This window comes from Amphritea pacifica (genome assembly GCF_016924145.1).
GTDB classification, from domain to species: domain Bacteria; phylum Pseudomonadota; class Gammaproteobacteria; order Pseudomonadales; family Balneatricaceae; genus Amphritea; species Amphritea pacifica.
In genome coordinates this window covers 57,672-153,158 of sequence record NZ_JAFFZO010000006.1, presented here as the reverse complement: position 1 = coordinate 153,158, position 95,487 = coordinate 57,672, and the positions used below count along the sequence as shown (strand labels likewise).

General features: G+C 51.2%; 90 protein-coding genes (1 of these 90 cut by a window edge). 50 read left to right on the top strand and 40 right to left on the bottom strand.

What is annotated here, in order from left to right; translation table 11 throughout:
* Nucleotides 1-173 precede the first annotated feature (173 nt).
* From JW499_RS04780 to JW499_RS04750, 7 genes are all read right to left on the bottom strand, one after another.
* Nucleotides 174-2,549: a Lon protease family protein gene (locus JW499_RS04780; RefSeq protein ID WP_205209524.1), complete on the bottom strand. Its 2,376-nt coding sequence runs from the start codon at nt 2,547-2,549 to the stop codon at nt 174-176.
* An 84-nt stretch (nt 2,550-2,633) separates the two neighbouring features.
* Nucleotides 2,634-3,470: a shikimate dehydrogenase gene (aroE, locus tag JW499_RS04775; RefSeq protein WP_205209523.1), complete on the bottom strand. Its 837-nt coding sequence runs from the start codon at nt 3,468-3,470 to the stop codon at nt 2,634-2,636.
* Between the two features lies 1 nt (nt 3,471).
* Nucleotides 3,472-4,386: an oxygen-dependent coproporphyrinogen oxidase gene (gene hemF / locus JW499_RS04770; RefSeq protein ID WP_205209522.1), complete on the bottom strand. Its 915-nt coding sequence runs from the start codon at nt 4,384-4,386 to the stop codon at nt 3,472-3,474.
* Nucleotides 4,387-4,439: 53 nt separating this feature from the next.
* Nucleotides 4,440-4,997 (bottom strand): L-threonylcarbamoyladenylate synthase type 1 TsaC, encoded by a 558-nt coding sequence (gene tsaC, locus JW499_RS04765; protein ID WP_205209521.1) that lies wholly within the window; start codon nt 4,995-4,997, stop codon nt 4,440-4,442.
* A 5-nt stretch (nt 4,998-5,002) separates the two neighbouring features.
* Nucleotides 5,003-5,515 carry a 5-(carboxyamino)imidazole ribonucleotide mutase gene (purE, locus tag JW499_RS04760; protein ID WP_091354302.1) on the bottom strand — a complete coding sequence of 171 codons (513 nt, stop codon included), beginning with the start codon at nt 5,513-5,515 and terminating at the stop codon, nt 5,003-5,005.
* A 127-nt stretch (nt 5,516-5,642) separates the two neighbouring features.
* Nucleotides 5,643-6,758, bottom strand: a complete 1,116-nt coding sequence (dprA, locus tag JW499_RS04755; protein WP_205209520.1) for a DNA-processing protein DprA — start codon at nt 6,756-6,758, stop codon at nt 5,643-5,645.
* A gap of 38 nt (nt 6,759-6,796) precedes the next feature.
* Nucleotides 6,797-7,840, bottom strand: coding sequence for a LysM peptidoglycan-binding domain-containing protein (locus tag JW499_RS04750; RefSeq protein WP_205209519.1), 1,044 nt, complete (start codon nt 7,838-7,840; stop codon nt 6,797-6,799).
* Nucleotides 7,841-7,981: 141 nt separating this feature from the next.
* Between JW499_RS04750 and def the strand changes: the two genes are divergently transcribed.
* Genes def through JW499_RS04725 form a run of 5 tightly spaced genes read left to right on the top strand, consistent with a single transcriptional unit; the run spans nt 7,982 to nt 13,630 of the window.
* Complete coding sequence (def, locus tag JW499_RS04745) at nt 7,982-8,488, top strand: peptide deformylase (RefSeq protein WP_091354294.1); 507 nt, start codon at nt 7,982-7,984, stop codon at nt 8,486-8,488.
* A 3-nt stretch (nt 8,489-8,491) separates the two neighbouring features.
* The gene (gene fmt, locus JW499_RS04740) at nt 8,492-9,457 is read left to right on the top strand and encodes a methionyl-tRNA formyltransferase (protein ID WP_205209518.1); all 966 of its coding nucleotides are present in this window, start codon (nt 8,492-8,494) and stop codon (nt 9,455-9,457) included.
* Complete coding sequence (rsmB, locus tag JW499_RS04735) at nt 9,454-10,752, top strand: 16S rRNA (cytosine(967)-C(5))-methyltransferase RsmB (protein WP_205209517.1); 1,299 nt, start codon at nt 9,454-9,456, stop codon at nt 10,750-10,752. The genes fmt and rsmB overlap by 4 nt, the downstream gene beginning before the upstream one ends.
* Nucleotides 10,753-10,791: 39 nt before the next feature.
* Nucleotides 10,792-12,168, top strand: coding sequence for a Trk system potassium transporter TrkA (gene trkA / locus JW499_RS04730; protein WP_091354287.1), 1,377 nt, complete (start codon nt 10,792-10,794; stop codon nt 12,166-12,168).
* Nucleotides 12,169-12,181: 13 nt separating this feature from the next.
* Nucleotides 12,182-13,630, top strand: coding sequence for a TrkH family potassium uptake protein (locus tag JW499_RS04725; protein WP_205209516.1), 1,449 nt, complete (start codon nt 12,182-12,184; stop codon nt 13,628-13,630).
* A gap of 68 nt (nt 13,631-13,698) precedes the next feature.
* On the opposite strand, the gene JW499_RS04720 is transcribed toward JW499_RS04725, so the two are convergent.
* Complete coding sequence (locus JW499_RS04720) at nt 13,699-14,583, bottom strand: lysophospholipid acyltransferase family protein (protein ID WP_205209515.1); 885 nt, start codon at nt 14,581-14,583, stop codon at nt 13,699-13,701.
* A gap of 101 nt (nt 14,584-14,684) precedes the next feature.
* Here JW499_RS04720 and JW499_RS04715 point away from each other — a divergent pair, with 101 nt between their 5' ends.
* The 5 genes from JW499_RS04715 (at nt 14,685) to JW499_RS04695 (ending at nt 19,280) form a co-directional block, all read left to right on the top strand.
* Nucleotides 14,685-15,131, top strand: a complete 447-nt coding sequence (locus JW499_RS04715; RefSeq protein ID WP_205209514.1) for a YtoQ family protein — start codon at nt 14,685-14,687, stop codon at nt 15,129-15,131.
* A gap of 106 nt (nt 15,132-15,237) precedes the next feature.
* The gene (gene glyQ, locus JW499_RS04710; protein ID WP_205209513.1) at nt 15,238-16,212 is read left to right on the top strand and encodes a glycine--tRNA ligase subunit alpha; all 975 of its coding nucleotides are present in this window, start codon (nt 15,238-15,240) and stop codon (nt 16,210-16,212) included.
* On the top strand, nt 16,212-18,302 hold the full coding sequence (gene glyS, locus JW499_RS04705) for a glycine--tRNA ligase subunit beta (RefSeq protein WP_205209512.1): 2,091 nt from the start codon (nt 16,212-16,214) through the stop codon (nt 18,300-18,302). Before glyQ ends, glyS begins: the two co-directional genes overlap by 1 nt.
* A gap of 112 nt (nt 18,303-18,414) precedes the next feature.
* Nucleotides 18,415-18,972: a D-glycero-beta-D-manno-heptose 1,7-bisphosphate 7-phosphatase gene (gene gmhB, locus JW499_RS04700; protein WP_205209511.1), complete on the top strand. Its 558-nt coding sequence runs from the start codon at nt 18,415-18,417 to the stop codon at nt 18,970-18,972.
* Nucleotides 18,973-19,001: 29 nt separating this feature from the next.
* A complete protein-coding gene (locus tag JW499_RS04695; protein ID WP_205209510.1) occupies nt 19,002-19,280 on the top strand; it encodes a hypothetical protein in 279 nt (92 codons plus the stop codon).
* A 56-nt stretch (nt 19,281-19,336) separates the two neighbouring features.
* On the opposite strand, the gene JW499_RS04690 is transcribed toward JW499_RS04695, so the two are convergent.
* The gene (locus JW499_RS04690; protein WP_205209509.1) at nt 19,337-20,149 is read right to left on the bottom strand and encodes a helix-turn-helix domain-containing protein; all 813 of its coding nucleotides are present in this window, start codon (nt 20,147-20,149) and stop codon (nt 19,337-19,339) included.
* Between the two features lie 220 nt (nt 20,150-20,369).
* On the opposite strand from JW499_RS04690, the gene JW499_RS04685 reads away from it, so the two are divergent.
* The 4 genes from JW499_RS04685 (at nt 20,370) to JW499_RS04670 (ending at nt 25,482) form a co-directional block, all read left to right on the top strand.
* Nucleotides 20,370-21,842, top strand: coding sequence for an alanine/glycine:cation symporter family protein (locus tag JW499_RS04685; protein WP_205209508.1), 1,473 nt, complete (start codon nt 20,370-20,372; stop codon nt 21,840-21,842).
* A 98-nt stretch (nt 21,843-21,940) separates the two neighbouring features.
* Nucleotides 21,941-23,356 carry an aspartate ammonia-lyase gene (locus JW499_RS04680; RefSeq protein WP_205209507.1) on the top strand — a complete coding sequence of 472 codons (1,416 nt, stop codon included), beginning with the start codon at nt 21,941-21,943 and terminating at the stop codon, nt 23,354-23,356.
* The gene (ansA, locus tag JW499_RS04675) at nt 23,356-24,396 is read left to right on the top strand and encodes an asparaginase (RefSeq protein WP_205209506.1); all 1,041 of its coding nucleotides are present in this window, start codon (nt 23,356-23,358) and stop codon (nt 24,394-24,396) included. Before JW499_RS04680 ends, ansA begins: the two co-directional genes overlap by 1 nt.
* 114 nt (nt 24,397-24,510) lie before the next feature.
* Nucleotides 24,511-25,482 carry a zinc transporter ZntB gene (locus tag JW499_RS04670; RefSeq protein ID WP_205209505.1) on the top strand — a complete coding sequence of 324 codons (972 nt, stop codon included), beginning with the start codon at nt 24,511-24,513 and terminating at the stop codon, nt 25,480-25,482.
* 61 nt (nt 25,483-25,543) lie between these two features.
* On the opposite strand, the gene JW499_RS04665 is transcribed toward JW499_RS04670, so the two are convergent.
* Complete coding sequence (locus JW499_RS04665) at nt 25,544-26,644, bottom strand: response regulator (protein ID WP_205209504.1); 1,101 nt, start codon at nt 26,642-26,644, stop codon at nt 25,544-25,546.
* 319 nt (nt 26,645-26,963) lie between these two features.
* Here JW499_RS04665 and JW499_RS04660 point away from each other — a divergent pair, with 319 nt between their 5' ends.
* On the top strand, nt 26,964-27,371 hold the full coding sequence (locus JW499_RS04660; protein ID WP_205209503.1) for a DUF3135 domain-containing protein: 408 nt from the start codon (nt 26,964-26,966) through the stop codon (nt 27,369-27,371).
* Nucleotides 27,372-27,375: 4 nt separating this feature from the next.
* On the opposite strand, the gene JW499_RS04655 is transcribed toward JW499_RS04660, so the two are convergent.
* The 6 genes from JW499_RS04655 to JW499_RS04630 all read right to left on the bottom strand — a co-directional run bounded on the left by JW499_RS04655 (nt 27,376) and on the right by JW499_RS04630 (nt 33,690).
* The gene (locus JW499_RS04655; RefSeq protein WP_205209502.1) at nt 27,376-28,533 is read right to left on the bottom strand and encodes a DUF3095 family protein; all 1,158 of its coding nucleotides are present in this window, start codon (nt 28,531-28,533) and stop codon (nt 27,376-27,378) included.
* 118 nt (nt 28,534-28,651) lie between these two features.
* Nucleotides 28,652-29,950, bottom strand: coding sequence for a threonine ammonia-lyase IlvA (gene ilvA / locus JW499_RS04650; RefSeq protein ID WP_205209501.1), 1,299 nt, complete (start codon nt 29,948-29,950; stop codon nt 28,652-28,654).
* Nucleotides 29,951-30,356: 406 nt separating this feature from the next.
* Entirely contained in the window at nt 30,357-31,436 is a 1,080-nt protein-coding gene (gene modC / locus JW499_RS04645) for a molybdenum ABC transporter ATP-binding protein (RefSeq protein WP_205209500.1), read from the bottom strand.
* Nucleotides 31,436-32,110 (bottom strand): molybdate ABC transporter permease subunit, encoded by a 675-nt coding sequence (gene modB, locus JW499_RS04640; RefSeq protein WP_205209499.1) that lies wholly within the window; start codon nt 32,108-32,110, stop codon nt 31,436-31,438. The genes modC and modB overlap by 1 nt, the downstream gene beginning before the upstream one ends.
* 20 nt (nt 32,111-32,130) lie before the next feature.
* Nucleotides 32,131-32,889: a molybdate ABC transporter substrate-binding protein gene (modA, locus tag JW499_RS04635; protein ID WP_205209498.1), complete on the bottom strand. Its 759-nt coding sequence runs from the start codon at nt 32,887-32,889 to the stop codon at nt 32,131-32,133.
* Nucleotides 32,890-32,910: 21 nt separating this feature from the next.
* Nucleotides 32,911-33,690 (bottom strand): TOBE domain-containing protein, encoded by a 780-nt coding sequence (locus JW499_RS04630; RefSeq protein ID WP_205209497.1) that lies wholly within the window; start codon nt 33,688-33,690, stop codon nt 32,911-32,913.
* 545 nt (nt 33,691-34,235) lie between these two features.
* On the opposite strand from JW499_RS04630, the gene JW499_RS04625 reads away from it, so the two are divergent.
* From JW499_RS04625 to JW499_RS04610, 4 genes are all read left to right on the top strand, one after another.
* Nucleotides 34,236-34,802, top strand: coding sequence for an acetate uptake transporter (locus JW499_RS04625; RefSeq protein WP_205209496.1), 567 nt, complete (start codon nt 34,236-34,238; stop codon nt 34,800-34,802).
* 12 nt (nt 34,803-34,814) lie between these two features.
* A complete protein-coding gene (locus JW499_RS04620) occupies nt 34,815-35,372 on the top strand; it encodes a cache domain-containing protein (protein ID WP_205209495.1) in 558 nt (185 codons plus the stop codon).
* Between the two features lie 688 nt (nt 35,373-36,060).
* Nucleotides 36,061-36,459 carry an HPF/RaiA family ribosome-associated protein gene (locus JW499_RS04615; protein WP_205209494.1) on the top strand — a complete coding sequence of 133 codons (399 nt, stop codon included), beginning with the start codon at nt 36,061-36,063 and terminating at the stop codon, nt 36,457-36,459.
* A complete protein-coding gene (locus JW499_RS04610; RefSeq protein WP_205209493.1) occupies nt 36,459-37,133 on the top strand; it encodes a Bax inhibitor-1/YccA family protein in 675 nt (224 codons plus the stop codon). The genes JW499_RS04615 and JW499_RS04610 overlap by 1 nt, the downstream gene beginning before the upstream one ends.
* A 137-nt stretch (nt 37,134-37,270) precedes the next feature.
* On the opposite strand, the gene JW499_RS04605 is transcribed toward JW499_RS04610, so the two are convergent.
* Both JW499_RS04605 and JW499_RS04600 read right to left on the bottom strand, forming a co-directional pair.
* The gene (locus JW499_RS04605; protein ID WP_205209492.1) at nt 37,271-37,468 is read right to left on the bottom strand and encodes a hypothetical protein; all 198 of its coding nucleotides are present in this window, start codon (nt 37,466-37,468) and stop codon (nt 37,271-37,273) included.
* Between the two features lie 279 nt (nt 37,469-37,747).
* Entirely contained in the window at nt 37,748-38,479 is a 732-nt protein-coding gene (locus tag JW499_RS04600) for an NUDIX hydrolase (protein ID WP_232846235.1), read from the bottom strand.
* Between the two features lie 147 nt (nt 38,480-38,626).
* Here JW499_RS04600 and JW499_RS04595 point away from each other — a divergent pair, with 147 nt between their 5' ends.
* Both JW499_RS04595 and JW499_RS04590 read left to right on the top strand, forming a co-directional pair.
* Nucleotides 38,627-39,643, top strand: a complete 1,017-nt coding sequence (locus JW499_RS04595) for an SPFH domain-containing protein (protein WP_205209491.1) — start codon at nt 38,627-38,629, stop codon at nt 39,641-39,643.
* Nucleotides 39,643-40,578 carry a diacylglycerol kinase catalytic domain-containing protein gene (locus tag JW499_RS04590; RefSeq protein ID WP_205209490.1) on the top strand — a complete coding sequence of 312 codons (936 nt, stop codon included), beginning with the start codon at nt 39,643-39,645 and terminating at the stop codon, nt 40,576-40,578. The genes JW499_RS04595 and JW499_RS04590 overlap by 1 nt, the downstream gene beginning before the upstream one ends.
* Before the next feature lie 202 nt (nt 40,579-40,780).
* Here the strand turns inward: JW499_RS04590 and JW499_RS04585 are convergent, their stop codons facing one another.
* The 11 genes from JW499_RS04585 to dnaA form a co-directional block, all read right to left on the bottom strand.
* Nucleotides 40,781-41,752, bottom strand: a complete 972-nt coding sequence (locus tag JW499_RS04585) for a type II toxin-antitoxin system HipA family toxin (protein WP_205209489.1) — start codon at nt 41,750-41,752, stop codon at nt 40,781-40,783.
* Between the two features lie 29 nt (nt 41,753-41,781).
* Nucleotides 41,782-42,102, bottom strand: a complete 321-nt coding sequence (locus JW499_RS04580) for a HipA N-terminal domain-containing protein (RefSeq protein WP_205209488.1) — start codon at nt 42,100-42,102, stop codon at nt 41,782-41,784.
* Nucleotides 42,090-42,398, bottom strand: coding sequence for a helix-turn-helix domain-containing protein (locus tag JW499_RS04575; protein ID WP_091354217.1), 309 nt, complete (start codon nt 42,396-42,398; stop codon nt 42,090-42,092). Before JW499_RS04575 ends, JW499_RS04580 begins: the two co-directional genes overlap by 13 nt.
* A gap of 499 nt (nt 42,399-42,897) precedes the next feature.
* Complete coding sequence (locus JW499_RS04570; RefSeq protein ID WP_205209487.1) at nt 42,898-43,164, bottom strand: helix-turn-helix domain-containing protein; 267 nt, start codon at nt 43,162-43,164, stop codon at nt 42,898-42,900.
* Nucleotides 43,165-43,743: 579 nt separating this feature from the next.
* Nucleotides 43,744-45,087, bottom strand: coding sequence for a hypothetical protein (locus tag JW499_RS04565; protein ID WP_205209486.1), 1,344 nt, complete (start codon nt 45,085-45,087; stop codon nt 43,744-43,746).
* Nucleotides 45,088-45,110: 23 nt separating this feature from the next.
* The gene (locus tag JW499_RS04560; RefSeq protein WP_205209485.1) at nt 45,111-47,096 is read right to left on the bottom strand and encodes an ATP-binding protein; all 1,986 of its coding nucleotides are present in this window, start codon (nt 47,094-47,096) and stop codon (nt 45,111-45,113) included.
* Between the two features lie 10 nt (nt 47,097-47,106).
* On the bottom strand, nt 47,107-47,955 hold the full coding sequence (locus JW499_RS04555) for a DNA adenine methylase (RefSeq protein WP_332873950.1): 849 nt from the start codon (nt 47,953-47,955) through the stop codon (nt 47,107-47,109).
* A 168-nt stretch (nt 47,956-48,123) separates the two neighbouring features.
* Complete coding sequence (gene gyrB / locus JW499_RS04550; RefSeq protein WP_205209484.1) at nt 48,124-50,550, bottom strand: DNA topoisomerase (ATP-hydrolyzing) subunit B; 2,427 nt, start codon at nt 50,548-50,550, stop codon at nt 48,124-48,126.
* Nucleotides 50,551-50,578: 28 nt separating this feature from the next.
* Nucleotides 50,579-51,658 carry a DNA replication/repair protein RecF gene (gene recF / locus JW499_RS04545; protein WP_205209483.1) on the bottom strand — a complete coding sequence of 360 codons (1,080 nt, stop codon included), beginning with the start codon at nt 51,656-51,658 and terminating at the stop codon, nt 50,579-50,581.
* A gap of 56 nt (nt 51,659-51,714) precedes the next feature.
* A complete protein-coding gene (dnaN, locus tag JW499_RS04540) occupies nt 51,715-52,818 on the bottom strand; it encodes a DNA polymerase III subunit beta (protein ID WP_091354209.1) in 1,104 nt (367 codons plus the stop codon).
* 29 nt (nt 52,819-52,847) lie between these two features.
* Nucleotides 52,848-54,446 (bottom strand): chromosomal replication initiator protein DnaA, encoded by a 1,599-nt coding sequence (gene dnaA, locus JW499_RS04535; RefSeq protein ID WP_205209482.1) that lies wholly within the window; start codon nt 54,444-54,446, stop codon nt 52,848-52,850.
* 520 nt (nt 54,447-54,966) lie between these two features.
* On the opposite strand from dnaA, the gene rpmH reads away from it, so the two are divergent.
* The 4 genes from rpmH (at nt 54,967) to mnmE (ending at nt 58,837) form a co-directional block, all read left to right on the top strand.
* Complete coding sequence (gene rpmH / locus JW499_RS04530) at nt 54,967-55,101, top strand: 50S ribosomal protein L34 (protein WP_091354204.1); 135 nt, start codon at nt 54,967-54,969, stop codon at nt 55,099-55,101.
* A 24-nt stretch (nt 55,102-55,125) separates the two neighbouring features.
* On the top strand, nt 55,126-55,503 hold the full coding sequence (gene rnpA, locus JW499_RS04525) for a ribonuclease P protein component (protein ID WP_091354201.1): 378 nt from the start codon (nt 55,126-55,128) through the stop codon (nt 55,501-55,503).
* A gap of 27 nt (nt 55,504-55,530) precedes the next feature.
* Entirely contained in the window at nt 55,531-57,201 is a 1,671-nt protein-coding gene (gene yidC / locus JW499_RS04520) for a membrane protein insertase YidC (protein WP_205209481.1), read from the top strand.
* Between the two features lie 268 nt (nt 57,202-57,469).
* Nucleotides 57,470-58,837, top strand: coding sequence for a tRNA uridine-5-carboxymethylaminomethyl(34) synthesis GTPase MnmE (mnmE, locus tag JW499_RS04515; protein ID WP_205209480.1), 1,368 nt, complete (start codon nt 57,470-57,472; stop codon nt 58,835-58,837).
* Between the two features lie 5 nt (nt 58,838-58,842).
* On the opposite strand, the gene JW499_RS04510 is transcribed toward mnmE, so the two are convergent.
* The 3 genes from JW499_RS04510 to JW499_RS04500 all read right to left on the bottom strand — a co-directional run bounded on the left by JW499_RS04510 (nt 58,843) and on the right by JW499_RS04500 (nt 61,810).
* Entirely contained in the window at nt 58,843-59,685 is an 843-nt protein-coding gene (locus JW499_RS04510) for a helix-turn-helix transcriptional regulator (protein WP_205209479.1), read from the bottom strand.
* Between the two features lie 90 nt (nt 59,686-59,775).
* Nucleotides 59,776-60,639 carry an N-carbamoylputrescine amidase gene (aguB, locus tag JW499_RS04505; protein WP_205209478.1) on the bottom strand — a complete coding sequence of 288 codons (864 nt, stop codon included), beginning with the start codon at nt 60,637-60,639 and terminating at the stop codon, nt 59,776-59,778.
* 79 nt (nt 60,640-60,718) lie between these two features.
* On the bottom strand, nt 60,719-61,810 hold the full coding sequence (locus tag JW499_RS04500; RefSeq protein WP_205209477.1) for a polyamine ABC transporter substrate-binding protein: 1,092 nt from the start codon (nt 61,808-61,810) through the stop codon (nt 60,719-60,721).
* A 133-nt stretch (nt 61,811-61,943) separates the two neighbouring features.
* Here JW499_RS04500 and trxC point away from each other — a divergent pair, with 133 nt between their 5' ends.
* The 17 genes from trxC (at nt 61,944) to JW499_RS04415 (ending at nt 76,590) form a co-directional block, all read left to right on the top strand.
* Nucleotides 61,944-62,381 (top strand): thioredoxin TrxC, encoded by a 438-nt coding sequence (gene trxC, locus JW499_RS04495; RefSeq protein ID WP_205209476.1) that lies wholly within the window; start codon nt 61,944-61,946, stop codon nt 62,379-62,381.
* Between the two features lie 908 nt (nt 62,382-63,289).
* Entirely contained in the window at nt 63,290-65,179 is a 1,890-nt protein-coding gene (gene mnmG / locus JW499_RS04490; RefSeq protein ID WP_205209475.1) for a tRNA uridine-5-carboxymethylaminomethyl(34) synthesis enzyme MnmG, read from the top strand.
* Nucleotides 65,179-65,811 (top strand): 16S rRNA (guanine(527)-N(7))-methyltransferase RsmG, encoded by a 633-nt coding sequence (gene rsmG, locus JW499_RS04485; protein WP_205209474.1) that lies wholly within the window; start codon nt 65,179-65,181, stop codon nt 65,809-65,811. The genes mnmG and rsmG overlap by 1 nt, the downstream gene beginning before the upstream one ends.
* Nucleotides 65,808-66,611: a ParA family protein gene (locus tag JW499_RS04480; RefSeq protein WP_205209473.1), complete on the top strand. Its 804-nt coding sequence runs from the start codon at nt 65,808-65,810 to the stop codon at nt 66,609-66,611. The genes rsmG and JW499_RS04480 overlap by 4 nt, the downstream gene beginning before the upstream one ends.
* 3 nt (nt 66,612-66,614) lie before the next feature.
* Nucleotides 66,615-67,496: a ParB/RepB/Spo0J family partition protein gene (locus JW499_RS04475; protein ID WP_205209472.1), complete on the top strand. Its 882-nt coding sequence runs from the start codon at nt 66,615-66,617 to the stop codon at nt 67,494-67,496.
* 207 nt (nt 67,497-67,703) lie between these two features.
* Entirely contained in the window at nt 67,704-68,120 is a 417-nt protein-coding gene (locus tag JW499_RS04470) for an ATP synthase subunit I (RefSeq protein WP_205209471.1), read from the top strand.
* Between the two features lie 15 nt (nt 68,121-68,135).
* Nucleotides 68,136-68,978 carry a F0F1 ATP synthase subunit A gene (gene atpB / locus JW499_RS04465; protein WP_091354173.1) on the top strand — a complete coding sequence of 281 codons (843 nt, stop codon included), beginning with the start codon at nt 68,136-68,138 and terminating at the stop codon, nt 68,976-68,978.
* 83 nt (nt 68,979-69,061) lie between these two features.
* A complete protein-coding gene (gene atpE / locus JW499_RS04460; RefSeq protein ID WP_425424959.1) occupies nt 69,062-69,286 on the top strand; it encodes a F0F1 ATP synthase subunit C in 225 nt (74 codons plus the stop codon).
* A 63-nt stretch (nt 69,287-69,349) separates the two neighbouring features.
* Nucleotides 69,350-69,820, top strand: a complete 471-nt coding sequence (locus JW499_RS04455; RefSeq protein WP_091354167.1) for a F0F1 ATP synthase subunit B — start codon at nt 69,350-69,352, stop codon at nt 69,818-69,820.
* 12 nt (nt 69,821-69,832) lie between these two features.
* Nucleotides 69,833-70,372 carry a F0F1 ATP synthase subunit delta gene (locus JW499_RS04450; RefSeq protein ID WP_091354164.1) on the top strand — a complete coding sequence of 180 codons (540 nt, stop codon included), beginning with the start codon at nt 69,833-69,835 and terminating at the stop codon, nt 70,370-70,372.
* A 15-nt stretch (nt 70,373-70,387) separates the two neighbouring features.
* Entirely contained in the window at nt 70,388-71,932 is a 1,545-nt protein-coding gene (atpA, locus tag JW499_RS04445) for a F0F1 ATP synthase subunit alpha (RefSeq protein WP_205209470.1), read from the top strand.
* Nucleotides 71,933-72,006: 74 nt separating this feature from the next.
* Nucleotides 72,007-72,870, top strand: a complete 864-nt coding sequence (gene atpG / locus JW499_RS04440; RefSeq protein WP_205209469.1) for a F0F1 ATP synthase subunit gamma — start codon at nt 72,007-72,009, stop codon at nt 72,868-72,870.
* Nucleotides 72,871-72,907: 37 nt separating this feature from the next.
* The gene (gene atpD, locus JW499_RS04435) at nt 72,908-74,284 is read left to right on the top strand and encodes a F0F1 ATP synthase subunit beta (RefSeq protein WP_091354157.1); all 1,377 of its coding nucleotides are present in this window, start codon (nt 72,908-72,910) and stop codon (nt 74,282-74,284) included.
* Nucleotides 74,285-74,319: 35 nt separating this feature from the next.
* Nucleotides 74,320-74,745, top strand: a complete 426-nt coding sequence (locus JW499_RS04430) for a F0F1 ATP synthase subunit epsilon (protein ID WP_205209468.1) — start codon at nt 74,320-74,322, stop codon at nt 74,743-74,745.
* Between the two features lie 149 nt (nt 74,746-74,894).
* Entirely contained in the window at nt 74,895-75,581 is a 687-nt protein-coding gene (locus JW499_RS04425; RefSeq protein ID WP_205209467.1) for a CsgG/HfaB family protein, read from the top strand.
* 11 nt (nt 75,582-75,592) lie between these two features.
* The gene (locus JW499_RS04420) at nt 75,593-75,955 is read left to right on the top strand and encodes a DUF4810 domain-containing protein (RefSeq protein WP_245756492.1); all 363 of its coding nucleotides are present in this window, start codon (nt 75,593-75,595) and stop codon (nt 75,953-75,955) included.
* Nucleotides 75,955-76,590 carry a DUF799 domain-containing protein gene (locus JW499_RS04415; RefSeq protein WP_205209466.1) on the top strand — a complete coding sequence of 212 codons (636 nt, stop codon included), beginning with the start codon at nt 75,955-75,957 and terminating at the stop codon, nt 76,588-76,590. The genes JW499_RS04420 and JW499_RS04415 overlap by 1 nt, the downstream gene beginning before the upstream one ends.
* A gap of 156 nt (nt 76,591-76,746) precedes the next feature.
* On the opposite strand, the gene JW499_RS04410 is transcribed toward JW499_RS04415, so the two are convergent.
* The 7 genes from JW499_RS04410 to JW499_RS04380 form a co-directional block, all read right to left on the bottom strand.
* Entirely contained in the window at nt 76,747-77,085 is a 339-nt protein-coding gene (locus JW499_RS04410; RefSeq protein ID WP_205209465.1) for a hypothetical protein, read from the bottom strand.
* Nucleotides 77,085-77,627 (bottom strand): hypothetical protein, encoded by a 543-nt coding sequence (locus JW499_RS04405; RefSeq protein ID WP_205209464.1) that lies wholly within the window; start codon nt 77,625-77,627, stop codon nt 77,085-77,087. Before JW499_RS04405 ends, JW499_RS04410 begins: the two co-directional genes overlap by 1 nt.
* Nucleotides 77,628-77,822: 195 nt before the next feature.
* Entirely contained in the window at nt 77,823-79,568 is a 1,746-nt protein-coding gene (locus JW499_RS04400; RefSeq protein ID WP_205209463.1) for a flotillin family protein, read from the bottom strand.
* Nucleotides 79,569-79,585: 17 nt separating this feature from the next.
* A complete protein-coding gene (locus tag JW499_RS04395) occupies nt 79,586-80,248 on the bottom strand; it encodes a YqiJ family protein (RefSeq protein WP_205209462.1) in 663 nt (220 codons plus the stop codon).
* On the bottom strand, nt 80,241-80,930 hold the full coding sequence (locus JW499_RS04390) for a PspA/IM30 family protein (protein WP_205209461.1): 690 nt from the start codon (nt 80,928-80,930) through the stop codon (nt 80,241-80,243). The genes JW499_RS04395 and JW499_RS04390 overlap by 8 nt, the downstream gene beginning before the upstream one ends.
* Entirely contained in the window at nt 80,923-81,417 is a 495-nt protein-coding gene (locus JW499_RS04385) for a hypothetical protein (RefSeq protein WP_205209460.1), read from the bottom strand. The genes JW499_RS04390 and JW499_RS04385 overlap by 8 nt, the downstream gene beginning before the upstream one ends.
* 99 nt (nt 81,418-81,516) lie before the next feature.
* On the bottom strand, nt 81,517-82,257 hold the full coding sequence (locus JW499_RS04380) for a TrmB family transcriptional regulator (RefSeq protein WP_205209459.1): 741 nt from the start codon (nt 82,255-82,257) through the stop codon (nt 81,517-81,519).
* Between the two features lie 137 nt (nt 82,258-82,394).
* Here JW499_RS04380 and glmU point away from each other — a divergent pair, with 137 nt between their 5' ends.
* The 6 genes from glmU (at nt 82,395) to JW499_RS04350 (ending at nt 90,761) form a co-directional block, all read left to right on the top strand.
* The gene (gene glmU, locus JW499_RS04375; protein WP_205209458.1) at nt 82,395-83,762 is read left to right on the top strand and encodes a bifunctional UDP-N-acetylglucosamine diphosphorylase/glucosamine-1-phosphate N-acetyltransferase GlmU; all 1,368 of its coding nucleotides are present in this window, start codon (nt 82,395-82,397) and stop codon (nt 83,760-83,762) included.
* Between the two features lie 12 nt (nt 83,763-83,774).
* On the top strand, nt 83,775-85,604 hold the full coding sequence (gene glmS, locus JW499_RS04370; protein WP_205209457.1) for a glutamine--fructose-6-phosphate transaminase (isomerizing): 1,830 nt from the start codon (nt 83,775-83,777) through the stop codon (nt 85,602-85,604).
* A gap of 313 nt (nt 85,605-85,917) precedes the next feature.
* Nucleotides 85,918-87,876: a methyl-accepting chemotaxis protein gene (locus JW499_RS04365; protein WP_205209456.1), complete on the top strand. Its 1,959-nt coding sequence runs from the start codon at nt 85,918-85,920 to the stop codon at nt 87,874-87,876.
* A gap of 53 nt (nt 87,877-87,929) precedes the next feature.
* Complete coding sequence (locus JW499_RS04360) at nt 87,930-88,070, top strand: hypothetical protein (RefSeq protein ID WP_205209455.1); 141 nt, start codon at nt 87,930-87,932, stop codon at nt 88,068-88,070.
* Between the two features lie 124 nt (nt 88,071-88,194).
* Nucleotides 88,195-89,568, top strand: coding sequence for a DUF1800 domain-containing protein (locus JW499_RS04355; protein WP_205209454.1), 1,374 nt, complete (start codon nt 88,195-88,197; stop codon nt 89,566-89,568).
* A 2-nt stretch (nt 89,569-89,570) separates the two neighbouring features.
* Nucleotides 89,571-90,761 (top strand): DUF1501 domain-containing protein, encoded by a 1,191-nt coding sequence (locus JW499_RS04350; protein WP_205209453.1) that lies wholly within the window; start codon nt 89,571-89,573, stop codon nt 90,759-90,761.
* 39 nt (nt 90,762-90,800) lie between these two features.
* Here JW499_RS04350 and JW499_RS04345 read toward each other — a convergent pair whose 3' ends face one another.
* Nucleotides 90,801-92,846, bottom strand: coding sequence for a sigma-54-dependent Fis family transcriptional regulator (locus tag JW499_RS04345; protein ID WP_205209452.1), 2,046 nt, complete (start codon nt 92,844-92,846; stop codon nt 90,801-90,803).
* A 335-nt stretch (nt 92,847-93,181) separates the two neighbouring features.
* On the opposite strand from JW499_RS04345, the gene JW499_RS04340 reads away from it, so the two are divergent.
* Together JW499_RS04340 and JW499_RS04335 are read left to right on the top strand one after the other, a co-directional pair.
* Nucleotides 93,182-95,326 carry a hydantoinase/oxoprolinase family protein gene (locus JW499_RS04340; protein WP_205209451.1) on the top strand — a complete coding sequence of 715 codons (2,145 nt, stop codon included), beginning with the start codon at nt 93,182-93,184 and terminating at the stop codon, nt 95,324-95,326.
* A 34-nt stretch (nt 95,327-95,360) separates the two neighbouring features.
* Nucleotides 95,361-95,487 carry the 5' portion of a hydantoinase B/oxoprolinase family protein gene (locus JW499_RS04335; RefSeq protein WP_205209450.1) on the top strand. It continues 2,207 nt past the right edge of the window, so the window shows 127 of its 2,334 coding nt (coding positions 1-127); its start codon is at nt 95,361-95,363; the stop codon falls past the right edge of the window.

The following is a 95,487-nucleotide window of genomic DNA, read 5'->3' as shown; positions in this document are numbered from 1 at the left end:
ATGATCCGGTAGTTCGCGCAAATATCAGTGAGCCAGAGTTAGCGACTCAATCAGAGCTCGAACATAAGCGTGCATTTATTCTAAGTCAAAATCGTTTCATTGTTGACAGAGGGGAGTCCACATAAGCTAGCCGCGTAGCGGCGGTCTAAAGCTAAGGCTAACCGCTTCGCGGTTTAAGCCTTCGCTTTGGCGATTTCCCGCAGTCGCTTAACCACCGCCGCATTCACCGACCTTTGGGTAAAGGTGCCATCTTCCTTCAGTTGGCCGGCTTTACGGCCCATCAGCAGTTCCAGACACTGGTCGACGGTAGCAACGGCGTAGATGCTGAACTGTCCCTCAGCCACGGCATCCACCACTTCACGTTTCAGCATCAGGTTGCGGATGTTAGCTTTGGGGATAATTACCCCCTGGGTGCCGGTGAGGCCGCGGGTGTTGCAAAGGTTGAAGAAGCCTTCGATCTTCTCATTCACACCACCAATCGCCTGCACTTCGCCATACTGGTTGATAGACCCGGTGATAGCGTACTGCTGTTTAATCGGGATATCGGTCAGTGCCGAGATCAGGGTGCACACTTCCGCCATTGAGGCGCTGTCGCCGTCGACATAGCCGTAGGATTGCTCCAGCGCGATGCTGGCGGACAGGGTGAGTGGGAAGTCTTTGGCGTATTTATGCCCCAGATAACCGGACAGAATCAGCACCCCTTTGGAGTGGATCGGCTGCCCCAGGGTGACTTCGCGCTCAATATCGACAATGCCGCGGTTGCCCGGGTGTACGGTGACGGTAATGCGCGCCGGGAAACCGAAGGAGACATCGCCTACGCCGAGTACAGTCAGACCATTAGTGCGGCCGGAAGCTTCACCGTCGGTATCGATCAGAACGGTTTCGTTAAGAATGCTGTCGAGGATCTTTGATGAGATACGGCTGGTGCGACGCTCTTTGGCCTGTAGCGCCATCTCCACGTGCTGATCGTTGATGATCTCGTCACGGTTGCGAATTCGCTTGTAGTCCGCTTCGCAGAGCAGGTCTACCAGCTCGCCGACATGGGCCGACAGTAGCTCCTGATCCTCGGTCAGGCGTGAGCTGTGCTCCACCAGCCGGGCAACCGCCTGACGGTTCAGCGGCGCCAGGCCCTCTTCATCGGCCAGGGTTTTCATCAGTCGGGCATAGCTGCGGATGGTGGCAGGTTCCCGTTTCACATCCTCATCAAAATCCACCACCACCCGGAACATCTTCTCAAAATCGTGATCCAGTTCCTGTAGCAGGTAGTAGGTTTCACGGGTACCGATCAGCACCACTTTGACATTCAGCGGGATCGACTGCGGCGCCAGGGTGATGGTGCCCATGCCGGTCATCTCTGACATCGGGTTTTCGATGCGGATCTCATGGGATTTCAGCGCGCGTTTCAGAGCACCGTAGACAAAGGGCTGCTCCAGCAGTTTTTCTGACTCCAGCACCAGATAACCACCATTCGCCCGATGTAACGCACCGGAGCGGATCAGCTGAAAGTTGGTGCTCAGGGCCCCCATCTCCGAGTTGTATTCGATGCGGCCAAACAGGTTGTCATAGGTGGGGTGGGTTTCAAACACCACCGGAGCGCCCTTGGTTTTCTGGTTATCCACCAGCATATTCACGCCAAAGGTGTTCTCCATATATTGCCGCCGGGCCAGATCGGTGCGCGCTTCGTTGGGCTTGTCGTCTTCGATTATATCGAGGGCGTTTTTAACCAGGTTGGACTCCAGCTGACCGAGATAATCGGGCACGCCGGAAAAGTTATGGTATTTCTCCCGCAGTGGCTGAATCAGGGGGGCCACCGCATTGCGGGCGGTTTCCCGGTCCAGCACTTTCATCTTATCGCCTGCTTCCCGGCGCCACTTGGGCATGCTGGCCAGCTCTTCATTGAGGTACTCTTCCAGCTTGGCAATATTACGGGTGAACTCGTCGCGAATCTCTTCTGGCAGCTGGGAAAAAGCCGCCTCATCCATTCCCTGGCCTTCCGCCACCGGGGTAAAGCCTATGCTGCCCGCATCGCGGTAGACGGCGATGCTGTGCTCCCGCGCCAGACTATCCACTTTCTCAATCGCCTGATCGTAAAGGCGGTTAAAATCCCGCTCTACCTTGCTTTTCTTGCGCTGATAGGCCGGGCTTTCAAACGCGGCCGGCAGTTCCGTGAGAATCCCCTCTATCAGGTGCTTGATATCCCGCTTGAACACCCAGCCTTTGCCCGATGGCAGCTGAATCACAATAGGGTTGCGGGTCTCTTCCAGATTGTTCAGATAACACCAGTCGCTGGTCTTCTTCAGCTCTTTTTTGGCTTTTGAACGGATGCTCTCAATGGCGAACGAGAAACGTCCGGTGTGGGGGTTACCCATAACAAACATGTTGTAGCCAGGACGCTTCATACCGATACCGAACTCCATCGCTTCGACGGCGCGTTCCTGGCCAAAGAAACCGGCATAGGGCTCTAGTGTTTCGGTGGTTTTGAAAGGCAGCAACTCGGTGTTGCAGTGACGGTAAAGCTGATCGGGGGAGAGCTGGGTCTCTTTTTCCATAACGGATCATTCCTGCGACTGGAGTTGACCCCTCCTGTTATAACCCGAGTAGAAACTCCACGCAAGGAACGATTTTAGTGCTGCTTACTGAGCCAGTAACTGATGCCTAAGCTCTTGAATTAGTTCGGATGTATCGGGACGGATTCCGCGCCAGATGGCAAATGACTCAGCGGCCTGTTCAACCAGCATGCCCAGGCCATCAAGGGTTTTCTCTGCGCCATGGGCGGCAGCCCAGCGGTTGAACGGAGTCACTTCCGCCGCATACATCATATCGTAGCACCAGGCCCCCGGGCGCAGCAGATCGTCGGGGAGGGGAGGGACTTCACCCTGCAGACTGGCGGCGGTGCCATTGATCACCAGATCAAACTGTTGACCGTTTAACCGGTCATAACTACAGGCTTCAATAGTCCCATGAGCAGCAAACAACTGTGCCAGCTGTTCGGCTTTAGCAACGGTGCGGTTAGCGATGACCAGCCGGGCGGGGTGCAACGCCAGAATCGGTTCCAGCACACCGCGCACGGCTCCGCCTGCCCCCAGAATCAGCAGGTCTTTACCACCGATCTCACCACCATTATTGCGGGTAATATCGGCGACCAGCCCAAGGCCATCGGTATTATCGCCACACAACTGACCTGCCTGATTACGATAGAGGGTGTTAACCGCCCCCGCCATCTTAGCTCTGTCGGAGTGACACTCCGCTTTCTGCCATGCCTCAACCTTGAACGGCACGGTAATGTTCAGGCCTTTACCCTCTCCCTCAACGGCGAGAAAGTTATCCACAGCCTCACTAAAACCATCCTCTGGCACCAGTACTGAGGTGTACTCAAGGTCCTGCCGCGTCTGCTGGGCAAACGCAGTATGGATCAGCGGCGACTTGGAGTGCTTGATCGGGTTACCAAACACGGCGTAACGATCGGTCATCTCAGCCCTCCAGCCAGTTCTGCGGTTTCAGGAAGTGCTCATACAATTCGGCCTCTTCTGAACCGGCGTCCGGTTTCCAGTCATAGCCCCAGCGGACTTCCGGCGGCAGCGACATCAGAATCGACTCGGTGCGCCCTCCGGACTGCAGACCAAATAACGTACCCCGGTCAAAAACCAGGTTAAACTCAACATAACGCCCCCGGCGGTGCAGCTGGAAATCACGCTGACGCTCACCATAGGGGGTATTTTTACGTTTCTCGACGATGGGGCAATACGCAGGGGCATAGGCGTCGCCAATCGAGCGCATCAGTGCAAAGCAGGTATCGAAGTCCGGCTCATTGAGATCGTCGAAAAACAAACCACCAATGCCCCGGGGTTCATCCCGGTGCTTAAGGTAGAAATAGTCATCGCACCAGGCTTTGTAGCGGGGATAAACATCGGCACCAAACGGATCGCAGGCCTCTTTCGCCGCCTGATGCCAGGCGCGGCAGTCCTCTTTATCGCCGTAATAGGGGGTCAGATCGAAGCCACCGCCAAACCACCAGACCGGCTCTTCACCCTCTTTTTCTGCGATAAAGAAACGAACGTTGGCATGGGAGGTCGGCACATAGGGGTTGTGCGGGTGGATAACCAGCGACACCCCCATCGCCTGAAAGGTGCGACCCGCCAGTTCCGGACGATGTGCCGTGGCCGAGCCGGGCAGCTTATCGCCGAACACATGGGAAAAGTTGACCCCGCCTTTTTCGATCACTGCGCCTTCCGCCAGCACCCGGGTACGGCCTCCGCCACCGGCTTCCCGTTGCCAGCTATCCTCGACAAAAGTGGCCAGCCCATCGACCTGCTCCAGTTGAGCACAGACACTGTCCTGCAGGCCCAGCAGATATTCTTTTACCGCATTAATGTCCGGTGCTGACATTCTCTTACCTCTGTGATTGAAGCGCTGTTAGTTTCTACCAACCGCGGCTCTGTTTAACTTCGTACCGGCGTATCACTGTCCAGTCGATAAATTGTCGTTGGCCGACTCAGAGCACCAAGCTCACCGGGCACGATAGCATCCACTTTATCCTTGAAGTGAATATTCACTTTCAATTTATCCCTTGCAGCATCTTTATCTGAGTAATTTGCCGATGTCGACACAATCATCGATCCGAACTCATCACAAAGATTTTTTACCTGATAGTGATCACTCACTCTCACGGCAACTGAGGCGTGATTTCCTTTAATCCAGTAGGGTATAAGATTATCAGGATCAGGTAAAATCCAGGTGACCGGACCCGGCCATGAAGCCTCGACACGCTGCCGGTCTTTTAGCGCAAGATTGTCCAGTAGCGGTTTCACCTGCTGCACCGAGGATGCCACCAGAATCAACCCTTTATGAACCGGACGACGCTTGATGGCCAACAGACGGTACACCGCTGTTTCATTGAAGGGGTCGCAGCCGAGCCCCCAAACAGCTTCGGTAGGATAGGCGATAATACCACCATGGTGCATCGCCCTGGCTGCCTGACGAATATGCCACCAGCCCATAGCGATCAGATTTCGCCGTTGGCCAGTCGTTCCTGCAGCGCTTTATCTTTCGCAACAACCGCATCGGTATTCGCCTGACGCTCAGCCTTGATCCGCTCCGCCAGCTCAGCATCCTGCACAGCAACGATCTGGCACGCCAGGTAAGCAGCATTTTTAGCACCCGCTTTCCCAATGGCAACAGTCGCTACCGGAATACCACCTGGCATCTGTACGGTAGAGAGCAGGGCGTCCAGGCCGTCCAGAGAGGACTCAATCGGTACACCAATCACCGGCTTAGTGGTGTTGGCTGCAACCGCACCCGCCAGGTGAGCAGCCATACCCGCTGCACAGATGAATGCTACTGCGCCACGCTGATCAGCATCTTTAACATACTCATGTGTCTGTACCGGTGTACGGTGCGCAGAACTTACTTTCATCTCAAACGGAACTTCGAGAGAACGAAGAACGTCAACGGCAGCCTTCATAATCGGCAGGTCAGAGTCGGAACCCATCAGAATAGCAACAAATGGTTTAGTCATGATTTCCTTCAAAAGTCGTGAAGTTATTCGGGAAAACGTGGCAAATTACTCTAAAACTGTACAACATTCAACCACGCAAAATAGCGGGTTTTTTACGTCCGGAAACACTAAACAGATCAATCTTTTTTCAGATCAGTCGCTGATAACCATCCGGGGTGTTTTCAATATAGCCCGACAGCTCCATCGCCACCAGCTGCGGCAACAATTCTGCGGCATCCAGTCCTGTTATGCCGATCAGCTGCTCCAGCGTCACCAGCTCATAACCGATCTGCTCCAGCAGCCGGGCTTCGACGTCCGTCAGTTTAATGGACTCCGGCATGGCGCGCTTTTCATCATGGCAATAACTACCCAGCAGACTGGCTAAGGGCTCGACTATCTGCGCACTGGTTTCGATCAGCGTCGCGCCCTCACGAATCAGGTCGTGACATCCATGGCTCTGAGGGTTGTTCAGGGCTCCGGGCAGCGCAAACACCTCCCGGCCCTGCTCCAGCGCCAGACGCGCAGTAATTAACGAACCACTGCGCCGGGCCGCTTCAACTACCAGCACCCCGGCACTCAGGCCGCTGATAATCCGGTTACGGCGGGGAAAGTTATGGGGTAGCGGCGCCATTCTTAGCGGGTATTCTGACACCAGCGCGCCGCCCTGCCTGACAATATCATCCGCCAGACGCTGATGCTGACGGGGATAGATATTCAACAGCCCGGACCCCAGTACCGCCACAGTAGGCTTTGACAGCGCCACAGCAGCCATATGCGCCGCGCCATCGACACCCCTGGCTAGCCCACTGGTAATGGTAATTCCGGCCCGTGTCAGGTCACTGGCGAAGGACCGGCTCAGCGACACACCACTGCGACTGGCTGAACGGCTACCGACAATAGCCAACTGAGGCATATGCAACAGATCGGGATCGCCACTGATATACAGCAACAGGGGAGGGTCTGATATCTGCTTTAATAAAGACGGGTATAGATCCGAGGTGAATGATATCAGGTGATTCGAAGGCGATTGTAGCCAGTGCAGAACCGTTTCAAGATAGTCGTTGTCAGGCCACTGGCCTGCCTGAAAAGCATGGATATGACGAATTGTCTGAGCAGGCAGACTGAGCGCCTCGAGCTGTGGAGCACCCAGCCCCAGCAGTGCAACAGGCTCAAAGCCGTTCTGCGCTGCCAGCCTGAGCAGAACCCCCGGCCCCATTCCGGGCAGTTCTGACAGTGCTATCCATTCCCTGAAATAGTTTTCCATGGACACTCCTTGTCCATCTTCATGTTTAACAGCCGGTGTTACTCGGGCGTATGAACCTCATCACCGATAGAGACGACGTCGGTAGCCTTCAGGATCAGCGCATAACTGACCTTTTCATACGCCTTGAAGACCATCATCAGGCCCGACTTTTCAGACGGCAGAGTGATCAGCTCTTTAGTCACCGGATCTTTGAGCATTTCACCGGCACGGAAAATTGTCAGCACATGGCCCGGTTTTAACCCTTCACGCGCACCCTGATTGATGGAAACAACATCATACTGTCCAGCCTGACGCACGCCGCGCAGTACTGAGAGAATTCGACCGTTGATCACGCTCTCTGGGGCACTGGGATAGAAGACAGACTGAATGGCTTCTTTAGGGCTGGGGTATACACGGTCCAGGGCAGACACCTCTTCCCGGGTTTTACGCAAGTCCAGAGTGATAATATCCCCTTTCTTGCTATCCACTACCGCATCGCCAATTTTAAACAGCTCGTAGCCCAGATGTTCCTGGGTGACCGGATCGATATACTCTTTGGCCGGACGGTAAATATTCTGCCGCGAATAATCTCCCACCAGCGAGCCCCGTGCGTACACCCGGTCACCGGCACCGGCAACAATCCGGTTTGCGGTGCCGCCCACGATATAGGGGGAGGCGGTCAGTTCATCACTGTCCATAACAATGTTGTCCGCCAGGAAACTGATAATATCCTTCAGAGGAATCGCCGGGATCGCATCCTTCAGCGAGGTCACTTTCGCTTTCGGGCTCAGACGCAGAATACCGTCATTCAGCACCAGACGCGGCTGACCATCAACCCACTTCAGAGTCAGTACATCACCCGGGTAGATCAGATGGGGGTTATCAATCTGCTGGTTGTATCCCCACAACTGAGGCCACTTCCATGGCGATTGCAGGAACATCCCGGAGATATCCCACAGCGTATCACCTTTAACCACTACATACGTTTTCGGATGGTTTTCTTTCAACGCCAGGGTATCTTTGCGAACATCGGCCTGCGCCGGCATTACTAATGCAATACATACCGCCAGAGCGCCCAGAAAACCTGTTACCAGTTGTTTCATCTTCTAATCCTTGTCTCAGACCGCCATGTTTTTGAGAGTCTATAACAGTATCGGCAATACATTGTGTATCTATATCAGTATAATGGGAAGATTATTGATTCTAGCGCTCATTTTTTTCAACCTTTTCTTTCTCAAGCAGCCATGTCATTACTTCCAATACTTGAATTTCCAGATCCACGCCTGCGCACAATTGCTGAGCCGGTTACCGAATTTAACGATGAGCTGCGCCAGCTGGTCAAAGACATGTTTGAAACCATGTATGACGCTCCCGGCATCGGCCTGGCCGCAACGCAGATCAATGTGCACCAGCGTATCATCACTATCGATACCTCTGAAGAGAAAAATAGCCCTCTGGTGGTTATTAATCCCCAGATTGAGGTTCTTGCTGATGAAACAGAGCGGATGCAGGAGGGCTGTCTCTCCGTTCCAGGGTTCTATGAAGATGTTGAGCGGCCCAACAAAATCCGCCTCACCGCACAGAATGAGTTCGGCGAAGAGTACACTCTGGAAGCAGATGATCTGCTGGCCGTCTGTATTCAACACGAAATCGATCACCTGGAAGGCAAGCTGTTTGTCGATTACCTGTCACCACTGAAACGTAATCGCATCCGCAGCAAACTGGACAAACTGCACAAACAAAAGGCCTGAAGCATGCCAGACACCGCCAGACAACTGCGCATACTGTTTGCCGGAACGCCGGACTTTGCCGCCGCCAGCCTTGCGGCACTACTGGATGCCGGCCATCAGGTGATCGGTGTTTATACCCAGCCTGACAGGCCTGCAGGCCGCGGCCGTAAGCTGACACCAAGCCCGGTAAAAAAAGTCGCTCTGGAACACGACCTGCCGGTCTATCAGCCACTGAACTTTAAGCAGCAAGAGGATCGCCAGCAACTGGCCGCGCTGGATGCTGATCTGATGGTGGTGGTGGCCTATGGCTTACTGCTGCCGCAGGCGGTGCTTGATGCACCCCGACTGGGCTGCATCAACGTCCATGCTTCACTGCTGCCGCGCTGGCGTGGTGCTGCACCGATCCATCGCGCACTGCTGGCAGGTGACAGCGAAACCGGTGTCACCATTATGCAGATGGATGCCGGGCTGGACACCGGTGATATGCTGCTGAAGAAGCGCTGTCCGATCACTCCCACGGATACCAGCGGTGAGCTGCATGACCGCCTCGCGGCCATCGGTGCAGCGGCACTGTTGGAAAGCCTGCCCGCCATTTCCGACCAGTCAATCCCACGGGAAGCTCAGGATGATAACCTGGCCTGCTATGCCCACAAACTGGAAAAAGCGGAAGGGGAGATCGACTGGAGCAAACCCGCCACTGAGATCGCCCGACAGATCCGCGGACTTTCGCCCTGGCCGGTTGCATTTACCCTGCTCAACGGCGAAACCCTCAGAGTCTGGTACGCCGAACCCAGCGATCAGCAGCATGCTACAAAACCTGGCACTGTGATCGGCACCGATAAAAAAGCAATTATTATCGCCTGCGGCAGCGGGACGGTCAGACTGCTTAAAATACAACTTCCCGGCAGCAAAGCGATGGACAGCAGCGCAGTACTGAACTCCAAACGGGAACTGTTTAGTGACGGTACGGAGCTGGGCCACCACGAATGAATATCCGCGCCATTGCAGCACGCGCTCTGGGCCCGGTTATCGGGCGCAAAGAGTCCCTCAACACGGCACTTCCCCGGGCCCTGCAGCAGTGCCAGGAAAGCGACCGGGCGCTGTTACAGCAGATCTGTTATGGCACCATGCGCTTTCTGCCACGGCTATCCTGCCTGGCGAATCAGCTTCTGAAAAAACCATTCAAACCCCAGGATCAGGATCTTTACGCCCTGGTGTTACTGGGGTTTTACCAACTGCTGGAGATGCGCGTTCCCGCCCATGCCGCGATCAGCGAAACCGTTGAAGCCGCCAGCCAGCTGAATAAAGAGTGGGCCAAAGGGCTGCTCAACGCCCTGTTGCGCAACCTGCAAAGAGAGCAGGGGGCACTGTTTGAACAACTGAGTGAACAGCCCGAATTTCACTACAACCACCCACAGTGGATGATCGCCAAACTGCAACACAACTGGCCGGACCACTGGCAGGCGGTACTCGAACAGAATAGTCAGCAGCCACCGATGACGCTGCGGGTTAACCAGCAGAAAACCTCCCGGGACAACTATCTTCAGCAGCTCCGGGATGCCGGTATCGCCGCCTCAGCAACCCTCTATTCAACAACAGCTATCCAACTGGACTCACCGGTGGACGTCAATCTGCTTCCGGGATTCGCCTACGGTTTTGCCAGCGTTCAGGATGAAGCGGCACAGCTGAGTGCCGGACTACTGGATCTGCAACCCGGTCAGCGGGTACTGGACGCCTGCGCAGCGCCGGGCGGCAAGCTATGCCATATTCTGGAACACCAACCCGATCTCAGCCATGTCACCGCCATAGAGCTGGAGCCTAACCGGGCAGAGCGGATTGAGGAAAACCTCAGCCGCCTGAACCTCTCAGCGGAAGTGATCATTGCCGATGCCGCTAGCCGTACCTGGTGGGATGGCGCAGAGTATGACCGAATTCTGGTAGACGCCCCCTGTTCTGCAGCGGGCGTAATACGGCGCAACCCGGACATAAAACATCTGCGACAAAATGAAGATATTAAGCCACTTGCCGAGCTACAACTGGCTATATTAGATAACTGCTGGCAGATGCTGAAACCCGGCGGCCGGCTGGTCTATGCAACCTGCTCCGTGTTCCCTCAGGAGAATGAGCGGGTCATTGAACGGTTTCTCAAGACACAAACAGATGCACGCCACCTCCCAATCGAGGCGAACTGGGGCATTGAGCGACCCTATGGCCGCCAGCTATTTCCTCAGCCGCAGGGACACGATGGCTTTTATTATGCGGTATTGCTAAAGGATCAGAACTGAAGCAGACTGTTCTGCCAGCTGACCGGAGAGTTATTAGATATGAAAATCATTATTCTTGGCGCGGGGCAGGTGGGCGGCACGCTGGCAGAAAACCTGGCCAGTGAAGCCAACGATATCACCATTGTCGATACCAATATTGGCCGCCTGAGAGAGTTACAGGATCGCCTCGATATCCGCACAGTGGAAGGTAAGGCATCCCATCCATCGATTCTTGAACAGGCCGGCGCCCGTGATGCGGACATGCTGATCGCCGTCACCAACAGTGACGAAGTCAATATGATCGCCTGTCAGATCGCTCAGAGCCTGTATAACACGCCAACCAAGATCGCCCGGGTGCGCGAGCACGACTATCTGCTGAAGGACAAAGCGATCTTTACCGATAAATCGATCCCCATCGACGTACTGATCAGCCCGGAAGAGCTGGTAACCAAACATATCCGCCGCCTGATCGAACACCCCGGAGCGCTGCAGGTGCTTGATTTTGCCGACGGCATTGCCCAGTTGGTTGCCGTTAAAGCCTACTACGGCGGTCCCCTGGTAGGCCGGGAGATATCTTACCTGCGCTCACACATGCCCGCTGTTGATACCCGGGTAGCGGCCATTTTCCGTAAAGACCGGCCAATCATCCCCAAAGGGGATACCGTCATTGAAGCGGACGATGAGGTTTTCTTCATTGCCGCAAAGAAAGATATCCGCGCCGTCATGAGCGAGCTGCGCCGACTGGATCGTCCCTATAAGCGGGTTATCATCGCCGGCGGCGGCAATATCGGCGCCCGACTGGCACAGAATATCGAGAGCAAGTATCAGGTTAAAATCATTGAGCGGGATATCCGCCGCTGCAACAACCTGGCAAAGAATCTGGATAACACCATCGTCCTGCAGGGCAGCGCATCGGATAAAGAGCTATTGCTCGAAGAGAACATTGAAGACACCGATGTTTTCTGCGCCCTGACCAATGATGATGAAGCCAACATTATGGCTTCGATGCTGGCTAAACGGCTGGGAGCCCGCACCGTGATGACACTGATCAACAACCCCGCGTATGTTGATCTGGTACAGGGCGGGGTGATCGATATCGCCATTTCACCACAGCAAACCACCATCGGCAGCCTGCTGACCCACGTTCGCCGCGGCGACGTAGCTGCGGTTCACTCCCTGCGTCGCGGCGCAGCCGAGGCCATTGAAGCGGTCGCTCATGGTGATAAGCGCACCTCTAAAGTGGTCGGCAAAACAATCGAAGAGATCGATCTGCCTGCCGGCACCACCATTGGCGCCATTGTCCGCAAGGATGAGGTGCTGATTGCGCACGATGATATCGTTGTGGAAAATGACGACCATGTCATCCTGTTCCTGGTCGATAAACGGAAAATCAGTGAAGTGGAGCGTCTGTTCCAGGTAGGCCTGGGCTTCTTCTGATCGGAGAGCATTAATGCATTACAAGGTAATACTCCGGATTCTCGGCCTGCTGCTGATGATTTTCAGCATCACCATGCTGCCGCCACTGGCAATCTCATATGGTTACCATGACGGCACCCATATGGCCTTTATTTCGGGTTTCACCATTACACTGTTAACCGGATTTATTATCTGGTCGCCGGTTTACCGGGTCAGAGAAGATCTCAGAACCCGGGATGGCTTTCTGATCACCGTGCTATTCTGGGTCGTGCTGGGGCTGTTCGGGGCGATCCCCTTTATGCTGTCCAAAGACCCGGGACTATCCTTCGTTGATGCGGTTTTTGAATCACTGTCGGGACTGACGACCACCGGCGCCACCGTTATGACCGGCATCGACGTTCTGCCAGAGTCGATCCTGTTCTACCGCCAGCAGCTGCAATGGCTTGGCGGTATGGGAATCATCGTCCTGGCGGTGGCGATTCTGCCAATGCTCGGTATCGGCGGCATGCAGCTTTACCGCGCTGAAACCCCCGGACCGGTAAAAGACAGCAAACTCACCCCCCGTATAACCGAGACCGCCAAGGCGCTGTGGTATATCTATCTGTCCCTTACGGTTGCCTGCGCTCTCGGATACTGGATTGCGGGCATGACGCCGTTCGATGCCATCGGTCACAGTTTCTCCACGGTCGCTATCGGCGGTTTTTCCACCCACGACGCCAGCATCGGATATTTCGACAGCCCACTAATCGAAGCGGTCTGCACCTTCTTTATGGTGATCTCTGCCATCAATTTCGGCCTGCACTTCTTTGCCTGGCGTCAGCGGACATTCAGTCACTATTTCCAGGACCCTGAGTTCAAATTTTATCTGATAATTCTCTTCAGTATCATCAGCCTGTCAGCCGTAGTGCTGACGCTGACAGAAACCTATACGCCTGTCGAATCGATCCGCAAGGCTATTTTTGAAGTTGTTTCTATCGCCACCACCACCGGCTTCGCCACAGCAGACTTTGCCCAATGGCCGGTAATGCTGCCATTCCTGCTCTTTGTGGCGGCATTTGCCGGTGGCTGCGCAGGGTCGACGGGCGGCGGCATGAAGGTGATTCGCGTCCTGCTGATCCTGAAGCAGGGCCATCGTGAGATAAAACGACTCATCCATCCCAATGCAGTCATCCCGGTTAAGCTGGGCCGAGAACCGATCTCAGACCGGATTCTGGAAGCGGTCTGGGGCTTTTTCTCTGTCTATCTGATCGTCTTTATTCTGATGCTGATCATTCTGCTGGGCACCGGTCTTGATCAGGTAACAGCCTGGTCAGCTGTGGGCGCCACACTCAACAACCTGGGCCCGGGTCTTGGCGAGGTAGAAACCCATTATGGCGACCTGAACAGTACCGCCAAATGGGTACTGACGTTTGCCATGTTGCTGGGTCGGCTTGAGGTATTCACCTTGCTGGTGCTCTTTACGCCCTCATTCTGGAAACGCTAAAAAAGAAAAAAGGGCGCAAGCCCTTTTTCTTTCCACTGGCACCAGGTGCACCAGCGCGCCCCGCCTGCTCAATACATCCGCCCGCCATCCGGCCGATGCTGAAACCGCTTATACTCCCACTGATACTGCTCCGGTATCTGCCGCACACAATATTCAACTTCGGCATTCATCGCCGCGGCCGAGCACTGCAGATCCTTCTCATTGATCTGCTCAGACGCTTTATGAAAAAAGATCTCAAAGCCTTGCGCATCCGGCAGCCGTCGGGCATAGGCCGACACTACCACCGCGCCAGTTTGTGCTGCCAGCTGCGGCAGCAGCTTCATGGTATATGCCGGCTGACCGAAGAAGGGGACAAAGATACCGCTACCGCTATCAGCCTCCTGATCTGGCAGAATACCCAACACCTCACCAGCCCTCAGAGCCTTCATCGCCATGCGCACCCCCTTAACATTTGCCGGGGCAAGCTGAGCCCCAAGCCGGGCTCTTTTCTTACGAATAAGACGCCCCATTAACTCAATCTTAGGTGGGCGGTACATCGATGTCAGCTTATATCGGGTGCTCAGATAGAGTCCCAGCACCTCCCAGTTGCCAAGATGAGGACCGATCACAATCACACCCCGCCCCTGACTCAGCGCTTCAGCCATGATCTCCTCGCCATGAACGCTGCGCACCTTAGCCATCACCCGTTCCGACCGCCACAGCCAGCTCATACCCAGCTCACCAGCCATCTTACCGGTTTCTACCAGACTGGCTTTTGCCAGCTCATTCTTCTGATCGGCAGTCAGCTCAGGAAAGCAGAGATCGATATTCAACTGAGTGATATTGTAGCTCTTGCCTTTTTTCTTATATGCCCGCGCACCTAACCCTGCGCCTAACCTCTGCGCCAGTTTAAGGGGCAGCAGCGCAAGCAACCATAAAACCGACACGGACAACCAGCCTTTCAAATGTTTCACGTGGAACCTTTCATATAGCAAAATTAGAATAGCAGCCAAAAGCAGTGTAGCGATTATATAATGCAGCCTCCTGATATAACCAACATAACGAAGAGGCTGAGATGAAATACACCGTATACCTGTCGGGTGAGATCCATTCAGACTGGCGAGAAAAGATCAAAAACGCCACTAAAGAACACAACCTGCCCATCGAGATCCTGACACCCAACACCGACCACGACAGCAGCGACGAGTGCGGAGCGGGCATCCTGGGGGCAGAGGAAAAGCCGTTCTGGAAGGACCATAAAGCTGCCAGGCTGAACAGCATAAGACACATGACGGCACTCAACAGAGCAGATATCGTTATCGTCCGCTTTGGCGAAAAATACAAACAGTGGAACGCAGCCTTTGATGCAGGCATTGCCACAGCACTGGGTAAATCGCTGATAGTAGAGCACGCAAAAGAACTCACCCACCCGCTGAAAGAGGTGGACGCTGCCGCCATGGCGGTAGCAGAAAACACCGAACAGGTGATCGAGATCCTCAGGTACCTGTGCCAGGATTACTAAATAGCACTAAAAGGAGCTGAAAAACCAGCCATATCCTTCAACCAGACACTCTAACTGTCTGGAATTCGTGTATAATTTCGCTCTATTTTTGTACAAACAGATTCAAATGGTGATCTCAGTGACAGATAAAGCGAGACCGGATGCCAGCACTTTTCAAGGGCTGATCCTGGCACTGCAAGAATATTGGTCAGAGCAGGGCTGTGTAATAGTGCAACCACTGGATATGGAAGTGGGCGCAGGCACCTTCCATCCAGCAACATTTCTGCGTTCAATCGGTCCCGAAAACTGGAACTCCGCATACGTGCAACCCAGCCGCCGGCCAACCGATGGCCGCTATGGCGATAACCCCAACCGCCTGCAACACTACTACCAGTTCCAGGTTGTGATGAAACCCTCTCCCGATAACTTCCAGGAGCTCTACCTGGGCTCGCTTGAACGCATGGGGCTGGACCTCAATGTCCACGATGTACGTTTTGTAGAGGACAACTGGGAATCACCCACCCTGGGCGCATGGGGTCTTGGCTGGGAGGTATGGCTGAATGGCATGGAGGTCACCCAGTTTACTTACTTCCAACAGGCGGGTGGCATTGAGTGCTACCCAGTCACCGGAGAGATCACGTACGGCCTCGAACGCATCGCCATGTACCTGCAGGACGTTGAGAGCGTTTACGACCTGATCTGGACCTACAACCCGGACGGCAGCCCGGTAACCTACGGCGACGTGTTCCACCAGAATGAAGTGGAGCAGTCCACCTACAACTTTGAGCACGCCGACGTCCCTCAGCTGTTCCGCAACTTCGACCATCACGAAGCGGAATGCAATAAGCTTCTGGCACTGGAGACACCTCTGCCACTGCCCGCCTATGAGCAGGTACTGAAAGCATCCCATACTTTCAACCTACTGGATGCCCGCCACGCGATCTCGGTTACTGAGCGCCAGAGATTCATTCTGCGCGTCCGCACCCTGGCCCGGGAGGTCGCGCATGCTTATTTCAACACCCGTAAGGGGCTCGGTTTCCCACTGGCCGAAGAGAGCATCCGCAACGAAGTTTTAGCCGCCTGCGAAGAGGAGAGCAAGTGATGACTGATACCGTGAACCGTCAGGATTTTCTCTTTGAACTCGGTACAGAAGAGCTGCCACCTAAAGCCCTGAGCACACTGTCCAAGGCACTCGAAAGCGAAGTCATGGCCGGCATCAATGAGTTGTTTGGTAAACAGGCCGCAACGCTGCTTGCCGATACCACCGTTAACGCCTATGCCGCACCTCGCCGCCTTGCTCTGCTGATCAGCAACCTGGCCGATGAAGTCCCCAGCAGCACATTCATGATGCAGGGACCACCGGCGCGGATCGCATTTGACGAGCAGGGCAACCCCTCCAAAGCGCTGGAAGGGTTCGCTCGTAAGTGCGGCACCACCACAGACCAGCTCCAGGAAATTGACGGCAAGATGAGCTTCAGCCAGTCGGTGTCCGCCAAAGCGATTGCCGGTGAACTGCCCGCCATTATCGAAAACGCACTCAGCAAACTGCCGATTCCTAAGCGGATGCGCTGGGGAGCATCACGCACCGAGTTTGTTCGCCCGGTTAAATGGGTGGTTATGCTGATGGGAGACGAAGTGATTGAGTGCGAAATCCTCGGACTCAAAGCTGGCCGCGACACCCGCGGGCATCGCTTCCACTACAACCACGCCATCACCCTGAACCAGGCCAACGAGTACCTGGAAAATCTGGAAAGTGTCGGCTATGTGATTGCCGACTTTGACGAGCGGCGGGAAAAAATTCGCGCCCAGGTTGAAGCGGAAGGAGCGGCTATTAATGGTATCGCTCAGATCGATGATGACCTGCTGGACGAAGTGACCGCACTCAACGAATGGCCCGTCGCCCTGACCGGACGCTTCGACGACCGTTTCCTGGAAGTACCATCCCAGGCGCTGATCTCATCGATGAAAGAGCATCAGAAATATTTTCATGTGACCGACAGCAATGGCCAGTTGATGCCATTTTTCATCACCATCGCCAATATCGAGTCCACCGATCCGGCGCAGGTAATTGCCGGTAACGAAAAGGTTATCCGCCCACGTCTGGCGGATGCCGCGTTCTTCTTTGAGACCGATAAGAAACGCACCCTCGAGTCGCGCATCGAAGATCTGAAATCGATCGTCTTCCAGCAAGAACTGGGAACCCTGCATGATAAAGCCGTGCGCGTCGCCGCGTTGGCAAAGCATATCGCCGCCCAACTGGGACAGGATCAGAATAAGGCCGAGCGCGCTGCAATGCTCGCCAAGACCGACCTGATGACCGATATGGTCTATGAGTTTACCGACCTGCAGGGCCTGATGGGATATCATTACGCCATCCATGACGGCGAAGATGAAGGGGTCGCCCTGGCGCAGAACGAACAGTACATGCCCCGTTTCGCCGGCGACGAACTGCCGCAAAGCGAACCCGGTATCGCCGTTGCACTGGCAGACCGACTGGACACACTGACCGGCCTGTTTGGTATCAATCAGCCACCAACCGGTTCAAAAGATCCATTTGCGCTGCGTCGCGCTTCGCTGGGCGTCTTGCGAATCATTGTTGAGCGCCAGCTGAATCTGGATCTGGAAGAGCTGATACAGGTCTCTGCCAGCAACTACGCAGACCTGCCAGCCAAAGAGGGCCTGGCGACCCGCATAACCGACTTTATGCTGGAACGGTTCCGCGCCTGGTATGATGACGAAGGGGTCGCAATCGAAGTTTACCTTGCCGTTCATGCGCTACGCCCAACCCGTCCACTGGAGTTTAACCAGCGAGTACAGGCGGTCAGCCACTTCCGCACCCTGGAGGAAGCAGACGCTTTGGCGGCAGCCAATAAGCGGGTATCCAACATCCTCAGCAAGCAGGAGAGCAGCGTCGCCGACAGCGTCTCTGAGGACCTGCTACAAGAGGATGCGGAAAAAGCCCTGGCAACTGCCATCGCTGAAAAAGAGAGCCAGCTAAAACCGCTGATCGCTCAGGGTGACTTCAAAGCCGTGCTTGAACAGCTGGCCGAACTGCGCCCGGTAGTCGATAAGTTCTTTGACGAAGTGATGGTAATGGCCGATGATGAAGCTATCCGGAACAACCGGCTGGCTCTACTCAATCAGCTGCGCAACCTGTTCCTGGGCGTGGCAGATATCTCTGCGCTCAGCTAAGATTGCAGCCTGACTGGATTAAATAAATGGGTTTAAAAAATGCCGGTTATTCACCGGCATTTTTATTGCTGCAGCATCATTAATCGCATATATCTATAAACCGGTAGACACCATGATGAAACTAGTCATCCTCGATCGGGACGGCGTAATCAACTACGACTCCGACGATTACATCAAAACAGCCGATGAGTGGCAGCCACTCCCTGGCAGCCTTGAAGCGATCGCCCGCCTGACAAAAGCAGGTTTCGACGTCTGCGTTGCCACCAATCAGTCGGGGCTGGCCCGGGGCTATTTCGATATTTCTGAACTCCATGCAATGCACCACAAAATGGTTCAACTCGTTGAAGAGCAGGGCGGGCGAATCGAGAAGATCGAGTTCTGCCCCCACTTACCCGAAGACAATTGCTATTGCCGCAAACCCCAACCCGGCCTCTATCAGCATATTTTAAGCTGCTACCCCGACATCGATCCTGGCAAAGTATTTTCCGTCGGCGACTCTCTTCGTGATCTTGAAGCAGCCGTTGCCGCAGGCTGCCCACCTATACTTGTTAAAACAGGGAAGGGGGAGCGGACACTAGCCAAGGGAGGGTTACCCGGGAACACCGTTATTGTCGATGATCTTGATGCGGCTGCCGCGCATATTATCTATCACCAACACCGGGGCGACTAAGCAAAGGTTCCACGTGGAACACTCAAAGCATGATCACTAAACCAAACACTCAAACAGCGATGCGAAACCTGATTGCAGATATCAGAGATGCTATTCCATTCGACACACCGATAGAAAAGCTGTGCAACGGCCCCTGCACAGGGTGCTCGAAAAAGCTGCTGGATTATCTTGATATGCAATTGGAGGAGAAAGAAGCCGAGATAGATGCAGGGCATATTCCCAGCTTTGGCGAGCTTAATCGGCTGAAGAAAAGCGCACTAAAGATTCACGCCACGCTGATGAAGAATGGGCTGATAGAGCCTGAATAACAGCGCCTGGCTTATCCAGCGTCTGCGGCTTCACAAACAGACCGGCTGCCCAATGGTCAGATATACAATGCCCGGAAGTGCCAGTCATCACTGCCCATCGAGTTACACACCATCTCCCTGATCGCTGATTCTATCTCATCAGAATCCTGCGGGTATAAGCCACAGAGAGATAACGCCCGCTGCTTATCAACAGACCGTCCCAGATACTCATACACAACCCTCGCACAGCAGGGCATCCGCTCGCCACTACCTGACACGCCAAGCTTGAGCCCGCTCAATCGGGAGACCCGGTTCTTGAAGGAGGGGAAGAGAATGGTCTGGGTCATCTCATTGCCCGTGAGTGATTCATAATCCACCATAAAAATACGGTCGGTCAGAAAGCTGGCGATACCGAGATAAACCCCATGAAAGACTTTATCACCGGGATGCTCACGCAGGCGTTCGGTGCGCTGATAGCAAACCCGGTCGTCACGCCGTTCCATGCAGATCAGCGTTCTCAGAATCCGTCCGGGGCAAGCCATCGACTGATAGTATTCAAAGTAGTACCCCAGATATTTATCCAGACTGGCAGCCCCCCGCTGCAACCGATCCAGATGTTCTGACTCAGGCGGCTCAGAGTCAACGACAATCTGTGGCCGGGGACGCACTTTGATCAGACGCTCAAACTGCTCATGGGGCATGAGAATCTCGTGTTCTTCCACACCAAAGAAATCACAAAAGCGCAGCAGGGTATGAGCAGAGGGTTTGTATCGCCCACTCAGGTAACGATTAAACTGAGGGCGGTTGATATCGAGTCGCCGGCACACTTCTGCGATCGATTTGTAATAGCTGCAGAGCAGCCTGAGATTACTGGCAAAGTCCTGATGCATGCAGATCCTGCTCCACTTAACAACGCCCGGGAGCTTCATTCTAAAGGGGAAACTGTGCCGGATGCAAAGCAATTGATGGCGCACATTAGCGCACTTAGTGCGCTATCCGGCACCAATGTGCACTAAAGCATCAAATGTTCTCCCCCCCCTGAAGCTGATTAAATATTGGTCTCAACCACAACAATAATAGCGACCCGTTGTCGCAAATGGAGACTGTCTTATGTTGGAGTTTCTCAACGACCTGCTCTGGGGAAAAGTCCTGATCGGTGTACTTATCACTCTGGGCCTCTGGTTCACGGTTGCATCGCGGTTTGTACAGTTCCGCTTCTTTGGCCAGATGTTCAAAATTCTTAGCGGCAAACAGTTGTTCAAGCACGAACAGCAGGGCCACCTGAGTTCGTTTCAGGCACTGTTACTTTCCGTTGCCGGACGAGTAGGGGGCGGCAATATCGCCGGTGTTGCCGTTGCCATTACACTGGGTGGACCAGGCGCCGTCTTCTGGATGTGGGTCATCGGCCTGATGGGGATGGCGACCAGTTATTTCGAATGTACGCTGGCACAAACCTTCAAAAAAGCAGAACCGGATGGCACCTACCGTGGTGGACCCGCCTACTACATCCGTCGCGGTCTGGGAAAAAAATGGCAATGGCTGGCGGCGCTCTATTCAGTATTACTGCTGGTTACATTCGGCTTCGGCTTTACCGCGATGCAGTCTTACTCGGTGGCGACCTCCTTTGAGGATGCCTTTGGCATTCCAACCTACTACACCGGCATTGCGCTGGCACTGATTGTCGGTCTGATCATCTTTGGCGGTGTAAAGCGTATCGCCAAGGTGTCCGAAGTACTGGTTCCAGTCATGGCGCTGGGCTACCTCGGTATCACGCTGGTGGTACTGGGACTGAACATCGAGCATATTCCTGACGTTATCGTACTGATTGTCAAAAGCGCGTTTGGCCTGAACCCGGCGATTGGTGGCGGTATCGGCGCGGCCATTCTGATGGGTGTTAAACGGGGCCTGTTCTCCAACGAAGCGGGGCTCGGCAGCGCACCTAATGTTGCTGCGGTTGCCTATGTCCCACACCCGGTGAATCAGGGCATCGTGCAGGCATTCTCGGTATTTATCGACACCCTGATTCTGTGCTCCTGTACCGCATTCATCATCCTGCTGAGCGGCATCTATGACCCCGCCACTATTGCCAGCCAGGGCGGTGTTGCACTGACTCAATCCGCACTGGCCGATCACGTCGGCGAATGGGGCCGGATGTTCGTCAGTATTGCGCTGTTGCTGTTCGGTTTCAGCACCATTCTGTACAACTATTATCTGGGTGAAAACAGCCTCAACTTCTTCAGTGAAGAGAACCAGAACCTGTTTAATGCCTTTCGGGTCATGATCATCTGCCTGTGCTGCTGGGGCGCCATTATGGACCTGGGTACAGTATTCGCCTTTGCTGATATCACCATGGGCTTCCTGGCTCTGGCAAACCTGCTGGCACTGGCACTACTGTTTAAGACCGGCCTTCGAGTGATGCGTGACTACGAACAGCAACGCAAAGAGGGTATCGAAACGCCGGTATTCGACGCCACTAAATTCAGCGATCTGAATATTGATCCGGCCGCCTGGGATCAGCAACCTGCGCAACAGGACGCTACCGATCTGCCGGCGGCCAATAACACGCTCAAGGCGACCTCCTGATATACAGCAACAACCGTCGCTGACGGATGTTAGCGACGGACACACATAAGCAAATGGTAACGGGCAAAGCAGCCCAATCACTGATGGAAATCTGACACATGAACACACGTCTCGAGCATGACCTGCTGGGCGATATGGAAATTCCTGCGGATGCCTGGTATGGCATTCAGACACAACGCGCCATTGATAACTTCGCGATTACCGGCGTACCCATCAGCCATTTCCCACAGCTGGTCGAAGCGCTGGCAATGGTAAAAATGGCGGCGGCAAAAGCCAATACGGATCTCGGCAGTCTTGATCCGCTTAAGTCTGAGGCGATTATTGCTGCCTGTGAAGAGATTCGCGATGGTCATCTGCATGATCAGTTTGTGGTTGATCTGATTCAGGGTGGAGCAGGCACCTCAACCAACATGAATGCTAACGAAGTCATTGCCAATCTGGCGCTGGAAAAACTGGGGCACCCGAAAGGGCAGTATCAGTACCTGCACCCCAACGATGATGTGAACCGTTCTCAGTCGACGAATGACGCCTATCCCTCTGCGGCTTGTCTGGCGATTCAGCTGGCGGCGGATCCGCTGATAGAGACCATCAAGAGTCTGATCGATGCCCTCAGAGCAAAAGGGCAGGAGTTCTCCGATGTGGTCAAGATGGGACGTACCCAGATGCAGGATGCGGTACCGATGACACTGGGGCAGGAATTTGAAGCCTTCGCGGTCACCCTGAGCGAAGATATCGACCGTCTGGGGGACGCCTGTAAGCTGCTGTGTGAGATCAACCTTGGCGGCACCGCTATCGGTACCGGCATCAACACCCATCCCCGCTATGCGGCGCTGGCCGTCAGCTATCTGGCGGAGATCTCCGGTAAGCCGATGGTGCCCGCCACTAATCTGGTCGAAGCGACCTCAGACATGGGCGCCTTTGTGCTGTTCTCAGGGGTTCTGCGCCGCTTTGCCATTAAGCTGAGTAAGATAGCCAATGATCTGCGCTTGCTGTCCAGCGGACCCCGCACCGGCTTTGGCGAAATCAGACTCCCGCCGATGCAGCCGGGCTCATCCATTATGCCGGGCAAAGTGAATCCGGTGATTCCGGAGGCGGTCAACCAGACCGCCTATCAGGTAATCGCCAGCGACCTGGCTGTGACCATGGCCGCCGAAGCGGGACAGTTGCAGCTCAATGCGATGGAACCGCTGATTATCTACAACCTGCTTAACTCGATGAAGATGCTAGGCTCCGCCTGCTCGATGTTTGAGACACGTTGCATAAAAGGCATTGAAGCAGACCGTGAGCGATGCGCCGAACTGGTGGATCGCAGCATCGGGTGTATCACTGCGCTGGTGCCCCATATCGGTTATAGCAACGCCTCCCGGATCGCCCAGACCGCATTACACTCCGGGCGCACGGTTCGGGAACTGGTGCTGTCAGAAGAACTGTTAAGCGAAGCCGAGCTGGAACATCTGCTCAGCCCACAATCGATGCTGGCACCGCAGTCATATGAACGGGAGAAACGTAGCTGATGAAACGACAAATCCTGATTCTATACACCGGCGGCACTATCGGCATGAGGTCGTCAGCGCAGGGCTATGTTCCGGATGACGGATTTGAAGCACTGCTGAAGGCCCAACTGGACACACGACCGGCGGATCAGCTTCCTGACTATCAGTTACTAGGGTTTGAACAACTGATCGATAGCGCCAATCTGACAACCGATGACTGGAGTAAAATCGGCCAGACGCTACTCGATAACTGGAATGGATATGACGGTTTCATTGTTCTGCATGGCACCGACACGATGGCATACACTGCGTCGGCATTATCATTCATTCTACAGGGAATGGATAAGCCCGTTATTGTCACAGGTTCGCAGGTACCGCTATCTGAGTTGCGCAATGATGCCCTGGATAATCTGGTGACCAGTATGATGCTGGCAGGGAACTACAAAATCCCAGAGGTCTGTGTCTACTTTAATGGTCGTCTGCTGCGGGGTAACCGCAGTAAGAAAACCAAAAGTACTGGGTTCGATGCATTTGATTCACCCAACTTCCCCTGGCTGGGGGAGGTTGGCATTAACATCGGGCTAAGGCCGGAGCTCATACTTTCACCTGAAAAGCCTGGGTTTAAACTCCCGGTATACCAGCCCGATGCGGTTGTCATGGTGCAAACCTACCCAGGTATTCCAGCCAGAATCATTGACAGTCTGATAGACACTGAAGAGGTCAGAGCATTGATTCTGCAGTCCTATGGCGTAGGTAATCCACCGGACAAAAACCAGGCCCTGATCACGTCACTGGAAAAGGCAACAGGCAGAGGGATAGTGGTCGTGAATCTGTCCCAGTGCTATCAGGGCAGTGTATATCAGGGCGCCTACGCAACCGGCGCAACACTGAACCGGCTGAGCGTTATTCCGGGGGCGGATCTGACACTGGAGGCCACCTTCGCTAAACTTCACCACCTGATCGGCCTTGGATATGATGCAGAGCGTATCAGACAACAGATCACCACACCGCTAGCAGGGGAGTGTCGCTTCGCTGATCAAAACTCTTTTGCCTGCCCTTAAGCAGGCACAGGTTAATACTGATCGCGCGATTCTCTCGCATATGTCACTTTCTCAATGCTATTCTTGAGTCGGCCACGGTAGCCAAATCGATAGTGAACCTGAGAGTCTGATCATATGGGATGTTCTGGATTAATCTATGGCTATGAGCTGGATGGCCAGGGTGGTGGAAAAGCATTAAGCGGCAGTGATATTGAAACAGGATGTCCGGATGCGGAACTGGTCTGGCTTCATTTTGATTACACCGATAGTGAAGCTCGTGACTGGATTACCCATAAGAGTGGTCTGAGCGGCGTCGTTATTGATGCACTCCTGACAGGAGAGAGTCGTCCCCGTGCGACCCAGGTTAATGAAGGCCTTTTGATAGCCCTGCGGGGGGTGAATCTAAGTCCTGATTCTGATCCCGAAGATATGGTCGGTATCCGTATCTGGATCGATGGGAAACGCATTATCACTACCCGCAGACGTAAAATGTTGTCGGCTAAGGATCTGGTCGACGCGCTAGAAGCCGGAACGGGCCCCGACAGTGCAGGGGATTTTCTGGTCATGCTATCCTCAGCACTGATGATCAGAATGTACGATACCGTTAACGCGACAGAAGATATCGTTGATGGTATTGAAGAGGAGCTGATTATGACCAGCCGCTATGAGCTGCGAAATCAGATCTCTGAGGTTCGCCGGACAGTGATATCCCTGCGACGTTATCTTTCTCCTCAGCGGGATGCAATGCTGCAGCTTAACCAGATGCGGGTTTCATGGTTTACTGAAGGGCACCGGCAAGAACTGCGGGAGGTAACCGATACGCTGATCCGTTATATTGAAGATCTGGATACCACCCGAGACCGGGCAACCGTTGCTCAGGAGGAGCTGGCTAACAGACTCGCTGAGCAGATGAACAACCGGATGTACCTGCTATCGATTGTCGCCGCGGTCTTCCTTCCTCTGGGCTTTTTTACCGGACTTCTGGGTATCAATGTTGGCGGTGTGCCGGGAACGGATAACCCCTGGGCATTCTGGATCGTCAGCGCATTGATGACAGCAACGGTCGCCGCACAGTTGTGGCTGTTTAAACGAAAACGCTGGTTTTAAGCGCTGCGGGTTTCAAGCGCTACCAGTATCAAGAACGTAGACCATCAATATTCGCCGCGCATCAGGAAACAGGCGCTGTCATATCAGATAACAGCTTACTGATTTTTTCGCGGAAGGTGTCCCGGTCGGCAGGCTTAACAATAAAGTCCCGGGCACCCGCTTTGAGACAGCGAGTCAGAATCTCCTTATCCCGGTGTGCAGTCAGCAGAATCACCGGAATATCCGTCAGTTGATTGAACTTCTGCATATACGCCAGCACTTTCAGGACATCCAGCCCAGACGTCTCATAATCAAGCAACACCAGATCGGGTCTCTGACAGATCATGGCAGGCAGCGCCTCTTTAGCGCTTTCAAACAGCATCGGATTAAAACCCGTATCAGTGAGAATCTGTTTGACTAATGCCGAGTACTCAGCATCGCCGTTGATCAGGGCAATGTTTTTCTGGTTTCCGGATACAGTGGGAATCTGCAACCGGCTCAGCTCGTTATACTCCTCTTTAACTGTTTTGGCCCAGGCTGAAATCTGCTCAAGTTTACGGTCACTCAACTCCCGGGTCTGTTCCGCTATCTTTTGATGATCAAGAATCAGATTCCGGCCTGAGTGCCCGGCAATCAGGTTAGCCAGCTCATTCAGGGCGGCAGAAAAGGCGTCTACAGTATCGGTCTGGCACGCAACCCCTTTATCGACATTATCGATAATAAAACTGTCGAGCGCTTTTTTATGTTCCAGCAGCTCTTCACCAATATAGGTCAATGCCAACTGCTGCTCTGAATGTGCAACGGCGTCAAATGCCTGCTTTACCAGCAATGCTAAACGGTGCATATCGTAAAGCGGCTTAACAATAAAATAGTTATCAACGGTCTGGTTTATACACAGTTCACATGCTTTACCAACATCCTTGCTGATGCTCAGCACAATTGAATAATGCGGGTTGCGGTCGAGGCCAAAGTCAGCCACCAGTTGGCTATAACGCTCGATGCCCTCAAGCAGATTCTGATAGGCAATCAGAATAATTTTGCAGCCTTCCCGGGCTAATGAATCACCAAAATGGTCGGGCTCCACCACAACCTCATGGCCCTTTGCCTGCAAAAAGTGCGCAACATCATCATGCAAATGTGTTTCATCACTCAGTATGATTACCACGGCTTTTGTCTTCTTCACTGAAGAGCTCTCTATAATAGATAAATAAAAACAATCTCTGCTACGCCTGAAAATACCCCTGACGCATCCCTTCGTTTCACAAGACTGTGCCTTAAAGTTAGCAGCCGAAACCGGGCAATGCCAGATTGAACAGAGCAGGGCAGTACTCCAGCCAACATTAAGCAATAAGCTCCACAAATCTTCAAATCATTATCTGTAAAATATCAACCTGGAAACGATGAACTTGAAAAATATGAACTTGAAAAAGAGTACCGCACAGTCACCGTGCATTACTGCCATACTATAGTCAGACGCATTTACAACGAAGTATGGGTAAAGTATGCAGCATCCATATAAGCCACTGGATTTTGATCATCTGAGCGAGCTGGCGCAGATCAAGCCCCGGGTACTGGAGCGTTATTTACGCTGGCAGATAAACAAACTGATCAGCCGGGCAAAACCTGAAGAGAGAGTCCGCTTACGGCAACTGCAGTTCCGGATCGATGCCATCAGATACCGCTCTAAAACACCGCTTGCAGCCTGTATTAAAATCTCGCAAATGATGCACGATGAATTTTGGCGCCTGAGGCAGGCGTTAAACTACACCACAGAAGAGCCCAACAACCTTGTTGTAACAGAAGCATCACCGGATAGAACAGCGCGCTCTCGCGGCAAGGTGGTCGTGCTGCCCCCGCGAACAGATGCTGACTCACGCAGCGCCGAGAAAAACAATCATAAAGGATTTTAACCCCTCAGGCAGATTGCGTTTCAGAGTCACTGAGGGCTTGTTTCAGTTGCTTCGCCGCCAGTGCATACCCCCCATCGGTTCCATCGACAAAGTGCAGATGGCCACCATCACTCATGCTCTCCACATAGCAGGTCATCTGCGCGGCATCCGACACATGGATACCAAAACATATCCGTCCCAACCGCTGTTCTGATTGCAGATATTCCTCTATAGCCCGATAGCCGGAAGGGGAGCAGTCCAGCACCATGCGCAGAGTGTCATCATATTTTTTAAAGTCACAGTGCAGAGGCACCCGATCAACATAGCGCTGCATCCCGGGTATCCATCTGAAGCCTTTAAGATTGAACAGCGGCACGGTCATCATCAGTTCATAGAGGGTGCGAAAAAAGACCCGGTTACAGCGGATATCGGAAGCCTGCAGCTGACGCTTAAGGTTATGCAGAAACGAGTGATAGCGGGCGTTATCCATACGTATCGGATTCGCGCTGGCAAAAGAGCCGCCCAGCAGATGCTCTATCCTGGCAATCACCCGGGGGAGCACTCTTGCATCCTTCTCATCCCGGGGCTGAATCAATATCGAAAGCGTCACGCCGTTGCCAGAAGGCACGGGCTGCCAGCGACAGGTGAGTCCGCTGAAGATCTCTGTTTTGCTGAACACCGGACGGGGTTCACAACGAAACTCTGCACTGTTTTTTACCAGTATCTCAGCCAGAGTCATACCACCGCCTTTAAACATCGCCTGGTTAACAAATTTACCGGAAAGATATTTGGCAATCTGCAGCTCTTTGCCCATCGCCCGCAAAGTTGAAACCGGCACCAGTCCCGCATGAAGCTCCAGAGCAAAGCTCTCTCTGGCATGATAACTCAGCGACTGTAGCACATTCAGGGTGTTACTCCGCATCGCTTCAGTAACCAGAACCGTGGCACCGTCACCACCAAAAATAAACGGCAGCCCCGGGTTCACCAGATTCAGCTGGGCAGTAATTGCCGCCGCTCCGATAAAGTTAACATCCCGATAGTTACCCCGTTCAATCGCTTCGGTGGAGCCACGCACATCGACAACCGATACATACCAGTCATCCGGTACCGGCCGATAAAAACGCCCATCCGCAATCTGTGCTATATCTGTAAAACCTGTTAACTGCCGATAGAACGCTTCCATCTGCTCTGCCTGTCCAAATCACCGAAAACCGTCTGCTTTATCTTCAATCACTCAGCCACAGCTGACAAGCATCACATATACCACTTTGTTGATGGAGAAGGGGGTACAGCAGACCCTCTCAAACCATAAAACGAAACAGATCCTGCCGGTCATTAAGATATTCAAAGCGGATCTGCTTCTCCCTCATTCGGGCCAGCAGCGGCTGCAGATCCTCCTTACAGGACAGCTCAATACCGATCAGCGCGGGCCCGCGGTCGCAGTTATTCTTTTTCGAATACTCGAAGCGGGAGATATCATCACGGGGGCCCAGCACCTCGACAAGAAACTCCCGCAGGGCACCGGCGCGCTGAGGAAAGTTAACGATAAAATAGTGCTTCAGCCCCTCAAACAGCATCGCCCGCTCTTTGATCTCTTCAGTCCGTAAAATATCGTTGTTGCCACCACTGACAACGCAGACCACGGTTTTACCGCGGATCTCATCGCGAACGCTGTTCAGCGCCGCAATCGATAATGCTCCGGCGGGCTCAACCACAATCGCCTCCTGATTATATAACTGCAACATGGTGGAGCAGACCTGTCCCTCAGGCACAGTAATCACCCGTTCAAGATTCTGCCGACAGATCTCAAAAGTCCGTTCACCCACCCGTTTAACCGCCGCGCCATCAACAAAGTTATCGATCTGAGTCAGCGTTTCATTACTGCCCGCCGCTAATGAGCCACTCATCGATGCGGCCCCCTCGGGTTCAACACCGATCAGGCGGGTCTGGGGGGAGCTCTCGCGGAAGTAGGATGACACCCCTGAAGCCAGTCCGCCTCCACCGACCGGCATCAGCAACATATCAGCCTGAGCATCGGCTGCAGCCAGTTGATTGAGAATCTCCACCCCCACCGATGCCTGGCCCTCGATCACTTTAGGGTCATCAAAGGGATGCACAAACGTGGCCTGTTCCGCGTGACAAAACAGCATCGCCTGTTGAAAAGCATCATCAAAGGTGTCGCCGACTAAACGGACATCCACCAGCGATTTACCATATTTGCGCACCTGCTCAACTTTCTGTCCCGGGGTGGGAGCCGGCATGAAGATCGTCGCCTTTAACCCCAGCAGGGCGCAGGCGTAAGCCACCCCCTGAGCATGATTTCCGGCACTGGCACAAACGATTCCCTGCGCCTGTTGTGCCGGCGTCAGGCTGACAATTTTGTTATAGGCCCCGCGGATCTTATAGGAGCGAACCAGCTGTTGATCTTCCCGTTTTAGATAGATCTCGGCACCATAGCGTTCGCTCAGATTTTCGCTCCGCACCAGCGGAGTATGGGTGACCACCGACTTAAGGCGTTGCGCCGCAGCCAGAATCTCATCAAGGGCAGGGTAGTAATCACAGGTATCTGCGGTGTTGTCTGTAAAAACAGCGTTGTTCATCAGGGATCTCCAGATCTCAATCATGATTGAATAATCGGTTACCCAGACCCCGGCGGCGGATTTCAGAAATAAAAAACCCGCCGGTGAGGGCGGGTTTTTTATGTTTTGCTAAGACATGCGCTAACCCACCAGTTCCTCGGAAATGATGGTAATAATGCTGCGGCTGTCAGTTGCGAATAGGTTCATGGCTGCGATGATGCGCTATTTGATCTTTTGCGTCAACAGGTAGAGCGCTGATGAATCAACAGTATCGGCAGCTAACAGAATATCGAAGTAAGTACTTACACTCAACACAGCATCTTTAATTACTGCAATAAATCCACTCGGCTTTTCACTGACCTGTTTAATAGCGGATAGCGGGAGGGCCTGCTCCTCAACCGGTTATGGTTGAGCGCTGATAGGGGGGTTACTCAACAATGGCCGCCGATTTAATCTGCGCCCAGACGCTATCGCCGACACTCAGTCCCAGGCTATACAATGATCGCTGGGTTAAACGACTGAGAATATAGTTTTTACCGATTTTCAGACGCACGATAGCGATACCGGGATGGTCACCATCGCTGATCTGATCCACCACCGCTGGCAGCACGTTAGCGATACTACTGCTGTGATCCGCCGTCAGCGCCAGGCTGACATCCCGGGCCATCACCTGAAAGCGCACCGTCTGGCCGACATGAAAACTAAGATCCCGAATCCAGAGCTCGCCCCCCTCAAAACCGGCCAGCGCCAGATGCCACTGTGGCTGGAGTCCGGTAATCCGTGCTTCGATAATCGCGCTGCCCGCATCACTGGCCTGTTGTGGCAGCTCAGCATGGGAGAAGGTTTCATTAAGTGGGCCAGCAGACTGCACCACTCCCTGATTCAGCACCACCAGGTGGTCCGCCAGACGAGCCACCTCATTGGCGGCATGGGTCACATAGATCACCGGCATCTCCAGCGCTTCATGCAGTCGTTCCAGAAACGGCAGTATCTCCCGTTTACGGGCCAGATCCAGCGCGGCCAGTGGCTCGTCCATCAACAACAGGCGGGGATTTACCGCCAGCGCCCGGGCGATAGCAACGCGCTGCTTCTCCCCTCCGGAAAGCCGCTCAGGCTTTCGATCCAGCAGATGCGCGATCCCCAGCAGATCAACGATCTCATCCAGCGAAAAACCATCATGCCGGTGCGGCTGACGTTTGAAACCATAGTTGAGATTGGCTTTAACACTCAGGTGAGGAAACAGATTAGCTTCCTGAAACACATAACCGATAGGACGCTGATGGGTTGGCAGAAAATGCGTTTCATCCTGCCACACCTCGCCTTTCACTGTCAGCGAGCCGGCCGCTCTTTCAAGACCCGCAATACAACGCAGCAAGGTAGATTTACCCGACCCCGACGGGCCAAACAGCGCGGTCACTCCCTGAGATGGCAGGTTCAGATCCACATCCAGCGCAAAGCCGGCATAGTTAAGTTTAAATCGGGCATGAATATCGGCGCGCACAGACATCAGCGTGTTCTTCTGTTGGGGTTAAAGGTATAAAGCAACAGCAGGATGACAAAGGAGAACAGCAGCATCGTGAGCGCCAGCGAGTGGGCCTGACCATACTCAAGCGCTTCCACATAATCATAGATCTGTACCGACACCACCCGCGAGACACCGGGAATATTGCCCCCCACCATCAACACCACACCAAACTCACCCACCGTATGGGCAAACCCCAGTACGCTACCGGTGAGAAAGCCCGGCAGGGCCAGCGGCATAGCGACACTGAAGAAACGGTCTAACGGACTGGCGCGCAGGGTGGCGGCCGCTTCCAGGTAGTTCTCCCCGATATTTTCAAACGCCAGCTGAATCGGCTGCACCACAAAGGGCAGGGAGTAAAATACCGAGGCCACCACCAGCCCGGCAAAGGTAAAAGGCAGGGTGCCTATCCCCAGCGCCTGGGTGATCTGACCCACAACCCCCTGCGGCCCCATCAGCAGCAACAGATAAAAACCTAACACCGAAGGTGGCAGCACAATCGGCAGAGCCACCAGAGCTTCAAAGAATGATTTCAGGCGACAACGGGTGTGCGCCAGCCACCAGGCGATCGGCGTACTGATAATCAGCAGCAGCAAAGTCACGATGCTGGCCAGCTTAACCGTCAGTAAGATTGCCGCCCAATTTCCGTCACTGAACATCACCGGGACTCCCGAACAGATTAAAGTTTATAGCCATAGGAGCGGATAATCGCCGCAGCAGGCGCCGATTTAAGAAAGTCGAGCAGTGCGGTTGCAGCGATATTATCCTTGCCCCGGTTTAACAGCACCGCATCCTGACGGATCGGTGTATACAGGTCAGCAGGCACAACCCAACCCGATCCGGCACTCAGCTTGCCCTCTTTCATCACCTGCGACAGCGCCACAAACCCCAGTTGGGCATTGCCGGAAAACACATACTGATAAGCCTGAGCGATGTTTTCACCCTGCACCAGTTTGCCCGCCAGACGCTCATAAAGCCCCAATGTCTGCAGCGTTTCCACCGCCGCTGCCCCATAGGGAGCCAGTTTAGGATTCGCCAGCGACAGGTGCTTAACGCTATCTGACCTGAGGATATCCGGGCTGTCATCTGCCACAAAACCGGCCTGTGAAGACCACAATATCAGCGATCCCTGAGCGTAGGTAAAACGGCTGCCCGGCACACTCCAGCCCTGTTCCTCAAGTTTTTGGGGCTTGCTGGCATCGGCAGAGAGAAACACCTCAAAAGGAGCTCCGTTCTGAATCTGAGCAAAAAACTTACCCGATGCCGCAAAAGTTAGCACCACTCTGTGGCCGGTCCGCTGCTCAAACTCTGCGGCGATCTGCTTCATAGGAGCGGTAAAGTTGGCCGCCGTGGCCACCTGAACGGTTTCTGCCCGGGCAACCGTTAAGCCGAACAGCAACGCGCAACCACTTAACAAAATAAGCATCTGTTTTATCATAAAGCTCCCTGATCCAATCAGTTAACTGGCCACAGCCAGGATGACACTGGAAGATTTAATCAACGCAGTGACTTCACTGCCAATTTTCAGCCCCATCTCCGTCACACTGTCGTTGGTAATAATGGCAGTCAGGGTTTTGCCGCCGGGCAGCTCGACCATCACCTCGGCGTTAACCGCTCCCTCATGGCAACGCACCACATGACCGGTAAGCTTATTACGGGAACTGGTTTTAAGGTTTCTGTAGGTGGTCAGGATGACCCAGGATGACTTGATCATAGCGTAGGCTTCACTGCCCACTTCAAGCGCCAGATGTTCGACACTGTCACAGGTTATGTTAGCAACTATCTCATCGCCGCCCCCGATATCCAACACCACCTCCGCATTAACCTCGCCATGCTTGATCGCTTTGACTCTGCCGGAGAACTGATTCCGCGCGCTGGTTTTCAAATCGTACTTCCTGATAATGTTGTAGTAGGCCTCAAAGTCTTCCATCACCTGATTAAGCTGATTCAGAACCTGCTGCCGCTCTTTATCGAGACGTCGGTAAGCCGACACCAGCCGGCGACCATTGACGGTCAGCACTGCACCACCACCATTGCGGCCACCCACCCGCCGTTCAACCAGTGGAGCTTCCGCCAGGTTGTTAATCGCTTCAACCGCATCCCAGGCGGTTTTGTAGCTCATCCCCATCAGGTTGGCTGCAGCAGTAATCGAGCCACAGGCATCGATCTGCTCCAACAACTCCAGATGGTCGTATTTACGGCCACGATCCATCAATGGCCCCTTATCCGGCGTATTCATCCAGGTCTCCTCAACCTCCGTCAGAAAGCCTATGCGCTTAACATGACGCTGCCAAAAGCGCTATTAGGTATAACTATATAGCGGTTATCGCGATAAAAACAAACCAAGCCTTATTCCCCCTGTACCAATGATGGTTTGTCGCTGCCCCATCAGGCCCGAAAGTCACCTGCGCAACAGTGCCGGAAAATCCGGCGGCGGCAGATAACAACCGTTATCAGGTATCACTATATAGCGTACTGCATAAGGAGTGCCATTCTTTAACTGATTGTAAATAAAGGATTATCTTATTTTTATTTTGTTAGATTACTGACAATTCTGAGAAATGTGGCATGCAAAATGTCGTTCGCTGTCCTGTTTACAACACGCCCGGATAACCCGGTCAGGATGAAGATATACGGCTCTGATTCAGATTAGTCACCACTAAACATGACAGATATCAATGGAATGCTGAATGCTAGCCATAGGTATCATTGTTCCGCTGAGGATAGTCCATATGATGATCGCAAATAACCTTACAAACTTAATGGATAAAGGAGAGCGGACAGATGGATCAACAGAAGCAGGGAAACCCCGCTGTCGTCGGGCTGGGAGGCTTCGGATTAACGACGATGGTGCTGCAGTTTCACAACGTTGGCTGGATGGGCATCGGCCCGGTGATCTGGCTGGGGCTGATCTTTGGCGGCCTGGCGCAGATGATCGCGGGGTTTCAGGAAAAATCCACAGGCAACAACTTTGGCTATTGCGCCTTTACCGCCTATGGCGCGTTCTGGATATCACTGGCGTTGCTGCTGATCGGTAACCAGTTCAACATCTACGTCTCCAGTAAAACCGATATCGGCTGGTTCCTGGTGGCATGGACACTGTTCACCGCCATCCTCTGGGTTGGTGCATTGCGGATTCACGGGGCGATGGCCACCACCTTCACACTGCTGCTGATCGGCTTTATCCTGCTGGATCTGGCTCACTTCGGCTATCCACAACTCACCGTTGTCGCAGGGTATGAGCTGATGGTCACTGCGCTGGCCGCCTGGTATATGATGGCGCATGTTATTTTTGCTGATGTCTATGGACGCAGCATTCTGCCGGTCGGCAACCCCTGGATCAAAGCCTGAGAGGAGATCATCATGTATTCTATTCGCAAACTTGCCCGACTGGCGCTCACCGTTACAGTTACCACAATACTCAGCACTACCACCGCCATCGCCGACGAAGGAGCAGCCACTCCGGATGAAGTCGTCACCAAAGTATGGGGTGCGGCTAAGGTGCTGCAAACCAAAGGGGCTTCGGCGATTCCGTCACTGAACAATGCCGATGGCCCCTGGGTGTGGAAAGACAGCTATGTGTTTGCCTTTGACTGCCGGCTTGACCGGATGGTGGCCCACCCGATGCGCCCGGATCTGGTGGGTCGGCCTATCATGCAGGTCACCGACAACAACGGCAAGCGCATCTTTAAGGAGCTGTGCGACGCCGCGAAACATAAAAACGGCGGCTGGGTCGACTATCAGTGGACCAAGCCGGGGGCAGGGCAGACATCGCGTAAATTAAGTTACGCCGTGACCGCCGATCTGGCGTTCTCCACCGGTATTCAGGTGGCTGCCGGGGTTTATGATGAAACTCTGTCCGTGGAGCAACTCAATAAGATGACCGAACAGCTGGCCGACCCGGGCAGTTTTGATCATTAAGCCTGTTGCGGCCAACAAAAAGCCCGCAGTTGCGGGCTTCAGCAGCTCCTGCACAAACATTCCCCCTGTAGGAGCCCTTTTTCAAGGGCGATAAAACAATCGCCGCGAGGGCGCACCTCCTACAACAACATCCTACAATGGCTACATCTGCAGGAGCCCTTTTCAAGGGCGATAAAACACTCGCCGCGAGGGCGCACCTCCCACACCAAGATCCTACAATGGCTGCATCTGCAGGAGCCCTTTTCAAGGGCGATAAAACACTCGCCGCGAGGGCGCACCTCCTACAACAAAATCCTACAATGCCTGCATCTGCAGGAGCCCTTTTCAAGGGCGATAAAACACTCGCCGCGAGGGCGCGCCTCCCACACCAAAATCCTACAATGCCTGCATCTGCAGGAGCCCTTTTCAAGGGCGATAAAACACTCGCCGCGAGGGCGCGCCTCACACCAAAGTCCTACAATGGCTGCATCTGCAGGAGCCCTTTTCAAGGGCGATAAAACACTCGCCGCGAGGGCGCGCCTCCCACAACAGCAGGAAGCAGTGTAACCGCCTGAAGTTAAACCACCTCAACCATAAGATCGATTTTTTCGATCTGTTTTTATATTTAATTCGAATATTACTTGCTGTTATCTCGTCCTAAGATAAAACCTCAATGCACAATATCCCTACCAGAATGCAGGAGAGCAAGATGAAAATTAATCTGAAGGTTCGCCATGTTTCTATAAAAAAAGGGCTGGCAGAGTATATCCGCCGACGGATGGCGTTTGCACTGGCATCAAGAGATGACCAGACAGATCAAATTAATGTCACTCTTTCCGACATTAATGGCCCGCGAGGGGGCAAAGACAAGCGCTGCCAGGTACGCATCGTGATTGCAGGGCAGCGCGACATCGTCATAGACGATGTGCAGCAAAACTGGCAGGAGGCGATTGATAGCGCCGCCTCTCGGGCCAGCAGAACACTCACACGACGCCTGGCACGCATACGCAGCAAGAGCATCCGTCCCAAAAACAGGCTACCCAACGGATCACTCGTGGGAAGAGAAACAGAATACGACCAATATTTGTCTGCAGCAGGAGAACACTAATGGACAAGCCTATCAGCTCAAGCCCGGCATATGCTGCGGGCTCCGACTCAACCCGCACCCAGAACCGGGTGCTTAAAAACACCTATATGCTGTTGTCGATGACGCTGCTGTTCAGTGGCGCGACCGCAGGCCTCTCCATGGCCCTGAATCTGCCCCACCCAGGCATCATTATTACCCTGGTTGGCTACTTCGGTTTGCTGTTCGCCACCTCGAAGTTTCGTAACAGCGGTTTAGGCATCGTCTGCGTATTTGCGCTGACCGGATTTATGGGCCTGACGCTCGGACCGATACTGAGTGCCTATATGAGCCTGCCAAACGGCGGACAGATCATTATGAACGCCATGGCGGCAACCGGGGTTATCTTCCTCGGCCTGTCGGCCTATGTGGTCACCACCAATAAAGACTTCAGTTTTATGGGCGGGTTTTTAACGGTGGGCATTCTGGTGGCCTTCCTGGCCGGTATCGGCGCGTTTTTCTTTGAAATAGGGGCGCTGTCTCTGGTGGTTTCAGCGATGTTTGTGCTGTTAATGTCAGGTCTCATCCTGTACGAAACCAGCAACATCATCCACGGCGGTGAAACCAACTACATCATGGCAACAACCACACTGTTTGTGTCGATCTTTAATCTATTCACCAGTCTGCTTCATCTGATGGGCTTTATGAGTGATGAGTAAAGCCGCATAAAACAGAGGGTCACCCCACTAAATTCACCTCAGAGGACATCGGAGGCACAGAGATAAAACGCTAACGGGGGAGGAAAAAGCCAACAAAAAGCCCGCAACTGCGGGCTTTTATCATTGAGATTCACCTATCAGCCAGCAATGCATTCAGGGCAGGGCGCAGAAGGCGCACACTGATACAGACCCGCTTCATTCAGCGGCGCCGCGGCGTTGCTGCGTGATCCCAGGTAGAGCAACTTATCTTTTTCGGGCAGGGAGGTACAGGTTTCGTTATGCACTACAAACTCACCCGCTGCATTTGCACCCTTTTCAACATAGAACTTAGCCATTTCAATTTCTCCTGTAATTATCAGTCTGTGGCAGCTGCAACAAGGCTTCCGCCACATCTTTGACCACGACGGCCCGACTGAATAGTCAGATAAAAAACCGGGGAAATAGCCTGGAAAGGCTGTAAGTTATTCAACGAATCTACGCTGATTTTGTGCCTTACAGAACAAAACCGGACCATTTATCACCCACAAACGCGGTCAACAGAGGAAAGAGCAAAAACTATTCCGGGTTATGGCAAGCGTAGAGAAGCTCAGGTACACCAGGAATAATGAGCAGACTTAATCTTCCAGGTTTCGCACAAAACGGTATTGTTCAGCACCTGCGGCAAGACGGTATAAAATAGCCGGTCTCCCGGCGTCTTTTCGGAACTTACCGGTATCCTCCAAAAGGTTTGCCTGTTCAATGCGACGACGAAACGAACGCTTTTGCAACGGCTTGCCAATGAGCAGCTCATGCAGGTGCTGCAACTCAGGAAAAGTAAACTCCTCCGCCAGGGCATAAGCGGGCACGATTGAGTAGAGCGCTTTTTGCTTTAGCCTTTCACGCCCAGCCTCTATGATCGTCATGTGATCAAACGCCAGTGTCATCTCCGGCAGTTGCGCTACATCAACCCATTGCGCATCAGCCACCGTTGCTATCCTGGCCTCGCAGGCCTGATAAGCCATCAGCGCGGTATAACTGACCGTAACCGACCAGCCCCGTTTGTCGCGCCGATTGTTGCCATAGCTGGCCAACTGCTCAAGGTAGGGCGCGGTTATTCCGGTTTTATCCTCAATAACACCATTAATAGCCTGTGTCAGATCAGCCACCCGATGAACATCGATAAATCCCCCCGGTAATCCCCATTTTCCCAGCTCCGGATGACTCGCCCGTTCCACCAGCAGCACCTTCAACACGCCATCATGATAGGTAAATAACGCAGCGTCGACGGTCACTAAAGGACTGTCGAACTGCTTAGGGTCATATTGCTGCAGGTAAGTTGCTTCATCCATTGCTGATTGTTCTGACATATTCAGGCTGCTTTAGGGGTTAGAAGGGGATAACGCCATTCTAATCAATTTGTGTCTTTTTGTCACTTAGTGCTTGACATAATAAGTGACTATAAGCCACCATTCATATTAGTGACATAAGGTCACTATTAAAAAGGAGAGACAATCATGTTTGGAATTCAATTCTTTAAAGTCGACGCAGCCACTTACGCCATTAAAACAGCCAACGGTAAAGTCCGCCGTAAGGGCCAGGGCATCAGTTTCTGGTATAACCCGGCGACAGCCTCCATTGCCTGTGTGCCTACCAGCGTGCAGGAAGCCTCTTTCATCTTTAACCTACAGACAGACGACTTCCAGGAGGTGCGGGTTCAGGGGCAGCTGAGTTATCGCATTGTTAACCCCGACCAGTTGGCGGAGGTGATGAACTACACCGTGAGCCCCAGAGAAAACCGTTATACAACAGAAGACCCTTTGCGCTTAGATGATCGCATGATCCGTTTCGTACAGAACCGCTTTCAGGCAGATATACAGGCCGTCAAACTGAGAGAGGCACTGAAACTGACGAAACAATTAATGACAAATACTCAGCAGGGGCTGGCAAACGAACCGGCACTGCAGACCCTGGGCATCGAGGTGGTGGACCTGAGTATCACCGGCATTACCCCCGCGCCGGAAACTGTCCGGGCACTGGAAGCGGAAGCCCGGGAGTCGATTCTCAAAGAAGCGGATGACGCCATCTATCTGCGCCGTAAAGCCGCGGTGGAACAGGAAAGAACCATCCGGGAGGCCGAGTTACAAACCGATCTGGAAGTTCAGAAAAAAGAGCAGGAAATTAAACAGGAACAGGTTACCAATGAGCGCAACCTGATGAGAGCCCGAAAAGAGATCGAACAAGAGAGACTTCAGGCCGATATCGAAGCGGAAAGTCAGCGAATCGAGCTGGTGCAACTGAATGCTAAAAACGGAAAAATTGAAGCGCAAACACAGGCCTACGCGATTGAAGCTCAGCTGAAAGCCTATCAAACCATCCCCGTAGAAAACCTGAAAGCCATGGCGATGGGCAACATGCAGGCCGATCAACTGTTCGCCTTTGCTTTCGATTCTCTGGCGCAAAACGCCGCGAAAATTGGTGAGTTAAATATCTCTCCAGATCTGTTCTCTCAACTGATGAAAAGGGCCGGATAATGACTACAACAAATCAAACCCGCTATGTGCTGGTATGGCGAAAAACAAGACTTGAAGAGCTGGTAGGCCGCTTTAATACCTGGCCTCAGGCGCAATTCTACCTCGAACACAACCAGACTGATCCCAGTGACTATCTGGCTGAGCATGATCTTTACCGACAGCGCGTACAGGAGATCGAGCAGGTATTAAAAGCCCGTGGGCGGTTTCAGTCCCTCAGCCGTCAATACCTGCCCAGTTTCCAGTTCGGGCCTGATGATGTGGTTGTGGTGATTGGTCAGGACGGTCTGGTGGCAAACACTCTGAAGTATCTGGACGGACAGCCGGTCATCGCCATCAACCCTGATCCTCAGCGCTGGGACGGCATCCTGCTGCCTTTCGAAACGAAAGACCTGGACAGTGTCATCAGCACCGTCAACCGGGGACAGTCTACCGTTAATGAGATCACCTTTGCGCAGGCACGAACCAATGATGGCCAAACCCTGTTAGCCATCAATGACCTGTTTATCGGGCCAAAAAGTCACACCTCGGCCCGTTATTCCCTGACCTGGAACGGGCAGACGGAACAGCAATCCTCGTCGGGCATCATCGTCTCCACAGGATTTGGCTCTACCGGCTGGTTTGCCTCCGTGTTGGCCGGTGCCGTTGGTGTCATGAAAGAAACCGGCACTCAGAACCACCCTTTACAGGGAGGATTTGACTGGAGTGCACAGAAACTGCAATTTGCCGTGCGGGAACCTTTCCCCAGCCGAACCTCATCAACCTCATTAGTGTTTGGCGAGGTAAGCCTGAGCAAACCATTGCGTTTAGAATCCATGATGCCGGAGAATGGGGTTATCTTCTCCGATGGTGTAGAAAACGACTACTTACTGTTTAACTCTGGCTGCAGGGTAACCATTGGGCTGGCAGAAAAGCGGGGGAGGCTGGTAATGGGATAAACAGTCGGCAGGCTAGTATCGTTACACTAAACTCACCACAGAGGACACCGAGGGCACAGAGATAAAGCACTAACGGAGAAGGGCCACGCTCAGCACGGCTAAAGCATCAGGGATCAGGAGCCTGTTCATAGAGTTGTTAAGTCTGGATCAATGATTTTGACCCCTTCAACTCATTAGCCAGCTCAAAATCATAGGATTAAAGCTACTCATTTAATTGAGGTTTTTCAGCACAAATAGCTCTATATCTGAGCGCCACCAAATCTTTCATCTTCTCCTTGAGATGTTCCGGAACATAGGATCTGTCAATCAGTTGATTAGCCAGCCCTAGTTTCTTCCCGAATGATTTTATTGCCTTCTCAGCAGCAACAGATCTCAGGCCTATCTTTTCAGCTAACATCATGAAGTCCTGCCTGGTGTAGTAACCAAAATAGTCATGAGCCTCAGAAAAAACTCCTTCCTTTTCGCTTTCTAATAAAGGCATCGCCAACTGGCCAATGCCATCCGTCGGATAAAACTCTGTGCACAAGATATCGTAATTCGGAGTTAACCTATCATAGGTAAGGCCTTTGTTATCAGGCTGCCGAATAACGCTGAAGTTCTTTAAGTGCTGATCGTCATTACCAACCAGATAAGAAAGCAGAACCCTCTTAAAATATTCGTTCTGCACGGCCATTTTATTTCCAGTCACTGCCCTCAGCAGTACCCCGGCAGCTTCATACGAACTGCCATACTTATCATCTTTTAAAAGGTCTGAAAGTGAGCAGAGATCTTCCTGATGCAACTTCCCTGTTGAGGTTCGATCATATCGCTTTGTGATATATGCTTTTTCTCCATCTGAAAATTCAACCAAACCAGACTCAGCGGTTTCTATTCCCATCGCACGGCTAATACCCATGCAAAGGTGCTCCATTTCAGCACAGGCCTCTAAACCATCGGGGGACGGCTTTAATATATACTCTCCATCATTTGTTGTCGGTACTAACGCTGACGTATCAGAATCTACTTTCAATGAAAGTTTCTGCTGAACCCCGGAAATGGACAGGCCTTTAGTAAATTGGCGACCTTTTTGAAAAAACGCCTGTCGGGAAACATCTAAAGCTGCCGAAACTTTGTCAGAACCATAAAAGGCCTTAGCCGCAACATCTTTCATGAGCGGATTTTTATTGCTACTCATAAGCGTTTCTAACGAGATATAACAGTGTGTCATGACTGAGCTTCCTTCAACGTTACGGCTCCGGCTAAATCATCTCCGTTTTGCAACAACAGTCCAAATGTGTCTCTTTCATCAATTTTCTGGTTGACTGACTGAACCTCTTTCATCCAGCCCTCAGCTGCCAAATTTTCAAAAAAAGGAAACAATACATCAGACTTAAACGGCTCTTGCTGCAGAGGTAGCCTGTATGAGAGCGGAACCCCGTCGGCAAAATAGTCAGGCTTGTATTGAAACTCAAAACCGCCACCGTCTATTTCTCTCAGCTCACCAGCCACTTGAGCGTTAAAAAATACAATTGCTATCCTACCCATAGCTTTTTACCCAGCGCAGCCAGTACTGCGATCATAAGCTCAGCCTTCACGTTAGTCTGACCTTTTTCAATTTTTGAAATGGTCATATGAGATACGCCACTATAGGTAGCAAGATCCTCTATCGTCACGCCCTGGTCCTTCCTGGCTTGTTTAACGACTTCTGCTAAAGACTCAATTGGTTTGAAGTCTTGCTGCTGACGAAGCAATGAGAGCTCAGCAGCCTGCTTCTCATAAAGCACCCCCAAGTCGGTCAGGAAAGACTGGACTTCAGCGTTAGAGAGTTTTGTATCACTCATCAGAGCATAACTCCTTGCTTATTTTTTGACTAATTTATAGACGACTTATAAGCAATAATAGACAAGCCAAAGCAATATGTAAATTATTGCTTATTTTTAGACCATAAATAGCAAAAAAATAACAGTTAGCTTATTTTTAGTGTTGTAACAAACACAGTAACTCATGAACGAGTGAATTAAGCGGATCTGAGCCGATTGATCAGCTTATTGATCCTGACCCTTTCATTACCGCACTAAACTAACCACAGAGGACACTGAGGGCACAGAGATAAAGCACTAACGGAGAAAAAAGGGGCAACGCTCAGCACGGCTAAAGCATCAAGGATCAGTGTGGTTAAGTTTTGACCAATAACCATAACCCTTTGTTTTCAATAGCTAAATCAGCAAATAAGCTGCGTAAATACGGTAGATTGGGATGAAGAACGAGTCCCAACAAGATAAAAAACAAGTGCCTCAGGCTACGAAATCAATTAATCTGAGCCTATTAATCCGGGAGCCCCTAGAGAGCTATTGACCTAAAAAGGGCTTTGACCCCTTTCCCTTTTGAAATGGTCATATGAGATACGCCACTATAGGTAGCAAGATCCTCTATCGTCACGCCCTGCTCCTTCCTGGCTTGTTTAACGACTTCTGCTAAAGACTCAATTGGTTTGAAGTCTTGCTGCTGACGAAGCAATGAGAGCTCAGCAGCCTGCTTCTCATAAAGCACCCCCAAGTCGGTCAGGAAAGACTGGACTTCAGCGTTAGAGAGTTTTGTATCACTCATCAGAACATAACTCCTTGCTTATTTTTAGACTAATTTATAGACGACTTATAAGCAATAATAGATAAGCCAAAGCGATATGTAAATTATTGCTTACTTTTAGACCATAAATAGCAAAAAAATAACAGCTAGCTTATTTTTAGTGTTATAAGAAACACAGTAACTCATGAACGAGTGAATTAAGCGTATCTGAGCCGATTGATCAGCTTATTGATCCTGACCCTTTCATTAGGTGGTAACACCGCACTAAACTCACCACAGAGGACACCGAGGGCACAGAGATAAAGCAATAATGGAGGAGAGAGGGACCAACGCTCAGCACGGCTAAAGCATCAAGGATCAGTGTGGTTAAGTTTTGATCAACAACCATAACCCTTTGTTTTCAATATCTAAATCAGCAAATAAGCTGCGTAAATACGATAGGTTGGGATGAAGAGCGAGTCCCAACAAGATAAAAAGCAAGTGCCTCAGGCTACGAAATCAATTAATCTGAGCCTATTGATCCGGGAGCCCCTAGAGAGCTATTGATCTAAAAAGGGCTTTGACCCCTTTAACTTGCTTCTTGTATTCAAAACAGAAAACTCAACCCCCTTTACTTTCAGCAAAGCGTTGCAAAATTGTCGCCGAGGGATAGCTAGACATAGATGCAATACCGTTTGCAAGCTCTACAGGAAACAGTGCACCCTCAAACTTTCGGCTTATTAGGCTAGGTAATGTGGCCAGTATCCTATCTAAACCAATCAAGTCTCCCCCCGTCGGAAAACTACCGGCTGGATCATAAGACCCTGTAGGAATGCTTAGAACCAATTGGGTACTTGGATCCACTTTTACGTAAATCTTTTCTCCCCAATTTGTTCTACTTCCATAGGGATTGGTCAGATCCGGTGAACGATAAACTTCTCTTCTCACAAAATCATGACTTAAAACGGAATAATGAATGTTTTCTTCATTGTCATGAGGCTTTGTAAACCTAGCTATTGACGATAGATGATCGAAAAAAGCACCTGACTTTTCTTGTCCAATAATATGTATTGGACGATTCCTATCCTTGGCAAACTGTAAAAATTCTCTAATTGGCGGGACAAGCTTTGAGTATTGGCTTCTCAGGGTTAACGGCCCATCTTTTATAAAAAGTGTATTACTAAGTAAGCTACTGTCACTATGAGACCAAAAGAGACGAATAGCCGTAAAAAGCATCAAATGCTCCATCACAAGCATATAAGAAGAAACTATTGAATCCGGGGCACTGTCTTCATCCATATCCAAATGGAATCCGATCATATCAGTCAGGAATACCTCTTTCCCGCAATTACTATTTGGGCAACATCCAGTGTCACTATCATATGGAAGTCCGGGAATGTCAGCTGCACAATGCGGACAACCAAAAGAAGGCGAGTTACTCTGTAATGGCGACCATTTTTTATATGAGATCCATTTCAAAGTTTCATAAAAAGCACCATTCTGATCAATCTTCATAGAGTCATTTACGATATGCCTTATAGCCTCGTAATTGGTACCTAAAGAGGTCTTTACGTTTTTCAATGGAAAAACAGTTGCATGAAAAACGGCACTATCAGACATAATGTCTTGTAGAAGCAAGGGGTGAGGATGTTCTTTATCAATTTCTTCAAGCTTAGCTCGGTCTACAGTTAATAAAGCTGTTTTGACAAACGATACTTCCTTTGGTGGTTTTCCACCTGCCTCAATAGAAACAAAGGAACCATCTGTAGCCCAAACGCTTTTTAATGGCTCAATTGAAGATGAATTAAACTCACTCCAATTCGATCCACTAGTATCTTCATTACTCAGAATATTGCTTTCAAAGTCCTGAATAAGAGACTTAACCCAATCACTTTTAGTGACGGTTAAATGTCCAAGCTTAGATGCGGTTTCTCCCGGTAACCGAGCTGAGTTTTGATATGGCATATTCAATCTCTTCCCTGAAATATTTACTGCTGTGAAAGTGCTTCAAACCTATGCACTTGCACCGGAATAACGAACCGATGAGACAATGTGAGCATTCGAATGTAACCAGGTGTCTTTGCTCTCAATATGTCCTTTTCTGTACCAGCAAAAGCCACCTGAACTCTAGACAATGATTTTGCTTCATCCTGACTGGATAGATGACCAACGAAAAAATTTTCAGTTTGAGCTAACAGGTCTTTATTGATAGTTGAAGGGGATTGTGTCGAATAAACCATACCTATATGGAATTTCGCACCTTCTTTAGCAAACCTGACATAAACACCTGTAAGGTCCTTACTATCTGGTGGGAACAAGTTATGCGCTTCTTCGAAGTAAAGCTGCACATAAGAATTGCCAAGCTTATTGCCAACAAACTTCTTTTCCTGATGCGCAAATACAGACCTAGAAAGCATATCAGCAAAGTATCGGCGTACCGTATCGGTTGCATTTCCCAAATCCAAGATAACTGTTTTGCCTGAGTCCAATAATTCGAGAATTTCTTTTATAAAGCCACTCGCTTGAGGATGGTGGTACATCATGTACGCTCGAAGTATCGAAGGCCCGCTACCCGAGGACGGACGTAAAAAACCGAGCAGAGCTAAATCATCTGCGTCAAAAAGCGACTTCCCACTAGAAGACTTTAAGCTTGAGGCGTCATTTTCGTTAATAAATTTCGCTATCTGCTCGAATTCATTTAAAAGCTCTTCGAGATTTGATGGGGGGTTTGGAGGTGTTTGATCACCATATATTAGGTTTCTAACAGTACCATTAAAATGGGGGTCGAAGTGTTTGGCATTTTTTGAAACCAACCCTAATGCACGAAGCCTAGCTTCATCTTCTGGGAATCCTGCCTTTTTTAAGATGGCCCAGTACATTTGGATCTTGCGAATAGGACGATCTTTTTCACCGTATCCCAGCCCAGAAATAGATTCGATAGAAGGTAGTTTTACCGCTGCAAAATTGCGAATGTAATTCGAATTTTGATTATCTTGACTCAGCATTGATGCGAGTATTTCGATACAGGAGTTAGGATCTTCATAGAAGTTAAGCCTAAGAGGCTTTGATGGAGTTTCAGGCCGTTCCGTTAAAGCATATACACTACATCTGGAATCGTAAGCAGATCGAATAGACTTGTTCCCATCTTGAGGATTGTCGTTTGCGTATTCACCATTAATATCAAAAATAAGTTGCCCAACAGAGTTATCACCTTTGGTGGATTCAAGCATTCCTTGAGCAATTAATTTAACAGTATTCGATTTACCTAGACGAGTCTTACCAAACATTGCTGTTCGGCAACCTTTAAAGTCCTTTAATGATATTTTCGCTGGTGTTGTCTCAAAATGACTATTTGTTCTAAGACCGCACTCCATTGTCCTTAGCAATCCAATTTCGAATTGACTCTCAGGTCTAACAGTTCCATTAACTATCAACTCCAACAACGCTTCATCCGGAGAATAAACTTTATATCTATGTGCACTAACCACATTATTAACATCACCAGAAAAGCAAAGCTCGCTCATATCTTGGGGGTTGGCATAAAACATCCCCAGGACATCGCAATCCAAAGCCCCCCACTGAAGCTCACTTTGAGTCCAAACATCCAATTCCGGCATTGATTTCTTATGCAACTCAAAATAAGTCTGTTGTACTTGATTACTCAAGGGAGTAGGAGAAACCCCTGTGACTCTCAACAATGTAAAATGGGGAGGTAAGTTACCTGGATTATTTGGAGCCATGATTAAAAATGACCCTCTAGGTATGCCACCAACAGCTAACTTGTAGGGGTCACTGGTAATAATCTTTGCAGCCTCATAATCAAGCTCGAGAACATAACCAACGAATCTCATATCCTGAACATTTCTTGCCTTTTCAGCCCTATCTTCTTTTTCCAAAAAATTCCGAAGAGCAACGATTGGGTTATCTTGAGTTGAAGAGGTATTAACCAGACTAGTCAAACTGGTGCTGTTCATATTGATATCCTTATTTTGTAGCTGTAATAACGAGTTCTTCGTATTGATTTCTGCTGCTTGTTTTTGCAGATATTGAGCTATACCGACTCACAACATCTAAATCAAAGACACTCGAAGAATAAAGTTCACGCACAGATTCATGATTGGCATTCGTACATATTACTTGAGCGCCCCTTTTTCGAGCTCTAGTCAACGCAGCAGCTAACCGGATCTGGTCGCCCCAAGAAAAAAGTTTCTCGTTGTATTTAATGAAACCATTGAGGTTATGTCTGACAGTATATGGAGGGTCGGCAAAGACAAGGTCACCTTCACCAGCTTGATCTATTATTTTTTCGAAATCACACGCCTTTAACGATGCTCTATGAAGAAGGCGTGAAAGAACCTGAAAGTCATCTGACTCCAATAAAACATTGTCTTTAGAGCCTTTAGGGACATTAAACTCACCAAGCCTATTTACTCGATAAATCCCGTTAAAACACGTCCTGTTCAGATAGATAAATTGAGCGGCTCTTTCTATTAAATCATCCGGCTTGGAGGAGCGAATTCTGTAGTAGTATTCATCACTATGAAGAGAGTGATGTTCAGACAGAATTTCTTTTATTCTTATATGATTTTTCTTAATTCCTTTGTAGGCATCAATAAGATCTTTATTGCAATCCCCAAGGACAGCCTTTTGAGGTTTAAGATGAAAGAATACCGAGCCACCACCTAAGAAAGGTTCAATATATCGGTCGTATTCCTTCGGAAGTAAATGGTCATACTTCTGAACAAACCATCTTTTACCCCCAGCCCATTTTAAAAATGGAGGAATATTAATTTCGTTCAGGTTTTTCTTTCTCGATGCTCCAACCACACTCACCCTCATTCCTTCGATTTTTTGCTATTTTTTAAATGTTAACTCAGGTGATGCATTCATAAAATCACGAGTAATTTGGATATAGCCTCAGTTCACGAAGGATGAGACGTTGGATCACGGCTGTGAGATCTCAGATCACGGAGGATGAGATCCCACAGACACACAACCCCATCAAATATCCAGATTAGACACGTTCAGCGCATTGGTCTCGATAAAGTCACGGCGCGGTTCTACTTCATCGCCCATCAGGGTGGTGAATAGCAGATCGGCGGCGATGGCGTCGTCGATGGTGACGCGTAGCATACGGCGCTGTTCCGGGTCCATGGTGGTTTCCCACAGCTGTTCCGGGTTCATCTCACCCAGACCCTTATAGCGCTGGATGTAGTAGCCACGTTTGGACTGTTCCATCAGCCAGTTAAGGCCGGTGGTAAAGTTGGAGGTGGGCAGGGTGCGCTCACCACGCTTAAAGTAAGCGGTCTCTTCCAGCAGTCCGTCGAGGGTGTCGCCCAGACTGGTCAGCGCCTTGTAATCGCGGGATTCAAAGAACGCCTGATCGAAGGTGTAGTGGTGGCTGACGCCGTGCTGAATCACTTTTACACTGGGCAGGAAGATCCCCTGGTGCTCCATATCTTCGGCAGCGGAGGAGGTGTAAACATCACCACCATCCAGGCTGTCGCCCAGCCCATCACAGACCTGATCGATCCACTCGGCAACCTTCTGTTCATCTTTCAGATCATCCTGTGTCAGACGTGTGGTATAGATCATCTGCCGCAGAATGGGCTCGGGATAGAGGCGGGACAGGCGCACGAGCATCTTATCAACGGCGCGATAACGGTTAACGATCTCTTCCAGGCCTGTACCGCTGATCGGTGGGGCATCAGCATTAACATGCATCGATGCGCCTTCCAGCGCGCCCTGCAGCAGGTAGTTTTCCAGCGCATCATCATCTTTCAGATACTGCTCCTGCTTGCCTTTTTTGATCTTATACAGAGGCGGCTGGGCGATAAATACATGGCCCCGCTCGATAATCTCGGGCATCTGCCGGAAGAAGAAGGTGAGCAGCAGGGTACGGATGTGAGATCCATCCACGTCGGCATCGGTCATGATAATGATGGAGTGATAACGCAGTTTGTCGGCGTTAAACTCTTCCCGGCCGATACCGGTGCCCAGTGCGGTAATCAGGGTGCCGACTTCGGCTGAGGCCAGCATCTTGTCAAAACGGGCTTTCTCGACGTTGAGGATCTTACCTTTCAGCGGCAGAATCGCCTGCGACTTGCGGTTGCGGCCCTGTTTGGCTGAACCGCCCGCAGAATCACCCTCCACGAGGTAGATTTCTGAGAGGGCCGGGTCTTTCTCCTGACAGTCGGCCAGCTTACCGGGCAGTCCGGCGATATCCAGGGCACCTTTACGGCGGGTCATCTCACGGGCTTTACGCGCCGCTTCCCGGGCCCGGGCAGCATCGATCATCTTCGACACCACCGCTTTGGCATCCTGGGGGTTTTCCTGCAGGTAATCGTTAAGCTGCTCATACATCGCCTGCTCAACCGCGGTTTTCACCTCAGAGGAGACCAGTTTGTCCTTGGTCTGGGAGGAGAACTTAGGGTCAGGCACTTTCACCGATACGATGGCGGTGAGACCTTCCCGGCAATCATCACCGGTGGTGGCGCCTTTAGCATTCTTATTGAGCTTTTCCGCTTCGATATAGTTGTTCAGGGCTCGGGTGAGGGCGGTCCGGAAACCGGACAGGTGAGTACCACCATCACGCTGGGGGATGTTGTTGGTAAAGGAGTGGATATTTTCCTGATAGCTGTCGTTCCACTGCATCGCCACTTCAACGCCAACACCATTTTCATGCATGACGTTGATATGGAACATCTTGTTGACGGGGGTTTTGTTGGTGTTGAGGTAATCCACAAAGGAGCTCAGCCCCCCTTCATAGGCAAACAGCTCCTCTTCACCACTGCGCTCATCGATCAGACGGATAGCCACACCGGAGTTGAGGAAGGAGAGTTCCCGCAGACGTTTCGCCAGGATATCGAATTTAAACTCGAGCTGGTTGTGGAAGGTCTCTTCCGAGGGCCAGAAGCGCACGGAGGTGCCGGAGGTTTCTGTCTGCCCCACTACTTTCAGCGGTTCATCAGGAACACCGTGGCGGTAGGTCTGCTCATAGACATCGCCTTTGCGGCGGATGGTCAGTCTCAGCTCGGCAGAGAGGGCGTTAACCACCGAAACCCCCACACCGTGCAGGCCACCGGAGACTTTATAGGAGTTATCATCAAACTTGCCACCGGCATGCAGTACCGTCATGATAACTTCGGCGGCCGATACGCCTTCCTCTTCATGCAGTTCGGTCGGAATACCCCGGCCATTGTCTGACACTGTGACGCTGTTATCGCCGTGAATCGTCACTTTTATCTCACTACAGTGACCGGCCAGCGCCTCATCGATCGAGTTATCCACAATCTCGAAAACCATATGATGCAGACCAGTACCATCGTCCGTATCGCCAATATACATTCCCGGGCGCTTACGAACCGCATCCAGTCCCTTTAGGACTTTAATACTGGAAGAATCGTATTCCTGATTTTCGACGCTCATTCAGTTCTCCTGGCTTGCTTTCCGGGCACTACAGGCACCCGTTTTGTATGTTGAAAAAACGTAACCCGGCCGGCTCTGACCAGTACCCCGTCAAAGCATCTTTATCAACACAGGTGATAAAACACTGACTGGCTGTTTTTTCTAAATAGTTACAGAACAGCCGGCTATGGTACTGATCCAGCTCTGATGGTAAATCATCGATCAGATAGATACAGGCCCGACTGTTCAGTTTGTAAAATAACACTCCCTGCGCCAGCTTAAGGGCGCTCACCACCACCTTTTTCTGCCCCCTTGAGAGACGTTCTGAAGCGGTGTGGCCATCTACCTTAAGCCGCAGGTCAGCCCGTTGCGGACCGGCACTGGTGTAACCCTGACGCAGGTCGCGTTCAAAGTTTTCATCCAGCACCTGATCCAGGCCACGTTTTTTGTCCCATCCGGGACTAAAACTCAGATCGATACTGATGCCCTCAAGCAGGTCAGCAAGGATCAGATCAAATTCGGGTTTTAATGCTTCAATATACAGTTCGCGAAGCGTATTCAGCTGCTCCGCGTAGCTAATAAATTCCTGGTCCCAGACCACCCGAATTCGTTGCTCGATTTTACCATATTTCAGTAGAGAATTTCTCTGTTTTAATACCCGTCTGAAACCACGCCAAAGCCTTATAAATTCGGGATTTGAGTGAAATGCACCCCAGTCGAGAAACTGTCGCCTGATAGCCGGACTGCCCTCGAGAATCATAAAGGTTTCTGAGTTGATCACCTGGATCGGTAACAGTTCGGCGAGGGTGGTGATATCGATATTATTGCCGGCATAACGGATGCGGCAATCACTCTCCAGATTGCGCTCTACCCCCAGGGGCTGACTGACGCCGCTGCCCATCGCATCCAGCTGAGCAAACACCGTGCAGCGCTGCGAGCCGGTCTGGATCAGATGGTTGAGCTTATTGGTGCGAAACGAACGGCACAGACCCAGCAGGTGGATCGCCTCAAGCACACTGCTTTTACCACTGCCATTGGCACCGTGAATAATATTGATACTGGGTGAAGGCGCGAGACTGAGGTCGCTGAGATTGCGAACCGCACGAATATTGAGTTGGGTTATCGGCATATCGGCTATATAAGGAGGGGAGGTATAGGAAGGGGGCCTGTGGCCCCCTAACAGAATTACATCCGCATCGGCATAACAACGTAGAGGGAGTTGGCATCGTCCAGCCCCTCAATCAGCGCACTGCTGTTAGAGTCGGCCAGGGTAAAGCGCACCACCTCAGAGCTGACAATCGACAGCACATCCAGCAGGTAGTTAACGTTGAAACCGATCTCCAGAGTATCGCCTTCATAATCCACAGCAACGGTTTCTTCCGCTTCTTCCTGCTCCGGGTTGTTGGCCATCACCTGAAGATAACCGCTGGTCAGCGACAGACGCACACCACGGTATTTTTCGTTCGACAGAATCGCAATCCGGCTGAATACCTGGCGCAGCTCCTGACGGGTGCCCAGCATAAACTTGTCGCCACCCTGTGGAATCACCCGCTGATAATCGGGGAACTTGCCGTCAACCAGCTTGGAGGTGAAGGTGAAATCACCGGCATGGGCGCGGATATGGTTGGCACCGACCACCAGTTTTACCTGATCATCGCCGCTTTGCAGCAGACGGGCCAGTTCGAGAATACCTTTACGGGGCACGATAAACTGATGGTTTGCCGGACCGTTGGTGTCGACCTGCGCGACACTGGTCGCCAGACGGTGACCATCAGTAGACACTGCGCGCAGGCTGTTCTCGGTGATCTCCAGCAGCATCCCGTTAAGGTAGTAACGGACATCCTGTTGGGCCATAGAGAAACCGGTCTGATCGATCAGATGGCGCAGCTGACTTTGCAGAACATTCAGCTCAAACGATTCAGGACTGTCTTCAACATTGGGGAACTCAGCCGCCGGCAGGGTAGAGAGAGTAAAACGGCTGCGTCCCGCTTTGATCACCATCTTCTGACCGGTGAGAGTCAGTTCGATCTGGGCTGAATCCGGCAGGGATTTACAGATATCCATCAGTTTCCGTGCCGGCACGGTGATCGAACCCGCTTCAGCCGGTTCATCCAGCTGCACCCGGCCCACCAGTTCAACTTCAAGATCGGTTCCGGTCATCGACAGCTGATCACCCTCTGCAACCAGCAGAATGTTGGAAAGCACTGGCAGTGTCTGACGACGTTCCACAACACCTGCAACCAGTTGCAGTGGTTTAATTAGCGCTTCTCGCGAAATAACAAATTTCATCTTTTTGCTACCCTTAATTGATCAGCCTGCTACGCGGTCAGATGACGCAACAGATTCTGATAATCCTCTCTTATATCCGTATCGGTCTCACGCAGCGAAGCTACTTTACGGCAACCATGCAGTACCGTGGTGTGGTCCCGTCCACCAAAAGCATCACCAATCTCAGGCAAGCTGTGATTGGTCAGCTCTTTAGACAGGCTCATAGCGACCTGTCTTGGCCGGGCCACAGAACGACTGCGTCGTTTCGAAAGCAGGTCCGATACTTTGATCTTATAGTAATCGGCTACAACCCGCTGAATGTTATCAATACTAACCTGTTTATCCTGCAATGCCAGCAGGTCTTTCAGTGATTCTTTAATAAAAGGTGTGGTGATCGCATTTCCGGTAAAGTGGGCATTGGCAATCACCCGTTTCAACGCCCCTTCAAGTTCGCGGACGTTGGAACGGATCTTCTGCGCCAGGAAGAAAGCGGAGTCATCCGGCAGACGCACCTGGGCCTCTTCTGCCTTTTTCATCAGAATTGCCACCCGGGTTTCCAGCTCCGGCGGTTCAATCGCCACGGTCAGCCCCCAGCCAAAGCGGGATTTCAGCCGCTCCTCAACACCGTTGATCTCTTTCGGATAGCGGTCACTGGTGAGGATCATCTGCTGACCACCCTCGAGCAGCGCGTTGAAGGTGTGGAAAAACTCCTCCTGAGAACGCTCCTTACCGGCAAAAAACTGAATATCATCGATCAGCAATGCATCCACTGAACGGTAATAACGCTTGAAGTCATTGATCGCATTCAGTTGCAGCGCCTTTACCATGTCCGCCACAAACCGCTCAGAGTGCAGATAGACAATCTTGGCTTTCGGATTGCGCTGCAACATCTCCATCCCCACCGCATGCATCAGGTGGGTTTTACCCAGACCGACACCACCGTAGATAAACAGAGGGTTATACGAACCACCGGGGTTATCGGCCACCTGCTGAGCCGCCGCCAGCGCCAGCTGGTTGGACTTACCCTGAACAAAGGAGTTAAAGGTAAACGACTGGTTCAGATTGGACTGATGGCGCACGCTACCCTCAACATCGACACTGCGTGACGAGCCTGACTGAGCAGAAGGGGGCACAATAATTTCACGGTGGTTGATCGGCTGAAAGCTGCTGTCATCAATTGCCAGTTGCTGCGGAGCATTTTCTTCCACCGGTTGAGGCCGTGAAGCAGTCTGAGGCCGATTATCAAAGCTGTTCTGGGAATCAAAACTGTTCTGAGAATCAAAGTTGTCCTGATTATCATAGCCAGAGGAGAACGACCCGGAATCATCGAAGCGATTGGCCGGACGACGAGCCGGCGCGGGCGGTGGTGCAGGGCGGGCAGGGCGCTGAGAGAAACCATTGGCGCGGCCTGCAATATCGATACTGACTTTGGCAGCGATATCACCACTGACCGTGTTGACGATCTCACGAATGCGGTTAAGGTATTTATCGCTCACCCAGTCCTTAACAAACCGGTTCGGTGCCAGCAGAACCAGCCCGGTATCCGACTCTGGCGACACTTTCAGAGGCCTGATCCAGGTATTGTATTGTTGGGAGGGGAACTCATCCTGAAGATTCTGAAGACACTGTTCCCACAACTCAGCCGACATAGCTAATCCTTAAACATCCTCTGTTTTCACTGCTGTTGAGTGACCGAGAACAAGACCGTAAACGTAATAAATAATAGCAGATAATACCCTTTAAACGCCCGCTTATCCACAGTTAGACGCAATCTGTTGCTAATTCTTTTCTGCTGATTTTTCAAATAATTAGCAAAGATTCCACAGTTTGCGAGGGAAACAGCGGGGCGCTGCAAAAAACTATCCATACTTTAAAAACAGTTAATATTCAGACCTATCAACAGAGTATCTATCTGTTTTTAATGATTTAATACGAGTTAATAACAGAATATTGTGCATATCTGAAAATAACGTCTGGGAATAATGTTACAAAGGCCAGAAACGGCTTTATTATCTGCCTGAAAAAGATCGTCACAGCTTTTTTATGATTGATGTCAGGAATTGTTTGCAAAGCGGATATCTTTTCTCTACAATTTCGCGTCTGTTTTTGACCGTGGGATTCAGCCAACCTTACTGATACCACCACACTGTATGTTAGTAGGACTGACCAATGAAAAGAACATTTCAACCAAGCAACCTGAAGCGTAAACGCACTCACGGTTTCCGTGCACGTATGGCAACTAAGAACGGCCGTGCTGTTATCAACCGTCGTCGTGCTAAAGGCCGTAAGCGTCTGTCAGCATAATTTTTTGCCTGTCAGGCTCTCTGAATGAATGAATTCAGCTATCCCCGTCAGTTAAGACTTTTAACTGGCGGGGATTTTAAACAGGTATTCAGCCGAGCCAGCCTCAAGGTGTCAGATAAACATCTGTTGATCCTTGCCCGTCCAAACGATCTCGATCATCCCCGTGTCGGCTTTGTCTTCTCCAAAAAAAATATCCGTTTAGCTGTTAATCGTAACCGCGTTCGGCGTATCATTCGCGAGTCTTTCCGTCTTAATCAGCATAAGCTGCCTAATGTCGATATCGTTATTCTGGCCAGACAGGGTCTGGGAGATATCGAAAACAGCAACGTTCACGCCCTTATTAATAAGAGCTGGAACCGCCTGATTGGCCGAGCCAAGGCAAAATCTGACAAATCAACTTAAAACTTATAACTGAATGGTCCAGAAACCATGGATGTACAGCGCATTATATTGATCGCAGCACTGGCAATTATCTCCTATATGCTGGTGCTTCAATGGAACCAGGACTACGGTGCTCAGCCGGTAGCGGTTGCCCAGCCCGGGTCTGTTTCAGCCTATCAGTCCAGTAACGAAACTGCGGCTTCGCAAGCAGGTGATCTGCCTCCAGCGACAACTACTGAAGCGGCGGCTAACAACGATCTGCCGGAAGCTCAGGCCGTTGCGACAACCGCACAGCAACAGCTGATCTCTGTTAAAACCGATGTTCTGGAGCTGCTGATCGATACTAAGGGTGGCGATATCATCCAGTTGACGCTGCCAAAACACAAAGCAGCGCTGAACGATGATAAACCCTTCGTGTTGCTGGAAAATGGCAATCGTACCTATGTATCTCAGAGTGGTCTGATCGGTAAAGATGGCCTCGACGCTAAAAAAGAGGGGCGGCCACAATACACCACAGCCAAAAACAGCTATCAGATGGAAGGCGACAAACTGACCGTTGATCTGGTGCATAGCGGTGAAGACGGTGTTGTAGTCACCAAGCGTTTCGTTTTTACCAAGGGTAGCTACAAAATTGAACAGGATTTCCTGATCAACAACGGCTCTGCTGAAGTATGGCAGGCTAAGCTGTTTGGTCAGATTAAGCGTGACGGTTCAAAAGACCCTTCGCAAACCACCAGTATGGGGATGCAGGCGTTTCTGGGTGCCGTGTTCTCTACCGCGGATGAACACTACGACAAATTTGCGTTCAAAAAGCTGGATGAAACCAACGTTAAGAAAACCAGCATAGGTGGCTGGGTCGCGATGTCCCAGCACTATTTCCTCAGTGCCTGGATTCCAGCGGCGGATCAGGAAAATAACTATAGCAGCCGGGTAAGCAACGGTAACTATATTGCCAGTTTTGTCGCACCTGAGTTTTCTGTTGCACCTGGCGAAACAAAAACCGTCAGCGCAGGCTTCTACGCCGGACCAAAAGAGACCGACCTGCTGGAACAGGCGGCACCGAATCTGGAGCTGACGGTTGATTACGGCATTCTCTGGTTCATCGCCTCACCGCTGTCCTGGTTGCTGAAAACGATTCACAGCTTTGTGGGTAACTGGGGTGTATCCATCATCTTTATTACCATCATCGTTAAAGCGCTGCTGTTCCAGGTGAATGCGAAGGCGTTCAAATCGATGGCTAAGATGCGTAAGTTTGGCCCGGAGATGACCCGTCTGAAAGAGCTCTACGGTGATGACCGTCAGAAGATGTCTCAGGCGATGATGGAGCTGTACAAGAAAGAGAAGATCAACCCGCTGGGTGGCTGTCTGCCGATTGTGGCGCAGATGCCAATCTTTATCGCCCTGTACTGGACGCTGATGGAATCCGTTGAACTGCGTCATGCTCCCTTTGCACTCTGGATCAATGACCTGTCAGTGATGGACCCCTACTTCATGCTGCCAATCCTGATGGGGGCAACCATGTTTATTCAGCAGCTGCTGAACCCGACACCTCCCGATCCGATGCAGGCGAAGATTATGAAGATGCTGCCAATCGTCTTCACCTTCTTCTTCCTCTGGTTCCCGGCTGGTCTGGTACTGTACTGGCTGGTGAACAACATTCTGTCGATTACACAGCAGTATATAATCAACAAGCAGATAGAAGCTGAAGGCAGTAAGTAAGCCTTCACCAACCTAGAAAAAGGCCTCTGATGAGGCCTTTTTTGTTTTAGTGTGTCGACACGTTTTTGTAGGAGGCGCGCCCTCGCGGCGATTAACTGAAACAGCCCCATATCATCGCGGCGAGGACGCCGCTCCCACACAAGCTCAATTTTTTATCCGCAAGTGATAACGTCGCGTTCAAGCTATGAATAACGGGAGCGAAACGATTATGTTACACTCCCGCCAATCTTAACCACCTAATCGCTATCTACTAATTTCCGAGGTTCTAATGACTCTGATTGATCAGGATACTATCGCAGCCCAGGCAACGCCTCCAGGCCGGGGTGGGGTGGGTATTGTCAGGGTGTCGGGAAAACTGGCCGGTGATATCGCTGAACAGGTTCTGGGGTTTGTACCACAGCCCCGTTTCGCCCACTACGGCCCTTTCTTTGATAACGACAGGAATCAGCTGGATCAGGGGTTAGCGCTCTATTTTCCCGGCCCCAACTCCTTTACCGGGGAAGATGTGCTGGAACTGCAGGGCCACGGTGGCCCGATCATTATGGACTTTATCCTGCGACGAGTGGTGGAGTGTGGTGCCCGACTGGCCAATCCCGGTGAGTTTTCTGAGCGCGCCTTTCTCAACGATAAGCTGGATCTGACACAGGCTGAAGCGATCGCTGATCTGATCGATTCCAGTTCAGAGCAAGCCGCCCGCTGTGCCCTGAAATCACTGCAAGGGGCATTTTCAGAACGCGTACATCAACTGGTTGAAACGCTGACTCAACTGCGTATCTATGTCGAAGCCGCTATCGACTTTCCGGAAGAGGAGATCGACTTTCTCGCCGATGGCAAGGTCGCCGGTGATCTGCAGCGCATCATCGATAAACTGGCAGAAGTAAAACAGGAAGCCCGGCAGGGCAGTATCATCCGAGAGGGGATGAGTGTGGTGATCGCCGGACGACCCAATGCAGGAAAATCCAGCCTGCTGAACGCGCTGGCCGGGAAAGAGTCGGCGATTGTCACCGATATCGCCGGTACCACCCGGGATGTGCTGCGCGAGCATATTCATATCGATGGCATGCCACTGCATATTATCGATACGGCAGGGCTTCGGGATGCCCCCGATGAGGTTGAGCGGATCGGTATCAGCCGTGCCTGGGATGAGATTCAGAAAGCCGACCGGGTGCTGTTGATGGTGGATGGCACTACCACCGCCACCGATGACCCGGAACAGATCTGGCCTGAGTTTGTCAGCCGTCTTGAAGACAGAAGCAAGATCACGGTGATCCGTAATAAGTGTGACCTGACCTCAGAACAACCGGTTATCGGTGAGCATGATGGCCATACCCTGATCTCTCTCTCGGCCAAAGCGGATATCGGTGTGGATAACCTGCGCCAGCATCTGAAAGACTGTATGGGCTATGCTAATACCACCGAGGGTGGCTTTCTTGCCCGCCGCAGACATATCGATGCCCTGAACCGGGCGGAAAGTTTACTCCTCACGGGCCAGGAACAGCTGATCTATGGCGGCGCCGGAGAACTGTTGGCCGAAGACCTGCGTCAGGCACAGCAACATCTGAGTGAGATTACCGGCGAATTCAGTTCGGATGACCTGCTGGGACGAATCTTCAGCTCATTCTGTATTGGCAAATAATCGGATCAGCGATACTTAATAGGGTCTTCCATCGAACCGACAGGCACACTTTTAAGACACTCCAGAAAGATAGAGAAGAGTTCTCCATGAGAGGTGATCTCAAGTTTCTGGTGGATTCGTTTACGATAGACCTTAACGGTTTCCGGGCTTATCTCCAGTAACCGGGCAATCGATTTACTGGAGTGTCCGCGAAGAATACACCTGACAATTTCGCATTCCCGATCACTCAGGCATGAGGAGCCAAATAACTGGAACGCCTTTTCCAGATGAGCTCCAACCCGCCCGGTATCCTGAGACAGATCTGATCTGATCTCCGGCCAGTGACTTCGGATTAATGATATAAACAGTGATTCAACCAGGTCTAAACGATGCAGGTCATCGGTTGTCAGTGCCGATCGATTATCTCTTAGCCCCAGTGACAGATGGATCTGAACGCTCTCATTGATATTCACAATCAGAGTGGTTTCATCCCGTAGCCGGGTCGGGACATAAAAGTTTTTAAAGTAATCGCTTTCAAAGAAGTCATCAGGCGCAATATCTCTGAGATGGTAAAAACCATCATCCACACGCTGTTTAGACAACTCGTAAAAAGGGTCGAGTAGATAAGCTCCCTCAAAGTATGGAATCCAGCAGTTCTCTATCTCTCTTTTATGGAAATCATTAAACAGGGGGCGGGGCAGTTCACCAGGAATGAAGGCATAGCCCATGACAGTGTCATATGCCGAGAGGTATTCACAGATTTGGCAGAGTAAACCCGGAAACTCATCTGTACCGATGGCCGCCACCGCCTTAGCACTGAGATCAAAAACCTCTTTTATCTCCTTATTACTGATCAGCGGCGTATGCATTGAGCTTCCTGAATTTATAGACTTCTCCTTAATAGTATAGGGTTCCAGTGAAGATAAAAACGGGCCGTATTAACGGCCCGGATGTTGTTATTAGTGAGCAAAAGAGAGTATTTCTTCATAATATTCAGGTCTGCGGTCTCTGAATAAGCCCCAGCTGTCCCTCTGTTGTGCTATCTGATCCAGATCGAAACTGGATAACAGAACCGTTTCACTGTCGCTATCAGCATCAGCAACCAGTACGCCTGTCTGATCGGCTATGAACGAAGAACCATAGAATTTTATCGGGGTATTGCCTTCGGCCTCCTGACCTGTTCGGTTGGATGCGATAACCGGCAGGATATTTGCGGCGGCATGCCCTTTCATCACATTCCGCCAGTGATCGGTGCTGTTATGATCCGGATCGGATGGTTCGCTGCCTATCGCTGTGGGATAAAAAATCATCTCTGCTCCCTTAAGAGCCATAATACGCGCGGCCTCAGGAAACCATTGATCCCAGCAGATGCCCACTCCAATCCTGCCATAGCGGGTATCATGAACCATAAATCCGGTATCCCCGGGACTGAAATAGTATTTCTCTTCATAACCCGGGTTTTGTGGAATATGCATTTTCCGATAGGTATCACTCACTGATCCATCGGCATCGATAACCACCAGAGAGTTAAAACGGGTATTTCCCGCACGCTCGAAAAAAGAGAGTGGTAACACCACCTCTAACTCCTTAGCCAGTTCAGAGAAATGTGCTATGAGCGTGCTTTCTTCTACGGTTTTTGCCAGCTCGTTGTGACAACTATGCTGTTCAGCACAGAAATAGGGGGTTTCAAACAGTTCCTGTAACAACACAACCTGTGCACCTTGCTGAGCAGCCTGCCTGACCAGTTGTTCCGCTTTGGCCACGTTGTTCTGAATATCCCATGTGCAAGACATCTGGGTCGCTGCCACTGTTACTTTTCTCATTCTGTTTCTCACTTATCATTGATATTCAAAGTCTGCACCCAAACCTGGCTACCGACTTACAGTATTCATAAACAAACCTTCACCGCCCTGTTTTGATAGATGTCCAGGCACTGGTTAACCTGCGATCAAATTTTGCGGTATGTGCTTTTTGTGAGAAAAGATTCGCTTTCAGTTCTTCATCAGGATAGATCCCCTGATTGGTGCGTATTGCCTCATCCAGAAAGGGTCCAACCTGGGTGTTCGGCACGGCATACATGACGAAGTTAGATATATCCGCAGCATTTTCAGGTTTCAGAAGGTAGTTAATGAATTGGTGGGCTGCGTCGCTGTTAGTGCTATCAGCAGGTATCGCTACAAGGTCAAACCATGCAATGGTACCCTCTTTTGGAATGGCATATTTCAGGGTTGACTTCATACCAGCCTCATCTGCTCGTTTCTGCGCACGGAGAAGGTCACCGTTATAGCCAATCGTCACGCATACATCACCATTAACCAGATCCTGAACAAGGTTACCCGAGTTAAAATACTTTATATTCCCGCGCACTTTTTTGAACAGATCGGTCGCTTTACTCAGGTCTGCTCTGTCTTCACTATTGGGGTCAAGTCCAAGGTAATTTAGAGTTATCGCCATTATTTCTGAAGGTGAATCCAGTAAAGCGATACCACAATCCTTTAGTTTCGAAGATATCTCCTGATCAAAAATCAGATCGAGGGTGTTAAATGGCCGGTCTCCTAAACGCTGCCTGAGCATATCTTCGTTATACCCCAGTCCTATCGTTCCCCAGGCATAAGGGACACCCACCCGGTTACCCGGATCATTGATCGCTGCCTTTTTAAGTAGTGCCGGATCCAGATTGCTGTAGTTTGAAAGTTTTGATCGGTCTAATTCCTGATAAATACCTGCTTTTGCCTGGCGCTCAAGAAATGAGCCGGATGGTACAACCAGATCATACCCTGAGTTACCTGCCATCAGTTTCGCTTCAAGTGCTTCATTGGAATCATAAACGTCATAGTTAACTTTAATGCCGGTTTCAGCTTCGAAGTTCTTAATAACCTCAGGCTTTATATAATCCCACCAGTTATAAACGTTGAGAGTTTGTGACTCTGCCGCCGCAAACCCTGAAAAACATAACGCCATGCCTGCGACTAAACTGATCTTTGTTATTTTCATGATGAATCACCATTACCATCGATTACTTTGATCTTTAGCCTAGAAGTATTTGAAAGTGCCCGGTATCCCCACTACGTGGTACAATTTTCCTGTCTATAATTCATCACTGACAGATATAGTAAAGGTGTTATCAATGCCCCTGAATATCAGTTGCCCGGGTTGCTCGACCCTCAACAAAGTACCTGCAGAGCGTCTTCAGGACGGCCCGAAATGTGGTAAATGCAAGCAACCCTTGTTTCTTGCCAGGCCTGTAGAGCTGACCACAGCAAACTACCAGAACATGGTGACTCGCAATGATATTCCGGTTCTGGTTGATTGCTGGGCCAGTTGGTGCGGCCCCTGCAAGCAGTTTACTCCGGTATTTGAACAGGCTGCCGGACTGTTTGAACCGAAACTAAGACTGGCTAAGCTCGACACTGAAGCAGAGCAGGCAATCGCCGCACAACTGCAGATCCGTTCCATACCCACCCTGATTCTGTTTAAGCAGGGCAGAGAGAGTGCCCGGATCAGTGGCGCACTGCCTCTGGGACAACTAAAGCAATGGCTGAACCAAAACGGGGTTGATCTCTGACCCCCTGATTTCCTCATCTAAACCTGCCGTTTCCTCTCCAGCCTCAACCAGGCCAATTTATCCCCAGCACTGCTGCGCGTTGTATACAACACACATGCAGTAGTTATAAACATCTATGAAAAATCCACATATAAAATAATATCTATATTTTTCAAGTATTTACGATGAGATACCGAAATAAAAGGAAATTTTATTAACAATTTATTGTGGATAAGCTTTGAATTAACCGCGAATAAACTGTGCAGTGTCGGTGCTTATCTTATGCCACTTGAAAATTTAGCAACTGAGTCATCATTCGCTCATCGCTATAACACTGTTGATCCAGGCAGGCTAAACAGCTGATCCCCCCTGTATAGAAGCACCAAAATGTCCAGCATCAGGTTGATTCGCTTCAGATCGGTTATCCAGACGATAGATCTGCCGTATCCACACCATTCTTTACAACGGAGATGTTCAGGATGAACCTGCCAGGCAACAGAATTTATCCACTAATTCCTGTGCATAAACTGTATAACTGTATGGGAACAACCGCTTAGCAAAGCTGTGTATAATAGCGCCTGTGCATAAAAGACCTGGTTACACACAGGTCTGTGACACCCTGCTAAGAGGTTAAACGCAGCTATACAACAGGTTTATGTATTACCTAATATATTGATAAATAAGAAGTAAAAATGGTTATCAACTGAAAATCACTGCCTCATTAATAGAAGTAAAAATAAAAAACATATCTTAAGAACATATTTAACTTATATATAAAAGATTAAAAAAAAGTAACCGATTAAAAGGTGTACAAAGTTTAACCATTTCTATATTGACCCCTTAGGTTTATACTTAGCGCCTTTTTCTGAGCCACTGTCTTCAGACATAACAACCCGGGCTCTCTTCAATTAGATAATGAGGTTAAGTGAGTGGACTATCCTGACCACTTTGATGTGATTGTAATTGGTGGTGGCCATGCCGGTACTGAAGCTGCGTTAGCTGCAGCCCGGACAGGCGTTAAAACCCTGCTGTTAACCCATAACATTGAAACCCTGGGCCAGATGTCCTGTAATCCGGCAATTGGTGGTATCGGTAAAAGCCATCTGGTTAAAGAGATTGATGCGTTAGGCGGAGCGATGGCGATTGCCACCGATAAGGGGGGGATTCAGTTCCGTACCCTCAACTCCCGTAAAGGCCCGGCAGTACGTGCCACCCGTGCGCAGGCAGACCGAATTCTCTATAAAGCGGCGATTCGTGAAATTCTGGAAAATCAGCCAAATCTGCAACTTTTCCAGCAGGCAGCGGATGATCTGATTGTGGAAGGCGAATCAGTCAAAGGGGTCGTGACACAGGCGGGTCTGCGCTTCTTTGCCAATAATATTGTGCTTACTGTCGGCACTTTCCTCGGTGGTAAGATCCACATTGGTCTGGATAATTACTCTGGCGGACGTGCGGGTGATCCGCCCTCGATCGCTCTGGCGGATCGTTTGCGGGAACTGCCGCTACGGGTCGACCGCTTAAAAACCGGCACGCCACCGCGCATCGATGCCCGCAGTGTCGATTTCAGTCTGATGCAGGAACAGCCCGGGGATACCCCGACACCGGTGATGTCGTTTATGGGGTCTCTGGCGGATCATCCCCGTCAGATCAGCTGTTTCATTACCCATACCAATGAACGCACCCATGATATTCTGCGTTCAGGTCTGGATCGTTCGCCGATGTATACCGGTGTTATCGATGGTGTTGGCCCGCGCTACTGTCCTTCGGTGGAGGATAAGATCGTCCGCTTTGCAGATAAAACCAGCCATCAGGTATTTGTTGAGCCGGAGGGACTGACCACCCATGAGTTGTATCCGAATGGCATCTCCACCAGTCTGCCCTTTGATATTCAGCTGGCTGCGGTTCGCTCTATCCGGGGTTTTGAAAACGCTTTTATTACCCGTCCTGGCTATGCCATTGAGTATGACTATTTCAATCCGCAGGATCTGAAGCACACCCTGGAAACCAAGGTGATTAACGGTCTTTATTTTGCCGGTCAGATCAACGGTACCACTGGCTATGAAGAGGCCGGAGCTCAGGGGTTGCTGGCGGGTGTTAACGCCGCCTTGCGGGCTCAGGAGAAGGAGCAGTGGTATCCTCGTCGGGATGAAGCCTATCTGGGAGTTCTGGTGGATGATCTGATCACCATGGGCACCTCAGAGCCTTATCGTATGTTTACCAGCCGGGCCGAATATCGCCTGATTCTGCGGGAAGATAATGCCGATCTGCGTCTGACAGAGAAGGGGCGTGAACTGGGCCTGGTGAGTGATGAACGCTGGCAGCGTTTCTGCGATAAGCGCGAAGCGATTGAACTTGAGAATCAGCGTCTTAAAGAGACCTGGATTCAGCCGGGTAGTGCTGCAGCGGAGCTGCTCAATGCGCAGCTGCAGCAACCGATTAGCCGGGAGTACAATCTGCAGGATCTGGTGAAACGACCCGAGCTGAATTATGCCGCGGTAGCCGGTCTCAAAGGTGAACCGGTGAGTGATCCCCAGGTGGCGGAACAGGTTGAGATTCAGATTAAGTATGCCGGTTATATCGATCGTCAGAAAGAGGATATCGATAAGGTTCGCCGGCAGGAGGATACGTTGCTGCCGGTTGATTTTGATTACGCCTCGGTAGGTGGCCTGTCGAATGAACTGACCGCCAAGCTGGAGCAGATCCGGCCTGAAAGTATCGCCCAGGCGGCACGGATTCAGGGAATGACACCGGCGGCGATCTCGCTGCTGCTGATCCACCTGAAAAAGAAACAGATGACCAATAAAAAGGCTCAGGCTTGATGCTGCAGTATCGAAATTTACTGGAACAACAGTGCCATCAGATCGGCTTACAGCTGAGCGATGCGCAGTATGAGCAGCTGTTGCAATATCATGCACTGCTGATCAAATGGAATAAGGCATTCAACCTGACAGCGGTTCGTTCTCCCGAAGAGATGATCAGCCGGCATCTGATCGATAGTCTCAGCGTGCTGCCCTATATCGATGTTGAGCGTTTGATCGATGTTGGCAGTGGTCCGGGATTGCCGGGGATTCCCCTGGCGATCTGCCGCCCGGATCTGCCGATCACTCTGCTGGATAGCAATATTAAAAAAAGCCGTTTCCAGTTTCAGGCTAAAGCGGAGCTGGGGCTGGAAAATATTGAAGTAATCCATGAGCGGGTGGAAAAATACCATCCGGATAGCCTTTTTGATGGGGTTATATCAAGGGCATTTGCCTCATTACAGGATATGATTCACTGGACTTCACATCTGTGCTCTGACACGGGTGTTTTTCTTGCAATGAAAGGGATGTATCCTGAAGAGGAGATTGAGTTATTACCCGAGTCGATTAATCTGCGTCAGAGTATCCGGCTAACCGTACCGGGCACCGATGGCGAGCGGCATCTGCTGATGTTAGGGAGAACTTCAACGTGACCAAAATATTAACCATCACTAACCAGAAAGGTGGCGTGGGTAAAACCACGACCTGCGTGAATCTGGCAGCTTCACTGGCAGTCACCAGGAAGCGGGTGCTGATGATTGATATGGATCCTCAGGGCAACGCTACCATGGGCAGCGGCGTGGATAAGCACAACCTGAAAAACTCCGTGTATGAAGTGCTTATTGGTGAAGCAACCCTGGAAGAGGCGATTATCAGAAATGCCCCCGCGGGCTATGATATCGTCGGTGCTAACGGCGATCTGACCGCGGCTGAAGTTGAGCTTTTACAGCTACCGCGGCGCGAATTCCGGATGAAAATGGCGCTGGAGAAGGTTCAGGATCAGTATGACTTTGTACTGATCGACAATCCGCCCTCGTTGAATCTGCTGACTGTTAACGCGCTGGCCGCTTCCAGCGGTGTCATTATTCCGATGCAGTGTGAGTATTATGCGCTGGAGGGGATCAGTGCGCTGGTAGGGACGATCAATAAAATCAACAAGCGGCTCAATCCTGAACTAAAGATTGAAGGGATTTTACGCACCATGTTCGATCCCCGTATGAGCCTGACCAAAGATGTCTCTGACCATCTGGTGGAATATTTTGGCGATCAGGTGTATCGCACCGTGATCCCGCGCAACGTGCGTCTGGCGGAAGCTCCCAGTCATGGGCTACCGGCACTGATGTATGATAAAAACTCCCGGGGGTCGGTGGCCTATCTGGCGTTAGCGGGGGAGCTGATTCGCAGATCGGCTCAGAATGATAAACAGGCAGACAAACAGGAACAGGAAGGCTGATCGATGGCGGTTAAAAAGCGTGGTTTAGGGCGGGGGCTGGATGCACTGTTATCAACCAGTACTAAATTTGCAGAGGACGCTGTAACCGAGGCGAAGCTGGAAGGTGGCGATGGCTATCGGCTGATGCCGATTGATCAGATTCAGCGGGGTAAATACCAGCCCCGTCGGGATCTTGAACCTCAGGCACTGGAAGAGCTGGCAAACTCCATCAGAGCCCAGGGGGTGATGCAGCCCATCGTGGTGCGTCCGGTGGGTGAAAATCTGTATGAGATTATTGCCGGTGAACGTCGCTGGCGGGCCAGTCAGATGGCCGGCCTGGACGAGATTCCTGCCGTTATCCGTGATGTCCCCGATGAAGCGGCGATTGCGATGGCGCTGATCGAAAATATTCAGCGGGAAAATCTCAACCCGATGGAGGAAGCGATCGCGCTGGATCGTCTGAAAATTGAATTTGAACTGACTCAGCAGGAGGTCGCTGATGCGGTGGGTAAATCCCGCTCTTCGGTTACTAATCTGCTGCGTCTGATGCATCTCACCGATGAGGTGAAAAAGATGCTTGAGTATGGCGATCTTGAGATGGGTCACGCCCGGGCATTACTGGGTATGGATGGCCCGGATCAGATTATTGCTGCCAAAGAGGTGGTGGGTAAAAATATGTCTGTGCGGCAGACCGAAGATCTGGTGCGCAAGCTGCAGCAGAAAAAGAATGAGCCTGCAAAAGCGCCTAAGAAACCGGACCCGCTGCTTAAAGATCTGTCTGATTCGCTTTCCAGCAGGCTGAACAGCAAAGTATCCATCAGCGAAAATGCTGCCGGTAAGGGGAAAATCACTATCGCCTATGAAAACCGGGAAAAATTTGAAGCGATCCTTAAAGCCCTACAATAATTAGGTTTTTTTGCAGCGAGAGATCGCTGCAGATACCGCTACTAGGGTATTTACTTAGTTCTTCCACTCTGCAGGTCTAATACAAAAGTGCAAATCGGCCTGAATCGTGTTGAAGCTGATGCATTAAGCCCCTATAATGCGCTGGCTGTGAAAGGACGTGTTTACGGTTTTTTTACGCAGATGAAGGGAAACTGAGGCTGTATTTATATGAGAAAAGGGCACCGGAAACCTGGCGTTCATACTCGTATCGCCTTGCAGCAGTTTAGGAAAGTCTTCCTGATTCAAGTAGTTAGTTTAGTAATAATTGCGGGAGTTTTACTTCTGCATAGCCTGAGTGCGGCCTGGTCATCCCTCTGTGGTGGTCTGATATTTTTGCTGCCCGGCTATGTGTTTGTCTATCGTGCGCTGGTTGTGCAACAGACAAAAAGTACTCCTGGCGCTGTTATCCGGCAGCTGTATACGAGTGAAATATGGAAAATGGGCTTATCCATCGCACTCTTTATTGCGGTGTTTATCCTGATTCAACCTCTGAATCCATTTTCCCTATTTGGCACTTATATATGGCTTCAGCTGACGGGTTTTATTGCCCAGCTGAGGCTGAATAACAGTTTCTTAAAACTTTGAATGAGAGAGATAGTAATGGCTAGCGAAATGACTTCCTCAGCCTACATATCCCACCACCTGACGAACTGGACGTTTGGTGTGCATCCTGAACACGGACTGGGCTTTGCCCATACCGCTGAAGATGCTGCTGCGATGGGATTTTGGGCAATTCACGTTGATACCATGCTGTGGTCTGTAGGTCTGGGCCTGTTTTTTATCTGGATGTTCCGTAAAGTTGCTAAATCAGTAACTTCCGGTGTGCCAGGCAGCACTCAGAACTTTGTTGAAGTGATCATCGAGTTTATCGAGGATAACGTTAGCAGTATCTTCCACTACAAAAATGCGTTGATTGCCCCGCTGGCACTGACCATTTTTGTCTGGGTCTTCCTGATGAACACCATGGACCTGGTGCCAGTTGACTGGATTCCGTTCCTGACTCAGAAGATCGGTGAAGCGTTCGGCGCGGATCCACATCACGTCTATATGAAGGTCGTACCGACTACCGATATCAACGCAACCCTGGGGATGGCGATTGCGGTGTTTGGTCTGATTCTGTACTACAGCATCAAAATGAAAGGTATTGGTGGTTTCCTGGGTGAGCTGGCATTTCAGCCGCTGGGTAAATGGATGCTGCCGTTCAACTTGTTCCTGGAGATCGTAGGCCTGCTGGCGAAGCCAGTATCACTGGCGTTGCGACTGTTCGGTAACATGTATGCAGGTGAGATGATCTTTATCCTGATCGCTCTGCTGCCGTTCTGGGCGCAATGGCTGTTGTCAGTGCCATGGGCGATCTTCCACATTCTGGTAATTACGCTGCAGGCGTTCATCTTCATGGTTCTGACGATTGTCTATCTGGCCATGGCGCATGAAGACCACTAAGTAGTTGTAATAACTGAATAATTAAACGATTTCTTTTTAAACTTAAACTTTAGCAATTAAATATCGGAGAAAAACTGATGGAAATGGCATTGCTGTACATCGCTGGTGCACTGATGATGGGTCTGGGTGCTGTAGGCGCCGCTGTAGGTATCGGCATCCTGGGTGGTAAGTTCCTTGAAGGTGCTGCACGTCAGCCTGAGCTGATCCCACTGCTACGTACTCAATTCTTCATCGTAATGGGTCTGGTTGACGCCGTACCTATGATCGGTGTTGGTCTGGGTCTGTACGTACTGTTCGCTGTTGCATAAGTAGAGCTACATACGTCCCTTTATGGGTAACTACTTTTTAAGACAACCGCGAGAGGTAATGGCGTGAATATCAATCTAACCATCTTTGGTCAGATCATTGCATTTGCCTTCTTCGTTGTATTTTGTATGAAATATGTCTGGCCACCAATTACTGGTGCGCTGGCAGAACGTAAGAAGAAAATTGCAGAAGGTCTGGACGCTGCAGACCGTGCTCAACGCGACTTGGAACTGGCTCAGGAAAAAGCCATGGCCGATATGCGTAAGAGCAAGGAAGAAGCAGCCGCCATCATTGAACAGGCTAATAAGCGAGCTAACCAGATCGTTGATGAAGCAAAAGAGAAAGCACGTGAAGAGGCTACCCGCCTTGTAACGGCTGCTCAGGCTGAAATCGATCAGGAAGCAAACCGTGCCAAAGAAGTTCTGCGCGCTGAAGTTGCTGCTCTTGTAGTAGCCGGTGCTGAGAAAATTCTTGAAGCGTCTGTTGACGCTAACGCGCACGCTCAGCTTGTTGAAAAACTAGCTGCTGAGCTTTAAGCGAGGTTTACGATGGCTGAACTCAATACAGTCGCTCGACCTTATACCAAAGCCGCTTTCGAGCACGCTGTGGCTAAGGGAAACCTGGACCAGTGGTCTGATATGCTGACAACTGCAACTGCAGTGGCGCAGCATGAGACGATGAAACTGGTTCTGGGTAATCCCGGACTGACCAGCGAACAGAAAGCTGATGCAATGATTACCGTCTGTGAAGAACAGATGGCAGATCCGTCGGCAAAGAACTTTATCTCTTTGCTGGCCGAAAATCAGCGTCTGGCTTTGTTACCAGAGATCTCTGCGCAGTTTGAACAGTTGAAAGCCAATCAGCAGCATTCTGTTGAGGTAAGTGTGACAACTGCCTTTGATCTGGGCGAGCAGCAGCAACAAAAATTAACTCAGGCACTGAGCTCCAAGCTGGGCCGCGAAGTGAGTCTGACTACCGAGGTGGACAAGTCCATTATTGGTGGTGTGATCGTTCGAACCGACGATATGGTTATCGACGGCTCTATTCGTGCTCGACTGGCTAAGCTAGCCGAAGCAATGAACTCCTGAGTGTGAGGATTAAACATGCAGCAACTGAATCCATCTGAGATCAGCGAGATTCTTAAGAGCCGCATCGAGAAACTTGATGTCTCTTCTGAAGCCCGTAATGAAGGTACTATCGTCAGCGTTTCTGACGGTATCATCCTGATTCACGGCCTGGCTGACGTAATGTACGGGGAGATGATCGAATTCCCCGGCGGTATCTACGGTATGGCGCTCAACCTTGAGCGTGACTCTGTAGGTGCTGTAGTACTGGGTGACTATCAGGGTCTGGTAGAAGGTATGACCGCGCGTTGTACCGGCCGCATCCTGGAAGTACCTGTTGGTCCGGAACTGCAGGGTCGTGTCGTAGACGCCCTGGGTAACCCGATCGACGGTAAAGGCCCGATTGAAACTAAACTGACTGACCCTGTTGAAAAGGTTGCACCCGGTGTAATCGAGCGTCAATCAGTTGATCAGCCAGTACAGACTGGTCTGAAATCTATTGATGCGATGGTGCCAATCGGCCGTGGTCAGCGTGAGCTGATTATCGGTGACCGTCAGATCGGTAAGACTGCGATCGCGATTGACGCTATCATCAACCAGAAAGGTACCGGTGTTAAGTGTATCTACGTAGCAATCGGACAGAAGCAGTCCACTATTGCTAACGTTGTACGTAAGCTGGAAGAGCATGGCGCGATGGAGCACACCATCGTTGTCGCAGCCGGTGCAGCCGATCCTGCAGCGATGCAGTTCCTGGCACCTTATGCTGGTTGTTCTATGGGTGAATACTACCGTGACCGCGGTGAAGACGCTCTGATCGTATACGATGACCTGACTAAACAGGCCTGGGCTTACCGTCAGATCTCCCTGCTGCTGCGCCGCCCACCGGGCCGTGAAGCATACCCGGGTGACGTATTCTATCTTCACTCACGTCTGCTGGAACGTGCTGCGCGCGTTAACCCAACCTATGTTGAGAAGTTTACTAACGGCGAAGTTAAGGGCCAGACTGGTTCCCTGACTGCACTGCCAGTAATCGAAACACAGGGTGGTGACGTATCTGCATTCGTACCAACCAACGTTATCTCCATCACCGATGGTCAGATCTTCCTGGAAGCGGACCTGTTTAACTCAGGTATCCGTCCGGCGATCAACGCTGGTCTGTCTGTATCCCGTGTAGGTGGTGCAGCGCAGACTAAGGTCATCAAGAAGCTGGGTGGTGGTGTACGTCTGGCTCTGGCTCAGTACCGTGAACTGGCGGCATTCGCTCAGTTCGCATCTGATCTGGACGATGCAACCCGTGCTCAGCTTGAGCATGGTCAGCGCGTAACCGAGCTGATGAAGCAGAAGCAGTACTCACCAATGTCTGTCGCAGACATGGGTCTGAGTCTGTACGCTGCTAACGAAGGCTTCCTGAACGATATCGACCTGAACAAGATCCTTGATTTTGAAGCAGCCCTGATCTCTTACTTCAACAGCGAGTACGCTGATGTAATGGCTAAGATCAATGACAGTGGCGACTACAATGACGAGATCGCGTCTCAGTTCAAGGCTGGTATCGAAAAGTTCAAATCTACCCAAACTTGGTAACAGCTCATTTGAGTGGAGGTCTGCATAAGTGATTATGCAGACCTGAACTAAGTAAAGGTTTAATAGGTGGAACTATGGCAGCCGGAAAAGAGATAAAGACGCAGATAGCCAGTATTCAGGGCACACGTAAGATTACCAGCGCTATGGAAATGGTGGCTGCATCTAAAATGCGTAAAGCTCAGGATCGCATGCAGGAAAGCCGTCCTTACGCCCGGATTATCCGTGGCGTGATTCAGCACCTGGCGAAATCCAACCCTGAATATAAGCATCTGTATCTGCAACAGCGCGAAGTAAAGCGTGTCGGTTTCATTGTTGTCGCAACCGACCGTGGTCTCTGCGGTGGCTTGAACATTAATGCGTTCAAGGCAGCACTTGCCAAGATGAAAGAGTTTAAAGACGCAAATATCGAGATCGATATCTGTGCTCTGGGCTCCAAGTCTGTAAGCTTCTTTAAAACATTTGGCGGTAATGTAACCGCAGCAAAATCTGGTCTGGGCGATAAGCCTGAAGCAGCTGAGCTGATCGGTACCGTTAAGGTGATGCTGGATGCTTACGATGAAGGCAAGCTGGATATGCTGTATGTGGTATCTAACGATTTCGTAAATACCATGACGCAGAAGCCACAGGTAGAGCAGATTCTTCCGCTGAAAGCAGAAGACGATGATGACCGTCTTAACCATCACTGGGATTATATCTACGAACCCGATGCACGCGAGCTGTTGAACGGCTTACTGGTTCGTTACATTGAGTCCCTGGTCTATCAGGCCGTGGTTGAGAACAATGCCTGTGAACAGGCAGCACGAATGCTGGCGATGAAGAACGCAACAGACAACGCCGGCGATCTTATCGATGAGCTCCAAATGGTTTACAACAAAGCTCGTCAGGCTGCGATTACTCAGGAAATCTCTGAGATCGTAAGTGGTGCTGCTGCTGTATAAGGCAGTTAACAGGTTTAAATGTTAAGAGGATCCGAACATGAGTAGCGGACGTATTGTTCAGATTATCGGCGCAGTTGTCGACGTGGAGTTTCCACGTGACAGTGTACCGAAGATCTATGATGCACTGACTGTTGAGGCCAAAGGCCTGACACTTGAAGTTCAGCAGCAGCTGGGTGATGGTGTGGTACGTGCAATCGCTATGGGTCAGACCGAAGGCGTAAGCCGTGGTCTGACAGTAGTTAATACTGGTGCGCCAGTGTCTGTGCCTGTGGGTACAGCAACACTGGGTCGCATCATGGATGTATTGGGTAACCCAATCGATGAGTGTGGACCTATCGGCGAAGAAGAGCGTATGCCTATTCACCGTTCTGCACCTTCCTATGCTGAGCAGGCAGCTTCTAACGAGCTGCTGGAAACCGGCATCAAGGTAATCGATCTGGTTTGCCCATTTGCGAAGGGTGGTAAAGTTGGTCTGTTCGGTGGTGCCGGTGTAGGTAAAACCGTAAACATGATGGAACTGATCCGTAACATCGCGATCGAGCACTCAGGCTTCTCCGTATTCGCGGGTGTAGGTGAGCGTACTCGTGAGGGTAACGACTTCTACTACGAGATGAAAGAATCCAACGTACTGGATAAAGTATCTCTGGTATACGGTCAGATGAACGAGCCTCCTGGTAACCGTCTGCGTGTAGCGCTGACCGGTCTGACCATGGCTGAAAAGTTCCGTGACGAAGGTCGTGACGTACTGTTGTTCGTTGACAACATCTACCGTTACACCCTGGCGGGAACCGAGGTATCTGCACTGCTGGGTCGTATGCCTTCAGCGGTAGGTTACCAGCCAACTCTGGCGGAAGAGATGGGTGTTCTGCAAGAGCGTATCACCTCTACCAAGACCGGTTCTATCACGTCTATCCAGGCGGTATACGTACCTGCGGATGACTTGACCGATCCATCACCAGCAACCACCTTCTCGCACCTGGATGCGACAGTCGTACTGTCTCGTCAGATCGCCGAGCTGGGTATCTACCCTGCGGTAGATCCGCTGGACTCCACCTCTCGTCAGCTGGATCCACTGGTTATTGGTCAGGATCACTACGACACTGCCCGTCAGGTGCAGGGTGTACTGCAGCGCTACAAAGAGCTGAAAGACATCATCGCGATTCTGGGTATGGACGAGCTGTCTGAAGAAGATAAGCTGGTAGTAACCCGTGCTCGTAAGATTCAGCGATTCCTGTCTCAGCCGTTCTTCGTAGCTGAAGTATTTACCGGTTCTCCAGGTAAGTACGTTTCTCTGAAAGACACTATCGCAGGCTTTAAGGGTATCCTGGCCGGTGATTATGATGATCTGCCAGAGCAAGCGTTCTACATGGTTGGCGGTATCGACGAAGTGGTTGAAAAAGCTAAGAGCATGTAAGTGCGCTTAGTTAACCTTTTAAAAAGGATAACAACATGGCTATGACTGTTCATTGTGACATCGTAAGTGCTGAAGAAGAGATCTTCTCTGGTCTTATCGAGTTCGTTTCAGTGACAGGTAGCCTGGGTGATCTGGGTATTTACCCGGGTCACGCTCCGCTTCTGTCGGAACTGAAACCAGGTCCTGTAGAGCTAAAGAAACAGGGTGGTGAGCAGGAGATTTTCTACGTTTCCGGTGGCTTCATTGAAGTTCAGCCACACAAGGTCTCTGTCCTAGCGGACGTTGCACTGCGTGCGGGTGATATCAACGAAGCGGCCGCTGAGGAAGCGAAGAAGCATGCTGAACATGTGATGGCTGATAAGAGCAGCGAACTGGATTTTTCCCGTGCGACTGCTCAACTGGCCGAAGCTGCAGCACAACTGCGTACTATTCAGCAGATTCGTAAGAAGATGGGTAAATAATTCTTTCTTACTGAACTGCTACTCGAATAAAAAAACAGCCTCCGGGCTGTTTTTTTTGGTTTTGAGGGAGGACAATTAACCTCTGTCATTATCCGATCTGAAGCACATTTCGCTGCCTGCTGCAGATGAATTTAAAAAGGATTGATTGTATGTTTTTTAAACACAAAGGACTGGCTGTAAAATCTGCTGTTGTTCTCTGCACCGCCGTTTTAGTAACCGGCTGTGCCACAGAGAGTCATCGGGAAATTGAGCCACAGAAAGTCGAAACCTATCGCGCAACTTATCAGGGGCCGCGCACCACACTGGTGGTGGGTAATTTTGATAACCGTTCTAACTACCTGCAGGGGATGTTCTCAGCCGATAACAACCGGCTGGGTAATCAGGCACAAACTATCCTCAAAACGCATCTGCAACAAACCAACCGTTTTAATGTTGTTGATCGCCAGAGTATGGCTGATCTCAAACAAGAGGCTGGCCTGAGTGGTGTGAAGCAGAAAATTCAGGGGGCACGTTATGTTGTTACCGGGGATGTCACAGAGTTTGGCCGCAAAGTCACCGGCGACAAGCAGCTGTTTGGTATCCTCGGCAAAGGTAAAACCCAGACGGCTTACGCTAAAGTCTCACTGAATATTGTCGATGTTGTCACCTCACAGATCGTCTACTCAACTCAGGGTGCCGGTGAATATGAGCTGTCAAACCGTGAAGTCATCGGTTTTGGTGGCGCGGCGGGCTATGACGCAACGCTGAATGGTAAAGTGCTGAATTTTGCCATTATGGAAGCGGTGAATAATCTGGTTACCGATATGCAGAACGGTACCTGGAAGATCGAACAATAAGGAGTGTTTGAGTGAAAATTTTTGCCCTGTTGTTCGTTAGTATCACTGTTCTGCTGGGGGGCTGTGCCACCCAGGACAACAGCCTCTATTATTGGGGATCATACGAAGCGATGATTTACGAGATGTATGTTGAACCCGGTAATGCCCCGGCGGCATTGCAGATCACTAAACTGGAGGAGGATATTCAAAAGTCAGATGCGCTGGGTAAAAAAGTGCCTCCGGGGTTATATGCCCATCTGGGGATGATGTACGCCGCCGAAGGTAAAGCAGGACTGGCTCAGCAAGCGTTATTGAAAGAGAAAGCAATCTATCCCGAGGCAACCGCCCTGGTTGATACACTGCTGAAGAATCAGAAACAGGGAGTTAATCAGTGATGCTACGTTCTATTGTATCTGCATCGTTTATACTGCTGGTGCTGCTCAGCAGCGGTTGTGCAACCCAGGAGCGTTATGATTATGCTGCCCTTGAAGCCAGCAAGCCCCGTTCTATTCTGGTGATTCCACCGATGAATAACTCCATTGAGATCAATGCGTCGAATATCTATCTGTCGACGTTATCGAGACCACTGGCAGAAAAAGGCTACTATGTGTTTCCGGTTGCAGTGATCAATCAGTTTCTGCAGGAAAATGGATTGCAATCACCGGCTGATATGCACGATGTACCGCTGGAAAAATTTGCCGAGCACCTTAATCCGGATGCCATCCTTTATGTGGTGATTGAAGACTGGGGACAGAAGTATGAGATCCTCTCTTCAACCACCGTTGTTAAAGCGAATATGAAGCTTGTGGATGCCAAAACCGGCAAGACCCTGTGGGACACTCAGGTTTCCTACGCTCAGGGCTCCGGGGATAACGGTGGTGGCCTGGTCGGTATGCTGGTGCAGGCTGTGGTGGATCAGGTGGTTGGCACGATTGTCGATCCGACCCCCGGGGTTGCCCGGACAGCCAATAATATCGCAATTAACAACCAGGGACGGGGGCTGCTTAATGGCCCGTACCGGGCTAAGTAGTTGTAAAGCGACTCTATCGCTACTGGAAGTAACACCTGAATGGTGAAGGTCTGCTTCCAGCAGCGATTGAGAAGAAAATTCTCCGTATCGCAGCATGTTTCCTAGAGTCATTCAGCACTGGGTTGGCTCATTGGCTGAAGTTTATAAGGGGAGTAATTATATGACTGTTATTAATATTGCGTTTTTCCAGTAGCTTTTAACGCTGACCATGCAGCCATAGCCATTAAGTTTAACTTTCTTGCTCTTTAAGGTGCGATTGAACTCTCTTAATGAACGTTTGAGCCAGCCTTTTGCTATGTAAGATGATCCAGAGATTAAACCAACAACTAACTCTTTCATGTTACTGTTACAGCGTGCATTTTCGTTTATCATCGCCTCTACAACTACCACTGTCCTTTCATTGAATGAAGAAAGGCTTTTTCTTATTACTGCATCTTGCCCAATAGTTGATTCGATAATTTCATATAAATCTCGTTTATCTGTTTCGGTAAGCATTATCTTAGTCCTTTAAGAGTGGTGTATATCTTTTTATCATCAATATTTGTAAAGTTGATTACTAGAATTTGTTCAACATTATGTTTATTTATGGCAAAAGCTACGGACTCTTGATCTCCTTTTGCTAGATAAACCACTTTGTTGTTAAATTCATCTATAGTGACCTGGAAATTTCCGAGTCTATGTTTGTATGCATTAAGGGATTTTATGAACTGACTATTTGTCTCATTAGAAGAGGAGTCAGGCTTACGTAAGCCTAATATGAATTCTGGATATAGCCTGAGATCGAATAAGGGGTCAAGGCCTTCATCTACTCTATCAATGGCTTTAAATGATAAATACGAACCATTCTGGAATTTTATGAGAATATCATCAGCACTTGCTATTTTTGTAAAATTAAAGAATTCGACAGGAAGATCTAGACGGAAGTTAGGGCTAAATACCAATTCAATATTTGGATTTATAGAATCAACAGGTTTGTTTTCTGCATAAGAAGTCGAGGATATAGCAAAAAGGAGAAAGCAAAAAAATAATTTTTTCATTACACATCCCTGTAATCATATAGACCATATTTTAAAGATAAATATAGCAGATTTTAATAAAACGTATCAACTTTCTATGTGCTGCCGTTTACAGGATAAACTGTTTGGACACATATGCACAGTAATAGCACTTAACTACACAGCAATAAAAAAACCACCCGCGCAGGTGGTTTTTTTATTGCAGCAGCAGTGGCACTAATCTGCCATTTTATCAGCTCTTTTGTCTGCAAGGCCTGAGGTTAAACCGTTCAGAGAATCGCCTTTCAGACCGATCTCTTCCAGCAGCCCGTCAACCAGGGGGGCCTGAGCTTTGTACCGCAGGGCACTGCTAACCATCTGATCTGCCAGGCTGGAAGCGTGAGCTTCACCGCCTTCAGAGACGCTTGAACCCGAACCGCTCAGACCATCAACCTGAAAGATTTTAATGCCATCAATCTGCTCCATCGGTTTAACGCTTTCACGAATAATGTCCGGAAGCCGTTCGATGATCGCCAGTTTGATCTGACGGGTGATCTGCTCAGCAGCAAGCAGGTTCTCGGCTTCGTTGAGGGCGCGCTTGCCTTCGGCATCGACCCGGTTGCGGATCTCAGCAGCTTCAGCGGAGAGTTTTTCAGATTTGTTCTGTGCTTCAGCGCTGATCAGCTGCTTATCAGCATCGGCATGGGCCTGAATACGTACCGCTTCAGCATGATCCTCTGCAGCCTCTTTCTCTGCCTGAGCACCGACTTTGATACTGATGGCGTTGCGTTCTGCTTCTTTTGCCGCTTCCACCAGTTCGATCTGTTTATCACGCTCAGCGATCTCGGTTTCCCGCACAGTGATGACCTGTTCATCAGCTTTTACCGCTTCAGAACGGGCTCGACTGGCTTTGGCTTCGGCAACCGATTGCTCAGTGGATTTTTGGGCAATGGCTATCGATTTATCCTGTTCAGACAGTTCTAACGTGCGGCGTTTTTCAATTTCAGCACTTTCTATCGCTTTGCTCTTTTCAATCTCTTTCTCCCGCAACAGACGGGCCATGCCGATACGACCCTCTTCAACCGCCTGTTCGGAACTGATGCGGGATTGTTCTGTTTGCTGTTCGGCGACAATCCGGGCCTGTTCTGCAGCACGTTTGTTCTCGGCCTGCTCGCGCATAATCTCCGCTTCAATAGTCGCTTTACGGATTTCGACCTCGCGGGATTGTTGCAGTCGGGCATATTCCTGATCACGGGTGATCTCTAAACGCTGCTTTTCTGCCTCAAGGTTTTTACTGGCGATACTGACCTCTGTTTCCTGCTCGATCTCATTACGGCGCTTGCGACGCTCTTCAATCGCCTCTGTCAGCTTGGTCAGACCCTCGGCATCGAAGGCGTTATCCGGATTGAAATACTGTTTACCGGTCTGGTCGAGACCGGTGAGAGACACGGATTCAAGTTCGAGACCGTTTTTCAGCAGGTCTTCAGAAACCACCTGCTGTACTTTCTGCACGAAGTCGACCCGCTGTTCATGCAGTTCGTACATCGCCATCTCGGCAGCCACAGCGCGCAGGGCATCAACAAATTTACCCTCAACCAGCTCTTTCAGGGCTTCCGGTTCCATGGTGCGCATACCCAGCGTCTGGGCGGCGTTGGCGATAGACTCTACGGTGGGCTGAACGCGGACATAAAACTCTGCCAGAACATCGACCCGCATTCGGTCGCGGGTGATCAGTGCCTGCTCATTGGCCCGCTTCACTTCCAGCCGGAGTGTATTCATATTGACCGGAATGATCTCGTGCAGCACGGGTAAGACGATCGCGCCACCATTGACAATCACTTTCTGTCCACCAAAACCGGTGCGGACGAAGGAGGTCTCTTTTGAGGCACGACGATAGAGCCGCGCCATTATTAAGCCGATGGCGATAAGGCCAATAATAATGATGGCAGCTACAGTGCCAAGTTCAGTGAGGTCGAAGTACATAATCTGAATAATTCCTTTTATTGATTGACAAGGTGTGGGTTGGTATTGGGGATCACGATAAAACAACTCTGTTGCTGCTTAATGATCAGTACCTGGGACCCCTGGGGCTGATCTGGCTGGTGTTTGTCAGGCTCCACCATCAGATAATGGGTTTGCCCATGTTGGTCTTTGACTTTTGCCTGAGCCGGGCTGCCCACCCGGGCTGTCCCGGTGGTGACCACGGCGACTCTGCCGATAAAGCTTTCACTGGATACCGCTTCGGATTCATCTTTTGGCAGTACTCTGGCGACCCCTTTGACTGAAAGCCTTGTCAGGGGAAGTGTCAGTAAAGTTGCTGGAATGATCGCCAGCCAGTTGTACAGCAGATGCCCGGTAACAGCGCGATACACACTTTGCACAAACAGTCCGGCAAGACCGAAATAGGTGAGCAGGATAATCAGCAAAACCAGAAAGGGTACCTGGCCAATATAAAACCAACCGAGTATCCGGCTGATAAGGCCGCTATCGGGAATATCCGCTGCATCTACATCAACGCTGAGGTCCGGTAGCAGTGTTTCCAGCAGGGAGGAAAATGCCAGCCCGACAACCAGGCCGACGCCTTCAAGCAGCGCCAGAATCACCATCACTGTCAGCGAGAGAGTGAAGGGGAAGTTGCCACTCAGGGTGAGAAACTCAAACATTACCGCTGTCTTCACTGTTTGATTTAAGCAACGCCAGGCGCTCTTTAATGCGGTTGGTGCGGTTAAGTTCGTCCAGCTCCGCTAGTTTTGCTGCGTTTTCAGCGCTGTTTTTGTTTACATTGGAATAGGCGGTCTGTTTTTCAATAATCCGCTCAAATGCAGATTCGGCTTTAGCCACTTTCGCTGCAACATCGGAGCCGTTGTTTTCGGCGCTTTGATGGTCCGGGATAGCCGAGGCATTTTTCAACGCCAGCAGCTTTTGCAGTTCCTCTTTCATCTCGCGCTTTTTCGCCGCCAGTGCCTGGATATAGCCATCAAGCTCTTTCTCTTTTTCACCCGCCTCAGAGATCGACTTTTCCAGCACCGGAATCTGCGCTTCGATATCCAGCTGATGGGCTATCCCCGCTTCGGCAAGGTCCTCTCTGCCTTCGGCCAGAGCAACCTGTATTTTGCTGCTCAACTCTTCATGCAGACCGCTGGTTTCCATCAAGCGGGTGCTGGCCTGGTGTTTTCTGGCGGCTATCTGCCCCAGCTCAACCCTGACCTGATCGATCGCGCTGTCCACCTCTCTCAGCGCTTCTTCCAGAATCATTTCAGGTGCAGAATCTTCTATTGAGTTAACCAGTGCATTGAGACTTCCACTGATTATGCGGCCAACCCGGCTGGTAATTGACTCATTCATCGTTCACTCCTTGGACGTTCATTAATTCATCTAGTTTGTGTCGCACGTTGTCTAACATGTCTGGATTGTGGCTGCTGCTCAGGGGTGGTTTCAGCTGGCGTAGCAGTTGCCCGGTGGTATTCGCCAGTAGTTCGAGACACTCGCGTTCATACAGCTGAATGGCGTCGTCTGACTGTTTAATGTTGCCCGCATGAAATAGCAGCGAGGACAGGGATCTTTCCAGCCAGTAGTGCTGGGTAGCCAATAGGGTCGATTGTTGCTGACAGCGGGATTCTGCCTGTTCAATAACCGCTAGGGCCGGAGCAAGATAGCCCGAGGCTCTTTGTTTAGAGTCCGCCAGTGAGTGTGGTGCGTGTTCTTCTTTACGTACTTTGTTAATGATAAAGCGAAGTTTGTCACTGGGCGTAACCGCATCAGGTGCCGTAAAGTCAGCCAGAAATGCGGCTTCGGCAGGGGAGAGTCGAACACTGATAGGGATAGATTTCATTGCAAAGCTCCATTTGCATCAATTAGGTTCCATCCAAAACTGAGCTATATATATCAGTATACAATCGTAAACAGCAAGCAAAACGGAATTATTTTTTTCTTACAACAGTCCCCACAGAGTATCAAAGATAATCTTCTGGGCGGCGGCCACCTCTTTCGATTCAATCACCACTGCCGTTGGGTAGTTGGCCGATGCCAGGGAGATAATCGCGCATTTGGGGGGATAAACGGCGATATAGGCGGCATCAACCCGACCTTCAGTTTTAATCCACTTACGGGCGCTGAGTTCCGCATCTTCACCACCGTCACCGATGGCGATCACTTTTACTTCAATTCCCTTCAGAATTCGCTGCGCAGTAAAGTTAGGAAACGGGCGATAAAGGTGGGGTCGTATCGGCTTTGAAGAGAATACTGAATAGCTCTTAGGTTGTTGCGTCTCGACGGTGTTGAGTATATCCCTGAGCACCTGTTCGATGCCGCTGTCACCTTCGTAATAGCTGACATTGGCGGTATTAAAATCGGGCATCAGGTGGTGCAGTTCCGGCACGACACGGTTTTTCAGCTGATCGATAGCCGAATTGAGAGAGTGACGTCGCTCTTCTGCCATCTGTAGCAATACCTCAGGCTCGCGGGCGGAAAACAGGCGACGTTTGCCTTTTGGCAGATAGGTGACCAGCCCTTTCTGCTGCATCTCTTTCAGACAGTCGTAGGTTGTGCCGCGATTGATCCCCGCTTTTTCGGCAACGGTGCGGATCGCACTGGGCCCCAGAGAGAGCAGCGCGCGGTAGAGGGTAATTTCCCGGGGTGTCAGTCCCAGCAGCTCAAACAGTTCATTATTCATAATTGTCAATTTTTCTCTGACATTTAATATTGCATCTGAAACCAGTTAGATTAAAGTTCTGTTAAATTACTGTTTGTGTCAACAGCAGCGGGTCGCCGGATTGGCCAGTGCTGTAATTAACCAGGGATACCTCTGTTTTGAATACTCTTGATATCGTTATTCTGGCCGCAGGTCAGGGTAGCCGGATGAAATCAACTCTGCCTAAAGTGTTGCATACCATTGGTGGCAAACCGATGCTGCAGCATGTTATCGATAGCGCCAAGGCACTGGAAAACGCCCGTATCCATATCGTTATCGGACATGGTGCGCAACAGGTAGAAACCGCGCTGTCAGGACAGGCTGTACAGTTTGCTTTGCAGGCTGAACAGCTGGGGACCGGTCATGCTGTGGCTCAGGCAATGCCAAGTATCTCTGACAATGGGGTCGTGCTGGTACTCTATGGTGATGTACCGCTTACCCGGCCTGAGACCATGGCCGAGCTGGTGAAGATCGCTGAGCGTGGACAGTTTGGTTTACTGACAGTGAATCTGGCAGATCCGACCGGTTATGGCCGCATTGTACGCAGCGATGCCGGCGATGTTGTCGCGATTGTGGAGCATAAGGATGCCAGTGATGCGCAACGGGCGATCACCGAAGTTAATACCGGTATTCTGGCGCTGCCAACAGCACTGTTAAGAGAGTGGATACCGCAGCTTTCCGCAAATAATGCTCAGAGTGAATACTATCTCACCGATATTATCGCGATGGCGGCAGAGCAGGGCGTCCGTATTCAGGCGATTCAGCCAGCCACCGAGCAGGAGGTTCAGGGCGTCAATAATCGTCTGCAACAGGCCGAACTGGAGCGCTGGTATCAGCGGCGCCAGGCGGAAGCGCTGATGCTGGAAGGGGTTTCGCTGGCAGACCCCGCACGGATTGATGTGCGGGGTGAAGTCAGCGTGGGTCATGATGTGGCCATCGATATCAATGTGATTCTCGAAGGTAACGTGGTGATTGGCGATAACGTCAGCATTGAAGCCAATTGCATCATCAGGGATTCCGTCATCGGTTCGGGTTCTCATATCAAAGCGAACTCTATGCTGGATGAGGCTGTAGTCGCTGATAACTGTGATATAGGTCCTTTTGCCCGGCTGCGCCCTGGCAGCCATCTGGCAAACAACGCCAAAATTGGTAACTTTGTTGAAACCAAGAAAGCGAATATCGGAGAGGGTAGTAAGGTAAACCATCTGAGTTATATCGGTGATGCCGAGGTTGGGGCCGACGTCAATGTCGGGGCCGGCACCATTACCTGCAATTACGATGGTATTAACAAGTCGACCACTGAGATTGGTGATGGTGCCTTTATCGGCTCAAACACGGCGCTGGTGGCACCGGTTAAAGTGGGTGCAGGTGCGACCATCGGCGCAGGCTCTACTATCACAAAAGAGGTCCAGGCGGATCAACTCGCTATCACACGTGCTAAACAGACCAATCTGAATAACTGGCAACGGCCGGTTAAAAAATCATAAGGAAGCAGAGTTATGTGTGGAATAGTAGGGGCGATTGCTGGCCGGAATATTTCAGCGATTCTGCTGGAAGGTCTTAAACGGCTTGAATATCGGGGCTATGACTCTGCGGGTATGGCCGTTTTAAATAGTCAGACAGGAGAGCTTGACCACCTGAAGCGGGTGGGCAAGGTGGCACAACTGGATGCGGCCCTGACTGAGTCGCCTCTCCCAGGTTATCTGGGTATAGCGCATACCCGCTGGGCAACCCATGGTAAGCCGGAACAGCGTAATGCCCACCCGCATCTGTCTGCTGACCGTATTGCCGTCGTGCATAACGGTATCATTGAAAATCATACCGCGTTGAAAGCAGAGCTGGTCGCAGATGGGTATCAGTTTTTATCTGATACCGATACTGAGGTGGTCACTCACCTGATCTACCGGGAAGTGATCGCCGGTAAAAGCCTTGAAGCGGCGTTGAAAGAGAGCTTAAAGCGGCTGGATGGTGCCTATGCGCTGGCGGTCATCGATCAGCAGCAGCCGGATCTGCTACTGGCGACCCGCATGGGTAGCCCGCTGGTGATCGGGGTGGGCGTAGAGGAAAACTTTATCGCCTCTGATCCGCTGGCACTGCTGCAGGTGACCGATCGCTTCCTCTATCTGGAAGAGGGGGATGTTGCTGCCATTACCCGCTCAGAGATTAAGGTTGAGAATATTGCCGGTGAGTCTGTCTCCCGTGAGGTGCAGCGCTTTGAACATGGTCATGATGCGGCAGATAAAGGCCTGTATCGTCACTATATGCTCAAAGAGATCTATGAGCAGCCGGATGTGATCGCCCGGGTGCTTGAGGGCCGGATCCATCAGGGGCATGTGCTGGAGCAGGTGTTTGGCAGCGGTGCATCCGAACTGTTTGATCAGGTGAAAATGGTGCAGATCGTCGCCTGTGGCACCAGCTATAACGCTGGTGTAGTGGCCCGTTACTGGATCGAAAAGCTGGTGGGTATCCCCTGTATGGTGGAAGTGGCCAGCGAGTTCCGCTATCGCAAAACCGTGTGCATGCCTGGCACACTGTTTATCACCATCTCCCAGTCGGGTGAAACCGCCGATACCCTGTCCGCGCTGCGGGAGGCGAAAGAGCAGAACTATCTTGGCTTTTTGTCGATCTGTAATGTTGCAGGCAGCTCGCTGGTGCGTGAGTCCGATCTGGCGATCATGACCAATGCCGGACCGGAGATCGGCGTGGCATCGACCAAAGCCTTTACCAGTCAGTTAGTGGTACTGATGCTGACCACCCTGGTGCTGGCGCGTCGTTACGGCTTTGATGGCGAACAGGAGATAGTTGCCCAACTGGAGCAATTGATCGATCTCACTGAGCAGGTATTGGCGCTGGATCCGCAGATTCAGAAAATGGCCGAGCACTTTGTCGATAAGCACCATGCACTGTTTCTGGGGCGTGGCACTATCTATCCGGTGGCCGTAGAAGGCGCTCTGAAGCTGAAAGAGATCTCCTATATCCATGCGGAAGCCTACCCGGCCGGTGAGCTGAAACATGGCCCTCTGGCGCTGGTAGATGAGGATATGCCGGTGGTGGCGATCGCCCCGAACAACTCCCTGTTGGAAAAACTGCAGGCAAATCTGGAGGAGGTGCGTGCAAGGGGCGGAAAGCTGTTCCTGTTCGCCGATTCCAAAGCGCAGGTAAAACCGGGTAACGACCTCGAACTGATCACCCTGCCGGATGTGCCAACGGTCATGGCGCCGATTATCTACTCAATACCGCTGCAGCTGCTGGCCTATTATGTCGCTTGTCTGAAGGGCACCGATGTGGATCAGCCGCGTAACCTGGCGAAATCGGTCACGGTGGAGTGATGGTTACCTGATAGCGCTGTAATTGTCGGTTAGGTTATAGGGAGAGAACCCGAAATACTGACGACATGAGTCATCTTCGGGCCTGATTTCGAAAAACTCACCGCCTTCGTTTTCAGGCCCTGTCTTTCTGGCAGGTATTTTCTCCCTGCACTAACGTCGTTTTTGTTACCCAATCTGGTTGCCATACGAAAGTATGGTATGGCGACTTCTGCAATAATCACCTCTGTTACATGACCGATATCAGGCTGATTCGATCTTTAGCGGTCACGGATGATTTTTCTGACGCAATAATAACAATTCCCCGAGCCGTACTATGAAAATTCGTACTAAATTGCTGGCCTTCATTACCGTTTCGGTCATTGTACCAATCATTATCATCTCTTCATTTTCAATATATGAAGCCAGAGTGACCGCGCTGGATAACTTTGAAACCAGCAGCCGTAAAGAGATCACTCAGATCGATAATGCGTTTACCCTCTTTTTTAAAGCCATTGCCGATAATGTGACGTTCCTGGCGGATCTGCCGTTGGTTAAAGATAACAGCTTTAACTTATCCAGTTTTGTAAATGGGCCTGGCAGTTTCAAATCGCATCTGAGTGCCGGTGGACAGGAGGCGGAGCTGTTCCGCATTTATGAGAAGTTTGGTCAAACCCATCCAGGGCTGGCCTATGTGTACTCCGGTCGTGCTGACGGCGGTTACATTCAGTGGCCCGATGTTGCCATGAAAGATGCATACGATCCGCGTACCCGTCCGTGGTATAAAAAAGCACTGCAAAATCCTGGTGAAGTGGTGCGTACCGGGGCGTATTACTGGGCGGGTGATGACGCCACCTTTGTTGGCACCGCTAAGACGATTACGGACAGTTCAGGCAAGGTTATGGGGGTGCAGTCGATGGATGTCTCCGTGAAGCAGCTGACGGAGATTGTGCAGCAGATCAAAATTGGTGAGCGCGGGCATATCCTGCTGGTTGAAGACAACGGCACGGTGTTAGTCGATCCGCTCTTTCCTGAGCATAACTTTAAAAAAATCGATGAGCTGAACAGCCCGCTGTTTAAGCAACTCGCATCGGTGGACTCTGGTTTGCTGGAGGTGGAGCGAAACGGCGAACACTATCTCGCTAAAGTGGTTAAATCCTCTGCACTGGGATGGCGTTTTGTGGCGTTGGTACCCTCCAGTGAGGTTTATCAGACGGCCAATAATATTGCCTGGTTATCGCTGGTTATCGCCGCGCTTCTGATAGCACTGTTTATCATCATCGGTGCTTTCTTTTCCAAGCTGATTACCCGGCCGATCGACAGTGTGGCTGCGGTTTTGAAAAGCATCGCTGAAGGTGAGGGGGATCTGACCACCCGGTTACCTATCGCATCAAATGATGAGGTTGGTGAGTTGTCCCGGTCATTCAATCAGTTTATTGAAAAGCTGCAATCGATTATTCAACAGATTGTCGGCCTGTCGGGTGATCTGAAAACCAGTGCTGATGCCGCAGCAGAGAGCGCCAATAACTCTATGGATGAGGTCAAACTGCAGCAGGATCAGATTACTCTGGTAGCGACCTCAGTCGAGGAGATGTCGGCGGCGACGCAGGATATTGCCGCGAATGCCGAAAACACCTCCCATGCCGCCAGTGAAAGTGCCCGTTTTAGTCAGCAGGGTCAGGCGGTAGTGATGAAAGCCCGGGATTCGATTGGTGATCTGGCGGGAGAGGTGAGCACCGCATCGCAGATTATCCTTAAACTGAGTGAACACTCACAGCAGATCAACTCGATTCTGGGGACAATTCAGGGAATAGCAGAGCAAACAAACCTGTTAGCGTTAAATGCTGCAATCGAAGCGGCCCGGGCAGGCGACAATGGCCGTGGCTTTGCAGTGGTGGCCGATGAAGTTCGTAGTCTTTCACAAAAAACCACTATATCCACCGCGGATATACGCAATATGATTGCGACACTGCAGTCAACCATGCAACAGGCTGTATCTATTATGGCCAGTAGTGAAGCGATGGCTCAGAGCTCTGTTGAAGAGGCGAATCAGGCTTATGAACAGCTGATTCTGATAACCGATTCGGTCAATAATATCAGTGATATGTCTGCTCAGATTGCAACCGCAACCGAGGAGCAGAGTATGGTTAACAGTGGTATTGCTGAGAACACCAGCCGGATCAAAATGATTGCCGATCAGATGTTGGAAAATGCCGATACCCGGCTGGCACGATCCCGTAAACTGCATACGCTTTCAGAAGGTATGCATGGGCAGGTAGGGCTGTTCAAAGTCTGAAGCGTTTAAACGAACGCGATACCTCAACACGGTTATATCGGCGGAGCCGGAAAATGCATCCAGCATGCCACTTCGCCGATATCGTAACCCGGGTAGAACCGGGCACTATTCCTGAACTGATCATTCCCGCAGGTGTCTCAACCATGATGGCGCCGATCATTTATTCAATACCGCTACACAGATCTGAAACATAACCGGGCTGTATTACCGGTTTTTTTGTCTGGCAGCGCCGGCTTAATCTATTAAGCTGATAATCGATAAATTTTCTTCGCCCGCTTTATGTCGTGATCGCTTGCCTCAAACCATGGGAGAACCGGGGTGACAATATTTTCTCAGTATCGCGCTATGAACCGCTTTGGATTAGGTGCCGGGCCGTTAGATCTGAATGCTGCTACCGCTGATCCTAAGGGGTGGCTGCTGCAACAGCTTGAAATTCAGCAAGATCCGGGCCCTCAGGTTCCTGATGCAGCGACCAGCTTAAGCGCTTTTTATGAGTGGCGTAATGAGAGAAAGCGGCTGATGAGCAGCGAGGAATCTGAAAGAAGGGCTCAGGAGCTTACGTCACTACAACGGGGATTAGCAGCGCAGGAACAGAGTAACTTCTTTAAGCGTTTTGAGTATGCAGCACATACCCGAACCCCTTTCAGAGAGCGGCTGGTTCAGTTTTACAGCAATCATTTCAGCGTTTCCCGCAAAGGCAAACGGATGATTTCACTGGCGTGTGTTGCCTATGAAAATGAAGCGATTCGGGCGCATCTGGATAGCTCTTTCGCCGATATGTTGCTGGCGGTGATGTCTCATCCGGTGATGCTGTTTTATCTGGATAATAATAACTCTGTCGGCCCTGGCTCGCCTGCGGGTAAAAGGTCTAAGCGGGGGCTGAATGAAAATTTAGCCCGCGAGATTATGGAGTTACATACTCTGAGTGTTAACGGAGGCTATACGCAGCAGGATGTTCAGGCGTTGGCGAAGATGATTACCGGTTGGGGATTTGGCGGCTATAACAACAGGAACCCAGCTGTTAAACAGGGGGAGTTCTTTTTCTATAAACAAAACCATGAACCCGGCCCCCAGGTTTTACTCGGCCGTCAGTATGACTTTCAGGGATTAGAGCAGGGCAGAGCCGCATTAATTGATCTGGCGCTGGACCCTTCAACGGCGCGCTTTCTGGCAACAAAGCTGGCATCACACTTTATCGCCGATACCCCTCCGCCTGAGGCTATCAGTATTCTGGAGCGCAGCTTTCTGGACAGCCGGGGCCATCTGCCGACCCTGCACCGTACCCTGGTCAATCTTGAGGCCGCCTGGGACCCTGCACATAAAAAATTCAAAACGCCTAACGAATACCTTCTGTCGGCGGTCAGGGTCTTTGATCTGCCGTTTAACGGACGTATCAGAAAGCTTATCAGGTCTGGTTTAGTCAACCTGAATCAGCGGCCGTTTTTTGCCGGGTCTCCCGCCGGGTGGCCGGATGATACCCGCTACTGGAGTTCTTCCAGTGCCTTGAAAAAACGGATCGAATGGGGGCTGGCAACAGGGGCTTCTGCCAATACCGGGCTGCATAAAATTGAGCAGGCCGTTGCAATGCTGCCAACAGATGCGGGTGACTTGCAGCTGGCGATGAAGCGGGCTGAAAGTCCGGCACAGGCGGCAGGGCTGATGTTAGCCTCACCAGAATTTCAGTGGAGATAATCATGGCATCTGCAATTAACCGCCGTCAGTTTATAAAAGCCTGCGCTGTTTTAACACTGGGCTTCACGACGCCAATATCCTTTGCTCAGGGCCACCGCGATCCCCGCATGGTGGTGTTGATCTTAAGAGGGGGGATGGATGGTCTGGCTGCGGTGCCAGCCTATGGTGATCCAGCTTATCGGTCTGGCCGCGGCAAACTTGCGCTGGGAACGCCAGATACGGTTGACGGGGTGATCGATCTGGATGGATTCTTTGGTTTAAACCCGGTTTTTGAAAACCTTGCGCAGATGTACGCCGGGCGGGAGGCTTTGTTGTTTCAGGCGATTGCGCCACCCTACGCCAAACGCTCACACTTTTATGCGCAGGATGTGCTGGAAACCGGCCTGACTAACCCTGCAGGCAGTGCAAGTGGTTGGTTATACAGGGCTTTACAAGGTTTAAGCGAAGGCCGTGACCCTGAGAAGTATGGCTACTCTCTGGGGGCAGGCATCCCCCGTATTGTGCAGGGCGCGTTGCCTGTGGGGGCCTGGGCTCCGGATCGGTTACCCGACCCCGATGAAGACACTCTGCAGCGTTTGATGGCGTTATATGAACAGGACAGCTACCTTGGCCCCAAGGTGCGGGCGGGTTTTAACGCAGATGAGATGATTAACGCCATGGGTGGAAAGCTCAGGGGCGGAAACAACCTGACGACAGTGGCTAAAGCGGCTGCCCGTTTTCTGACCCGTGACGATGGCCCCAGAGTTGCCGTGATGGACAGCGGCGGCTGGGATACCCATGCGTGGCAGGGCACTACAAAAGGCCGTTTAGCGAACCGGTTTCGTGAACTTGATACGGTGTTGGCAGGATTAAAACAGGATATGGGCTCTGTCTGGGATCAGACAGCGGTGGTGATTATCACTGAGTTTGGCCGCACCGTTGCAGTGAACGGGACGTCCGGTACTGATCATGGTGTGGGAGGCGCGGCCTTTCTGCTGGGCGGAGCGGTTAACGGTGGCCGGGTGCACAGTGACTGGCCCGGGCTGGCGAAAGAAAAGTTGTATGAGGGCCGCGACCTTAAACCGACACTGGATATGCGGGCGCTGTTTGCAGGTGTGCTGCATCAGCATATGGGGTTGGACCGGGGCTTTATTGAGGAGCAGGTCTTTCCCGGATACCGGGATCAGGTGAGTGGGCTGATCCGCGCCGGGTAGCTTTTCCGCTCGTTCTCTGAATCGTTACAGGCCATCAGGTTAGCCCGGGGCAGAACGGTCAATCCCATACTTTCGGAGTTTGATATACAGGGTACTTTTGGCGATATTCAGTTGTCGGGCGGCCCGGGTGAGGTTGCCTCCCTGTTCCTGAATCACCCGGCAGATCACCTCTTTTTCCGCCTGATCCAGCGGGTTAAAAGCGTCAGCAGTTGTTGTACCCGTGGGCGCGGCGGCTGTTGTTACCGGCTGCAACATCAGGTTTGCCGGCAGGTCCTCGGGGCTGAGCTGTTCCGCATCGGTGAGAAAATAGGCGGCGGTGATCAGGTTGCTCAGCTCACGGATATTGCCGGGCCAGAGGTGTTTTTCGAGCAAGGATCGGAGTTCAGGAGTGAGCTGCTTTCTGATCCCGCCATGTTGCTCTGCCAGACCGGCAAGCATATGTTCAGCCAGCAAGACAACGTCATCGCTGCGCTCCCGTAACGGCGGAATCGTCAGGGTCATCGACGAGATTCGATAGTAAAGGTCCATTCTGAAGCGTCCCTCGGCCACCTCCTGGGCCAGATCCCGGTTGGTCGCCGCAATCAGACGGAAATTAACCTTGCGCGGTTGTGTCTCACCGATGCGGCAGATCTCTGATTCCTGCAGCACCCGCAGGAACATCGGTTGCAGATCCAGCGGCATCTCGCCGATTTCGTCGAGGAACAGGGTACCGCCGTTGGCGGCTTCAATTTTACCGGTCATGCCGCCCCGTCGGGCGCCGGTAAAGGCGCCATCAACGTAGCCAAACAGCTCTCCGGCGAGCAGGTCGCGGGATAAACTACCGCAGTTAAGGGCGATAAACTTCTGGCTGCTGGCGGGGCTCATCTCATGCATTGCGCTGGCAAACAGCTCTTTGCCCACGCCGGTTTCTCCCTGCAGCAATACCGGAATCGGGGCTTTTGCCAGTCGGGCTGCCTGTTGAATCGCTTTGATGAACACCGGGTTGCGGCCCACCAGCCGGGCAAAACCACTGCCGGTGTCCTGATTGGCGGCCTGTGGTCCGCTTTTTATCGCAACAGAGGGGGTGCGAGGCGTCGGGAAAGGGATCACTGCAATATAGCCGATCTGTTCCCCCTGATGTATCAGGGGTTCAATCCATTGCGGATCCAGCTGATCAAGGATTGCGGCTGAGCGTTCAGTAAAGCGGCCCTCTTCATTGAGTGTGAGTATCGGATTGCTGGGGTTCAGGTCAATTTTAAGGCCGCGCGAGGCGAGTACGCGAACCGCCTGATGGTTAGTGCGTACCAGGCGTCCGTTCAGATCCAGCAACAGCAGGCCGTCGTTACCCGGGGCTCCGAAGCGATCCAGGGTGACACCTAACAACAGATCACGTTTGGCCATCTGTAGCTGTACCAGCTGCCCCTCAATACGCCGGGCGCCGGAAACTGCCAGCGCCAGGCAGTAGTCATGCAGGGTGTTTTTCAGGCCGGAGATATTCACCGCCCCGAGGATTTTGTTTTCGAACGGGTCCCGGATCACCGCGGCTGAGCAGGTCCAGTTGTTGATGTTCTCACAGAAGTGTTCATAGGCGTGCACCTGAACGGCGGAACCGACATTGAGGGCGGTGCCGATAGCATTGGTTCCGGCGACACTTTCATTCCAGTTGGCACCGGGCACCAGGCTGAAATCATTCGCCAGATCACGGGTATGGTCGTCGCCATGGGAGCATAAAATCATCCCGGTCGGCGCGACCAGATGCATAATCGTACCGGATTCTGCCAGCAGGTCTTTGGCATCCCGCAGGATCGGCTCTGAGGCGGAGATCAGTTCACGGTAACTCTCTCTGACCGACTCGAGTTGCTGCTCATTCAGTTCGATGGTTTTATTGGCTACCAGCGGGTTGACCGCGTCTGACACGCAGCGCTGCCACGAGTCCCGGATCAGCGGGCGCACTGAATCATCAGAGAGTGAGCCCTGGCTAAGAAGTGTCTCTCTGGCTTTGGCTATCTTCCGGGGATGCTCAACCGCAGCAGAACCCCGTAGGGTTGTTTTCACATTCGTGGCATTCATAGCGTTATTTTTATAGTTATTGATGCGTTGTTTCATTCTGAACCTACTGCCAGGGTTTTTCAATTGTCTATTTTTTGTGCGGTTATTTCCCCGGCGGATCGTTATTTCTTTACCCCTTCCTGCAGTGATTCCGCTGTCTGGATAAGCGTCTGATTAACGGTCGATGGCCGACCGATTATCGAACTGTTTATCAGTGTTTCTTCAGTCATGGTGATCCTTAAAAATATTAACTCATTGTTTTATATCTATTTTTATCTATTGGCATGGCCGGTGCAATTTAACAATCAGATCAGTTGCGGCTGATTGCAGAACTTACACGGCAGATCTCACCGGGTAAGCAGAAACAATAAAAATAACATGAGGATACGATCTTGAATCAATTAACAAATCCAGTAGAAGTTCTTGGGATAGATGCCGGCGGCACTATGACCGATACATTTTTTGTACGGGCCGACGGGGAGTTTGTTGTCGGCAAGGCACAAAGTAATATCAATGAATCACAGGCGGTGCTGGAATCCAGCACCGATGCACTGGCGCACTGGGACCGCAAGGTTGAGGATGTGTTTCCGGAGATGGTCACCTGTGTCTTCTCCGGTACGGCAATGCTTAACCGGGTGGTAGGCCGTAAAGGGTTGCGCACCGGTCTGATCGTCAGCAAAGGGTTTGAAGATTTTCATCGGATGGGACGGGCGATCCAGAGCTATCTCGGTTATGCCTTTGAAGACCGGATCCACCTCAATACTCACCGTTATGATGAGCCGCTGGTGGATATCAAAGATACCCGCGGGGTGACCGAGCGGGTGGACTCCAAGGGGAATGTGGTGATCGCCGTGCGTCTGCACGAAGCCCGTGAAGCGGCCCGTGAGCTGATTGAACAGGGTTGCAAGGCGATTGTTATCAGCCTGCTAAGTTCCTACCTCTATGAAGACCATGAAAAAGCGGTGCGTGATGCCTGTAAAGAGGTCGCTCGCGAAATGGGTGTGGATATTCCGGTATTCGCATCGGTGGATTACTACCCGGTGCGCAAAGAGAGTCACCGCACTAACACCACCATTCTGGAAGCCTACGCGGCGGAGCCATCACGGGCAACCCTGGGCACCATCAGTGACAGCATGAAAGCCGTAGGCGGTCAGTTTGACCTGCGGGTGATGGCCAGCCATGGCGGCACCATCAGCTGGAAAGCTAAAGAGCTGGCACGCTCGCTGGTGTCAGGTCCTATCGGCGGCGTTATCGGGGCTAAATATCTGGGCGAAAAGCTGGGTTATGAAAATATCGCCTGTTCCGATATCGGTGGCACCAGTTTTGATATGGCGCTGATCACCAAAAACAACTTTGCCATTCATAAAGATGGCGATATGGCGCGTCTGGTGCTGTCTCTGCCGCTGGTGGCGATGGATACCATCGGTGCGGGTGCCGGTAGCTTCGTGCGTATCGATCCCCATGCCAATGCGATCAAGCTGGGACCCGACAGCGCCGGTTATCGCGTCGGCACCTGCTGGCCAGAAGGCGGCGTGGATACGGTGTCCGTCACCGACTGCCATATTATTCTCGGTTATCTCAACCCGGAGAACTTCCTCGGCGGCATTCTCGAGCTGGATGTCGACCGCGCCCGTCGTGAAATCAAACGTCAGATCGCGGATCCACTGGGGCTGTCCGTTGAGGATGCCGCTGCGGGCGTTATCGAACTGCTGGATCTGTCACTGCGTCAGCATCTGCGGGCGATGATCACCGGTAAGGGTTACAGTCCGACCGACTTTGTCTGCTTCTCCTACGGTGGTGGCGGCCCGGTACATGCTTACGGTTACACCAAAGGGCTGGGCTTTAAGGAAACCATCGTGCCGGCATGGGCCGCAGGCTTCTCCGCCTTTGGCTGTGCCACGGCTGACTTTGAATACCGTTATGACAAGAGTGTTGATATCGGGATCACTGATGAGTCAACTCAGGATGATATCGTTGACGCCACCACAACCCTGCAGGCGGCCTGGGATGAACTGCGTGGCAAAGTGCTGGAAGAGTTCCGCATCAATGGCTTCAAGGATGAGGAGGTGACCCTGACACCGGGATACTCCATGCAGTACCTTGGGCAGCTGAACGATCTGGAGATCGATTCGCCCCTGACGGTGCTCTCCGGTGCTGAAGACTGGGACGCACTGGTGCAGTCATTCAATGATACCTACGCCCGTGTTTATGCTGATGCGGCCCGCTCGCCTGAGCTGGGATATGGCATTACCGGGGCGATTATGCGTGGCTCGGTGGTGACCAAGAAACCCAATATCCCGGAAGAGCCGGATGCCGGCCCAACCCCATCCGCAGAGTCCCGTCAGGGCAGCCGTCCGTTCTATTACGAGAAACAGTGGGTCGACGCCGACATTTTCAAGATGGAGCTGCTGCAACCGGGTAATGAGATCAAAGGGCCTGCGGTGATTGAGTCTGATGCCACGACCTATGTAGTGCCACCTGGCTTTGAGACCTTTCTGGATGTGAACCGTCTATTCCACCTGATTGAATCCAAGTAATCCGATAATAAATACAAGAAATCGAGGAAAACAGATGACTATTCAAGAAAAAATTAATGGGGCAGGTACCCGACCAGCCAGTTTGTTACCTAGCGGGCTGACGCTCAATGACCACCGTAATCTGATTCTGAAAAGAACGGAAGAGACCGGTCACTACAACG

Bases quoted from the DNA above. Each gene is read 5' to 3' on its own strand.
- JW499_RS04780 (WP_205209524.1), bottom strand. From the start codon at position 2,549: ATGGAAAAAGAGACCCAGCTCTCCCCCGATCAGCTTTACCGTCACTGC.
- aroE (WP_205209523.1), bottom strand. From the start codon at position 3,470: ATGACCGATCGTTACGCCGTGTTTGGTAACCCGATCAAGCACTCCAAG.
- hemF (WP_205209522.1), bottom strand. From the start codon at position 4,386: ATGTCAGCACCGGACATTAATGCGGTAAAAGAATATCTGCTGGGCCTG.
- tsaC (WP_205209521.1), bottom strand. From the start codon at position 4,997: ATGGGCTGGTGGCATATTCGTCAGGCAGCCAGGGCGATGCACCATGGT.
- purE (WP_091354302.1), bottom strand. From the start codon at position 5,515: ATGACTAAACCATTTGTTGCTATTCTGATGGGTTCCGACTCTGACCTG.
- dprA (WP_205209520.1), bottom strand. From the start codon at position 6,758: ATGGAAAACTATTTCAGGGAATGGATAGCACTGTCAGAACTGCCCGGA.
- JW499_RS04750 (WP_205209519.1), bottom strand. From the start codon at position 7,840: ATGAAACAACTGGTAACAGGTTTTCTGGGCGCTCTGGCGGTATGTATT.
- def (WP_091354294.1), top strand. From the start codon at position 7,982: ATGTCATTACTTCCAATACTTGAATTTCCAGATCCACGCCTGCGCACA.
- fmt (WP_205209518.1), top strand. From the start codon at position 8,492: ATGCCAGACACCGCCAGACAACTGCGCATACTGTTTGCCGGAACGCCG.
- rsmB (WP_205209517.1), top strand. From the start codon at position 9,454: ATGAATATCCGCGCCATTGCAGCACGCGCTCTGGGCCCGGTTATCGGG.
- trkA (WP_091354287.1), top strand. From the start codon at position 10,792: ATGAAAATCATTATTCTTGGCGCGGGGCAGGTGGGCGGCACGCTGGCA.
- JW499_RS04725 (WP_205209516.1), top strand. From the start codon at position 12,182: ATGCATTACAAGGTAATACTCCGGATTCTCGGCCTGCTGCTGATGATT.
- JW499_RS04715 (WP_205209514.1), top strand. From the start codon at position 14,685: ATGAAATACACCGTATACCTGTCGGGTGAGATCCATTCAGACTGGCGA.
- glyQ (WP_205209513.1), top strand. From the start codon at position 15,238: ATGGTGATCTCAGTGACAGATAAAGCGAGACCGGATGCCAGCACTTTT.
- glyS (WP_205209512.1), top strand. From the start codon at position 16,212: ATGACTGATACCGTGAACCGTCAGGATTTTCTCTTTGAACTCGGTACA.
- gmhB (WP_205209511.1), top strand. From the start codon at position 18,415: ATGATGAAACTAGTCATCCTCGATCGGGACGGCGTAATCAACTACGAC.
- JW499_RS04695 (WP_205209510.1), top strand. From the start codon at position 19,002: ATGATCACTAAACCAAACACTCAAACAGCGATGCGAAACCTGATTGCA.
- JW499_RS04690 (WP_205209509.1), bottom strand. From the start codon at position 20,149: ATGCATCAGGACTTTGCCAGTAATCTCAGGCTGCTCTGCAGCTATTAC.
- JW499_RS04685 (WP_205209508.1), top strand. From the start codon at position 20,370: ATGTTGGAGTTTCTCAACGACCTGCTCTGGGGAAAAGTCCTGATCGGT.
- JW499_RS04680 (WP_205209507.1), top strand. From the start codon at position 21,941: ATGAACACACGTCTCGAGCATGACCTGCTGGGCGATATGGAAATTCCT.
- ansA (WP_205209506.1), top strand. From the start codon at position 23,356: ATGAAACGACAAATCCTGATTCTATACACCGGCGGCACTATCGGCATG.
- JW499_RS04670 (WP_205209505.1), top strand. From the start codon at position 24,511: ATGGGATGTTCTGGATTAATCTATGGCTATGAGCTGGATGGCCAGGGT.
- JW499_RS04660 (WP_205209503.1), top strand. From the start codon at position 26,964: ATGCAGCATCCATATAAGCCACTGGATTTTGATCATCTGAGCGAGCTG.
- JW499_RS04655 (WP_205209502.1), bottom strand. From the start codon at position 28,533: ATGGAAGCGTTCTATCGGCAGTTAACAGGTTTTACAGATATAGCACAG.
- ilvA (WP_205209501.1), bottom strand. From the start codon at position 29,950: ATGAACAACGCTGTTTTTACAGACAACACCGCAGATACCTGTGATTAC.
- modC (WP_205209500.1), bottom strand. From the start codon at position 31,436: ATGTCTGTGCGCGCCGATATTCATGCCCGATTTAAACTTAACTATGCC.
- modB (WP_205209499.1), bottom strand. From the start codon at position 32,110: ATGTTCAGTGACGGAAATTGGGCGGCAATCTTACTGACGGTTAAGCTG.
- modA (WP_205209498.1), bottom strand. From the start codon at position 32,889: ATGATAAAACAGATGCTTATTTTGTTAAGTGGTTGCGCGTTGCTGTTC.
- JW499_RS04630 (WP_205209497.1), bottom strand. From the start codon at position 33,690: ATGAATACGCCGGATAAGGGGCCATTGATGGATCGTGGCCGTAAATAC.
- JW499_RS04625 (WP_205209496.1), top strand. From the start codon at position 34,236: ATGGATCAACAGAAGCAGGGAAACCCCGCTGTCGTCGGGCTGGGAGGC.
- JW499_RS04620 (WP_205209495.1), top strand. From the start codon at position 34,815: ATGTATTCTATTCGCAAACTTGCCCGACTGGCGCTCACCGTTACAGTT.
- JW499_RS04615 (WP_205209494.1), top strand. From the start codon at position 36,061: ATGAAAATTAATCTGAAGGTTCGCCATGTTTCTATAAAAAAAGGGCTG.
- JW499_RS04610 (WP_205209493.1), top strand. From the start codon at position 36,459: ATGGACAAGCCTATCAGCTCAAGCCCGGCATATGCTGCGGGCTCCGAC.
- JW499_RS04605 (WP_205209492.1), bottom strand. From the start codon at position 37,468: ATGGCTAAGTTCTATGTTGAAAAGGGTGCAAATGCAGCGGGTGAGTTT.
- JW499_RS04600 (WP_232846235.1), bottom strand. From the start codon at position 38,479: ATGTCAGAACAATCAGCAATGGATGAAGCAACTTACCTGCAGCAATAT.
- JW499_RS04595 (WP_205209491.1), top strand. From the start codon at position 38,627: ATGTTTGGAATTCAATTCTTTAAAGTCGACGCAGCCACTTACGCCATT.
- JW499_RS04590 (WP_205209490.1), top strand. From the start codon at position 39,643: ATGACTACAACAAATCAAACCCGCTATGTGCTGGTATGGCGAAAAACA.
- JW499_RS04585 (WP_205209489.1), bottom strand. From the start codon at position 41,752: ATGAGTAGCAATAAAAATCCGCTCATGAAAGATGTTGCGGCTAAGGCC.
- JW499_RS04580 (WP_205209488.1), bottom strand. From the start codon at position 42,102: ATGGGTAGGATAGCAATTGTATTTTTTAACGCTCAAGTGGCTGGTGAG.
- JW499_RS04575 (WP_091354217.1), bottom strand. From the start codon at position 42,398: ATGAGTGATACAAAACTCTCTAACGCTGAAGTCCAGTCTTTCCTGACC.
- JW499_RS04570 (WP_205209487.1), bottom strand. From the start codon at position 43,164: ATGAGTGATACAAAACTCTCTAACGCTGAAGTCCAGTCTTTCCTGACC.
- JW499_RS04565 (WP_205209486.1), bottom strand. From the start codon at position 45,087: ATGCCATATCAAAACTCAGCTCGGTTACCGGGAGAAACCGCATCTAAG.
- JW499_RS04560 (WP_205209485.1), bottom strand. From the start codon at position 47,096: ATGAACAGCACCAGTTTGACTAGTCTGGTTAATACCTCTTCAACTCAA.
- gyrB (WP_205209484.1), bottom strand. From the start codon at position 50,550: ATGAGCGTCGAAAATCAGGAATACGATTCTTCCAGTATTAAAGTCCTA.
- recF (WP_205209483.1), bottom strand. From the start codon at position 51,658: ATGCCGATAACCCAACTCAATATTCGTGCGGTTCGCAATCTCAGCGAC.
- dnaN (WP_091354209.1), bottom strand. From the start codon at position 52,818: ATGAAATTTGTTATTTCGCGAGAAGCGCTAATTAAACCACTGCAACTG.
- dnaA (WP_205209482.1), bottom strand. From the start codon at position 54,446: ATGTCGGCTGAGTTGTGGGAACAGTGTCTTCAGAATCTTCAGGATGAG.
- rpmH (WP_091354204.1), top strand. From the start codon at position 54,967: ATGAAAAGAACATTTCAACCAAGCAACCTGAAGCGTAAACGCACTCAC.
- rnpA (WP_091354201.1), top strand. From the start codon at position 55,126: ATGAATGAATTCAGCTATCCCCGTCAGTTAAGACTTTTAACTGGCGGG.
- yidC (WP_205209481.1), top strand. From the start codon at position 55,531: ATGGATGTACAGCGCATTATATTGATCGCAGCACTGGCAATTATCTCC.
- mnmE (WP_205209480.1), top strand. From the start codon at position 57,470: ATGACTCTGATTGATCAGGATACTATCGCAGCCCAGGCAACGCCTCCA.
- JW499_RS04510 (WP_205209479.1), bottom strand. From the start codon at position 59,685: ATGCATACGCCGCTGATCAGTAATAAGGAGATAAAAGAGGTTTTTGAT.
- aguB (WP_205209478.1), bottom strand. From the start codon at position 60,639: ATGAGAAAAGTAACAGTGGCAGCGACCCAGATGTCTTGCACATGGGAT.
- JW499_RS04500 (WP_205209477.1), bottom strand. From the start codon at position 61,810: ATGAAAATAACAAAGATCAGTTTAGTCGCAGGCATGGCGTTATGTTTT.
- trxC (WP_205209476.1), top strand. From the start codon at position 61,944: ATGCCCCTGAATATCAGTTGCCCGGGTTGCTCGACCCTCAACAAAGTA.
- rsmG (WP_205209474.1), top strand. From the start codon at position 65,179: ATGCTGCAGTATCGAAATTTACTGGAACAACAGTGCCATCAGATCGGC.
- JW499_RS04475 (WP_205209472.1), top strand. From the start codon at position 66,615: ATGGCGGTTAAAAAGCGTGGTTTAGGGCGGGGGCTGGATGCACTGTTA.
- JW499_RS04470 (WP_205209471.1), top strand. From the start codon at position 67,704: ATGAGAAAAGGGCACCGGAAACCTGGCGTTCATACTCGTATCGCCTTG.
- atpB (WP_091354173.1), top strand. From the start codon at position 68,136: ATGGCTAGCGAAATGACTTCCTCAGCCTACATATCCCACCACCTGACG.
- atpE (WP_425424959.1), top strand. From the start codon at position 69,062: ATGGCATTGCTGTACATCGCTGGTGCACTGATGATGGGTCTGGGTGCT.
- JW499_RS04450 (WP_091354164.1), top strand. From the start codon at position 69,833: ATGGCTGAACTCAATACAGTCGCTCGACCTTATACCAAAGCCGCTTTC.
- atpA (WP_205209470.1), top strand. From the start codon at position 70,388: ATGCAGCAACTGAATCCATCTGAGATCAGCGAGATTCTTAAGAGCCGC.
- atpG (WP_205209469.1), top strand. From the start codon at position 72,007: ATGGCAGCCGGAAAAGAGATAAAGACGCAGATAGCCAGTATTCAGGGC.
- atpD (WP_091354157.1), top strand. From the start codon at position 72,908: ATGAGTAGCGGACGTATTGTTCAGATTATCGGCGCAGTTGTCGACGTG.
- JW499_RS04430 (WP_205209468.1), top strand. From the start codon at position 74,320: ATGGCTATGACTGTTCATTGTGACATCGTAAGTGCTGAAGAAGAGATC.
- JW499_RS04425 (WP_205209467.1), top strand. From the start codon at position 74,895: ATGTTTTTTAAACACAAAGGACTGGCTGTAAAATCTGCTGTTGTTCTC.
- JW499_RS04415 (WP_205209466.1), top strand. From the start codon at position 75,955: ATGCTACGTTCTATTGTATCTGCATCGTTTATACTGCTGGTGCTGCTC.
- JW499_RS04410 (WP_205209465.1), bottom strand. From the start codon at position 77,085: ATGCTTACCGAAACAGATAAACGAGATTTATATGAAATTATCGAATCA.
- JW499_RS04405 (WP_205209464.1), bottom strand. From the start codon at position 77,627: ATGAAAAAATTATTTTTTTGCTTTCTCCTTTTTGCTATATCCTCGACT.
- JW499_RS04400 (WP_205209463.1), bottom strand. From the start codon at position 79,568: ATGTACTTCGACCTCACTGAACTTGGCACTGTAGCTGCCATCATTATT.
- JW499_RS04395 (WP_205209462.1), bottom strand. From the start codon at position 80,248: ATGTTTGAGTTTCTCACCCTGAGTGGCAACTTCCCCTTCACTCTCTCG.
- JW499_RS04390 (WP_205209461.1), bottom strand. From the start codon at position 80,930: ATGAATGAGTCAATTACCAGCCGGGTTGGCCGCATAATCAGTGGAAGT.
- JW499_RS04385 (WP_205209460.1), bottom strand. From the start codon at position 81,417: ATGAAATCTATCCCTATCAGTGTTCGACTCTCCCCTGCCGAAGCCGCA.
- JW499_RS04380 (WP_205209459.1), bottom strand. From the start codon at position 82,257: ATGAATAATGAACTGTTTGAGCTGCTGGGACTGACACCCCGGGAAATT.
- glmS (WP_205209457.1), top strand. From the start codon at position 83,775: ATGTGTGGAATAGTAGGGGCGATTGCTGGCCGGAATATTTCAGCGATT.
- JW499_RS04365 (WP_205209456.1), top strand. From the start codon at position 85,918: ATGAAAATTCGTACTAAATTGCTGGCCTTCATTACCGTTTCGGTCATT.
- JW499_RS04360 (WP_205209455.1), top strand. From the start codon at position 87,930: ATGCATCCAGCATGCCACTTCGCCGATATCGTAACCCGGGTAGAACCG.
- JW499_RS04350 (WP_205209453.1), top strand. From the start codon at position 89,571: ATGGCATCTGCAATTAACCGCCGTCAGTTTATAAAAGCCTGCGCTGTT.
- JW499_RS04345 (WP_205209452.1), bottom strand. From the start codon at position 92,846: ATGAAACAACGCATCAATAACTATAAAAATAACGCTATGAATGCCACG.